At 47.4% G+C, this 112,570-nt stretch carries 105 protein-coding genes (1 of these 105 running past the window's edge); 63 read left to right on the top strand and 42 right to left on the bottom strand.

The window, feature by feature from the left end:
• From BTA31_RS12440 to licTE, 3 genes are all read left to right on the top strand, one after another.
• Nucleotides 1-1,480, top strand: a 1,480-nt coding sequence (locus BTA31_RS12440) for a condensation domain-containing protein (protein ID WP_076791979.1), incomplete at its 5' end; no start/stop codon positions are given.
• A 56-nt stretch (nt 1,481-1,536) separates the two neighbouring features.
• Nucleotides 1,537-5,385, top strand: a complete 3,849-nt coding sequence (gene licC / locus BTA31_RS12435; protein WP_076792011.1) for a lichenysin non-ribosomal peptide synthetase LicC — start codon at nt 1,537-1,539, stop codon at nt 5,383-5,385.
• A gap of 3 nt (nt 5,386-5,388) precedes the next feature.
• Nucleotides 5,389-6,129: a lichenysin biosynthesis thioesterase LicTE gene (gene licTE, locus BTA31_RS12430; RefSeq protein ID WP_076791977.1), complete on the top strand. Its 741-nt coding sequence runs from the start codon at nt 5,389-5,391 to the stop codon at nt 6,127-6,129.
• 46 nt (nt 6,130-6,175) lie between these two features.
• On the opposite strand, the gene BTA31_RS12425 is transcribed toward licTE, so the two are convergent.
• Entirely contained in the window at nt 6,176-7,087 is a 912-nt protein-coding gene (locus tag BTA31_RS12425) for a DMT family transporter (RefSeq protein ID WP_076791974.1), read from the bottom strand.
• 135 nt (nt 7,088-7,222) lie between these two features.
• Here BTA31_RS12425 and BTA31_RS12420 point away from each other — a divergent pair, with 135 nt between their 5' ends.
• A complete protein-coding gene (locus BTA31_RS12420; RefSeq protein WP_076791972.1) occupies nt 7,223-8,572 on the top strand; it encodes an aminotransferase-like domain-containing protein in 1,350 nt (449 codons plus the stop codon).
• An 11-nt stretch (nt 8,573-8,583) separates the two neighbouring features.
• On the opposite strand, the gene BTA31_RS12415 is transcribed toward BTA31_RS12420, so the two are convergent.
• Nucleotides 8,584-9,264 carry a 4'-phosphopantetheinyl transferase family protein gene (locus BTA31_RS12415; protein ID WP_076791969.1) on the bottom strand — a complete coding sequence of 227 codons (681 nt, stop codon included), beginning with the start codon at nt 9,262-9,264 and terminating at the stop codon, nt 8,584-8,586.
• Nucleotides 9,265-9,333: 69 nt separating this feature from the next.
• On the opposite strand from BTA31_RS12415, the gene BTA31_RS12410 reads away from it, so the two are divergent.
• Complete coding sequence (locus BTA31_RS12410; protein ID WP_076791967.1) at nt 9,334-10,149, top strand: alpha/beta hydrolase; 816 nt, start codon at nt 9,334-9,336, stop codon at nt 10,147-10,149.
• Nucleotides 10,150-10,189: 40 nt separating this feature from the next.
• On the top strand, nt 10,190-10,645 hold the full coding sequence (locus BTA31_RS12405) for a GyrI-like domain-containing protein (protein WP_076791964.1): 456 nt from the start codon (nt 10,190-10,192) through the stop codon (nt 10,643-10,645).
• Between the two features lie 22 nt (nt 10,646-10,667).
• On the opposite strand, the gene BTA31_RS12400 is transcribed toward BTA31_RS12405, so the two are convergent.
• Nucleotides 10,668-11,330 (bottom strand): YczE/YyaS/YitT family protein, encoded by a 663-nt coding sequence (locus BTA31_RS12400; protein WP_043926236.1) that lies wholly within the window; start codon nt 11,328-11,330, stop codon nt 10,668-10,670.
• Nucleotides 11,331-11,492: 162 nt separating this feature from the next.
• Here BTA31_RS12400 and BTA31_RS12395 point away from each other — a divergent pair, with 162 nt between their 5' ends.
• Nucleotides 11,493-11,711 carry a hypothetical protein gene (locus BTA31_RS12395; RefSeq protein ID WP_239693186.1) on the top strand — a complete coding sequence of 73 codons (219 nt, stop codon included), beginning with the start codon at nt 11,493-11,495 and terminating at the stop codon, nt 11,709-11,711.
• Nucleotides 11,702-11,890, top strand: coding sequence for a hypothetical protein (locus BTA31_RS12390; RefSeq protein WP_225315912.1), 189 nt, complete (start codon nt 11,702-11,704; stop codon nt 11,888-11,890). The genes BTA31_RS12395 and BTA31_RS12390 overlap by 10 nt, the downstream gene beginning before the upstream one ends.
• 8 nt (nt 11,891-11,898) lie before the next feature.
• On the opposite strand, the gene BTA31_RS12385 is transcribed toward BTA31_RS12390, so the two are convergent.
• Nucleotides 11,899-12,147 (bottom strand): hypothetical protein, encoded by a 249-nt coding sequence (locus BTA31_RS12385; RefSeq protein WP_239693185.1) that lies wholly within the window; start codon nt 12,145-12,147, stop codon nt 11,899-11,901.
• A gap of 236 nt (nt 12,148-12,383) precedes the next feature.
• On the opposite strand from BTA31_RS12385, the gene BTA31_RS12380 reads away from it, so the two are divergent.
• Complete coding sequence (locus tag BTA31_RS12380; RefSeq protein ID WP_076791958.1) at nt 12,384-14,045, top strand: pyridoxal phosphate-dependent decarboxylase family protein; 1,662 nt, start codon at nt 12,384-12,386, stop codon at nt 14,043-14,045.
• 14 nt (nt 14,046-14,059) lie between these two features.
• Nucleotides 14,060-15,784, top strand: a complete 1,725-nt coding sequence (locus BTA31_RS12375) for a methyl-accepting chemotaxis protein (RefSeq protein ID WP_076791955.1) — start codon at nt 14,060-14,062, stop codon at nt 15,782-15,784.
• Between the two features lie 38 nt (nt 15,785-15,822).
• On the opposite strand, the gene BTA31_RS12370 is transcribed toward BTA31_RS12375, so the two are convergent.
• The 4 genes from BTA31_RS12370 to BTA31_RS12355 all read right to left on the bottom strand — a co-directional run bounded on the left by BTA31_RS12370 (nt 15,823) and on the right by BTA31_RS12355 (nt 19,620).
• Nucleotides 15,823-16,566, bottom strand: a complete 744-nt coding sequence (locus tag BTA31_RS12370; protein WP_076791952.1) for an amino acid ABC transporter ATP-binding protein — start codon at nt 16,564-16,566, stop codon at nt 15,823-15,825.
• A gap of 15 nt (nt 16,567-16,581) precedes the next feature.
• On the bottom strand, nt 16,582-17,286 hold the full coding sequence (locus tag BTA31_RS12365) for an amino acid ABC transporter permease (protein WP_043926244.1): 705 nt from the start codon (nt 17,284-17,286) through the stop codon (nt 16,582-16,584).
• The gene (tcyA, locus tag BTA31_RS12360) at nt 17,273-18,079 is read right to left on the bottom strand and encodes a cystine ABC transporter substrate-binding lipoprotein TcyA (protein WP_076791949.1); all 807 of its coding nucleotides are present in this window, start codon (nt 18,077-18,079) and stop codon (nt 17,273-17,275) included. Before tcyA ends, BTA31_RS12365 begins: the two co-directional genes overlap by 14 nt.
• Nucleotides 18,080-18,207: 128 nt before the next feature.
• Nucleotides 18,208-19,620 carry a sigma-54 interaction domain-containing protein gene (locus BTA31_RS12355; RefSeq protein ID WP_076791946.1) on the bottom strand — a complete coding sequence of 471 codons (1,413 nt, stop codon included), beginning with the start codon at nt 19,618-19,620 and terminating at the stop codon, nt 18,208-18,210.
• A 241-nt stretch (nt 19,621-19,861) separates the two neighbouring features.
• On the opposite strand from BTA31_RS12355, the gene BTA31_RS12350 reads away from it, so the two are divergent.
• From BTA31_RS12350 to rocF, 3 genes are all read left to right on the top strand, one after another.
• On the top strand, nt 19,862-21,064 hold the full coding sequence (locus BTA31_RS12350; RefSeq protein ID WP_043925965.1) for an ornithine--oxo-acid transaminase: 1,203 nt from the start codon (nt 19,862-19,864) through the stop codon (nt 21,062-21,064).
• Between the two features lie 213 nt (nt 21,065-21,277).
• Nucleotides 21,278-22,681, top strand: coding sequence for an amino acid permease (locus BTA31_RS12345; protein ID WP_239693192.1), 1,404 nt, complete (start codon nt 21,278-21,280; stop codon nt 22,679-22,681).
• The gene (rocF, locus tag BTA31_RS12340) at nt 22,674-23,567 is read left to right on the top strand and encodes an arginase (RefSeq protein WP_076791940.1); all 894 of its coding nucleotides are present in this window, start codon (nt 22,674-22,676) and stop codon (nt 23,565-23,567) included. Before BTA31_RS12345 ends, rocF begins: the two co-directional genes overlap by 8 nt.
• Nucleotides 23,568-23,634: 67 nt before the next feature.
• Here rocF and BTA31_RS12335 read toward each other — a convergent pair whose 3' ends face one another.
• Entirely contained in the window at nt 23,635-24,507 is an 873-nt protein-coding gene (locus BTA31_RS12335) for a LysR family transcriptional regulator (protein ID WP_076791938.1), read from the bottom strand.
• 121 nt (nt 24,508-24,628) lie between these two features.
• Between BTA31_RS12335 and BTA31_RS12330 the strand changes: the two genes are divergently transcribed.
• Genes BTA31_RS12330 through BTA31_RS12315 form a run of 4 tightly spaced genes read left to right on the top strand, consistent with a single transcriptional unit; the run spans nt 24,629 to nt 27,351 of the window.
• Nucleotides 24,629-25,198, top strand: coding sequence for a non-oxidative hydroxyarylic acid decarboxylases subunit B (locus BTA31_RS12330; RefSeq protein ID WP_043925969.1), 570 nt, complete (start codon nt 24,629-24,631; stop codon nt 25,196-25,198).
• Between the two features lie 13 nt (nt 25,199-25,211).
• Nucleotides 25,212-26,633 carry a non-oxidative hydroxyarylic acid decarboxylases subunit C gene (locus BTA31_RS12325; protein WP_043925970.1) on the top strand — a complete coding sequence of 474 codons (1,422 nt, stop codon included), beginning with the start codon at nt 25,212-25,214 and terminating at the stop codon, nt 26,631-26,633.
• A 19-nt stretch (nt 26,634-26,652) separates the two neighbouring features.
• Entirely contained in the window at nt 26,653-26,880 is a 228-nt protein-coding gene (locus BTA31_RS12320) for a non-oxidative hydroxyarylic acid decarboxylases subunit D (protein WP_076791935.1), read from the top strand.
• Between the two features lie 15 nt (nt 26,881-26,895).
• Nucleotides 26,896-27,351, top strand: coding sequence for a pyridoxamine 5'-phosphate oxidase family protein (locus tag BTA31_RS12315; protein ID WP_076791933.1), 456 nt, complete (start codon nt 26,896-26,898; stop codon nt 27,349-27,351).
• A gap of 99 nt (nt 27,352-27,450) precedes the next feature.
• Here the strand turns inward: BTA31_RS12315 and BTA31_RS12310 are convergent, their stop codons facing one another.
• The 11 genes from BTA31_RS12310 to BTA31_RS12260 form a co-directional block, all read right to left on the bottom strand.
• Entirely contained in the window at nt 27,451-28,191 is a 741-nt protein-coding gene (locus BTA31_RS12310) for a hypothetical protein (RefSeq protein WP_076791931.1), read from the bottom strand.
• 106 nt (nt 28,192-28,297) lie between these two features.
• The gene (locus BTA31_RS12305; RefSeq protein ID WP_076791928.1) at nt 28,298-28,744 is read right to left on the bottom strand and encodes a hypothetical protein; all 447 of its coding nucleotides are present in this window, start codon (nt 28,742-28,744) and stop codon (nt 28,298-28,300) included.
• A 25-nt stretch (nt 28,745-28,769) separates the two neighbouring features.
• A complete protein-coding gene (locus BTA31_RS12300; RefSeq protein ID WP_076791925.1) occupies nt 28,770-29,111 on the bottom strand; it encodes a hypothetical protein in 342 nt (113 codons plus the stop codon).
• Nucleotides 29,112-29,181: 70 nt separating this feature from the next.
• The gene (locus BTA31_RS12295; protein WP_043925974.1) at nt 29,182-29,628 is read right to left on the bottom strand and encodes a hypothetical protein; all 447 of its coding nucleotides are present in this window, start codon (nt 29,626-29,628) and stop codon (nt 29,182-29,184) included.
• The gene (locus BTA31_RS12290) at nt 29,625-30,317 is read right to left on the bottom strand and encodes a hypothetical protein (RefSeq protein ID WP_076791922.1); all 693 of its coding nucleotides are present in this window, start codon (nt 30,315-30,317) and stop codon (nt 29,625-29,627) included. The genes BTA31_RS12295 and BTA31_RS12290 overlap by 4 nt, the downstream gene beginning before the upstream one ends.
• Before the next feature lie 17 nt (nt 30,318-30,334).
• On the bottom strand, nt 30,335-30,592 hold the full coding sequence (locus tag BTA31_RS12285) for a hypothetical protein (protein ID WP_076792009.1): 258 nt from the start codon (nt 30,590-30,592) through the stop codon (nt 30,335-30,337).
• A gap of 144 nt (nt 30,593-30,736) precedes the next feature.
• Nucleotides 30,737-31,009, bottom strand: a complete 273-nt coding sequence (locus BTA31_RS12280; RefSeq protein ID WP_076791919.1) for a DUF4176 domain-containing protein — start codon at nt 31,007-31,009, stop codon at nt 30,737-30,739.
• Nucleotides 31,009-31,698 (bottom strand): hypothetical protein, encoded by a 690-nt coding sequence (locus BTA31_RS12275; protein WP_076791917.1) that lies wholly within the window; start codon nt 31,696-31,698, stop codon nt 31,009-31,011. Before BTA31_RS12275 ends, BTA31_RS12280 begins: the two co-directional genes overlap by 1 nt.
• A gap of 20 nt (nt 31,699-31,718) precedes the next feature.
• Complete coding sequence (locus BTA31_RS23330; protein WP_239693184.1) at nt 31,719-33,146, bottom strand: ribonuclease YeeF family protein; 1,428 nt, start codon at nt 33,144-33,146, stop codon at nt 31,719-31,721.
• A 17-nt stretch (nt 33,147-33,163) separates the two neighbouring features.
• Complete coding sequence (locus BTA31_RS12265; RefSeq protein WP_020450144.1) at nt 33,164-33,442, bottom strand: YwqI/YxiC family protein; 279 nt, start codon at nt 33,440-33,442, stop codon at nt 33,164-33,166.
• A 13-nt stretch (nt 33,443-33,455) separates the two neighbouring features.
• Nucleotides 33,456-33,839 (bottom strand): YwqH-like family protein, encoded by a 384-nt coding sequence (locus BTA31_RS12260; protein WP_076791915.1) that lies wholly within the window; start codon nt 33,837-33,839, stop codon nt 33,456-33,458.
• 510 nt (nt 33,840-34,349) lie between these two features.
• On the opposite strand from BTA31_RS12260, the gene BTA31_RS12255 reads away from it, so the two are divergent.
• From BTA31_RS12255 to mmsB, 6 genes are all read left to right on the top strand, one after another.
• On the top strand, nt 34,350-35,339 hold the full coding sequence (locus BTA31_RS12255) for a substrate-binding domain-containing protein (protein ID WP_076791912.1): 990 nt from the start codon (nt 34,350-34,352) through the stop codon (nt 35,337-35,339).
• The gene (locus tag BTA31_RS12250; RefSeq protein WP_338152959.1) at nt 35,332-37,095 is read left to right on the top strand and encodes a cache domain-containing sensor histidine kinase; all 1,764 of its coding nucleotides are present in this window, start codon (nt 35,332-35,334) and stop codon (nt 37,093-37,095) included. Before BTA31_RS12255 ends, BTA31_RS12250 begins: the two co-directional genes overlap by 8 nt.
• Nucleotides 37,088-38,290 (top strand): response regulator transcription factor, encoded by a 1,203-nt coding sequence (locus tag BTA31_RS12245; RefSeq protein WP_076791908.1) that lies wholly within the window; start codon nt 37,088-37,090, stop codon nt 38,288-38,290. The genes BTA31_RS12250 and BTA31_RS12245 overlap by 8 nt, the downstream gene beginning before the upstream one ends.
• A gap of 126 nt (nt 38,291-38,416) precedes the next feature.
• Nucleotides 38,417-39,496 carry a multiple monosaccharide ABC transporter substrate-binding protein gene (gene chvE / locus BTA31_RS12240; protein WP_076791906.1) on the top strand — a complete coding sequence of 360 codons (1,080 nt, stop codon included), beginning with the start codon at nt 38,417-38,419 and terminating at the stop codon, nt 39,494-39,496.
• Between the two features lie 4 nt (nt 39,497-39,500).
• The gene (gene mmsA, locus BTA31_RS12235; protein ID WP_076791904.1) at nt 39,501-41,069 is read left to right on the top strand and encodes a multiple monosaccharide ABC transporter ATP-binding protein; all 1,569 of its coding nucleotides are present in this window, start codon (nt 39,501-39,503) and stop codon (nt 41,067-41,069) included.
• Complete coding sequence (mmsB, locus tag BTA31_RS12230; RefSeq protein WP_043925985.1) at nt 41,044-42,255, top strand: multiple monosaccharide ABC transporter permease; 1,212 nt, start codon at nt 41,044-41,046, stop codon at nt 42,253-42,255. The genes mmsA and mmsB overlap by 26 nt, the downstream gene beginning before the upstream one ends.
• A gap of 49 nt (nt 42,256-42,304) precedes the next feature.
• Here mmsB and BTA31_RS12225 read toward each other — a convergent pair whose 3' ends face one another.
• Both BTA31_RS12225 and BTA31_RS12220 read right to left on the bottom strand, forming a co-directional pair.
• The gene (locus BTA31_RS12225; RefSeq protein ID WP_076791901.1) at nt 42,305-43,576 is read right to left on the bottom strand and encodes an MFS transporter; all 1,272 of its coding nucleotides are present in this window, start codon (nt 43,574-43,576) and stop codon (nt 42,305-42,307) included.
• Nucleotides 43,577-43,591: 15 nt separating this feature from the next.
• Complete coding sequence (locus BTA31_RS12220; RefSeq protein WP_076791899.1) at nt 43,592-44,509, bottom strand: bifunctional helix-turn-helix transcriptional regulator/GNAT family N-acetyltransferase; 918 nt, start codon at nt 44,507-44,509, stop codon at nt 43,592-43,594.
• A gap of 272 nt (nt 44,510-44,781) precedes the next feature.
• Here BTA31_RS12220 and BTA31_RS12215 point away from each other — a divergent pair, with 272 nt between their 5' ends.
• Nucleotides 44,782-46,854 carry a beta-galactosidase gene (locus BTA31_RS12215; protein ID WP_076791897.1) on the top strand — a complete coding sequence of 691 codons (2,073 nt, stop codon included), beginning with the start codon at nt 44,782-44,784 and terminating at the stop codon, nt 46,852-46,854.
• A gap of 6 nt (nt 46,855-46,860) precedes the next feature.
• On the opposite strand, the gene BTA31_RS23030 is transcribed toward BTA31_RS12215, so the two are convergent.
• The 4 genes from BTA31_RS23030 to BTA31_RS12200 form a co-directional block, all read right to left on the bottom strand.
• A complete protein-coding gene (locus tag BTA31_RS23030) occupies nt 46,861-47,019 on the bottom strand; it encodes a hypothetical protein (RefSeq protein WP_167370609.1) in 159 nt (52 codons plus the stop codon).
• A 76-nt stretch (nt 47,020-47,095) separates the two neighbouring features.
• Nucleotides 47,096-48,241, bottom strand: coding sequence for a phytase (locus BTA31_RS12210; protein ID WP_076791894.1), 1,146 nt, complete (start codon nt 48,239-48,241; stop codon nt 47,096-47,098).
• Between the two features lie 313 nt (nt 48,242-48,554).
• Nucleotides 48,555-48,875 (bottom strand): hypothetical protein, encoded by a 321-nt coding sequence (locus tag BTA31_RS12205; protein WP_076791891.1) that lies wholly within the window; start codon nt 48,873-48,875, stop codon nt 48,555-48,557.
• 103 nt (nt 48,876-48,978) lie between these two features.
• The gene (locus tag BTA31_RS12200) at nt 48,979-50,469 is read right to left on the bottom strand and encodes a peptide MFS transporter (RefSeq protein WP_076791888.1); all 1,491 of its coding nucleotides are present in this window, start codon (nt 50,467-50,469) and stop codon (nt 48,979-48,981) included.
• Nucleotides 50,470-50,760: 291 nt separating this feature from the next.
• Between BTA31_RS12200 and BTA31_RS12195 the strand changes: the two genes are divergently transcribed.
• Nucleotides 50,761-52,497, top strand: a complete 1,737-nt coding sequence (locus BTA31_RS12195) for a right-handed parallel beta-helix repeat-containing protein (protein ID WP_076792006.1) — start codon at nt 50,761-50,763, stop codon at nt 52,495-52,497.
• A 23-nt stretch (nt 52,498-52,520) separates the two neighbouring features.
• On the opposite strand, the gene BTA31_RS23840 is transcribed toward BTA31_RS12195, so the two are convergent.
• A complete protein-coding gene (locus tag BTA31_RS23840) occupies nt 52,521-52,739 on the bottom strand; it encodes a YczF family membrane protein (protein WP_043925991.1) in 219 nt (72 codons plus the stop codon).
• A 124-nt stretch (nt 52,740-52,863) separates the two neighbouring features.
• On the opposite strand from BTA31_RS23840, the gene BTA31_RS12185 reads away from it, so the two are divergent.
• From BTA31_RS12185 to BTA31_RS12170, 4 genes are read left to right on the top strand one after another with little or no spacing between them, the layout of a single operon-like run.
• A complete protein-coding gene (locus BTA31_RS12185) occupies nt 52,864-54,507 on the top strand; it encodes a spore germination protein (RefSeq protein WP_076792004.1) in 1,644 nt (547 codons plus the stop codon).
• A complete protein-coding gene (locus tag BTA31_RS12180) occupies nt 54,491-55,714 on the top strand; it encodes a Ger(x)C family spore germination protein (RefSeq protein WP_076791884.1) in 1,224 nt (407 codons plus the stop codon). Before BTA31_RS12185 ends, BTA31_RS12180 begins: the two co-directional genes overlap by 17 nt.
• Nucleotides 55,715-55,738: 24 nt before the next feature.
• Nucleotides 55,739-56,845: a GerAB/ArcD/ProY family transporter gene (locus BTA31_RS12175; protein WP_043925994.1), complete on the top strand. Its 1,107-nt coding sequence runs from the start codon at nt 55,739-55,741 to the stop codon at nt 56,843-56,845.
• 55 nt (nt 56,846-56,900) lie between these two features.
• Nucleotides 56,901-57,629: a MerR family transcriptional regulator gene (locus tag BTA31_RS12170; RefSeq protein WP_076791881.1), complete on the top strand. Its 729-nt coding sequence runs from the start codon at nt 56,901-56,903 to the stop codon at nt 57,627-57,629.
• Nucleotides 57,630-57,660: 31 nt separating this feature from the next.
• On the opposite strand, the gene BTA31_RS12165 is transcribed toward BTA31_RS12170, so the two are convergent.
• Nucleotides 57,661-58,344 carry an ABC transporter ATP-binding protein gene (locus tag BTA31_RS12165; RefSeq protein ID WP_076791878.1) on the bottom strand — a complete coding sequence of 228 codons (684 nt, stop codon included), beginning with the start codon at nt 58,342-58,344 and terminating at the stop codon, nt 57,661-57,663.
• 15 nt (nt 58,345-58,359) lie between these two features.
• Nucleotides 58,360-59,799 (bottom strand): ABC transporter permease, encoded by a 1,440-nt coding sequence (locus BTA31_RS12160; protein ID WP_076791875.1) that lies wholly within the window; start codon nt 59,797-59,799, stop codon nt 58,360-58,362.
• 217 nt (nt 59,800-60,016) lie between these two features.
• Here BTA31_RS12160 and BTA31_RS12155 point away from each other — a divergent pair, with 217 nt between their 5' ends.
• Nucleotides 60,017-60,703: a response regulator transcription factor gene (locus BTA31_RS12155; protein WP_076791872.1), complete on the top strand. Its 687-nt coding sequence runs from the start codon at nt 60,017-60,019 to the stop codon at nt 60,701-60,703.
• Nucleotides 60,693-62,117 (top strand): sensor histidine kinase, encoded by a 1,425-nt coding sequence (locus BTA31_RS12150; RefSeq protein ID WP_076791870.1) that lies wholly within the window; start codon nt 60,693-60,695, stop codon nt 62,115-62,117. The genes BTA31_RS12155 and BTA31_RS12150 overlap by 11 nt, the downstream gene beginning before the upstream one ends.
• A gap of 36 nt (nt 62,118-62,153) precedes the next feature.
• On the opposite strand, the gene BTA31_RS12145 is transcribed toward BTA31_RS12150, so the two are convergent.
• Together BTA31_RS12145 and BTA31_RS12140 are read right to left on the bottom strand one after the other, a co-directional pair.
• Nucleotides 62,154-63,872 (bottom strand): methyl-accepting chemotaxis protein, encoded by a 1,719-nt coding sequence (locus BTA31_RS12145; protein WP_076791867.1) that lies wholly within the window; start codon nt 63,870-63,872, stop codon nt 62,154-62,156.
• 136 nt (nt 63,873-64,008) lie between these two features.
• Complete coding sequence (locus BTA31_RS12140; protein WP_076791864.1) at nt 64,009-65,370, bottom strand: aspartate kinase; 1,362 nt, start codon at nt 65,368-65,370, stop codon at nt 64,009-64,011.
• A gap of 277 nt (nt 65,371-65,647) precedes the next feature.
• Here BTA31_RS12140 and BTA31_RS12135 point away from each other — a divergent pair, with 277 nt between their 5' ends.
• From BTA31_RS12135 to BTA31_RS12120, 4 genes are read left to right on the top strand one after another with little or no spacing between them, the layout of a single operon-like run.
• Entirely contained in the window at nt 65,648-66,601 is a 954-nt protein-coding gene (locus BTA31_RS12135; RefSeq protein WP_076791861.1) for an ABC transporter permease, read from the top strand.
• Nucleotides 66,591-67,535: an iron chelate uptake ABC transporter family permease subunit gene (locus tag BTA31_RS12130; protein ID WP_076791858.1), complete on the top strand. Its 945-nt coding sequence runs from the start codon at nt 66,591-66,593 to the stop codon at nt 67,533-67,535. The genes BTA31_RS12135 and BTA31_RS12130 overlap by 11 nt, the downstream gene beginning before the upstream one ends.
• Complete coding sequence (locus BTA31_RS12125) at nt 67,535-68,293, top strand: iron ABC transporter ATP-binding protein (RefSeq protein ID WP_043926004.1); 759 nt, start codon at nt 67,535-67,537, stop codon at nt 68,291-68,293. The genes BTA31_RS12130 and BTA31_RS12125 overlap by 1 nt, the downstream gene beginning before the upstream one ends.
• A 14-nt stretch (nt 68,294-68,307) precedes the next feature.
• Nucleotides 68,308-69,255: a siderophore ABC transporter substrate-binding protein gene (locus tag BTA31_RS12120; RefSeq protein ID WP_043926005.1), complete on the top strand. Its 948-nt coding sequence runs from the start codon at nt 68,308-68,310 to the stop codon at nt 69,253-69,255.
• A 164-nt stretch (nt 69,256-69,419) separates the two neighbouring features.
• Here the strand turns inward: BTA31_RS12120 and BTA31_RS12115 are convergent, their stop codons facing one another.
• The 5 genes from BTA31_RS12115 to BTA31_RS12095 all read right to left on the bottom strand — a co-directional run bounded on the left by BTA31_RS12115 (nt 69,420) and on the right by BTA31_RS12095 (nt 74,030).
• A complete protein-coding gene (locus BTA31_RS12115) occupies nt 69,420-70,841 on the bottom strand; it encodes an MDR family MFS transporter (RefSeq protein WP_043926007.1) in 1,422 nt (473 codons plus the stop codon).
• A gap of 11 nt (nt 70,842-70,852) precedes the next feature.
• Nucleotides 70,853-71,740 (bottom strand): TetR/AcrR family transcriptional regulator, encoded by an 888-nt coding sequence (locus BTA31_RS12110; protein ID WP_239693183.1) that lies wholly within the window; start codon nt 71,738-71,740, stop codon nt 70,853-70,855.
• A 94-nt stretch (nt 71,741-71,834) separates the two neighbouring features.
• Entirely contained in the window at nt 71,835-72,677 is an 843-nt protein-coding gene (locus BTA31_RS12105) for an isocitrate lyase/PEP mutase family protein (protein ID WP_076791853.1), read from the bottom strand.
• 309 nt (nt 72,678-72,986) lie between these two features.
• Nucleotides 72,987-73,724 carry an oxygen-insensitive NADPH nitroreductase gene (gene nfsA, locus BTA31_RS12100; protein ID WP_076791850.1) on the bottom strand — a complete coding sequence of 246 codons (738 nt, stop codon included), beginning with the start codon at nt 73,722-73,724 and terminating at the stop codon, nt 72,987-72,989.
• Nucleotides 73,725-74,030 carry a putative quinol monooxygenase gene (locus tag BTA31_RS12095; RefSeq protein WP_076791848.1) on the bottom strand — a complete coding sequence of 102 codons (306 nt, stop codon included), beginning with the start codon at nt 74,028-74,030 and terminating at the stop codon, nt 73,725-73,727.
• A 177-nt stretch (nt 74,031-74,207) separates the two neighbouring features.
• On the opposite strand from BTA31_RS12095, the gene BTA31_RS12085 reads away from it, so the two are divergent.
• Complete coding sequence (locus BTA31_RS12085; RefSeq protein ID WP_076791842.1) at nt 74,208-74,504, top strand: ArsR/SmtB family transcription factor; 297 nt, start codon at nt 74,208-74,210, stop codon at nt 74,502-74,504.
• Nucleotides 74,505-74,568: 64 nt separating this feature from the next.
• Here the strand turns inward: BTA31_RS12085 and gabR are convergent, their stop codons facing one another.
• Entirely contained in the window at nt 74,569-75,987 is a 1,419-nt protein-coding gene (gabR, locus tag BTA31_RS12080; protein ID WP_076791839.1) for a MocR-like transcriptional regulator GabR, read from the bottom strand.
• A 102-nt stretch (nt 75,988-76,089) separates the two neighbouring features.
• Between gabR and gabT the strand changes: the two genes are divergently transcribed.
• Genes gabT through gabD form a run of 3 tightly spaced genes read left to right on the top strand, consistent with a single transcriptional unit; the run spans nt 76,090 to nt 80,200 of the window.
• The gene (gabT, locus tag BTA31_RS12075) at nt 76,090-77,403 is read left to right on the top strand and encodes a 4-aminobutyrate--2-oxoglutarate transaminase (RefSeq protein ID WP_076791836.1); all 1,314 of its coding nucleotides are present in this window, start codon (nt 76,090-76,092) and stop codon (nt 77,401-77,403) included.
• 33 nt (nt 77,404-77,436) lie between these two features.
• Nucleotides 77,437-78,828, top strand: coding sequence for an APC family permease (locus BTA31_RS12070; protein WP_043926015.1), 1,392 nt, complete (start codon nt 77,437-77,439; stop codon nt 78,826-78,828).
• Complete coding sequence (gabD, locus tag BTA31_RS12065; protein ID WP_076791833.1) at nt 78,803-80,200, top strand: succinate-semialdehyde dehydrogenase; 1,398 nt, start codon at nt 78,803-78,805, stop codon at nt 80,198-80,200. Before BTA31_RS12070 ends, gabD begins: the two co-directional genes overlap by 26 nt.
• Nucleotides 80,201-80,242: 42 nt before the next feature.
• Here the strand turns inward: gabD and BTA31_RS12060 are convergent, their stop codons facing one another.
• The gene (locus BTA31_RS12060) at nt 80,243-81,127 is read right to left on the bottom strand and encodes a DMT family transporter (RefSeq protein ID WP_076791830.1); all 885 of its coding nucleotides are present in this window, start codon (nt 81,125-81,127) and stop codon (nt 80,243-80,245) included.
• A gap of 162 nt (nt 81,128-81,289) precedes the next feature.
• Here BTA31_RS12060 and BTA31_RS12055 point away from each other — a divergent pair, with 162 nt between their 5' ends.
• On the top strand, nt 81,290-81,781 hold the full coding sequence (locus BTA31_RS12055) for a putative periplasmic lipoprotein (RefSeq protein ID WP_076791827.1): 492 nt from the start codon (nt 81,290-81,292) through the stop codon (nt 81,779-81,781).
• A 47-nt stretch (nt 81,782-81,828) separates the two neighbouring features.
• On the opposite strand, the gene BTA31_RS12050 is transcribed toward BTA31_RS12055, so the two are convergent.
• Genes BTA31_RS12050 through BTA31_RS12040 form a run of 3 tightly spaced genes read right to left on the bottom strand, consistent with a single transcriptional unit; the run spans nt 81,829 to nt 84,714 of the window.
• Nucleotides 81,829-82,473, bottom strand: coding sequence for a YcnI family copper-binding membrane protein (locus BTA31_RS12050; protein WP_076791824.1), 645 nt, complete (start codon nt 82,471-82,473; stop codon nt 81,829-81,831).
• A gap of 2 nt (nt 82,474-82,475) precedes the next feature.
• Nucleotides 82,476-84,122 carry a copper resistance protein CopC gene (locus BTA31_RS12045; protein ID WP_076792002.1) on the bottom strand — a complete coding sequence of 549 codons (1,647 nt, stop codon included), beginning with the start codon at nt 84,120-84,122 and terminating at the stop codon, nt 82,476-82,478.
• Between the two features lie 19 nt (nt 84,123-84,141).
• Nucleotides 84,142-84,714, bottom strand: a complete 573-nt coding sequence (locus BTA31_RS12040) for a DeoR family transcriptional regulator (RefSeq protein ID WP_076791821.1) — start codon at nt 84,712-84,714, stop codon at nt 84,142-84,144.
• Between the two features lie 260 nt (nt 84,715-84,974).
• Here BTA31_RS12040 and nirB (BTA31_RS12035) point away from each other — a divergent pair, with 260 nt between their 5' ends.
• From nirB (BTA31_RS12035) to cobA, 5 genes are all read left to right on the top strand, one after another.
• Nucleotides 84,975-87,266, top strand: a complete 2,292-nt coding sequence (gene nirB, locus BTA31_RS12035; RefSeq protein ID WP_076791819.1) for a nitrite reductase large subunit NirB — start codon at nt 84,975-84,977, stop codon at nt 87,264-87,266.
• A 1-nt stretch (nt 87,267) separates the two neighbouring features.
• The gene (nasC, locus tag BTA31_RS12030) at nt 87,268-89,427 is read left to right on the top strand and encodes an assimilatory nitrate reductase catalytic subunit NasC (protein ID WP_076791816.1); all 2,160 of its coding nucleotides are present in this window, start codon (nt 87,268-87,270) and stop codon (nt 89,425-89,427) included.
• Nucleotides 89,428-89,540: 113 nt separating this feature from the next.
• Nucleotides 89,541-91,961: a nitrite reductase large subunit NirB gene (nirB, locus tag BTA31_RS12025; RefSeq protein ID WP_076791814.1), complete on the top strand. Its 2,421-nt coding sequence runs from the start codon at nt 89,541-89,543 to the stop codon at nt 91,959-91,961.
• 30 nt (nt 91,962-91,991) lie between these two features.
• The gene (gene nirD / locus BTA31_RS12020; RefSeq protein ID WP_043926029.1) at nt 91,992-92,312 is read left to right on the top strand and encodes a nitrite reductase small subunit NirD; all 321 of its coding nucleotides are present in this window, start codon (nt 91,992-91,994) and stop codon (nt 92,310-92,312) included.
• A 126-nt stretch (nt 92,313-92,438) separates the two neighbouring features.
• Complete coding sequence (gene cobA, locus BTA31_RS12015; protein ID WP_076791812.1) at nt 92,439-93,899, top strand: uroporphyrinogen-III C-methyltransferase; 1,461 nt, start codon at nt 92,439-92,441, stop codon at nt 93,897-93,899.
• 25 nt (nt 93,900-93,924) lie between these two features.
• Here the strand turns inward: cobA and BTA31_RS12010 are convergent, their stop codons facing one another.
• Nucleotides 93,925-94,593, bottom strand: coding sequence for a GntR family transcriptional regulator (locus tag BTA31_RS12010; RefSeq protein ID WP_043926033.1), 669 nt, complete (start codon nt 94,591-94,593; stop codon nt 93,925-93,927).
• A gap of 227 nt (nt 94,594-94,820) precedes the next feature.
• Here BTA31_RS12010 and BTA31_RS12005 point away from each other — a divergent pair, with 227 nt between their 5' ends.
• The 18 genes from BTA31_RS12005 to BTA31_RS11915 form a co-directional block, all read left to right on the top strand.
• Nucleotides 94,821-96,461 carry an SLC13 family permease gene (locus tag BTA31_RS12005; RefSeq protein WP_083698303.1) on the top strand — a complete coding sequence of 547 codons (1,641 nt, stop codon included), beginning with the start codon at nt 94,821-94,823 and terminating at the stop codon, nt 96,459-96,461.
• A 128-nt stretch (nt 96,462-96,589) separates the two neighbouring features.
• Nucleotides 96,590-96,985 carry a 3-hydroxyacyl-ACP dehydratase FabZ family protein gene (locus BTA31_RS12000; protein ID WP_076791809.1) on the top strand — a complete coding sequence of 132 codons (396 nt, stop codon included), beginning with the start codon at nt 96,590-96,592 and terminating at the stop codon, nt 96,983-96,985.
• 15 nt (nt 96,986-97,000) lie between these two features.
• Complete coding sequence (gene tsaA, locus BTA31_RS11995; protein WP_076791806.1) at nt 97,001-97,465, top strand: tRNA (N6-threonylcarbamoyladenosine(37)-N6)-methyltransferase TrmO; 465 nt, start codon at nt 97,001-97,003, stop codon at nt 97,463-97,465.
• Nucleotides 97,466-97,636: 171 nt separating this feature from the next.
• Nucleotides 97,637-99,688 (top strand): BglG family transcription antiterminator, encoded by a 2,052-nt coding sequence (locus BTA31_RS11985; RefSeq protein WP_076791804.1) that lies wholly within the window; start codon nt 97,637-97,639, stop codon nt 99,686-99,688.
• Nucleotides 99,689-99,705: 17 nt separating this feature from the next.
• A complete protein-coding gene (locus BTA31_RS11980) occupies nt 99,706-99,987 on the top strand; it encodes a PTS sugar transporter subunit IIB (protein ID WP_076791801.1) in 282 nt (93 codons plus the stop codon).
• 23 nt (nt 99,988-100,010) lie between these two features.
• Nucleotides 100,011-101,384, top strand: coding sequence for a PTS ascorbate transporter subunit IIC (locus tag BTA31_RS11975; protein WP_076791799.1), 1,374 nt, complete (start codon nt 100,011-100,013; stop codon nt 101,382-101,384).
• A 14-nt stretch (nt 101,385-101,398) separates the two neighbouring features.
• Nucleotides 101,399-102,241, top strand: a complete 843-nt coding sequence (locus BTA31_RS11970) for a transketolase (protein ID WP_076791796.1) — start codon at nt 101,399-101,401, stop codon at nt 102,239-102,241.
• Nucleotides 102,238-103,191, top strand: coding sequence for a transketolase family protein (locus BTA31_RS11965; protein ID WP_076791793.1), 954 nt, complete (start codon nt 102,238-102,240; stop codon nt 103,189-103,191). The genes BTA31_RS11970 and BTA31_RS11965 overlap by 4 nt, the downstream gene beginning before the upstream one ends.
• Nucleotides 103,192-103,265: 74 nt before the next feature.
• On the top strand, nt 103,266-104,021 hold the full coding sequence (locus BTA31_RS11960; protein ID WP_076791790.1) for a Cof-type HAD-IIB family hydrolase: 756 nt from the start codon (nt 103,266-103,268) through the stop codon (nt 104,019-104,021).
• A gap of 278 nt (nt 104,022-104,299) precedes the next feature.
• Nucleotides 104,300-105,061 carry a 5-oxoprolinase subunit PxpA gene (pxpA, locus tag BTA31_RS11955; protein WP_076791787.1) on the top strand — a complete coding sequence of 254 codons (762 nt, stop codon included), beginning with the start codon at nt 104,300-104,302 and terminating at the stop codon, nt 105,059-105,061.
• A 24-nt stretch (nt 105,062-105,085) separates the two neighbouring features.
• The gene (locus BTA31_RS11950; RefSeq protein ID WP_076791784.1) at nt 105,086-106,297 is read left to right on the top strand and encodes an NRAMP family divalent metal transporter; all 1,212 of its coding nucleotides are present in this window, start codon (nt 105,086-105,088) and stop codon (nt 106,295-106,297) included.
• Nucleotides 106,294-107,094 carry a putative hydro-lyase gene (locus BTA31_RS11945; protein WP_268307117.1) on the top strand — a complete coding sequence of 267 codons (801 nt, stop codon included), beginning with the start codon at nt 106,294-106,296 and terminating at the stop codon, nt 107,092-107,094. The genes BTA31_RS11950 and BTA31_RS11945 overlap by 4 nt, the downstream gene beginning before the upstream one ends.
• A gap of 101 nt (nt 107,095-107,195) precedes the next feature.
• Nucleotides 107,196-107,906, top strand: a complete 711-nt coding sequence (gene pxpB / locus BTA31_RS11940) for a 5-oxoprolinase subunit PxpB (protein WP_076791996.1) — start codon at nt 107,196-107,198, stop codon at nt 107,904-107,906.
• Nucleotides 107,903-108,916, top strand: a complete 1,014-nt coding sequence (locus BTA31_RS11935) for a 5-oxoprolinase subunit C family protein (protein WP_076791779.1) — start codon at nt 107,903-107,905, stop codon at nt 108,914-108,916. The genes pxpB and BTA31_RS11935 overlap by 4 nt, the downstream gene beginning before the upstream one ends.
• A gap of 31 nt (nt 108,917-108,947) precedes the next feature.
• Nucleotides 108,948-109,697: an IclR family transcriptional regulator gene (locus BTA31_RS11930; protein WP_076791777.1), complete on the top strand. Its 750-nt coding sequence runs from the start codon at nt 108,948-108,950 to the stop codon at nt 109,695-109,697.
• 88 nt (nt 109,698-109,785) lie between these two features.
• Nucleotides 109,786-110,424, top strand: coding sequence for a GDSL-type esterase/lipase family protein (locus BTA31_RS11925; protein ID WP_076791774.1), 639 nt, complete (start codon nt 109,786-109,788; stop codon nt 110,422-110,424).
• A gap of 476 nt (nt 110,425-110,900) precedes the next feature.
• Nucleotides 110,901-112,325, top strand: a complete 1,425-nt coding sequence (locus BTA31_RS11920; protein WP_043926763.1) for a PTS mannitol transporter subunit IIBC — start codon at nt 110,901-110,903, stop codon at nt 112,323-112,325.
• A gap of 66 nt (nt 112,326-112,391) precedes the next feature.
• Nucleotides 112,392-112,570, top strand: partial view of a PTS mannitol transporter subunit IIA gene (locus BTA31_RS11915; RefSeq protein ID WP_043926761.1) — the beginning only. It continues 262 nt past the right edge of the window; 179 of the gene's 441 nt are visible here — the first part of the coding sequence; it begins with the start codon at nt 112,392-112,394; its stop codon lies off the right edge, out of view.

Below are 112,570 nucleotides of genomic sequence, written 5' to 3'. Positions count from 1 at the left end.
GCATCCGACGATCGGAGAGATCAGTTCGTATATTGAATGGGCAGACGCTAAACCGATCGATCAAGGCCCAGTCGAAGGCGAAGTCACACTGACGCCGATCCAGCGCTGGTTCTTTGAGCGCAAATTTACGAACGAGCATCACTGGAATCAGTCGGTTATGCTTCACGCCCCTTCAAGGTTTGACCCGGAGATCGTCGAACAGACATTGGCGGCATTGACAGAGCATCATGATGCCCTGCGCATGGTGTATCAAAAAAATAACGGCCGCCTCATTCAATATAACCGCGGGCCGGGGGACCGTTCATTCGCCTTTCGAGTGGTTGACCTTCGCTATGTCACAGACATTGAAACGGAAATCGCCGCCCAGGCAAACCGTCTCCAGGCAAGCCTTGATCTCGAAAGCGGGCCGCTTGTAAAGGCTGAACAGTATCAGACTGCGGAAGGCGACCATTTGCTGATCGTCATTCACCATTTGGTGATCGACGGCGTGTCATGGCGGATTCTGCTGGAAGACTTTGCATCAGGCTATTCACTAGCAGCACAGCAGCATGACATTGTCTTCCCTGACAAAACCAATTCGTTTAAAGACTGGGCTGAAGCGCTTGAGGCTTATGCGCAAACCGAACGCTTCCTTAAAACGGCCGATTATTGGCGCAGACTTGAACAAGAGCGCATTTGTGAGCTGCCGAAAGATCGCGCTGCCGCAGAAAGAAAAGCGGAAAACACCTCTGCTGTTAAGGTTGAATTAAACGAAGCGGAGACGCGTCTGCTGCTGACGAAAGTGCATGAGCCGTATGGAACGGATATCAATGACATCCTGCTTTCCGCACTCAGCCTGACGATCAGGGAATGGACGAACGACTCCAATATTTGCATCAATATGGAAGGGCACGGCAGGGAGGAAATCATTCCAGGGATGAATATTTCGAGAACGGCGGGGTGGTTTACCGCACAATATCCGGTTATTTTAAAAAGCGAAGCAGCGGCAGGATTGCCTGAGACCATTAAAAACGTCAAAGAAACCCTTCGGCGCATTCCTGACAAAGGAATCGGCTACGGCATCCTTCGCTACTTGACAGACCGGAAAAAAGCCGGTGCCGATTTCTCGATCAAGCCTGACATCAGCTTTAACTACCTGGGGCAGATCGACAGGGAGGTGCAGACCGACTTCTTCGGGCCTTCTCCTTATGATATGGGAAGACAGGTATCTGAAAGCTCTGAAGCACTCTATGCGCTGAGCTTCAGCGGCATCATCAGCATGGAAAAGTTCATCTTGTCATGTTCATTCAATACAGAGGAATATGACAGGCAGACCATACAGGAGCTTATGGACAGGTTCAAAGCATTCCTAACGGCATTGATCGACCATTGTACAGCTAAAGAAGAGCGCGAATTTACACCGAGTGACTTTTCTGCCGGCGATCTTGAGATGGAAGAAATGGGCGACCTGTTTGATGTTCTTGAAGAAAACTTGAATTAACCACTGAGGACTTGCCCGCTTGCCAAGCGGGTGAGCCTATGAAAGGGGGAACGATCTTGAGCCAGTTTAAAAAAGAACATGTCAAGGACATATACTATTTGTCGCCGATGCAGGAAGGGATGCTGTTTCATACGCTGCTGCATCCGGGGCAAGGCTTTTATATTGAACAAATCAGCATGCAGGTAAAAGGCTCTTTTCAAAAAGATGTATTGGAAAAAAGCATGAATGTCATCATCGGCAGGTATGATATATTCCGAACCGTTTTCGTTCATGAAAAAATGAAACGTCCGCTTCAAGTCGTTTTAAAGGAAAGGTCATTTCAGGCAGAAGAAATTGATCTATCAGGACTTTCAGAAGCTGAACAAAACGAGAGAATCGAAGATTATAAACGAAAAGATAAAGAAAAAGGGTTTAACCTCTCAAAAGACATTCCGATGAGAACCGCGGTTTTTAAGAAGGGACAGGATCGTTACGAATGGGTGTGGAGCTATCATCATATTCTTCTTGACGGATGGTGCTTCGGCATTGTCGTACATGAACTGTTCGAAGTGTACCAAGCGCTCCGCGAAAACAGGCCATACAGCCTCGGGCCCGTCAGACCTTACAAAGAATATATTAAATGGCTCGAAAGTCAGGACAAACAAAAATCGCTGGCCTACTGGGAACAACATATAGCCGGATTCGAAGGGCAGACGACGTTCAGCGAACAGCGGAAAAAACCGGAGCAAGCCGGCAATCAGCCGGAAGAACTGCTGTTTACCCTTCCAAAAGAAGATACAGAAGCGTTCACACAGCTTGCAAAGGCGCATCATACCACGTTGAGCACGGCACTTCAGGCGGTGTGGTCAGTGTTGCTCAGCCGCTATCAGCGATCCCGCGATCTAATCTTTGGTACAGTTGTGTCAGGCCGCCCCGCTGACATTCAAGGTGTCGAGCATATGGTCGGTTTGTTTATCAATGTCGTGCCGAAACGCGTGACCTTTGACGCGGACACGACCTTTACGGAACTTGTCGCTAATTTGCAGAAGCAGGCGCTCGAAGCTGAGCCGCATCAGTATGTGCCGCTCTATGATATTCAAAGTCATATAGCAGCGCCGAACTTAATCGACCACATTATCGTTTTTGAAAACTATCCGCTGCAAGAAGCCAACAAACAGCAGGAAGAAAAAAATCTCGGTTTCACAATGGACGAGATCAGCGTTTTTGAAAAATCGAATTATGATCTGAATTTGCTCGCCTCACCGGGGGAAGAAATGCTGCTGAAACTTGCATACAATCGGAATATCTTTGAGCCATCTTTCATCTTGCAGTTAAAAGAACAGCTTTTGACAGCCATTCGCGAAATCATCAGAAATCCGGAGCAGCCGCTTGCCGAGATTTGTGTCGTGTCCACAAAGGAAAAAGAGCGCCTTCTCCATGAATTTAACGGTCAAGTCCAACAGAAGCAAACCGGACTGACGATCCCGCAATGGTTTGAGCAATATGCTGAAGCCTTCCCGGAACAGCCCGCGGTATCAGCGGCCGGACGGACGCTGACATATCGGGAACTGAACGAAAAGGCGAACAAAGTCGCGCATCTTTTGCGCAAAAAGAATGTCGGCCGCGGCGAACCCGTCGCTCTTTTGTTCCGCCGTTCGCCGGAAATGGTTATCGCACTACTCGCCGTCTTAAAAGCAGGGGGCGCCTATCTGCCGGTTGACCCGGAATATCCTGAAGCGCGGATTCAGTATATGCTGGAAGACAGCGGGGCTGTTTGCATGCTGACACAAGAGGAGCTTGCCGGACGGGCGGCGTCGCTTTCTTTTCATCAGAATACGATCTTGATCGAAGATCCGGCGGTGTCTGCTGAAAGCGGGCGGAACCTTGAAATCACTGCCGAGCCGGACGACCTTGCTTATATCATGTATACGTCAGGCACAACGGGAAAACCGAAAGGCAATCTGACGACACATGCCAATATTACAAGGGTTGTAAAAGAAACAAACTACATCAGCCTTTCCGAGAAAGACACCTTGCTGTCCCTTTCAAACTATGCGTTTGACGGATTCACATTTGATGTGTACGGCGCGCTGTTAAACGGAGCAAAGCTGGTGGTGGCCGATCAGGCGACGATTCTCCATATCGGCAAGCTGACAGAAACGATTCAGAAGGAAAACATCACAGTCATGTTTGTGACAACGGCGCTGTTCAACCTGTTGGTCGATGCGGGAACAGAGTGGATGAAAGGGATTCGCAAAGTCCTGTTCGGCGGAGAGCGCTCATCTGTCAGCCATGTCGAGAAAGCATTTGCTGCCATGGGACCGGACAAAATCATCCATGTATACGGGCCGACGGAAACGACCGTCTTCGCGACGTTCTATCCGGTCAACCGCATGGAGGACAGCGCGGCTTCCATTCCGATCGGCAAGCCGATAAACGAAACGAATGCATACATCCTGACGGAAAATAACCGGCTTCAGCCGATTGGAGCGGTGGGTGAATTGTGTCTGAGCGGTACTGGGGTATCGCGCGGCTATTTGAACAGGCCGGAATTGACTGCGGAAAAATTCGCGCCTCATCCGTTTAACAGCGGTGAAACGATGTACAGGACGGGGGATCTGGCCCGCTGGCTGCCTGACGGCAATATCGACTTCATCGGACGGATCGATGACCAAGTGAAAATCCGCGGACACCGGATTGAGCTCGGTGAAATCGAAGAGGCACTGCTGCGCTGTCAAGGTGTAAAGGAAGCGGTGGTAACCGCCAAGAAAAGCGGGAACGGGGATGCGGCGCTCACTGCTTATGTCGTCCCTGTAAAGGGAGCTGAGGTTGCAAGCGAGGAGGTTCGCCGCCAATTGGCTCGGAAGCTTCCGGCTTACATGGTGCCGGATGCATATATCATGCTTGAAGAGCTGCCGCTCACCGCAAACGGAAAAGTCAACCGCCGCCTTCTTCCCGAAGCCGATGGCCGGCCGAATTCAACAGAGCGCCGTGCACCCCGCAATGTTACAGAAGAAAAGCTTGCGGTGATTTGGTCTGAGGTTCTCGGCAGACAGCAGATCGGAATAGACGAGAACTTTTTTGAAATCGGCGGACATTCATTGACAGCCATGGCCGTCACCTCCCGGATATTGAAAGATCTCGCCATCGATGTTCCGGTGAATGTGTTGTTTGAAATGCCTACAATCGAGGGTCTCGCGGTTTATATCGCCCAAGGCGGACATGCGGATGACGTGAAAAAAACCGTCTTCAATCAGGAAAGCACCCGCCATTTGTTCGCCTTCCCGCCCGTCCTCGGATATGGCATCATGTACGGCAAACTGGCCGAACAAATGCCGGAATACAAGATTCATGCGTTTGACTTTATAGAAAGCGATGACCGCGCCGTGCGCTATGCAGAAGCCATCTCCGGCCTTCAGCCTGAAGGGCCGCTGACATTGATCGGCTATTCAGCCGGCTGCGGACTTGCCTTTGAAGTGGCGCAAGCGCTCGAAAAGAACGGACGGAAAGTCGAAAAGCTGCTGCTGATCGACTCATATATGAAGAACGATGTCAGCGATTTAGAAGGGCGGTCAATTGAAACCGATACGGCTGCCCTGATGGAAGCCAACAAGGACAATGAATATATGAAAATCAAGGCGGTTGCCGATGGTATCGCCAAAAAGATGACAGCCTATTATTCTTACTTTGTCAATCTTGTCCATCACGGAACGGTCAGCTCCGAGATTCACTTGATCAAATCAGAGCAGGCGAAACCGCTCCCGGCATGGCTTTCGTCGTGGAAGGAAGGAACGGAGTCTTCTTATGATGAATATCAAGGTGCTGGAAGACATGATGAAATGCTTGCAGACGGCTTTGTCAAAACCAATGCAGATCTGATCAGACAGATTTTGGGCGAACGTGCCGCTGTAATCGGAGGTGCATGATGAATGAACGAGGTCATTAAGCAGTTTGGAGCGCCGGCAAGCGGCATGCAGTTGATCTGTTTCCCGTTTGCCGGGGGATATTCGGCATCATTCAGAACGCTTTATGAACATTTAAAAGCAGATTTTGATATGCTGGCGATCGAACCGCCTGGACACGGAACAAATCGAATGGCGCTTGTCGATAATTTGGAAAAGCTCGTCGATCTGTATATAGCAGCGCTCAAGCCGAGGCTTTCCTCCCAATTCGTGCTGTTCGGCCACAGCATGGGCGGCATGGTTGTTTACAGGTTGGCGCAAAAGCTTGAACAAGAAGGGATCTTTCCGGCAGCCGCGGTGATTTCAGCCATTCAGCCGCCTCATATTCAGCGGCAAAAGGTGTCTCACAAAAAGGATGACGCATTTCTCGACCATCTCATCCAGCTTGGCGGAATACCTCAAGAACTGGCAGAGCACAGGGAAATCATGAACTTTTTCCTGCCGTCATTCAGAGCGGACTACAGAGCGCTTGAGACGTTCGGCCATACCGATCATACGCCGCTCAGATCGCCTGTTCATATTCTGAACGGAGATCGTGATGAGAAATGCATGAAGGATGCGCTTGGCTGGAAAAAGTGGGCGCGTACGATCGATTTCCACTATTTCAAAGGCGGACATATGTATCTTTTATCAGAAACGGAACAAGTAGCCGCCAAGTTGAAAACGATTGCCGCGGCCAGCCGCAGGGAGGCTAGACCGACAATGTAAAGAAAACGGAAAATCGGTGTGTTGCAGCTGCCGATTTTCCGTTTTTTCAGCTTTTTTTCAGCCGATTTTCCCGCCGAACCATCGTCGCTCCAATCATTCCGGCAATGATCATCCCCGTTCCTGCGATGTGAAACCATTCGAGAGATTCTCCCAGCCATATGATCCCCGCTAAAATCGTCACCAGTGTCGCCAGATGATTAAACATGCTGATTTTCGCAGCTTCTATTTTTGACAGTGCATAATTTGATAAAAATGATGTCGCAAACGATGACAACACACCTAAATACAAAACCGAAAGAACAAACACCGGATCAGTGAAGGGGGCAAAAAATCCGCTCAGCGTGCCGTCTGACATATGGCTGATCCCGGCGATGCCGTTGAAAAAGAGAAATCCCGCACCCGTTGTCACATATGTTAATTCAAGCGAGCTGAAGGTGCGCGTCATCTTTCTGGCGAGCACACTGTAGCCCGCCGATGAAAGCGCCGAAAGCAAAATCAGCGCCGTCCCTCGCAAATCGGAACTTCCGTTGCCTGCACTTTTCATCATAAAGATGCAGGCCACCCCCGCCGCAGACAAGACGGTGAAAAAGAATTGCCGTTTCGTAAACCGCTCATTTAAAAAATAAGCGGCGAAGATCATTGTAAAGATCGGGATCGCCGCTTGAATGATACCGGCTTCAGACGAAGACGTGTAGACGAGCCCGAAAACTTGAAAAGCAAAAAACATGACAGGATAAAATAATGCTAAAGGCAGCACCTTCAGTGCGTCTTTTATGCTGATGGCGATCTTCACCCGTCCGAGCAGAAGGGGAAAGAGCGCGGCCAAAAAAGCGATCGTAAAACGATGGGCCAGAATGTCGACCGGACTCGCTGCAGTGAGAGCCAATTTGACAAAGAAAAAGGAAAACCCAATGATAAAAGCATAGAGCAAAGCTGCCGCATAAGCAGATTTGTTCAAAGTCGATCATCTCCGTTAAAGTATGCATGCAATACAGATATTTTACCGGCTTCTGTCATCTTATACGGAAGCGAAATCTGCTACAATACAAAAAAACGGAATCTGTACCGTTACAGATTGGCGAAGGAGACGAACATGCACAAATATGTCGCATTGATGAACGAATTGGAGGATATGATCGAAGACAAATCCTTTCAGGAAGGGGACAGGCTGCCTTCCATCCGCGCACTGTCCGTACGCTTCAATATAAGCAAAAGCACGGTCATCAGGGCGTTTAACGAGCTGGAAAGACGGCACCTCATCTATTCAGTGCCGAAAAGCGGCTATTACGTCGTGAAAAAAACGAATCAGCGGCCAGACCCCGGAAAGGCCGTGATCGATTTCGCAGCATCCGCTCCTGATCCGGATGTTTTTCCATACATCGATTTTCAGCACTGCATCAATAAAGCCATCGACACATACAAAAACGATCTGTTTATCTATGGGACACCGAAAGGTCTTCCGTCATTAATCGAGGCCGTTCAAAAAGAGCTTGCCAACAGCCAGGTATTTGCAAAAGAGGAACACATTTTTATTACATCAGGCGTCCAGCAGGCTCTCGCTTTGCTCGCTTCAATGCCTTTTCCTAACGGAAAGCGGAAAATTCTGATCGAACAGCCGAGCTATCACTTACTGATTCAATACCTTGATGTTCACGGCATCCCCGCAATCGGCATCGAGAGAACTGCTGAAGGCATCGATATGGACGAGCTGGAGCGCATCTTTCAAACCGAAGACATCAAATTCTTTTATACGATGCCGAGATTCCACAATCCGCTCGGGACCTCCTATACGGAAAAGGAAAAAATGGCCATCGTCAAGCTGGCGGAGAAATATGACGTCTATATCGCCGAGGATGATTTTTTAGGAGATTTGGAGAATCACAAAAAGGCGGATCCGTTACATTATTATGACGTTTCTTCATGCGTGATTTATTTGAAAAGTTTCTCCAAGATTATTTTTCCGGGGTTGCGGGTTGGAGCCGCCGTGCTTCCCGATTCTCTGACAAATGTGTTCAACCGGTACAAACAGCTGCTCGACATTGACAGTTCCATGCTGTCTCAGGCCGCTTTGGAGATCTATTTGAAGAGCGGGATGTTTGAAAAGCATAAGCAAAAGATCCGTTCTTCCTATAAAAAAAGATCATGCCTTCTGCATGATCTGCTAAAAGAATGTGCCGCGTCACTAGGGGATGTGCTTGAATTCCATCCTCCCGCACATCCGGCCATCCACACCCATATCGAATTGGACCGGACGATCCCGGCTTCCCGTCTAATCAAAAGCTTACAAAAACGGGACGTCCTGCTCGAACCGGTCAACGCTCATTATATGTCAACTTTTCCAAAAAGAAATCTATTAAAAATTAATACGTCCAATGTGAAGGAAGTTGACATCCGCCGCGGGATCGAGCGATTGCGGCAAGCGGTGGAAACCGCTTATTTTTAGGCCGGGACTTTTTAAAGCATTGACAGTTCAGCGCAGCTTTTCATCACAATGCGGTCGGGAAATTCAGGCGCGGCGGAACACACCGCCATCTTATAGCCGGGGTCAATTTCATAGGCTTGTATATAGCAAGACGGATAGCCCGGGGGAGTTTTCACCGAAGCGCGCCCCTGCTCGTTCAGCTTGACGGAGAAGGAATCAAGCGGCAGAGACAAGCCTTTTCCCGCCTGTTTGATAAAGCTTTCTTTCATCGTCCACAAATGATAGAAATACGACAGGCGTTCTGATTCGTCCTTTTCCATGAGATCATGGTGCTCGGAAGGTGAAAAAAACCGCTTGGCAATGTCGAAATTGATCGGCTTGATCGTTTCGACATCCACTCCGATCGGATGCGTGCCGGCTCCGCACACGATCCATTTTCCGGAGTGGGAAATGTTGAAATGAAAGTCGTTCAGGCCTTCAGCAGCCGGTTTGCCGTACCTTCCTTCCGTAAAACGGATCTGATCATTCGGCAAATGAAACGTTTCGCTGATGATGTGCCTCGCCAGCACTTCCCCGATCAGCGTCCGGCTGGCATCTTCGGGATATCTGTATCTGCCCACTTTTTTTCGCTTTTCTTCAGACACCATGGCCATCATTCGGTTAAATTGACCGGCTTCCGGCAGCTGATCCATATAAACGGCGTAAATCTTCATCAAACGCAACCTCTTCACATGATATTTTTCTGCTTTCATTTTAGCAAACAGACAGCAGGAAAGATAGGCATGATACTTGTGCAGAATGGAATAATGAACATGATAGACGGAACATTGATAAAAGATACATGCTTCGGGAGGGAGCTTTTGATCTATCTTCCTCCTTCATACGGGAGCGGTGAAAACCGCTATCCCGTTCTATACGTACACGACCTGGGAGATTTATTCGATCCGGCCTTCAGCAACAGTTTGCGCTCAATCGAAAAGCTGTTTTCGAATCAGGAAGTGCCGGAATTGCTGCTGGTCGGAGTGGCTCCACAAGACAGGGAAAGCGAATACACGCCTTTTCCCAAACCGCATTTGCTGCCGAATAAACGGGAGTACGGCGGGAAGGGAAACGAATATGCCGCTTTTTTGGCAAATCGGCTCAAGCCCTATATCGACCGGTACTACCGAACGAATCCAAGCCGTGAACATACAGGAATTATCGGAAAGTCGTTCGGCGGATTGATCTCGGTTTACACGGCTTATTTAGCATCGGAGACCTTTGGGAAAATCGGATCTTTGTCAGGGTCTTTCTGGTTTGAAGGAATGACCGAGTTTATGAAGAATAACCGCTTTGAAAATGAGCATCTGCGCATTTATATGGATGTCGGAAGTACGGAAGGGGCAGACAGGGATAATCTGCAGAAGGAGATGATACCGAGGACGAAGGAAGCCTTCAGCCTGCTAACCGAAAGCGCCGTCTCTGAAAAAGAACTGAAATTTGTCATTGATGAAGGAGGCTCACATCGGCTTGAGAGGTTTGCGAAGCGTTTTCCGGAAGCCGTCAAATGGCTGTTCGGCTCCTGTCACAACAGCGCACGGAATGACAGGAATTTCTGATTGGCATGAAGTATCGTTGTAAACGAGAGGAGTGGAAGCAATGGAAATTCTGAATCGTTTGGCTGAAAGCATCGATTATATTGAAAAGCACTTCGATCAGCCGCTGAAACACGAAGAAATCGCCAAAATCGCATACTGTTCGAAATTTCATTATTATATCGGTCCGCTCGGCTTCCTTGGCGTCTGCATGGATTTTAACGATCAAGCCGATACGTTCAATTATGTCATCGGGGTCGAAAAAACAACCGCCGACACGCCTGCCGGCTGTGTCGAAAAACCGATTCCCGCCGCAACTTGGGCCGTATTTGAGGCCATCGGTCCCGTCAATCCGGCTGTTCAAGCCACATGGGAAAGGATCTTCTCAGAATGGTTTCCGGCGACGGGCTATGAACTGGTGAACGCGCCGCAATATGAAGCCTATCCGAAAGACGGGGATATTATGGCGCAAGACCACATCACCGAGATTTGGATACCGGTAGTCAAGAAGAAAATATAAATAAGAAAAACGGATGAAACGCTCATCCGTTTTTTTTCAGCGACATATGTACAGGCTTGGCAGCTCTGATACGCCTTCCTGTCATTGCTGCTTTTAAAAGCTGTTTGGACTGCGGCAAAGAAAACCGCAAAATCAGGCCTGTTAAAATAGCAGTTAAAACAGTGCCGATGCCGATCGGTCCGCCGAGCAGCCAGCCGATCAATAAAATCGTCAGCTCCATTCCGTTGCGGACCCACTGAACGTTCCAGCCCGTTTTCTCGGAAATCAAAAGCATCAGGGAGTCACGCGGACCCGCACCGAGATCGGCCGACACATAAATGCCGACTCCGTAACCGATAAAAATGACGCCGATCACGAATACGACAGTGCTTGAAATATACGTTTCCGGGTCTGGAAGAATATAAGTAAAGAAATCTATAAAAATACCGATTAACAGCATATTAAGCACGGCGCCGATTTTCGGCCATGCTTTTGTAAATAAGGACGTTAAACCTACGATGACCGCCCCGACAATAATTGCCCATTGGCCGACCGTAAGGCCCAAAAGCATATACAGCGCGTAGTGAAACGCATCCCAAGGACCGATGCCGAGCACTTTCCCTTCAATCGTAAGAGAAACCCCGAAAGACAAAACAATCAATCCGACAAAATAAAAAAGCCAGCGCAAAACAAGTTCCCGCTTCAATGGATTCCCCTCTTTTCAAAAAAACAATCGATTGTCATTGTATCACATTCTTCAGAACGGATAAATGTGGATTTCGGCATGTGCCTCTTCAATTTACATAATTATGATTATATTCCAATTGATGAAAATGATGTATGATAGCTGTGGGATGCATTTTCCATCATGGAGGAGAGTAATTCAGAGCCTTTACAGTCGATAGTGGTCCGGGACATTTTTGTTTCTGTCGACGGAAGTATCATCGGCCAGTCCTATTTGACAGAGCCGATGGGCGAACCGGGAGTTTGGGACGTTCTTGTATGCTGGCTCTTTGTTCATTGCGATTCAGCAGTATGCAGCGGAAAAACAGCAGATTTTATGAAAAAAGGAGGGGAATGGCGTTGATTTTTTTAGTTAGGCTGATCTGTCTTGCTTTTTTAGCCTGTCTGGCGCTGTTGTTTATATTGAACTATGCACCTTTTCTGGCGATGCCCGTTTGGATCGCTTTGATCATTGCCTTAATCGTCTGTCTGTATCTTGCCTTTATAGAGGAAATGAAGGAATGGCGAAGGCGAAAGCACTAATCCTTTCTTCAGCGTTTTTTCTTGTATAAAAGAACGTTTGCCAAAACGAAATAGATGACGGCCGTCCCGGACACAAACAATAAAAATTCTTTCCACTCTAATGCCGTCATGTATGTGAAGCGGCGGAGTTCGAGATGTTCATCCAAGTAATAAGCCTGGGTATATGCGCCGACTGTCATGCTGATAAAGGCGAATAGACCGGCCAGATTGAGCACCATTCTCATACTGAATGTCTTTTTCCCTTTTTCGTGTTTCATTTTAAGAAATCCTTTCCAATATGAATTTATCATTCTATTGTACGGAAATAGCGCTCAAATGATTCAAAAACTTCTTAATCTATTGTTAAGAAGTTTTTTTATTTGAAAGAAAATGTAAAAGATAAAACAATTTCATGAACTTTTTGAGCGAAAGCCTAAAAATATAGGAATATTATACCGATATGGCAAGTGAAATCTTTTTCTGAAATATAAAAGACAAGGCAGGAGAGAAAATCATGCAGCAACGCAATACACCGGATGTACAGAGATGGTTTCCGAGCGAAGACGGAAATGAAGCGAAAAGAAACGAATTCCTATCATTGATCGAGCAGCTGATCGAGGGAGTGGACAAGCTGAAAAATCCGGATCAGGTCAACCTTGACGGCGAGAAGAACCGTGAGGGCTTCTTTTATGAAAAGCTGGTTGCAGAGAGTCGGATTCCACATGAAGGTGCGCCGATGAAAGAGGTTAACGAAGAGCTGTTGAAGCTGTTGCACGGCCATCCGTATCACACCAAATACTTTTTCACGAACATTCTGCCGATGGCCAGCATCCCGGGGATATTAGGCATGCTAACGGCGTTTATGGTCAATGGCAACAACCTGTGGGATGTGTACGGTCCAGCCGGAGCGGAGGCGGAAGTGAAAGTTACGGCGATGATGTCAAAGCTTGCGGGGTATGATGCCGAAACAAGCGGAGGATATACGACGTGGGGAGGACAAGGTGCGGTATACAGCGGCCTCAGAATTGCAATTGCAAAAATGGCGCCGTCATCCCTAAAAGAAGGAGTTCCCGGCAATTTCTATGCGTTTTGTTCTGAAGCGGCTCATTACAGCTTGTATAAGTCGATGGAAGCTGCAGGACTCGGGAGCGATCATTTAATTAAAGTCAAAACAAATCTCGACCATTCCATGGATACCGAAGATTTACGAGCGAAGCTTAGACAAGTCTGCGAAGCCGGGGGCATTCCCGTTTATATCGTGGCTACGACAGGAACAACAGATGCGATCGGCATCGATGATGTGAGCGCTGTCCGCCGTGCGGCTGAAGAAACGGCGAAGAGCTTCGGGCTGCCGGTTCCGCATATCCACGCCGATTCCGCCTTGGGAGGATTTTTTGCCTTTTTTAATGAGTACGATCTGAATGAGAACGCTTTATCCTTCAGTCCCGGCGTCCTCAGCATGATCAAACCGATTCAGGAAAAAATGAGACATCTGCATGCAGCCGATTCGCTTTGCTTTGATTTTCAGAAGCTCGGGCAGACGCCTTATGTGACAAGCCTGTTTCTTGTGAAGGATCGCAATGACTTAAAACGGATCGATCTGGATCCTGATGAGACGCCGTATGTCGGCCACCGCGGCTATGGGGACTACCATACGGGCTACACGCTGGAATGTTCGCGCATGGCCAGTTCGATCAGTATGTACAGCGCGCTGATGGCATTTGGCTATGAAGGCTATCAAAAGCTGCTCGCCCAGTTCCTTGAAGTCAACCTGCATTTTAGGGAACAGCTGTCTCAGCAGATTCCGGAAGCCGATATTGTGAACCCGGACAACTGCGGCATGTCTACGCTGTTTCGCATTTATCCTGAAGGTGCGCCGAGATTTGAAGACGAATTATCGGGAGCATGCACCATTCAAGAGCTGGAAAGAAACAATGCACTCACTGAAAAATTATTTGAGAAGCTCGGAACAAAAAGGGACAAGATGTTTTTTGGCGATACGAAAAAACACTTGCTTGTGAAGTCCTGTGAAGGGACTGAGATACCGCTTTGCGTCAGCAAATTTTTCGTCATTTCTCCGTATACCATGCCTGAACATGTCCCGGGAATTATCGATTATTTAAAAGAAAATATTAAGGAAGTCTGCCGGGAGCATGGATCTCTCATGACAAATTAAAGGGGATATAGACGATGAAAACGTTGAAGAAAAAGCTAACAGAACACATTTCAGTCAAAATTATGATTGGCGTCGCTTTAGTGCTTTTGATCACGATCGCATCATTTTCAGCTGTGTTTACTTTTATCAGTAAAGACTTGTCAGAGCAGCTGAAACAGCAGTTCCAAAACCGCCTTTATACCGATATTCATCTTGCTGAAAACCAAATCAAACGTCTGGACGGGAATCCGCTTGAGATCGATTCCGCAGATAACCCGCTTTACAAGCAGACAAAAATGGCTGTGGACAGCCTGAAAAAGAAAAACAAACTTGAGAATATCTATATCCTTTCCAATGAGGGCGGGAAGGAGCGGATTCTCGTGCTGTCGGATACGTCCGATGATTTCGGCACGGATTACAGCTTTTCTCCCGAAATGAAAGAAGCTTTGTCGACAAACAAAGAGACGGTAAGCGATGTGTATGAGGACGAATACGGCATCCACCAGTCAATTTTTCTGCCGCTTGAGAACGGCTCAGGCGAAAAGGTCGGAATTTTGGGGATCGACCTTGATGCTTCCGTGATTCCGGCGACAGCGGCAAAAGCGAAATGGTATACAATTGCGATCTCAGCATTTGTTTTGCTGCTTGGCATGGTCATGGCCTATTTGCTCGGTTCTTACATCGCGAAGCCGATCAGGCAGCTGATGAAGGCTTCAGAAAAAATTGCCGACGGCGATCTATCGGCTGACATTTCCGTCAAGAGCCGTGATGAAGCGGGAAAACTCGCCGAATCGTTCAAGCGGATGAGCGAAAATTTACACCAATTGATCGGACATATTTCAGCCTCCTCTGAAGAGGTATCCAAGACGAGCCTCCAGCTGAAAAATGTATCGTCTGAATCGAGCGAAAGCGCGGTCCAGGTGGCTGAATCGATGAACAGCATGAGCGAGGGAATCAACGAAGTTGTCTCTTCCGTTTCGGATTGCCATACATCGGCTGCCGAAATCGATCATCAGCTTTCACATGTCACAGAAGAAGTAAACGAGATGAAGAACGTTGCCGAAGGCGTAAGCAAGGATTCCAAGACCGGGCAGGAGCTTGTCGAAGAAACATTGCGGCAGACCCAGACGATTAAAAACGTGATGGAAGAGTCCAAACAAGCGGCAGCAGAGATGCAAAACCATACTGAAGAAATTGAAAAAGTCATCGGTATGATTTCCTCTATTGCCGAACAGACGAATTTGCTGGCGCTCAATGCTTCCATTGAAGCCGCCCGGGTCGGTGAAGAAGGTCAGGGCTTTGCAGTTGTTGCGGGAGAAGTCAGAAAGCTTTCTGAACGCTCGGCAGATGCCGCTTTATCCGTTTCCCAGCTTGTCGCGGGCACGCAGGAGAGCAGCCGGCTTGTCATGGAACGCATTCAGGAAGGAAACGAAGCGGTTGACAAAGGGCAGATTTTAATCAATGGCACATACGAGAATTTTTCAGGGATTTTTAAAGGGATCTCTCAATTTGCCGAACGCACCGATCAATTGCTGCAGTCTTTGTTAAAAGTCGAAAAATCGTATCAAAACATTTCGTCTGCGATGGAGCAGATTTCCTCCGTTACCGAAGAGCAGGCGGCAGGTTCTGAAGAAGTCGCGGCTGCAGCGGAGCAGCAAAGCGCAGGCATGCAGGAAATCGCATCGGCCATTCAGCAGCTCTCCGCTTTGTCTGAAGAATTGAATCAAGCGGCATCCAAGTTTAAACTGGCCGCTGAATAAAAAGAACAGCCTGATCCAGAGAGATCAGGCTGTTTTGTTTATACAGGATTCAAAATCCGGTTTAAAAACTGTTTTGTTCGTTCTTCCTTAGGGGCTGAGAAAATTTGTTCAGGCGGACCCTGTTCGACGATGACGCCGCCGTCGATAAAGACGACTTCGTCTGCGACATCCTGCGCGAATTTGATTTCGTGGGTGACGACAACCATCGTCCAGCCCTCATTCGCAAGGTCTTTCATGACTTTCAGCACTTCACCGACCAGCTCGGGATCAAGCGCCGATGTAGGCTCGTCAAAAAGCATCAGTTCAGGCTTGATGGCCAGGGCGCGGGCGATGCCGACGCGCTGCTGCTGTCCCCCGGAAAGCTGGAATGGATAGAGGTCCATTTTGTCTTCAAGGCCGACCTTTTGCAGCAGCTGAACAGCTTCCTTTTTGACTTCCTGTTTATTGCGCTTTTGCACTTTTACAGGCCCTTCCATCACATTTTCGAGCACGGTTCGGTGCGGGAACAGGTGATAGGCCTGGAATACCATTCCTGACTTTCTCCGCAGGCGGAGGAGGTCAGCCGGTTTATTTTTCTTGGAAAAGTCGATGGTGAAATCGTCAAAAGAAAGAATGCCGCGGTTTGGAGTTTCCAAAGCGTTCAGGCAGCGAAGCAGCGTCGTCTTGCCGGAACCGGACGGCCCTAAAATGGCGATCACTTTTCCTTTTTCGATGTTCAGATCGATTTTTTTTAAGATTTCATTTTCGCCGAAGGATTTATTCAGCCCTTTGATCACAAGCATGGTCTATTTCCCTCCTTACTTGGCCACATACCGGTCCAACCGCCGTTCAATCTGCTGCTGAACAAGCGCGAGAACAAAGCAGATGATCCAATAGATGAATGCGGCTTCCATATAAATGATTAAAATTTGGTCAAGGTTGCTGGCCCCGATTTCCTGGGCTTTCCGGAATAATTCAGCAACAAGAATCTGTGACGCAAGCGATGTGTCTTTAACCAAGCTGATGAATGTATTGGATAATGGCGGGATCGACACGCGTACAGCCTGCGGCAGGATGACCCTGGTAAGCGCCGTTTTTTGAGTCATTCCAATCGAATAAGCCGCTTCCCATTGTCCTTTCGGAACGGAAAGGATGGAAGCCCTGATGATTTCCGACGCATAAGCGCCGACATTTAATGAAAAGGCAATGATTGCGCTCGGAAACGGGTCAATCGTGATTTGAAACGCAGGAAACAAGTAAAAAATGATGAACAGCTGAACGAGCAGCGGCGTTCCGCGGATCGCTGAGACATAAATGCCGAAAACCGCTCTTAAAATGCGGGATTTGGACATTCTCGCCAGCGCCGTGATCAATGCGATGATCATACCGAATATAAAAGAGAGAATGGCAAGGGGAATCGAGTAATAGATTCCCCTCAAAAAGATCGGCCAAAATGACTCACGCACAAGATCCCAGGGGATCGCCGCGCCGATGGCCGCCGCTTGTATATTACTTAGAAACATCTTCGCCAAACCATTTCTTCGCTATTTTCGCGAGTGTGCCATCCTCTTTCATGTCTTTCAGCGCGGAGTTGACCTTGTCAACCAACTCGCCGCTTCCTTTGCGGAAAGCAAAATGGGTAGTTTGCGGCTCGCCTGTTTCAAAAGCGACTTTCAGGTTTTTGTTTCCTGATGTCTTCAAATAGTTCAGCACCGCCAGTTTATCGTTAAAGGTAAGGTCGACACGGCCCTGCTGAATCAGCTGAAACGCCTGAGCCATTCCTTCCACGCCTTCGATTTCACCGCCGGCGTTTTTCGCAAGGTCATTATAGTTGCTTGTCAAAGACTGTGCAGCTTTTTTTCCTTTGACATCCCCTTCAGACTTTACATCGTTGTTGTCCGCTTTTGTGACAACGACGGCTTGGGAAGTTGTATATGAATCAGAAAAATCGTACTGATCTTCACGGTCTTTTTTCCCGACTTGGTTGGCAACGACGTCAAAACGCTTGGAGTTGAGTCCGGCAAACATGCTGTCCCACTGCGTTTCTTTAAATTCAACTTTCAGGTTGAGGCGCTTGGCGACTTCCTGCATCACTTCGACATCATAACCTGTTAATTTATCTGTTTTTTTATCGTGGAATGTAAATGGTTCGTACGTTCCTTCAGTACCGACGGTCAATACGCCTTTATCTTTAATTGAAGACCAGAGGCTGTCGCCGGCTGCGTTTTTATCTTTGGAATTGTCCCCTGACGCGCCGCATGCTGCCATCACGGTGATCAACAGCGTCAATAATACAGCGAATATGGCTTTCTTCATTTTATTCCCCACTTTTCTGATTGGATTTAGTTGATATGATTTTACTTAAGGCTCTTACAAAAGTAAAGCATAAACCTTTTTTAGTATGAGTCAAGAAATACGTTTTTAGTGATGAAAGGGAGAGAAGATCATTCTGGCTCCTGATCAAAGCGGATCTTCCATTTTTTAAGCCTGTATTGCAGGCTCTGCCTGCTGATCCCCAGAACCCGAGCCGCTTGTGACACATTGTAATTGCATTTTTTAACGGTTTTTTGAATATAATACTTTTCGGCATTCTCGATTTGTTCCTTTAAAGAAGCGGCTGAGGCGGAAGGAAGCGGGGCGAACAGATCATATCCCTGCTGCGGCAGCTGCTCCTTTGCCGCTGGTTTCGTCCTGTATTGCAATGGAAGGTGTGTCAGCTCCATTTTGTCTTCGTAGGACATCAAATTCATGGCGCCTTCAATTAAATGTTCAAGCTCCCTGACGTTTCCCGGCCAATCGTAAGAAAGCAGAAACCGCCGCACATCTTCTTCAAAACCCTTGACCTCCATTTGGAACAATGCGTTGTATTTGTCGATAAAATGCTGCGTGAGCGGCATGATATCTTCCTTTCGTTCTTTTAATGGAGGAATGAACAAGGTGACGACGCTCAGCCTGTAATACAAATCTTTTCGCAGCCTCTGGCCGCTGACCGCGTCGACTGGATCTTCGTTCATCGTCGCGATGATCCTGACGTCGATCGGAGTATCCTTCGAAGCGCCGATCCGCCTGATCGTTTTTTCTTGAATCGCGCGCAAAAGCTTTGCCTGCAAACTGAAGTCCAAAGAATTGATTTCGTCAAGGAGCAGTGTGCCGCCGTCTGCTTGTTCGAAAAGACCCGGGCGATCGACGGCTCCCGTGAATGCGCCTTTGACCGTGCCGAATAAAAGGCCTTCGACAAGGCTTCCCGGGAGGGCTGCGCAGTTTTGCGAGATGAATGGGCCCGTCGAGCGCTGGCTTCCGTTATGTATACTTTGGGCGAACAGTTCTTTTCCGGTTCCGGTGTCGCCAACGATCAGAATGGATGAAGAGGTCCGGGTCGCCCGTTTTGCATGTTCAATGACTTCCTTGAACGCCGGACTGACGCCGATCAGACTGTCAAACGTATACTTTGTGTTTTCTGTTTTGTTCATATTTTCTCTGATCAGGCGTTCAAGCTTTGTGACATCTTTGGCAATCTCGACCGCTCCTTTCGTATTCCCGTTTTCCATAATGGGAAACGTATGATTGACGGTCGTAATTTCCTGGCCTTTGTTATTGAAGTAAGTCTGCTTGACGTTTTTGTTCGTTTTCCCGTGATGCAGCGCCTGCAGGAGAGTGCTGTCATGCTGGCTGGCAAACGTAAACACGTCCAGCACGTTTTTGCCGAGCACATCGCCGACATCCATCCCTTCAATCTGGCTCATTTTTTTGTTATAGACAACAGATGTGCCGTTTTCATCGACGACATGCAAGCCGATATCGATTTCATCTATAATTCTTTGAAAAATAAGCTTCAGTAAATCGTAATCCTTCAGCAAGTGACATCCCCCTTTGTTCGTCTCTGTCTCCATTTTAAGTGAAGACTTGATAAAGGTGCAAAAAAATATGCATTTATTTTTGCACCTTTGAATAAAAACCGCAAAAATTTTTGCGAATTATACATGCAATGTTCTGAAAATTTGCGGTTTTAAGGATTGGCACAATACTTGCATATAAGATAGAGTGAAACAAAATACGACATCTGGCATGTATGTCCAAAAATAAGAAGGAGGAATCAGAATGACGGTTCTATCAAAGTCCGAGAAAATTATGAAGCAAACCGCACATTTTGGCGCGAATAACTATCATCCTCTGCCGATCGTGATTTCTGAAGCGGAAGGCGCGTGGGTGAAAGATCCGGAAGGCAATCGCTACATGGATATGCTGAGCGCTTATTCCGCAGTGAATCAAGGGCACAGGCACCCGAAAATCATCCAGGCGTTAAAAGATCAGGCCGACAAAATTACCCTGACTTCGAGAGCTTTTCACAATGACCAGCTTGGTCCTTTCTATGAAAAGGTCGCTTCATTAACAGGGAAAGATATGGTTCTGCCGATGAACACCGGGGCGGAGGCGGTTGAGTCCGCGATTAAAGCAGCCCGGCGCTGGGCTTATGATGTAAAAGGCGTTCCGGACAATCAGGCAGAAATTATCGCATGTGAAGGGAATTTCCACGGCCGGACGATGCTGGCTGTGTCGCTTTCTTCAGAAGAAGAGTATAAACGCGGTTTCGGACCGATGCTTCCCGGCATCAAGCTGATTCCATACGGGGATCTGGAGGCGCTGAAACAGGCGATCACACCGAATACAGCCGCTTTCTTAATTGAGCCGATTCAGGGTGAAGCGGGCATTGTCATTCCGCCGGAAGGCTTTTTGAAACAGGCAGCAGAAGCCTGCAAAGAACGCAATGTCTTGTTTATCGCCGACGAAATACAGTCAGGGCTTGCACGAACAGGCAAAATGTTCGCCTCTGATTGGGAGGATGTCACACCGGACATGTACATTTTAGGAAAAGCGCTCGGAGGCGGCGTGTTCCCGATATCGTGCATTGCTGCAAACCGGGATGTGCTTGGCGTGTTCAATCCGGGCTCGCACGGATCGACCTTCGGAGGGAACCCGCTTGCATGCGCCGTATCGATCGCCGCTCTTGAAGTGCTGGAAGACGAGCGGCTCGCTGAACGGTCGCTGGAGCTTGGGGAATATTTTAAAGAAAAGCTCTCACAAATCGATAATCCTAAAATTAAAGAAGTGCGCGGCAGAGGGCTGTTCATCGGGGTAGAGCTGACCGAGGCGGCGCGTCCGTATTGCGAGCGCCTGAAAGAAGAAGGGCTGCTCTGCAAAGAAACGCATGAGACGGTCATTCGCTTTGCACCTCCTCTTGTCATCTCAAATGAGGATCTGGATTGGGCGATTGAAAAGATTACCCGTGTTTTGTCGAAGTAAAGCGAACGGCTGAACAATGAGGGGATTGTTCAGCCCGTTTTTTCGCCGGCTGTGCGAAGTTTGTCAAAAATTGAAATATCAGGAAAATGTTCAGAAGATTTAAAAAATAGTCTATATGTCATAGGGGGAGCTGACATTAGGGAGAATGGAAACGGAAGGGGTGAAGGCGGTTTGAATCATGAAAACCGTGAACAATATACACTGAAACGAACGATGAAATCCCGCCATTTGTTTATGATCTCGCTTGGCGGCGTCATCGGAACCGGCTTTTTTCTCGGAACAGGATATACGATTAATGAAGCCGGACCGATCGGCGCGATTCTTTCCTATTTAGCGGGCGGAATGATCATGTATTTTACGATGCTTTGCCTCGGGGAGCTCGCAGTGGCAATGCCGGTTTCAGGCTCTTTTCAGACGTACGCGACAAAATTTATCGGGCCTGCTACAGGGTTTGCCGTCGGCTGGATCTATTGGCTCGGCTGGTCGGTTACGGTCGCTTTGGAATTTCTGTCAGCGGGGCAGCTGATGAAAAGATGGTTTCCCGATGTCGGCGTCTGGATATGGTGCTTGATTTTCGGACTGCTGCTTTTTTCACTCAATGCGCTATCGGCAAAGGCCTTCGGGGAATCGGAATTTTGGCTGTCCGGCATCAAAATTATCGTCATTCTTCTGTTTATTATTCTCGGCGGAGGCGCGATGTTCGGACTCATTGATATGAAAGACGGACAGGCTGCACCGTTCTTTTCCAATCTGATTGGAGACGGAATTTTTCCAAACGGATTCGGCGCGATCTTTATCACGATGATCACCGTCAACTTTGCCTTTCAGGGGACAGAGCTGATCGGGATCGCGGCGGGGGAAAGCGAAAATCCGGAAAAAACGGTGCCCCGCTCCATCAAACAGACGGTCTGGCGGACACTCGTGTTTTTCGGCCTGTCCGTATTTGTGCTGGCGGGGTTGATTCCATGGGAAAAAGCGGGGGTTGTTGAAAGCCCGTTCGTTGTCGTATTTGAACAAATTGGCATTCCGTATGCCGCTGATCTGATGAACTTTGTCATTTTAATTGCTTTGTTATCGGTGGCGAATTCTGGCTTGTACGCATCGACGAGGATGCTTTACTCCCTGGCGAAAGAAGGAATGGCTGCTCAGGCTTTAAGCCGTGTCAATAAAAGAGGAATTCCGATGAATGCGCTGTGGATCACGCTCGGTTTTGCGGGTTTGTCCCTCGTTTCAAGCGTAGTCGCCGCAGAAACGCTCTACATCTGGCTTTTGTCTCTTGCCGGTTTAAGCGCGCAAGTCGGCTGGATCACGATTACGGTATCACAGCTGCTATTTCGCAGACGATATGTCAAAGAAGGCGGAAAGGTTGAAGACTTGAAATTTAAAACGCCTCTTTATCCTTATTTGCCGCTGGCGGGCTTTATTTTAAACAGTGCGGTCCTTGTGAGCCTTGCCTTTGATTCAGAGCAGAGGATGGCATTGTACTGCGGGATTTTGTTCATGTCGGCCTGCTACTTTGTTTATCACGTGTTTGTGAAAAAACGCCAGGCTCTAGAGCGACAAGAAGCAATGATCTATCAAAACAAAACGAACGATGAGGTGGTTATTGATGAATAAACAAATTTCTTTGATTGGAATGCCGATGGACTTGGGACAGGCGCGGCGCGGTGTGGATATGGGACCGAGCGCGATTCGCTACGCTCATATCGTGGAGCGCTTAAACGAGTTGGGCTATGATATCGATGATCTGGGCGATGTGCCGATCAACCGCGATCAGCCAAAAGGAGACGAAGGGCTGAAAAATTTAGTTTCCGTACTCGAAGGAAACCGCAAGCTGGCTGACATCGTTGACAATGTCGTCGAGCAGCGCCGCTTCCCGCTCGTGCTGGGCGGAGACCACAGCATTGCCATCGGGACATTGGCGGGGGTTGCCAAGCATTATCAACAGCTCGGCGTGATTTGGTATGACGCACACGGCGACTTAAATACGCTGGAGACATCGCCGTCAGGCAACATCCACGGTATGCCGCTGGCGGTAAGTCTCGGTGTCGGCCACGAAAAGCTGGTCAACCTTCACGGCTATGCGCCGAAAATCAAGCCGGAGCATGTCGTCATCATCGGTGCGCGCTCGCTTGATGAAGGAGAGCGCAAATATATCCGTGAAACCGGCATGAAAGTCTACACCATGCATGAAATCGACAGACTCGGCATGACAAAGGTGATAGAGGAAACGATCGAGTATCTCTCAGCAAATTGCGACGGCATCCATCTGAGCCTTGATCTGGACGGTCTTGATCCGAGCGACGCTCCGGGAGTCGGCACCCCTGTCGTCGGAGGCATCAGCTACAGGGAAAGCCATTTGGCGATGGAAATGCTTTATGATGCAGATATCATTACATCTGCCGAGTTTGTTGAAGTCAACCCGATACTGGATCACAAAAATAAAACCGGTGAGGCGGCCGTCGAACTGATCGAATCGTTGTTAGGGAAGAAGCTGCTGTAACTAACGCAAAGGAGAAGGCATCGGCATGATGCCTTCTCTTTTTTATTGACGGGTTCCCGGCCGCTTATCAAAATAAAGCCAAAAATTCTCTCACGGGCTTCGGCAAAAAACTGCCGGCCCGCCAAACGACAGACGGCTGCAGAATGAATGGATTGTCTTGAATCTCCAACGTCTGAACATGCCGTGCGAAATGCGCCGGCAGCATGGACAGCGGCAAAATCGTCGCTCCGAATCCCGAAGTGACGAGGCTGAGCAGTGTTGTAGAATCATGGCACTCACAGACGACCCTCGGTTCAAGGTCTGATGATTGAAAGTGATGGACGACCTCGTCGTAAATCCCTTTTCCGTGCGACGGCCTGAGGAGAATCAGCGGCAGGCCGGCAATTTCTTTCATTCCGGCTTCCCCTTTTAAGCCATACGACTGATTCCCCGGAAGAACGAGCTTGCATGGAACCTCCGGCAGGCTTTTTGATTTGATATTTTTGCTGTGAAAAGGCGTTGTCGTGACCGCCGCATCGATCTGCCGGCTTTCCAGGAGCTCGCTCAGCCGTGAAGGCTCACCTTCCCAAATGTTAAACATTAAATTCGGATACATGTCTCTGATCTTCGAGACTTTTGCGAGCAGCAGGGCCGCGCAGTAAATCGTTGAGCCGACGGCGAGGGTTCCGTTGACTTCTTCACGCAGCTCCCGAACCTCCAAGATGGAATCCTCAAGCTTGTGCAGGATTTCTTTTGCTCTTTTCAAAAACACTTCTCCTTCATAGGTCAGCGTCAGGTTTTTCTTTTTGTTCCGGTCAAATAAAACGACCCCGAGCTCCTCTTCCATCTGCTTCAACTGTCTGGAGAGCGGCGGCTGTGCGATATGGAGCCGCTTCGCCGCCGTTGTAATCTTTCCTTCCTGTGCGATCGTAACGAAGTACTTTAACTGGCGAATATCCATTTTCTCGGCACTCCTTTTTATACCTTTAAAGTATTATATATAGATTTAACAGATATTTTCAATATGGTAAATAGAGGCGTATCATTTTAACTGAAGCACCAAGAGGGAAAGGGGGGCGCATATGAACATCATCGTCGGAATCACGGGCGCGACCGGCGCGATATTTGGCGTGCGGATGCTGGAGTGGCTGAAGAAAACCGACGCAGAGACACACCTTGTCATCTCTCCGTGGGCAGCGGCAACCATCCTGCACGAAACGGGATATACGATGAAAGACGTGGAAAAGCTCGCATCTTTTACATATTCCCACAAAGACCAGGCAGCCCGCATATCAAGCGGTTCCTTTCAAACGGACGGAATGATTGTCGCACCGTGCAGCATGAAGACGTTGGCGGGCATCCGCACCGGTATGGCGGATAACTTGTTGACCCGTTCGGCGGACGTCATGCTGAAGGAACGAAAAAAGCTTGTTCTGTTAACAAGGGAGACGCCGCTGAACCAGATTCATCTTGAAAACATGCTTGAGCTGACAAAAATGGGCGCGGTAATCCTTCCGCCGATGCCGGCTTTTTATAATCATCCCCAAAATCTGAACGAAATGGTCGACCATATCGTATTCCGGACGCTGGACCAATTTGGAATCCATCTGTCTGAAGCGAAGCGCTGGGAAGGAATGAAACAGGAGAAATAAGGAGGATAACAGAATGGCTTATCAAGATTTTAGAGACTTTTTAAATACGCTGAAAAAAGAAGGACAGCTTCTTGAAGTTCAGGAAGAGGTGAAGCCGGAACCCGATCTGGGAGCCGCTGCACGCGCCGCCAACAACCTCGGAGACAAATCACCCGCTCTTTTATTCAACAACATTTACGGCTATAACAATGCCCAAATCGCGCTGAATGTCATCGGCTCCTGGCCGAATCATGCGTTAATGCTCGGCCTTCCGAAAGACACGCCTGTCAAAGAACAATTCTTTGAGTTCGCGCGCCGTTATGATCAGTTTCCTGTAAAAGTGCAAAGAGAGGAGACAGCGCCGTTTCACGAAAACGACATCACAGAAGACATCAACCTGTTTGACATTCTGCCGCTCTTCCGCATCAATCAGGGCGACGGCGGCTTTTATTTAGACAAGGCATGCGTCATTTCCAGAGATGTCGAGGATCCGGAACACTTCGGCAAACAAAATGTCGGCATGTACAGACTGCAGGTAAAAGGAAAAGACCGCCTCGGCATTCAGCCCGTCCCGCAGCATGACATTGCGATCCACCTGCGCCAGGCTGAAGAGCGCGGCGAAAACCTGCCTGTCACGATTGCGCTCGGCTGTGAACCGGTCATTGCAACGGCGGCATCCACACCGCTTTTATACGATCAGTCAGAATACGAGATGGCAGGGGCCTTGCAAGGCGAACCTTATAAAATCGTCAAATCAAAACTGTCTAACTTAGATATCCCATGGGGCGCGGAAGTGGTTCTCGAAGGTGAAATTCTGGCGGGCGAACGCGAGTATGAAGGTCCGTTCGGCGAGTTTACCGGCCACTATTCAGGCGGACGAAGCATGCCGATCATCAAAATCAAGCGCGTCTGCCACCGCAACAACCCGATTTTTGAACACCTCTATTTAGGCATGCCTTGGACTGAGGTTGACTACATGGTCGGCATTAATACATGTGTGCCGCTTTACCAGCAGCTAAAAGAGGCATATCCGAATGAAATTGTCGCAGTAAACGCGATGTATACGCACGGCTTGATCGCCATTGTATCAACGAAAAGCCGCTACGGCGGATTCGCCAAAGCCGTCGGCATGCGCGCGCTGACCACTCCGCACGGCCTCGGCTACTGCAAAATGGTGATCCTCGTTGACGAAGACGTCGATCCGTTTAACCTCCCGCAAGTGATGTGGGCAATTTCAACGAAAATGCATCCAAAACACGATGCAGTCATCATCCCGGATTTATCCGTTCTGGCGCTAGATCCAGGTTCTGAACCGGCGGGAATCACCCACAAAATGATCTTGGACGCGACAACGCCCGTTGCTCCGGAAACAAGAGGACACTATTCACAGCCGCTCGATTCCCCTATAGGAACGGAAGAGTGGGAAGCGAAATTAATGAATCTGCTAAATCAATAAAAGAGGAGAGTGTTTCATCATGCATACATGTCCGCGCTGCGAATTAAAAAAAGCGGAAACCGTCAGCCAGTCACCCGTTGAAGGAGCCTGGGAAGTTTATCAATGCCAGCACTGCTTTTTCACTTGGAGGTCATCAGAGCCGGAGACGATCACAAATCCCGAAAAATACAATCCGGCCTTTAAAATCGACCCTTCGGAAGTTGAAACAGCCGTACAAGTGCCGGCGATTCCAGACCGGAAAATCTAAAGGGAGGCATCCGGCATGGCTCAGCTATCAAACGAATTATTTCAGCTTTTAAACGGAGAGAAACTCGCCGGAAAGCGGCATGAAGCGATGATGCTCCAGACCGTCACAGAAGACGGCTGGCCGCACACGGCGATGATCAGCGCCGGCGAAATCCTCGCCCGGAACAAAACCGACATCCGCCTGGCTCTCTGGCAAGGCACAACGACAACCGCAAATATCGCGAGAACAGGCCGGGCGCTCTTCGTCGCATGCTGGAAAGGCAAAGCACATTATGTGCGGCTGTCTTTAAAGAAACTGCCCGAATTAAAAGACGCCAAACACCCGAGAGCGCGCTTCGCCGGTACGGTCGAAGCGGCCCGGGAAGATATCGCAAAATACGCCGATATCATCTCCGGCGTTCAGATTGAGCTGAAGGATGAAGCGGCGGTTTTGCGGCGGTGGGAAGAGACGCTGGGGGAGCTGAGGAAATAGTAGAGAAAGACAAGTCATGCTTTGGCTTGTCTTTTTGGATTTTATACTGCTGTTTCTTGAGGAATAGGCTTCAAATATAACTAGTTTACGTCTCGACATTTATCGTTCATTTTGCTGCTGCATACGAGCGGCTCTTTTTCTTGCTTTTTTTCCGGGGTATTGTTTCAATCTTTGATTAATAATATCTTGATTGGCTTTTATAAAAAAGAACTGGTGAAAAAATTTGACAGCCATATAAGAAAAAGTGCAAGCAGTCAGTAATGAAATGACACTCATTGCAGTATTAATGACAGCTTCGGAGGAGCGAAACAGAAAATGACCTGTTATAAATCCTACGGCAGGAGCCGCTGTAAATACTTGTCCTATCCAGGTAGGAGATGATTTTTTCTTTCTTTTGAAAACGGGGAATTCAATTAAGAAATAACGAATCATTTTAATGGTAAACAGTAAGTAGGTCAGCCCCGCAGTCCCGGCAATGAGCCAATTAAAACCGAACACATAATAGGTCCGTTTCAAAGTCACGATAAAAGCGCAATATGAAACTACCGCGAATGAACAGCCAGTATAGATTAAAAAAGCGAGTTTCTTTTTATACCGATCCAGTTTTATGAATAACGTAATGAACGACCATATATGGATGACAATGATAAAGGGCATCGCGAAAAATGTGAAAATCCTGACTTCGTTAGCCAACAATGGCACTAAGCAAGTAACATCGAGAAAGAAAAGAATGAAAATAACAATGGTGAATTTTTCGCGATTATTAAAAGGAGTTGATAAATGTGTTTTAATCTCAGAAGGTAGATTTCTATATTTCACGTTTTGATTCAATTTCAACATCTGGAACTTTTACCCCCATTGATTACCCGAATCATCGCATTCTGGCTTGTTGATTATGTCATGATGATTCTTCAATAAATTGCAGCAATTATCTCAAATCCAAGTTTTATTTCGATAGCATCTTATTCGTCACTTTATAAGCCAAGATACAGCCAATTGTAATAAAAATAATGGCGATCGAAAGGATCACGAGCTTTTCAGCAACGGTATATATCGGCATGGGAATAATAACAGCGCAGACGGAAAACACGCCGCCAAAATAAACAAACAGGATCAGCGGCTTTTTGTATTTTTTCCAAATTACTTGATTAATCCCGTTTTTTTCGGGGGCTGCCGGGTGTTTGTGGTCTTCATCTTTCATCAGTTTATTTAGCAGCACATAAATGAGAAATGCGAATAAAGTTGCCGAGAAAATATTAAAACAGAGGATAAACAGCTTTTCGCCCAGGCTCATCACCGGATTCAGAACAGAGCTGAGAACGGAGCCGCAAACGAAAAACAGGTAGACGGATAAGATGGCTTTGTTTCTTGGTTTTTGTAGAAAATTAGACATTCGGATCTCTCCAATCGTAAATGATTTAAACGCTGAAAAAGAGATGGAGCAGAAAGGAAAAAATATAAAAGATGATGATGCTTAAAATGCCTCTGCCCGCAAGATAAAAGGCGAAATACGGTTTTCTCAGGAACCAGTTGTATTTTAATAGCCGTTTGTAAATAAAGTAACCGGTGCCGACAAGAAGAAAAACGAATGTATTCGTAATTTTATGGGACCATTTCTCAGGTTTTAAAAAGACCATTTTTTCATATTCAATGATCATGTGGCCCGCTATGATTAAAAAACCCAAACTGTAAGCGAAATGGGCGGCCAACATACCGGCGATTAAGTATTCGGTATATACAACAAAAGTTTCTGGTGACATCATAACTCCTTTATGAATGGCGGACTCCAGCGTTTTTTAACAAAACTTTTTTTCTGCTAAAAAAAGCTTCTCATTCTTCGTCAGGCATTCTTTCCAAACAAGACCGGTTCAGCATTTGATTCGCCGTTTGATAAACAGCAAAAAAGCCGCCAGATATCACGGCAAACAAAATCGCAAACACGCCGGATTTCCAAGCGAGTGAGAGTTCGGGCATGAAAAACACGGATATCCCCACAATCAGGATGCCGATGAAGTAGAAAGAGAGCGTGAACGGCTTTCTGTATTTCTTCCAAAAGATTTTCGCGACGATGTTGCATCGGGGCGCGCTTTGATCTTTCTTCGGCTTATTTATGAACACATAAATAATGAGTGCGAATAAAGAAATTGAAACGAACATAAAGCCGATGACGGAAATTTTTTCCCTCCAGTTGATCGCAGGTCTTACAAGAGCTTCCAAAATGATGGTTATTGCATATAGGGAATAAACTAAGAGAATGATTTTATTTCTGCCTTTCAAACATGACCTCTCCTTGTGCCTTCAATCCTATGCTGTCTGATGATATCTTGATTCGCTTTGATGAAGAAGTATTTGTAGACCCCCATCATAGAAAATAAACAAGCCATAAGCAGATAGACGGTACTCATCAAAAAATAGACGGCAGACTCGGAAACTCGCAAAACGGCATGACTTATCATAAAACCGGCTGCCGGAACAGTCGCGAGGAGCACCCATGTCGGAGCTGCTGTCTCCCTTTTGCCTTTAGAATCAGGGAATACAACCAAGTAATATCGAATAACGAGGAAGATAGAGGCGGCATATATGAATAGTGACAGACTGATCAACGTTAAATGGAAACCGATAGCAGTAAACATCATTTTTTGCGCCGTGATCAGCTGGCAATATGACATACCGCTGAATGATACGCCCATAAACCGAACATATTGAAGGTGATGAAGATATTCGGTCATATTTCTGCTATTCATGATGATCATCCATATATTGATCAGAATAGCGACAGGGACGGCGGCAAAAGTGAAAAATTCGACTTTGCTCGCCAGCACAGGTAGTATGCAGAGAATATCCAGCATCAACACGATAAAACACGCCATTCCCCATTTCGTTTCCCGGCTGACGGAAGCTGTCAAATGAGATTGAATATTGTAAGGTGAATCTTTGTATGTAACCGTTTCTTTTAGTCTCAGCAAAGCTTGTATTCCTCCGCTTATCCCTCTGAATTTTTATAATTCTCCATGTGTTTTTTTAGCCAGACTTTTTTTCTGTAGATATGCAATAGGAGCGGAGGAACGAAAAAAAATAAGCTGATAACCGAAACAAATAAGGGAATTTCTGAAGGGGCTTGTTCCAATAAACCCAATATCGTCATGATGACAAAAAAGATACCAACCACAGGGAATAAAATCGTGAAGATGATCATTGCTTCGTTTATTTTTTTATATAGAAAAATTTTTTCGTTTTTCATATTGAGCCCCTTTTTCTTGATGAGTGTTTTCTGCATCGGCAACGTTTGGCTCTGTGTTTTTTTCATATCTCGTCTATCTTTTTGAAACAATAATTCAGGAAACTGGAATAAGAGAAAGCATCCCGTTGTGAGATGCTTAGAGGTTTAATCGATCGCGGCTTCAGCCAAAACTTGCTGAAACTCAATTTCTTCTTCGTCTTGATAGCCTTCGAAAATCACTTTCTCAATATCTGAATGGTTAAAAGCAAAAGTGTATTCTTGATTAATGTAGCCCTCGGGGTAAAAAACGCCGATATAGTCAAACATCTGTGGATCTTCGCTCACGACGATCTGTTTTCTTCCGTAAATCATTAATTTTTTTGTTCCGCCTTCGAGGAGGACGATGGAGCCGGAAGGCAGTAGGTTATTTTCACCCATTACTTTCTCCCCTTCCCTATATTTTTAATGATGTTTTGATTTGTTTTAACAAAAAGAAATTGGTGTATAAATTTAGCACCTATAAAAGAAAATAGGCAGGCTGCAAGTAGAGAAACAATGCTCATAAATATATTTATTACAGATTCTGAAAAATGAAGTGTAATTTGAGAAATCATATAGCCAGCGGCTGGCCCAGCCGCTAATAAGTAGACTGCCCAAGTAGGGACTGCTCTTTTTTTTTGTTTGTGAATAGAAAACTTTATCAAGTAGTAGCGAAATGAACCTAGAGCCACAATAACAAGAAATAGGACAGAAAAAATTATAAACAACCAATTAAGTCCTAGGATGGAATAATACATTTTCTGGGATAGAATAAACCAGCAATAGGACATAGTACTGAATGAAAAACCTTTATAAAGTACAAATTCAAGATTGTTTCTATGTAATTCCATGTCTTTGAAGAATAAAATAAACATCCATAAATTAACGAGTATAAGAGGTGGTAAAGCTACTATAGTAAACGGTTTTATTCCGTTTGCAAGCAGCAGAAATAAAAGTAATGCATCTAACATAATTATATTTAATATGCACATACTCACTTTTTCGTCTCGGTCAACTAAAATGATTAAATGATGCCTAGTTTCTTCAGGTAATCTTCTGAATATAACTTTTTCATTTAATTTCAGCAATTATGCTCGTCTCCTTTAGGTTATTTAAACCAGCCTGCGACTGTCTTTAACCCAGACTCCACTGTATCTTTTGCTATATCAGTTACGCTTTTTTTATCTTTACCTAATTTTATCCCACCTAACGCCATAGAAACCCCTACTGATGCAACAAAACCTACAGCAGCAGCTGCGATAATTGGAGCACCAGCTCCAATAACTGCCGCACCAACAACAGCACTGACTCCTAAGGTAGCAGCACCAACTCCTACATCTACTGCAACATCACCAACAGTTTTTTCTGTTGAGACATTAGGGTCATTTATATTTTTCACTAAATCTTCTCCAGTTGTGATGGCAACACCTGCCCAACCCAATTTGCTTTTCATTGCCCCTTTTACTGCAGACGAAGCTTTTGTATATTCAGCAATTTTAGGAGTGTTTCCGGCTTTTAACTGTGATTTAGTCCATGTTTCTGGATAATTTTTGCCTTTGATTCCTATTGCTTGGCCGTTTTGTACCTTGTATCCGCTTATCTTCCTTCCGCTATTGGTTTCTATGCCTTTTTCAATTTTAACCCCATCTTTAACAACATACTTCACACTCTTCCCAAAATCCGTCGCAGCAGTAGTCGTCCCATACAAACTTCCCGCACTCGATACAGGATACATCCAATCGATCTCAAATGGAAGTTCTTCTTTTGTTGTGTCATCGATTTTGCCTTTTTCGTCTTTTTCGCTAAACCGCCCTAGCATCTTCTCCATCGGCGTTTCGCCGGGGTTTTGCAGGTCGCTTTGCAGGCTGCCGGGAGCTTGGCTGATTGTTGAGTCATTTTGCGGTTTTAAAATTGAACCGCTTTTATACTCCGATATTTCAATCTTCGGACCCGTATACATTTTCTCCAGCTGCTGGATGTACTGCTTCATCGTGTCAAGGTCTTCCTTCGCCGCTTTCAGTGCATTTGTCTGTTCGCGGTCAAAGGTGTGAAGCTTTTCGAGCGTCTCGCTGATTTGTCTTTGCGCTTTTTTGGCGTTCTCGTTGACGGCTGAATCGTCAAGGTCGGGCAGGTCGACGATGTGGCTGACAGTGGCCATCGTCTGATTGGCTTTTGACGTCAATCTGCCAGTCAGCGATTCAGCTTGGCTGACGCCGTCATGGAGTTCGTTCTCAAGAAAACTTTGCGAGATAAAGCCGTTTTGGTTCGGTTCAAGGGAATGAAGCGCGCTTTTCGTCTTTTCTAAAAGTCCTTTATAGTCGGAAATAAAAGATTCATAAAAAAGAAGAAAAGTGGTGTGGCATTCTTCGTAGAACGAGCGGATCGCTTCACCGCCCGCGCCTTTTAAGGCGTCGTCAAGGGAGGTGAGGCCTTTGACGCTTTGTTTGACTTTTGAAATCTCGTCAGTCTGGTTTTTTAATTCGGTCAGCGTTTTGTCTAGGCCGGTTTGAAAAGCCTGAACATCTAGAGTTTTCAATGCGTAGTCCCTTCCTTCTACTTGGCTTTGATCGATGACGACAGCTTTTTGTCGGCGTCTTTTATGGCGTTGACAGCCTGCTCGGTTTGCGCAATTTGTTTAGCGAGAGCCGATGCATATGCTTTTGTCAGGCTTTTCAAATCTTTGTTCATGCTTTCGATTTTTTTGACGACGTCAAGGTTGTTTTTGCCGCTGATATCTGTCGGCACGTTCGGCTTCACAGCTTGGGCTGAATGCTTCAGTTTTGAGAGCGCCTGTTTGACTTCGCCCGTTTTGACTTTGATTTCTTGACCCATCGTAATCACTCCTTTAGCGGCGGGCTTCTCTTTCTTCTTTTTCCAGCTTTTCGATTTTCGTTTTTAATGAGCTGATATCCTTACCTAGTGAATCAATGTCATCATTTAAGGAAGAGATTTTCTCTTTTAATTGTTTAAACACTTCATTTAATTGTTTTCCGCAAATATCATTGTAGGCCGTTTTCATATCGCTTCTGACGTTTTTAAAAGAATCAGCAAGGCTGCCCTTCCATGTTGTCGGCGACAGTTCGGGCTTTTTGATGCTGTCTTTTGAATCGTCAAATTCCTTTTTATCTGCTTCTAATTCAGTTTGGCAATTTTTCAGTTGTTCGAGCTGTTGTTTTTTGATGAGAAGTGTACCTTGCAGCCCGTATAAAACTGTTTTTTCCCAGATCATGTTACTGCCACCTCCCGGAAATTTGATTCAAATGACCTGTTGGGATTCGTTCATTAAAGGACCTTATTAATGTTACAACATGGTATAAATGAGTTGAATAGGAAAAATGTACCGTGAATAAAGAATTGAATCGAGCGGTTATGCAGGGAATTCCTTAATATGACTGCGATTTTGCACTTTTCTCCATTTCCCTGCAAGGTCTAAAGACATGGTTCTTAAGGCTTGGATTTTTGTTGTATTTATTTTTTGTTTCACAAACTTTAAGGTAATTTTAAGAAAGAGGCGATCTTGTCGAACACTAAACAGGGTTTTTCGAACAGAATGTCAAATAGATTAGATATTTCGTATGAACAAGGGGGGAGAAATTGTCTGTTTGTGATGAATAAAGGGGACGGACGGGATTTCTGTCAGGATGCCTCAGCTGGATTCTTAGAAAAATATGCGGTCAAATATATCCTTCATGATAGATTGTAAACGCTGTCTTGTCCTCTGACCAACAGGGGGATAAAGATGAAAAAGCTGTTAGTTGTTTATGCCGTGATGCTCTGTTTATTTTTTCTGTATGTCTACGACTACTCCCGGGGCGATAAAACCGGTTCTACAGAAGCAAGCAGAAGGCCAGCGGCCGGAAGTCTGTCAGAAAAATACGTGATGGTCACGTTTCAATCGGGAATCGAATATTGGAAGAGCGGCCTGAAAGGTTTTGAGGATGCCGCGCAGCTTTTCAACGTCTCTGTCGAGTATCGGGGGGCGGCCCATTATGATGTCCATGAGCAAACGACCGTCCTCGAGCAGGTGATTGCAAAAAAGCCGGCGGGAATCGCTCTTTCGGCAATAGATCGCAAAGCTTTAAACCCTGTCATCGACAAAGCGCACGAGCAGGGCATTCCGATCGTTTTATTCGATTCAGACGCCCCGCTCAGCAAAGCCTCTACATATATCGGCACAAATAATATGGAAGCGGGTGCCGAGGCCGCAAGGCGAATGGCCGAGTTTTTAAATGGAAAGGGAGAAACCGCAGTCATTACCCAGCCGCGGCAGTACAATCATCAGGAAAGGACGAAGGGCTTTGAACAAACGATCAAGCAAAAATACCCAAACATGAAGGTCACCGCGGTTTTGGACGGAAAAGGCGATGAACTGACGTCGAAAAAAGAAGCGGCGAAGATTCTGGAAAAGAATCCGTCCATCAAAGGAATTTTCACCACCGAAGCCAATGGAGCGAGCGGCGTAGCCCGTGCTGTGAAGGCGGCGGGACTTGAAGGGGAAGTATGTATCATCGGCTTTGATAAAGACAAGAAAACGCTGGACGGCATCAAAAACGGATCGATTTCCGCGACAATGGGTCAGGACACATGGCAAATGGGCTATTGGTCGCTGCACATGCTGTTTTTCTCAAATCGCCATCTGAATCATGAACGTCCGCTTCCGGCAGCGATCGATACAGGCATTACCATCATTACGAAAGAAAATGTGGAAGCTTATTATGCGAATGATTAAACGTTTGATCAACAATGCGCCGATCCGTCATAAGCTGATCAGCCTTCTCTTGTTAATCAGCATGCTGCCGACGATCGGCCTGGGCATTTTATCGGGATGGGCCGTTGAAAATATTATTGAAAAACAGGTGATCGACCAAACACTGCAGCTGATCGGCGAAGTGAACAAGACGGCTGAAGTGTATGTCAGCCACATGCAGAACCTGACATATTTGATATCAATGAATGAAGAAATGGAAGCATTTTTTAATCACGAAAAAGAGGACGGAGAGGCGGATTATAAGCGAAGGACGTTTTTGCAGGGCCTGACTTCTTTATATTCTGAAGCTGCGGGCATTCTCGTCGTCAATGATAAGGGTGAGATGATCAGCAATGAGATGTATGAACGCACGCCGACAGATTTGACAAAAGAACCGTGGTATCAGGCGGCTGTCGATAATGAAGGGATTTTCAAAATGATCGGGAAGCCTGTCAACCGGAATATCAGAAGCCATGTGCACTACAAGGAAGACGAGGTCGTTTCTGCCGTCAGAGCTGTTATCGATCCTGAGACACAGCATGTGAAAGGCGTTGTACTCATCGATTTGAAGTTGCGCGTCCTCGCAGAAGCGACCAAAAATATCCGCTTGGGGAAAACGGGTTATTTGATGATCATGGATGAGAATGGCGGCAATATTTATTCGCCGGAGACCTCAAATTTGTTTCTGCCGAAAAAGTGGTTCCATCAAGACCGGTCCGGTTATTTTTCGGAGCGGATCAAAGGCGAGGAATATCAGTTCATTTATGAGACATCCTCCTTTACGAACTGGACAACAGTCGGCGTTTTTAAAGCGGGTGAACCGGTATTCGAAGTGAAGGAAATCCACTTGTATGTGCTTTTGTTTTTATTGACGGCGGCGTTTCTCGGAATGTCTGCTTCCTATTATTTGTCCCATTCCATGTCACGGCCGATTTTGAAGCTGAATGCAGTCATGAAAACGGCGGAGAGCGGGAATTTTTCAACTTTTTATCAGGAGGATAGGGAAGATGAAATCGGGCTTTTGGGAAAAAGCTTTAATCGCCTGATGTTCAGAATCCGCGAGTTGATGGCCGTTACAGAAAGACAAGAACGCCAAAAAAGAGAAGCCGAATTAAGAGCGCTGCAGGCGCAGATCAACCCTCACTTTCTCTACAACACGCTGGATACAATCAATTGGATGGCGAGGAAAAAAGGAGCTGAAGAGGTCAGCGGTCTCGTGCAGGCTTTATCCAAGCTGTTCCGCATCTCCTTGAGCAAAGGGAAAGATATCATCCCGCTGTCTGATGAATTTGAACATGTAGAAAACTATTTGAAAATCCAAAAAGCGAGATACCGCGATAAATTAAACTACTCCATCGAAATCACCGGGCTTTGTGACGATCGCCTAATTTTAAAGCTCGTGCTTCAGCCGATTGTCGAAAATGCGATTTATCACGGAATTAAAGAAAAAAAAGGGCCGGGGCATATTGCGATCAAAGGCATGGAGGAGGATGGCTCGCTGATCATCAAAATCGAGGATGACGGAGCCGGAATGGATGAACAGACGCTAAAACAAATAACCGATCAATTCAAACACAGGGACGATACAGCGGGCTACGGCATGATCAACGTCCATGAACGGATTACTCTTACATTTGGCGAGCCGTATGGTTTAACGATTGAAAGTCGAAAAGGAGCCGGAACCGCTGTCACGATACGGCTTCCAATCTTAGCAAAAGGGGGAACAAGCCTTGAGTGAATGTTGGCGCGTACTGATTGCCGATGATGAACCATGGATTCGGGAAGGAATACGGGATGCCGTCTCTTGGGAGCGCTATCAAATGTCGGTGTCAGCTGAAGCGGAGAATGGCGAAGAGGCATTTGAGCTCGCTCTCAAACACGGCATCGACTTATTGATTGTCGACTTGAATATGCCGATTGTAAACGGAATCACGCTGATGAAAAAGCTCCGCGGCGCACTGCCGCAGTGCCGCTTTGTCATCGTGACGGGCTACGACCAGTTTGCATACGCACAAGAAGCGATCCGGCTCAATGTCGATGATTATTTGTTAAAGCCGGTCGATCCCGCTCATCTGGAACAAGTGCTCGAAAAGATCAGCGTATCTCTGGCAGCTGAAAAAAAGAAGCTGAGCGAGCAAAAGCTTGCTGAGCAGCATATTCAACAAAACCTCAGCCTTCTGAAAGAGCATGTTTTCAGAAGCTGGATCGAAGGCCGGGCAGAGGAAGAAGATGTTTACCGGCAGCTCGAATGCCTTCGTCTTCCGGCCCGCTATCCTGAGACGCTCGGCGTTATCGCGGCCGGGCATGTATGGAACAAGCCGTCTGAAGCCAACAGTCTGAAAGAAAAAGTAGAACGTTTTTTTATCGATGAGCGTGATAAAGCCGTTTTTTTCGACGGAGACCGCCTGATCGCCGCCTGCCTGTGGCGTTCTGTTACAGAAGCTGAACAGCGGGCGCTTGCAGAGATGATCGAAGCCGAAATGCAGGCAAGCGCCGCCGTCTGCTTCGCGAAGCTTGCTGAAAACGGCCGCTCGGCCGCACAATGCTATCAGCACTGCAGACAGCAAGTCTCGAAAACATTCAATATCTCGCCGGTTGTCACAAGGGCCAAAGAGTATATGCAAAAGCATTTCACTGAAAGGGAGTTTTCTTTAAAACAGACGGCGGATGCGCTTCAAGTCTCGTCCGTCTATTTAAGCAGAATGATGAAGAAAGAGCTCGGCATGACATTTGTTCAGCTCTTGACGGAGATGCGCATAGACCAAGCGGTTCACCTGTTAGAGACAACTCCTCTTTCGATTCACGATATAGCCGAACAAACGGGGTATGATACACAGCACTATTTCAGCACTGTATTTAAAAAGACAATGGGTGTATCCCCCAATCAGTACCGGCGCATGTCGGGAATTGAACAAACAGGAGGAAAATTGTAATGTAAGCGCTTTAAAAAAGTCTGATTTTTATAAAAATAGTTAATTAATTCAAAAGACGGACATTCGAAAGACATGGTACAGTTGGCATGATTCATGATGGGAGAAATCAAAAGGGGGATACCAAGCATGAAAAAAAGCTGGCTGTTGATCACTGCAATGCTTTTCTGTCTCATCGTTTCCGCCTGTTCGGGGAATCAGGCAAGCGGAGGGGGAGACAAAGGCTACGTCGGAATCTCAATGCCGACAAAGTCATCGGAACGCTGGGTGTATGACGGGAAATACATGGTGAAAGAGTTTGAAAAGCTCGGTTATAAAACGGATCTGCAGTATGCGGAAGATGTCGTTGAAAACCAAGTCTCACAAATCGAAAACATGATTACAAAAGGCGTCAATGTCCTCGTTATTGCTTCGATTGACGGAGAAGCGCTGACCGACGTCCTTGAAAAAGCAAACAAGCAGGATATTAAAGTCATTTCCTATGACCGGCTGCTCATGAACAGCAAACATGTCGACTATTATGCGACATTTGACAATCATAAAGTCGGAGAACTTCAAGGGAAATATATTGAAGAAAAGCTTGGCTTAAAAGACAAAAAAGGGCCGTTCAACATCGAATTGTTCGCGGGATCGCCTGACGACAACAACGCGCATTTCTTTTTTGACGGCGCCATGTCTGTTTTGAAGCCTTATATCGATTCGGGCAAATTAAAGGTATTGAGCGGCCAGACTTCATTTGAGCAAGGTGCGACGCTCAGGTGGGACGGCGCAACCGCACAATCCCGGATGGACAATCTGCTGAGCGCACATTATACAAAGGCGAAGCTTGATGCGGTGCTTTCACCGTATGACGGGATCAGCATCGGAATCATTTCATCCTTAAAAGGTGCGGGCTACGGATCGGACAAGAAGCCGCTGCCGGTTATAACGGGACAGGATGCAGAGCTTGCTTCCGTGAATTCGATCATTAAAGGGGAGCAGACATCAACCATTTTCAAAGATACGAGAGAGCTGGCGAAAAAAGCCGTTGATATGGCGACATCCGTCTTAAAAGGCGAAAAAGCGGAAGTCAATGACACAAAGACGTATGACAACGGAGAGAAGGTCGTTCCGTCATACCTGCTTGAGCCGGTCGTCGTCGATAAAGAGAACTATAAAAAATTGCTCGTTGACGGCGGTTACTATAAAGAATCGGAATTAGGGAAGTGATCCGATGTCCGATTGCATTTTGGAGATGAGAGGCATCGCGAAGGAGTTTCCCGGCGTCAAAGCGCTTGACAATGTCCACCTCCGCGTTAAAGCGGGCGAAATCCATGCCCTCTGCGGGGAAAACGGGGCGGGCAAGTCGACCTTGATGAAGGTGCTGAGCGGTGTATATCCGTACGGTACGTATACGGGCGACATATTGTATAAAGGGGAAGTATGCCAATTCAAAAATATTAAGCAAAGCGAGGGAGCGGGGATCGTCATCATTCACCAGGAGCTGGCGCTCGTCCCCCAGCTTTCCATTGCGGAAAATCTTTTTTTGGGCAATGAACAGGCCAGCCGCGGCGTCATCAATTGGCGTAAAACAAAGCTGGAAACACTCGAATTAATGAAAAAAGTCGGGCTTCATGACTCTCCGGATACGCTCGTTTCCCAAATCGGCGTCGGAAAGCAGCAGCTTGTTGAAATCGCCAAAGCTTTGGCAAAAAAGGTGCAGCTCTTGATTTTGGATGAACCGACGGCGGCTTTAAATGAAGCTGACAGCGAGAATCTGCTGCAGCTCTTACTCGAACTGAAAAAACAGGGGATCTCTTCAATTATGATTTCCCATAAATTAAATGAGGTCACGAAAGTCGCAGATTCGATTACCGTGCTCCGGGACGGACAAACGATCGAAACGCTTGATGTTCAAAGCGGGCAATTGACCGAAAACCGGATTATCAGAGGCATGGTCGGTAGGGAGCTGCAAAACCGATATCCTGACAGAAGCGCCAAGATCGGAGACGTCATCTTTAAAGTGAAGGATTGGACAGTTCACCATCCGCTTCAACAGGATCGCAAAGTGGTTAACATGGCGGCCCTTTCCGTCAAAAGAGGAGAGATCGCAGGAATTGCCGGACTAATGGGCTCCGGAAGGACGGAGCTGGCGATGAGCATTTTTGGAAGGTCATACGGAAAAAACATCTCCGGCACAATCGAAAAAGACGGGCGGGAGCTTTGCATCCGCCACCCTGAAGAAGCCATTAAAAACGGCATCGTCTATGTGACGGAGGACAGGAAAGGAAACGGTCTGATTCTGGAGGACAGCATTAAAGAAAACATTACGCTGTCCAAATTGGATAAGGTGTCGAGCCGATTGGTGATGGACGAACGGCGCGAAAAACATGAAGCGGAGGATTTTCGCCGGAAATTAAACATCAAGACGCCCGATATCAGCCAGCGGACCGGAAATTTAAGCGGAGGCAATCAGCAGAAGGTCATGCTGAGCAAGTGGATTTTTGCGGAGCCTGACGTTTTAATTCTGGATGAACCGACGCGCGGCATCGATGTCGGCGCCAAATACGAAATCTACGGCGTCATCAATCAGCTTGCCGAAGCAGGTAAAGCGGTTATCATGATCTCTTCGGAGCTTCCCGAGCTGCTGGGGATGTGCGACAGAGTCTATACGATGTGTGAAGGGGAAATCACCGCCGAATTTTCCAAAGAAGAAGCTGATCAGGAGAAGCTGATGAAATATATGACCATCCGCATGAAGAGAGGGGGAGAGGCGTATGCAGACACCGGTGCAAACGGATAAAGACCGCGCTCAGCCCGGTTACTTTCAGCTGTTTCGCGACATGTATAAACAGAACATCCGGAAATACAGCATGGTCATTGCGCTCGTGTTTATTATGCTGCTGTTTCAAATACTGACAGACGGAATTTTGCTGAGACCGCTGAACATTACGAACCTGATTTTGCAAAACAGCTACATTCTCATTTTAGCCATCGGGATGATGCTCGTCATCATCACGGGACACATTGATCTGTCAGTCGGTTCAGTCGCCGCTTTTGTCGGCGCCGTCTCCGCAATGATGATCATCGAAAACGATATGCCGCTGTTCGCGGCGGTCGTCCTGTCGTTGCTTCTGGGAGCGGCAATCGGCGCATGGCAGGGGTTTTGGATCGCCTATGTCAAGATTCCGGCTTTCATCGTGACGCTGGCGGGAATGCTTTTGTTCAGAGGACTCACGATGATCGTGCTTGAGGGGAAATCGATCGCGCCATTTCCTGTGTCCTTTCAAAAAATGGCGTCCGGCTTTATTCCGGACTGGCTGAACGGAGGCACGCTCCATATGACGACAATTGTCGCCGGAGCGGGTGTGTCGATTCTTTATCTCGTGTATCAGCTTCAGCAGAGAAACATGCAGAAGAAATTCCAATTTGACTTGCAGGGAAAAGGTCTGTTTGCAGTTAAGGTGTTTTTTATCATCGCCATTATCAACCTTTTTACCTACATTCTCGCGACGTACGAAGGCATACCTCTCATTTTGATCACATTGTTCGTCTTAATCGCCGGGTACACATTCGTTATGAAAAAAACCGTCATCGGGCGGAGAATCTACGCGATCGGCGGCAATGAAAAAGCGGCCGAGCTTTCAGGAATCAAAACAAAACGGCTCACCTTTATGGTCTTCGTCAATATGGGCGTCTTAGCCGCCCTTTCCGGCTTGATTTTTGCCGCCCGTTTAAATGCGGCCACTCCGAAAGCAGGAAACCTGTTTGAACTTGACGCTATTGCGGCCTGCTTCATCGGCGGTGCTTCGGCTTACGGCGGTATCGGCACGATCGGCGGGGCCATCATCGGCGGTCTTGTTATGGGGGTTATGAACAACGGCATGTCGCTGCTCGGTCTGGGCATCGACTGGCAGCAAGCGATTAAAGGCCTTGTCCTTCTGATTGCCGTTGCATTTGATATTTACAATAAGAATAAAACTTCTTAATTCATAAAGAAAAACCTGTTTTTGATGTTCAAAAACAGGTTTTTCTTCATTAGCTTTGCTGGACGGAACGGCCTTCCTGATTCAGTGTTGGATTTATTTTTTTAGGTTCCGGCAGCAGGATGTTCAAAATGCTTGCTACCGCTAAAATAACGATTGAAAGGTAGAAAGACAGGTTATAGTTGCCTGTTTGGCTGTACCAGACGCCCGGCAAATAAGCGCCGAGCGCCGAACCGAGCTGGTGGCTGAGGAACAGCCAGCCGAGAATGAACCCGACGGAGTACTGCCTGAAATACTGGGTTGCGAGCATTTGCGTCGGGGCGACGGTCGCAAAGTCGACCAAACCGAACAAAACCGCGAAGCAAAGCAGGAGCATCGAGTTGTGGCTCGACAACAGAATGACAAGCGACAGCGCCCTTACGGCATATAAAAAGCACAAAATTTTTCGGCTGCTCCAGCGGTCAGCGACGACGCCGGAAATCAAAATGCCGATGATGTTAAACCCGGCCAGCAGGCTGACAGCGGCGCTTGTTACTTCGGTCGAAAACCCGTGGTCATGCGAAAAAGGGATAAGATGGGTATCCATTAACCCCGTCGTTGTAAATCCGCAAATGAAAAACGGCAAGACGAGGAACCAAAACGTCCTTTTGAGAAAAACAGCTTTGTATGGAATCTTTTTAGGCTGGGCGTCCGGCTCTTCTTTGATCTCGCTGCCCTGAGAGCCGCCGATCGGCTGTGCATTCTTTTCCGAAGGATGATTCCGCAATAACAGGATGACGATCGGAAATACGATAACAGCTAAAAACAATCCGAGAACGATGACAGTCACTTTCCAGTTAAACCAGTGGATCATCATGAGCGATCCAGGGACAAGCAGCATCTGTCCCGCACCGAATCCCGCTTCCATAATGCCGAATGCAAGCCCTCGCTTCTCATTGAACCAGTTGGTCACGATCACGGTCGATGCGACATTCGACGCACCGCCGACGCCGAGAGAAACGATGATGCCGTACAAAATAAACAGCTGCCATGGAGAAGTCACGAGATATGTAAAAAAGATGCTCAAGCCGACCAGAAGCGTGCTGAGGGATAAAATGATCCGCGGTCCGAATCGGTCGACAAGCCTGCCGATCACAGGCTGGGATACGCCGTAGACAATAAAGCTCAGCATGGATATAAGCGAAATCGTGCCTCTGTCCATTGAAAATTCCTCTTCCCAAGGCTGAATAAAGGCCCCGAAAGAAAGGCGCACTCCTTGAACGGCCAAAAGCGTCAAAAACGTCACAAAAACGATAATCCAGGCGTAGTGTATTTTCCGTTTCATAGATCCTCCATTTCGTCAGCCTAACTCGGCATCCCAGCGTTCTTCCCGGAGCCGCTGCCCCCATAATAAAGTCTCGTCTTTCACTTCCGTCAGTCTGAATCCGAATTTTTCATACAAGGGCCGCGCTTCAGCCATCGTACTTACCGTCCATAGAAAAATCCGCTCAAACTGATTTTCTCTGCAATAATCGATGAGATGCTTCAAAAGGCGCGTGCCGACTCCCTGATGCCGAAAAGCGGCGTCGACCAGATACCATCTGAGCTGCACGGTTTTGCCGGGGTGTTTAACGAGCCCGACGCATCCCGCAAACCTTCCGGCGCTCTCCGCGATCCAGATTTTTTCGATATCGGCATCAAATGTTTCGTGAAGGTAATCCAAAAATGAATCGTCCCAGCCGTGTGTCTTCCCGTAAAAGGCTCGCTGTTTTTCGATCATCAGTTTGATATCGTCCGATATATAGTAATCTCTTATGGAAACGGTCGACTTTTCGGGAGGCAGGTGTTCCGACAATATGCATTGAATTGTATTCATCGCCTCTGTCAGCTTTTCCTGATGGCGGCCGTCGATATGCTTCAGCATGTATTCGATTTGCTGATTGGCTTTTGCCTCCAGCTTTTTATAAATGGATTCACCGAAGCTGGTTAAATAGATATAGTGGTTGCGGCTGTCCTCCTCGCTTCTCTTTTTATAGACCATATTTTCCTTTTCAAACCGCTTCAGGATCCGGCTGACATAGCCCCTGTCCAAGCCGAGCGTATCTTGAAGCAGTTTGGCTGTACAATCGGCCGTATTGTGAATTTCGAATAATATCCGGGTTTCCGTCAATGAAAAGGGGCTGTCATAAATATGTTCATTCAGAAAACCGAGCACATTTGTGTAGAATCGATTGAACTTTCTGAATTTTAATGTGATAGAATGATTGATTTCCGTCATCTCAGAACCTCTCTTCCTGTAAATCGTTGCTTTAATCAATTATAATAAAATAGTTGATTTAGTCAAGTGTATGGAAATAAAGTTAAAAATGTTAATGATAGAATATATTTTACAAATAAAGAAAGAGAAATTCAATCATACAGGAAAATTCATCCACCAGGCAGGAAAGAGGGAAGAAAACAGAGTATATAATCTAACAACCTGTTTTTGAAAGCGTTTAATGTCCGTCTCCGCGTCATATGAAAACGAGGAAGAAAGGATGAAACTTTAAGATGGTCAAACCGTATCCCCCGGTCAGCCGGAAAGTTCCCCGACTGTTGCATGGAGCCGATTACAATCCGGATCAATGGCTTAAATATCCAGACGTTTTAAAAGAAGATATCCGCCTGATGAAGCTGTCACGCTGCAATGTGATGTCTGTCGGCATTTTCTCCTGGGTTTCGCTCGAGCCTGAAGAAGGAAGGTTTACATTTGATTGGCTCGATCAGGTTCTTGATACTTTCAAGGAAAACGGAATTTATGCGTTCTTGGCTACACCGAGCGGTGCCAGACCGGCCTGGATGTCCAAAAAGTATCCGGAGGTGCTGAGAACGGAGCGCAACAGGGTCAGAAACCTTCATGGAAAGCGGCACAATCATTGCTATACGTCGCCTGTTTACCGAAGGAAAACGGCGATTATAAACGGAAAGCTTGCGGAGCGCTATGCGTATCACCCTGCTGTCATCGGCTGGCATATCTCCAATGAATACGGCGGAGAATGCCATTGTGAACTTTGCCAAAACAAGTTCAGAGAGTGGCTGCTCGCGAAATACAAAACGCTGGACCGCCTTAATCATGCATGGTGGACATCGTTTTGGAGCCATACCTATACAGGTTGGGACGAGATCGAGTCGCCCGCTCCGCACGGCGAGGATGCCGTTCACGGTCTGAATTTGGACTGGAAACGTTTTGTCACGGATCAGACGGTTGATTTTTGCCGGCATGAAATCGCCCATGTCCGTTCTTTTAACCCTGATCTGCCCGTGACGACGAATTTTATGGGGACGTACGCCGGATTGAATTATTGGAAGTTTGCCGACTTGCTTGATGTCATCTCATGGGATTCTTATCCGTCATGGCACAACAGCCGGCAGGAAGACAGTCGGCTTGGAGCCGATATTGCTTTTGTTCATGATATCAATCGTTCTCTTAAAGGCGGCCGGCCGTTCATGCTGATGGAAAGCACGCCGAGCATGACGAACTGGCAGGATGTCAGCAAGCTGAAACGCCCCGGTATGCATGAATTGTCATCATTACAGGCAGTCGCTCACGGTTCGGACACTGTTCAGTATTTTCAATGGCGGAAAAGTCGCGGCTCAAGCGAAAAATTTCACGGGGCAGTTGTTGATCATGAGGGATCAGAGCATACGCGCGTTTTTCAGGAAGTGAAAACGCTCGGGGAAAAGCTCGAAAAACTGGAGGATGTCGCAGGAACGACAGTCGAACCCGAGGCCGCGATTATATTTGACTGGGAGAATCGCTGGGCTTTGGAAGATGCCCAAGGTCCGCGCAATATCGGGATGCATTATGAACGGACCGCCAAATCGTTTTATGAACCGTTTTGGCGGGAGGGCGTACCGGTTGATGTGATTCACATGGAGGCCGATTTCTCCCGCTATAAGCTTTTGGTCGCCCCGATGCTCTACATGCTGAAGGAAGGCATCGCTGAAAGGATTGAACAGTTTGTTCAAAACGGAGGTACATTTGTCGCCACTTATTGGTCGGGCATTGTTAATGAGAATGATCTTGTGTTCCAGGGAGGGTTTCCTGGCGGCTTAAGAAAAACGCTCGGCATTTGGTCTGAGGAGATCGATGCCCTTCATGACGGACAAAAAAACACGATTGTGATGGACGCAGATAACCGGCTCGGGTTATGCGGAAGCTATGAAGCAAGCGAGCTTTGCGATCTGATTCATTTAGAAGGGGCCGAAGCGCTCGCTGTGTACGGGGAAGATTTTTACGCAGGCCGGCCGGCGCTGACGGTCAATTTGTTCGGAGACGGGAAGGCCTACTATATCGCTTCAAGGAATGAGGCGGCGTTCCAAGAGACGTTTATATCCAGGCTTATTGAAGAGTGCGGGATTGTCAAAGTGCTCGATACAGAGCTCCCGAAAGGCGTCACCGCCCAGCTCCGCACAGACGGCCGCCACGATTATATTTTCGTGATGAATTTTACAGCGGAAAACAGAAGTGTCACGCTTCCGGAAGAAGCCTTTACGGACGTCTTAAAAGGAACCCGGAAAAAAGGCGCGCTCAAACTGCCTCCTTACGGAACGAGCATTTTACGGAGAAGCCGTAAGGCCTAGGAATCCTCAATTTTCAGGCTGACGCTTCGTGCAACATGCAGCAGCGAGCAGGAAGATAACAGCTGAAATGTACGCCAATACACCTTGATTAAAAACGCTGAGAAACACCACATTTGATAAAACAGCCAACATGATAAACACTACAGCATAAAGATTTAGACGCAATACCATCCCTCCATTAATCGTTATCTTAACATAAAGGGATGTGAAAAATCCGCGGGAAATACCCGCGGATCCGTCGTTATTTGGCTCGGTTTTTCAGTTTTCGGGGATTGACCTGATCATCGATATCAGGCTTGTCGTCCAGCGCGTCGGCAATTTTTTCCCAGGAGACAATTTTGAAGTTTTGATTGAGCTGTTGTCCATTTTCCGTATTTTCGCCGTCTTGAGCGACAAAGATTCCGTATGGATATTTTTTGCCGAGGCCGAAGCCGATGACGTCGATTCCATCGGTATCGCTTGTCCCGTCGATTTCTTTACCGTCCTCAATTGAAAAAGCGGTGACATAGTCGTTTTTCCCGCGCCGGTCATAGATGGCATAACGGTTATCGCCCTGACTGGACGCGATTAAATACCCTTCTCCGTCCTCCCCGTAGTAAATCGTCAGCCCTTCAATATCAGCGGTTAAATGCGGTCCGCCAGCGCGATCGACGATTTTTCCTTTATCTCCGCCGTTTGGCTCGGCGCTGAAAGACCAAATCGCAACGTCTTCTTCGGCGATGTACATTTTGCCGTATTCATCATCTGCTGCAAGCCCTTCTGTTTGAGAGCTCATTTTGAATGAGCGGACCTTTTTGCCTTCGACTTGTCCTTTTCCGTTGTCAAACAGTTCATATTGCTCGAATTCTCCGTCCTTTCCGGTCACCATGGCGTAGAACTTGCCGGTTTTCTGGCTGTGATACAGGCTGAAACCATAGACCTCCTGGATATCGGTTTGAATAGGTTTTTGAGGATTGCCGATGTTCTTCAGCTTGTTTTTTTCGCCGTCAAAGGCGTAAATTTCAACCGTGTTTTTGCCGTCTGACCGGTTTGAGGCCCCGGCAATATCAATTTTTTTGCCATCGAGCGGAAAATTGTAGCGCAGATCGACATTGTTTAATTTGCCAAACGGATAGGCCGCAAGCTGTTTTCCGTTCAAATCATAGACGATTAAGCCCGATTTTTTATTTGTTGTGATCAGCCGGCTTTTTTCTGGATGCTTCGGGTGAACCCAAATCGCCGGGTCATCTGCCGCGTCGTCAGGGGTATCCACCGGCGCTGTTTCTGCATCTGCAGTCACTGTGAAGTCTTTATGAGCTGCAGCTTCGTTATGGGGGAGACTGCTCCATGAGGGAGACAATAATGATGCTGCAAGTGTTGAAAAAGCGAGCGTTTTGTAAAAGATCATATCTTAACCTCCTTTTGATAACACTTATACTAGCAAATCAATGAAAATTATCATTTGAGAAAATGTAAAATTTTGTTAAAAGGGAGGTTGCCGATATTTAGAATACGAATCCGCAAAGAAAACCCCCGGAATTCTTTCCGGGGGTTGCCTTTAACAGCGCGAGTATTCTCTGTTTTTCATTGAATCGGAATGTATATATCAAACGCAAGCTCGTTTAAATCCTGATCCATCGGGTAAAATTCCAGTTGTGTAAAAGCGTCACAGTTTAAACGAAGACCTTGATTTTTGATCCATTGATATATTTTTTGATAAGTCACTTCAGGCCGCTCATGCTGCGGATGCCTGGTATGAGCATAGTCAGAGCGGGCACATGATAGCTGATCATTCCTTCCGGAAGGGATTCAGGAAGGTTCTCCGTCTCCATTAATATATAAAAAGTGAATTCCTCTTCGCCGTGATGATCTGATATGGCCCACATGCCGCTGTCTTCTTGAATATCGACTATTTCTCCGCGCCGGTCTTTCAGCTGCTGAATGACGCCGTGGAGCTTTTTTGCCTGGGCTTCTTCGAATGAAACGGTTTGTGAAAAGCCAACACCAACAAATTCGGACTTTGCCGTCTTTTTGATCTCCAAATTTTATCCTCCCATACCGCGCTGATTGATTCATCAGTTATTCGCTGGACAAGAAGCAAATCCTGCAAAAAACAGGAGAAAAGGAGTATCAGCCTGTTGCTTTTTAATTGACACCCTTCATAAATTTCTGAATTTTCGGTGACAGCAACATCAGAATGATTCCGAGCAGGATGGATACACCGCCGATGATGCCGAAGTAGGCGATCTCGGTATCAACGCTGTAAAATCTGACGATCTGTGCATTGATGGCCTGTGCAGAAGCGTTTGACAGGAACCATAGACTCATCGTCTGCGCTGAGAAAGCCGCAGGAGCTAGCTTTGACGTTGCGGATAATCCGACTGGAGACAAGCACAATTCCCCGAGAACGACGATCAGGAAGCTCAGCACAAGCCACATTGGATTGGCAAGCGATTCAGTGCCGTTGATGTAAGCAGGGAAAATCATGACGACAAATGATAGTCCGGCTAAAATCAACCCGAGTGAAAACTTCGTCGGCGTTGACGGCTGGCGGTTTCCGAGCCTCATCCAAATCCATGCGAAAACCGGTGCAAGCATAACGATGAACAACGGATTCAGCGACTGGAACCAAGATGAGTGCAATTGGACACCTAAAAATTCTAAATGAGTGCGTTTATCTGCATAAGTGGCTAAAATATTGGCCCCTTGTTCCTGAATCGCCCAAAACATCATCGATGCGACAAACAGCGGAATGTAAGCTGTGAGACGTGAACGTTCATCACTCGTCGTTTTGGAGCTTTTAAACATGACGATGAAATAAATCAGCGGGATCAAAATGCCGAGACAGCTGACGATCATCGTAAACAGCTCGATTGTCATCCAACCCATAAAGGTGGAATAGCCAAAGATGGCAGCGATCACCAAAACACCGATTCCAATCCGTCCAAACACCATTTTTCTTTCAGCGGGTGTCAGTGGATTCGGTACCGTTCTTCCGGCAGATCCGAGGTTTTTCTTCCGTGTTGCTAAATAGGTCAGCAGCCCGAACAACATGCCGATGGCAGCAAGGCTGAAGCCGAGATGGTAGTTGTATGTCTGACCGACTGTGCCGACGATAATCGGCGCAAGAAATCCGCCAAGGTTGATCCCCATATAGAAGATGCTGAAACCTGAATCGCGGCGAGTGTCTTCAGGGCTGTATAAATCGCCGACAACGCTTGATACGTTTGGTTTTAAAAGGCCTGTCCCAATGATGATCAGGAACATGCTGATGAAGAACGCGGGAACGCTTCCCGGGAAAGACAACAGAATGTGTCCGAACATAATGAGCACACCGCCGTAAAACACGGTGTTTGCAGTTCCGAGGAGCCTGTCCGCTATCCAGCCTCCGATAATGCCGGACATATAGACGAGGGAACCGTATACGGCCATAATCGAGTTCGCTGTGGTTTGATCAAACCCGAGGCCGCCTTTTGTCACCTCTGTATACAAATAATAGATAAGGATGGCTCTCATGCCGTAGTATGAAAAGCGCTCCCAAAATTCAGTGAAGAATAAAGTGAAGAGTCCGCGGGGATGTCCAAAAAACCCCTTTTTCGGAATGTTTTGAAAAGTTTCTTTTTGATGGTTTGACATTCGCAATACTCCTTCTCTTTCTATGTCTATTATAAAAATCATATTCTTATATAATGTTCGTGTCAATACACCTTCAATCGATTTGAATTTTTGATCGATGATGCCACAAGTTGTGAAGCGCTTTACAAGCGGATAGAAAAAAATTTTGGAAGAAAATTTGGATTGAAAGATTTTTTAATAAAATTTTATCTATTCATGTACAAGCGGAGTTTACTAGATTGGCATATATATATAACGCGAACCGTTTTACAAAAGGAGGCTGAAAACAGCGTGCAGCAGCAACCTGATGAAATGAGAATGATAGTGGTTGACGTGACAAAGTTCGGTGCTGTCGGCGACGGCAAAACAGACTCCACAAATGCGATCAACGAATGTTTGGCGTGGACAAAGTCGATGGGATACAACACGGTATGGATACCGAACGGCACGTACCTGATTGACGGGACGAAAAACGGCGACCCGCAGGTTCCGTTTCGCGGCGCTGGCATCAATGTTCCGGGGAATATTGAAATTTTGATGGACGCGGAGGCCGTCATTAAGGTAAAGCCGAACAGCTCATGGGGATACGCTGCTTTTTATATAGGCGGAACATCCAATGTGAAAATATCCGGAGGCAGCATCATTGGGGAAAGAGATGAACACACATATACACCGGCCCCGAGGCCGACTCATGAATGGGGATTCGGAATTTGTATCGAAGGGGCGTCAAATGTCGTCATTGAACACGTGAGAATAGCCGATTTTACAGGAGACGGAATCATTATCAGCAACGGAGGAGAAGGCTATAAGCCGTCAGAGCGTATTAAGGTAACCAACTGTGAAATTAGGCGCTCCAGAAGAAATAACTTGTCAATCACAGGGTGTGACAATGTTCTTGTTGAAGGATGCGAAATTACAGATGCAGGGACAGGCAACGGGACCGCTCCTCGCTTTGGCATTGATATAGAAGGCTATAGTGAAGGCAGCATCGTCTATGAAGAACCCGTCAATGTCATCATCCGAAACAACGTCTTAAAAGGCAATATCAACAATGCCATTTCCAATTTCAACGGCACTTCTGTCATCATCGAAGGCAATGTCGCAGACGGCACCATTTCATACGGCTATGGAACGGGAACGACGATTGTAAATAATATCATCAAGAAAAACCCCGAATTCACCGGACAGAGCACCGGAATTAACGGCCTCGGTGTAGGGGCTTTGGAAAAAAGAAGCGATGCCCTCATAAAGGGAAATTTGATTTCCGGTTTTACGACAGGCATCGATATCCGCGGAAAAAGCGTTTTTGCTACGGGGAATCAAATCCGTGATTTTGTAAATGCCGGAATTCTTGCTTATCAAGCGTCGCAAATCTTTATTGAAGGAAATCATATTGAAAACGACGTCCCTGAACAAAGGTCCGGCACCGCTCTCAGCATTACGCAATCGGACAATGTAACGTTTTCCGGCAACCATATCGCAAATGTCGTTCTTGCGGTCAGGAGCACAGGGGCCGACGTCGTAATGAAGCATAACGTCATTAAGCAATTCTCCAGGGGCATATGGATATCGCAAGGAAATGCTGTGATAGAAGGAAACTTTATTTCGCCTTCCGGCTTTCAAACGGTGCCGGAGTCATATGCTGTATCCGTCACAAATACGGCTTCCGCAGTCATTCAGCAAAACACCATCACCGACTTCAGAAACTTTCCAATATACTGCTCGACAAATCAGCATACAAAAATAATCGGAAACTACATTGAAGATTCACCGCTGGTCGTCACGATGTATCTCACTCGCGGAACACACGAAGTTATCGGTAATACGATAACGGTCAGCAGGCCGTCCTTGCCGGCCATCCTCATTTATCTTGACCAATCGTCGGACTCAGCGATCCTCAACAACACACTCCGCAGCAATACGGCTGCAAGAGTGACAGCAATTCAAACCAACACGTCAAGGCAAACGCTGATCATCGGCAATACGATTGTAAAAGGAATCATCCATTCCCACCAGACAGATACGGTCAATGGCAATATCGAAGTTTAAGCTCCCTTTTGATAGGGAGCCTTTTATGTCCTTTTTTTCTTCTTGCGAAAGTTTGCCGAGGCTTCGAGAAAAATGATAAACAAAAATAAAAGGATTATGATCCACTCGCCCACTTCTAAGATGGCAAACGTCAGTGAGTTTATCATGGCTCTTTGCAAAGTCATGCCTTGAAATACATCGAGGATGACGGCAAAAGCCTCTAAGGAAGCAAATAATAAAAGCCCGATTCCGATTAATTTCAACTTTGCACCACTCTCCGTTCCCCGTTATTTTTTCTCCTTTCATAAAGCACTATTCGCCCGGGAATAGTATAAATGTGCTTTTGCAAGGAAAAATATGAAAAACGAAAAGGGGATTCTGACAGCCATGCCATTCTTTTTTAAAGGTCGTCATCAAAAAGATAACAAACAAGAATCTCTTATGAGCGGAGATAAGAACCCGGAAACCGTAAAGGTGTCTGGGTTTGTGCGTCCCTTGCTTGCCGAAAACCTGAGCATGATTAAAGAATTGACCGGAAACAGCGCGGATATCGTCATCCGTAAATTAAAAACGGGCGCTGACGAAAAAATCGAAATAGCCGTCATTTATGTCGGCGGCATTACAGATGAGAAAGCGATCCATGACTTTTTGCTGGAATCGATCATGAACTCCAAAGAATTGGCGAAAAAGGAGTACAGCAGAGAGGTTCTTGAGACGATTGCAAGTGATGCCGTTGCACTGGGCGGTGTCGAAAAAGAAAAGCGATTGGACAAACTGCTTGAATCTTTGATGGCAGGGGATACGATCATTTTGGCCGAGGGGACGGAAACAGCGGTTATTACGACCACGAAAGGCGGGGAAAAGCGCTCGATTAAGGAGCCTGAAAATCAGCAGGCATTCCGCGGTTCACGTGAAGGATTTATCGAAGCTCTCGACACGAATATTTCTTTGGTGCGCAGAATCATTAAAAACCCGAATCTTTGGGTTGAAAAAACGACGATGGGAAGCGTCACAAAAACCGATGTGGCAATCATGTATGTCAACGGGGTGTGCGATCCGAAAACGGTGAAAGAAGTCAAAAAAAGGATGGAAAGCATTGAGATCGACAGCATCCTTGAATCGGGTTATATTGAACAGTTTATCGAAGACGCCGTATTTACGACCTTTCCGACGGTATATCATACTGAAAGGCCGGATATGGTCGCAGGGAATCTGCTTGAAGGAAGAATCGCCATTTTTGTTGACGGTACACCGTTTGTCCTGCTTGTCCCTGCCGTTTTTATTCAATTTTTTCAATCTGTTGAGGATTACTATTCACGCTTTGACATTGCGACGTTCATCCGCTTTTTACGCGTGTTGATCTTTTTTATTTCGCTTATTGCGCCTGCCGTCTACGTTGGTGCGACGACGTTTCATCAGGAAATGATCCCGACGGAGCTTTTGATCGTAATTGCCGCGCAGCGTGAAATCGTTCCGTTCCCGGCTGTGGTGGAAGCTCTGATTATGGAAGTTTCGTTTGAAATTTTGCGGGAGGCGGGCATCCGGCTTCCGAAAGCGATAGGTTCAGCCGTTTCGATTGTGGGAGCCATCGTCATTGGGCAGGCGGCCGTTCAGGCGGGGATTGTGTCGCCGGCGATGGTCATCGTCGTAGCGATCACAGCGATTTCAAGTTTTGCTACACCTTCTTTCGCCATGGCGATATCCGCCCGGCTCGTTCGGTTTTTCTTCATATTAGCCGCGGCGACGACTGGTTTTTACGGCATTATTCTTGGACTGATCATCATGTTTGTCCATTTATGCGGCCTGCGTTCGTTCGGTGTTCCATATATGACTCCTTTTGCGCCGTTTATTTTAAAAAACTGGGGCGACTCCATCGTTCGTTTGCCCTGGTGGACACATGAGAAGCGGCCTGAACTGATCGGTAATGACAATAAGGTGCGCCAAGGAGAATACCAGAAACCCGAGCCGCCGGAGTCAGGCGATATGAAGACAAAACAAGAAGATGGTGATCAAAATGAAACGAAGCCTTAAAATTGTGCTCCTATTGGCCGCCATTGTTCTTCTTCAAGGATGCTGGGATAAAAGAGAGCTGACAGATTTGCTGCTGATCACTGCTATCGGTATTGATAAAGGTAAAGATACAGATTACGAATTGAGCTATCAGATCGTCAATCCGATCAATGTGACAGGAGGCCTTCAAGGCGGACAGGGAGGAGACAGGCCGCCGGTTTCAAGTTATTCTGTGACGGGAAACAATCTGACGGAAATGAGCAGGCATGCGTCAGCGAAAATGTCGCGGGAGATTTATTACTCTCACACCAACTTGTTGGTTGTTGATGAAAAACTCGCTAAGGAAGAAGGCTTGATTAAAATTCTTGATGTTCTTGACCGGGACACCGATTTTCGTTCAACGGCGACGATTATTATTTCCCGCGGCCAAAAAGCGAAAACATTCATCCGGACGCTGACGCCGATCGATAAGATCCCGTCAAATAAAGTAAACAAAACGCTGCAATTTACTGAAAAGCATTTGGGAGAACAAATGAAAACGAGCGTCCAGGATGTCATCAAGTGCTTAACATCGAAGGCAAAGCACCCGATTATTTCTTCCTTTAAAGTAACCGGAAATAAGGAAAAGGGTGAAAAAATGGAAAACGTGCAGTCTACATCTCCTGAGGCAATAGTCGAAGCGGACGGCTTGGCAGTCATTAAAGAGGGCAAACTCGTCAATTGGCTTGAAGGCAAAACCGCGAGAGGCGTTTTATGGCTGCGCAATAAAATCAGCAGGACGTATTTGACAATTCCAGTGAATCACGAGAAAGATGCCGTCACATTTGACGTCATCCGCCAAAAAACAAAAGTCAGCTCTCACCTGAAAAACGGCAAGCCGGCGATTTCGGTTGACGTCGACATGGAAGGGGACATCGGCGAAACAACTGTGCCGATTCACCTGGATGATCCAAAAGTGCTGAGCGACATCGAAAGAAAGGTGGCAAAGGAACTGAAAAATGAATTGCAGAATACGATTGACGTTGTTAAGCGAAACAAGACGGATGTTCTGCAATTCGGTGATGTTGTCTATCGCACCCACCCGGAAGTGTGGAAAAAGATGGAGGGCGAGTGGAGCAACCGGTACTTTCCTGACACAGATGTCGACATTACGGTTAACGCATATGTAAGGAGAACAGGTTTAAGGAACAACCCGAACATTTTGAATCATCATGAAGGGCGTTCTTGAATGAAAGAGAGAGGAGGGCTTTAAATGGAAAAAGCAAAAATCAGTGCTGCACAGCTGTTCGTGCTGATTGTTCTGTTTGAACTCAGCAGCTCTCTGCTGATTTTTCCTGGACAATCTGCCGAACAGGACGCCTGGATCGCGATCTTGTTCGGAACAGTCGGAGGGCTGGCTTTGTTTATGATGCACCACTTTTTCTACCAGGTGAATCCTGATGCCTCTCCCTATGAAACGCTGATGAATATTTTTGGAAAACCGGTTGGCTGGGGCCTCTCTTTTATCTACATTGTTTATTATTGTTATATTGCGGCAAGGGTTTTACGCGATTTTGGCGAAATGCTGCTGACATCGGCTTATCCGAACACACCGATTATCTTCGCGAATGGATTGTTGATTGCAGTTTGTATTTTTACCGTGAGGAAAGGAATCGAGGTCCTGGCCCGTTCAGGCGAGCTGCTGTTTGGCATCATGTTTTGGCTTGCTGTCACGGGCCTCATCCTGATTGTTTCGTCAGGCTTGGTTAAACCGAAAGAGCTTTTGCCTATTCTCGGAAACGGCCCCGGTCCGATGCTCCATGCCGTGTTCACGCAAACACTTTATTTTCCGTTTGGAGAAATTATCGTCTTTACATTGATCCTGCCGTATTTAAAGGAAAAGAAACAAGCGAAAAAAGCCGGGTTGTTGGGAATCGCCATCAGCGGCATCATCCTGGCTTTTAATGTCGCATTGAACATCAGCGTGCTCGGCGTCGACCTCAATATGCGGTCGCGCTTTCCATTGCTGAGTACGATCCAGACGATTCAAGTAGCCGAATTCTTGGACAGGCTTGATGTATTTTTCATGCTCGTGTTGGTGATTGGCGGTTTTTTTAAGATGAGCATTTTCATGTATGCCGTAACCGAAGGTGTGACCGTTTTATTCAAGCTTAAAAATCCCTCCAAAATTGTTCATGTCATCGGCATTATCATTTTGATTTTGTCCGTCTCTATTGCCAGTAACATTTCAGAGCATGTTAAAGAAGGAATCGAGTTTGTTCCATTATATGTCCATTTGCCGATGCAGGTGATCCTTCCCGCTTTTATTTGCATAGTCGCTTATGTGAAAATGAAAAAAAATAAAAAAAAGGCCATGTAATGGATTGACTCCGCCCTTAGGGCACCCTTTAACATGACAGACGAGGTGAGGTTTGATGCTCTATACGGTAAAAGAAGTGGCTCGCTTGGCGAATATCACGATCAAAACGCTGTACCACTACCATAAAATCGGCCTTCTATGCCCCGCAGAGGTGACGGATGCCGGCTATCGTCTTTACGGGGTAAAAGAGCTGGAACGGCTGCAGCACATCTTGTTTTATCGGGAGCTCGAATTTCCGCTCAAGGCAATTAAGCAAATACTGGACGGTGAAGCTGATCGACTGACGATTTTGTCTGAGCAAAAACGTCTTTTTACTGCCCGTTTGGACAGGGTAAAACAGCTTATTTCTACGATCGATCTCTCGATTCAGCAGGCCGGGAAAGGAGAAGCAATGGATCAATCGAGCATGTTTAAAGGGTTTTCAAGCAGCGGGGAATGGGAGGATGCACTCGCTGAACAGAACCGCTATTTGAAGGAGACGTATGATGTCGATTTGCTGAAAGGGGAACCGATCATAGCGGAAGAAATGAATGAAAAAGCTGAAGAGGCGGCCCGTTTTATGAATGGAATGGCCGAAGCGCTCAGAGACGGAGTCAAACACGACCATGAACAAGTGAAGACCGCAATTAAACGGCACCTCAAGTTTTTGGGGATCACGCCCGAAGATTTTCAGACGCAGACACGCTTCTTTATCGAAGATGATTTTCATCGCGGAATGCTTGAAAATCAGCAAACAGGCCTCTCGTATTATTTGGCGGCGGCTGCAGAAGCTTTTGCTTCATAAAAAGAAGGGGGAACGGCTCATGCCGTTCCTCTTATCCTGCTGATCTGCGGTTTTTGACGGTAAAGCCGCCCCTTGAAAGCCGGATGTTGACATCGGATACTTTCGCGATCTGTTCATCATGGGTGACCATGATGACGCATTTGTTTTCTTGGTGGGCAAGGTTTTGGAAGAGCCGGACGATGTCCTTTGATGTATCTTCATCCAAGTTGCCTGTCGGTTCATCGGCGACGATTAAGTCCGTGTCGCAGCAGAACGCTCTGATGATGGAGACACGCTGCTGCTGGCCGCCGCTTAATGTCAATACTTTCTGTCTGGCCTGTTTTTCACGGATGCCGACTTTTTCGAGCATCTTCAAAGCGTATTGTTCTTTGTTTTGGACCTGAGAACCGGTAATTTCCATAGCCGACGTGATATTTTGGAGAGCTGTCATATACGGCAGCAGGTTATAGGACTGAAAGACGATCGATACATATTGATTGCGGAAGCTGGTCAGCCCGATTTTTGAAATATTTTCTCCTTTATACAGGATGTCCCCCTCTTTTGGCACGTCAAGTCCGCCTGCCAACGATAAAAAAGTGGTTTTGCCTGAACCGGAAGTCCCGACAATCGTATATAAGAGTCCTTGGCTGAATTGAATGCTGATATCTTCGAAAAGAGGCTGTTCCTGATTTTTATACCAATAGCCGACATTCTGAAATTCTAAAATACTGCCCATGATCTTCACTTCTTTCTATTCTTGTTTTGTTAAAATCGTTTTCGGATGGAGCCTTAAAACAGATATTGACGGAAGGAGTGTCGCGAACATCGCGATTAATAGGCCGGTGCCGCCGAGTGCCATTAAGTCCCCGAAGGATACTTGAATGTCGAGCTGATCAATGGCTGAGACTTGAGCGGTACTTTGTCCGAAGAAGCCTCCTCCGCCTGGACCCACCATTCCGCCTGCAGACTGGCTAGCTGACGTTTGTTCGATTTGCTGGCTCAAGAGCTGATTCCCGATTTGCCCCGCAATCAGGCTGCCGGTTAATGCTGAGATGCCGATGGCAAGCACTGCGATCATTAAGATTTCGGCCAAAAACTGTCCGACCAGTTTCCAGCGTTTTTCACCGATCGCCATCAGAACGCCCATTTCGTATTTTCTTTCCCTGATTGACATCATGACGATCAGTCCGAGGATCACCGCTCCCGCGATCGTGACAAGATAGACGACATTTTTCGAGAAGGACGCGACATTTTCAATCGGGCCGACCATCTGCTGGTACAATTGATCATTGGCATCCAATGTGAGTGTATCCAAATCAATGCCTGTTTTCTTGGCAGCCGCAATGAAAGCGTCGATGTTGGAGGCGTCGTCCATATTGTAGACCGCTTCATCAATCGCGTTTTTATAATCGTCGCCTTTTAAAACCGATGCCGCCGTATATGGTGTGTAGATTTTGTTATAAGGGTTTAAAAAGGCGAAGTTTTGCGCTTGATTGTCTCCGGATGAAGTCGTTTGATAGATTCCGACGATTTTTAAATTGATCGTTGTATCTTCATCGCTGCTCGCTTTGACTTTGATCGTATCACCGACCTTCAGATCGTTTTCTTCGGCAAGCGTTTCTTCAATCACGGCAACTTTTTTATTCACATCATCCTTTGTTAAAGCACGGCCTTCGGTGATCTTTGATGTTCCGTCGGAAAATTCGCTGACAAGGGCTGTGCTTGTCACACCTTCGATTGATACGTCAGCCTGCATCATTTGCCGGCCGCCCTGTTCATTGCCGCCCGGCCCGGCCTGCTGATCGCTGTTTGAGTTCGTTGAATCCTCGTCACCGCTTTCGATCGGAGCGAAATTGTCCGCTAAAGCAGATGTTGAGGAGATGAAGTTATAGCTTTTGACATGGTCAAGGCTCGCAAGTTTCTCGGCTGATTTGACAGAAACGGGAGTCGATTCAAACCTTTTCCGGTCTCCTGATTCCTGCTGTTTTTTCATCATTTTTTCCCTGTCAACTTTGAGCGTGACGCTGCCTCCAAGCTGTTCCCTTGCCAGTTCGCTCGATTTCACGGCTGCCGACTGGATCGTAATTCCTGTCAGCACGAGCACGCAAATCATCGTGAAAACAAACAATTGTAAAAGTGTTTTTCCTTTTTTCGCTTTCATGCTCCAAAAGGCTCGTTTGAAAAAATTCATAACGCGTGATTCCTCCGTATCTATTTCATTTATTATGGCTGCGAAGTCAAACGGCAGTAGGGCTTTTGCCTTATGCTTGATTACATCTTAGCCGCTACTTATGAACAAATTATGACCAAACTGTTGCCAGTCCTTTAAATGTTCAGAATGGAATTGAGAAATGGCTGAGCCATGTGTAAAATGAATCTAACTTTTGTCTGGCGGAGGCACATTTACGATGAAAATATTAATGATCGAAGATAATTTAAGTGTATGTACAATGACAGAAATGTTTTTTGCAAAAGAAGGATTTGAAACAGAGTTCGTCCATGACGGACTTGAGGGATATAACCGTTTTAAATCGGGTGATTGGGATTTGCTGATCATCGATATCATGCTGCCGTCCATGGGCGGGGTCACGATCTGCAAAAAGGTCAGGGAAGAGAGCACGGTTCCGATTATTATGCTGACGGCAAAAGATACGGAATCAGACCAGGTGCTCGGTTTTGAGCTCGGAGCTGATGATTATGTGACAAAGCCGTTCAGCCCTTTGGCGCTTGTGGCGAGAATCAAAGCGGTGAGCCGGAGATATCAAAGTGCCGGCCTGGAGGATTCCACTGACAGAGACACGCTTGAAACGGGACATTTTAAAATCAATAAAAAAACGAGAGAAGTATTTTTGGACGGCGTTCAAATTCAAAATTTGACGCCTAAAGAGTTCGATTTGTTGTATTACCTGGTGCAAAGCCCGAAACAGGTTTTTTCAAGGGAACAGCTGCTTGAGCAGGTCTGGGGATACCAATTCTACGGAGACGAGCGGACCGTTGACGTTCATATTAAACGGTTGAGAAAAAAGCTTGGCAGCGACTCGCGGCCGTTTCTTTATACCGTATGGGGAGTAGGGTATAAGTTCGATGAAGATTAAGTATCTCTATCAGCTGCTGGCCAGTCACATCAGTATATTAATCCTGGCTTTTCTCATCACGGGGGCGCTGTTTTCCCATTTTGTCAAAGACTTTGCGTACGAGAGCAAAGTCGATGAGCTGTCTTCCTACGGCTACCGCATCATGGGCGAAATGGAGATGCGGCCAAAAGGCGCGCCGGCCATTATGAAGCCGTTTGAGGAAATTTTGCGAAGCAGGAAGATCAGCTTCTTTCTATTTAATGAAAAGAAAGAGGTCTTGATGACGCCGGCCGATTTGCGGCCGCGAAAACTGCTGCTCAGTGATGAAGAATGGAAAGAGCTTAAAGATGGAAAGGCCGTTGTCGTCAAAACCGACTTTAATCGTTTTAATGAGGAAGTATCGGTCGTCGCGCTGCCCAACATCGTCAACAATGAATTTCAGGGAGGCATTCTGCTGACCGCTCCGATCAGCGGGACCGAGGAAATGATCAGCGACATGAACCGCTTTATGCTCTTTACAGCGGCGGGTGTCATCTTAATCGCTATTCTCTTAAGCTGGCTGACGTCCAAATTCCATGTCACCCGCATTCAGAAGCTCCGCGACGCAACGAAAAAAGTCGCGGCCGGGGATTATAACATCCATATTGAAAACCGCAATAAGGATGAAATCGGTGATTTGGGGGACGACTTTAACATTATGGCCCGCAAGTTAAAAAGCTCAAGCGAAGAAATCGACCGGCTCGAAAAGCGGAGAAGGCAGTTTATCACTGACGTCTCACATGAGCTGAAGACGCCGCTGACGACGATCAGCGGATTAGTGGAAGGGATGAACAGCCAGACGATACCTGAAGATCAGCAGGATAAATGTATGAAACTGATTACGGAGGAGACAAAAAGGCTGATTCGTCTCGTCAACGAAAACCTTGATTATGAAAAAATCCGCTCCAACCAGATTACACTGCAAAAGCTGCATTATCCGCTGATCGAAGTGTTTGAAATCATTAAAGAGCAGCTGGCGCTTCAGGCGGAGGAGAAACAGAATCAGCTGATCCTCGATGTGGAGGATCATGTGATGGTCAATGCCGATTATGACCGGCTCATCCAGATTCTCGTCAATATCACGAAGAACAGCATTCAATTCACAACGAACGGAACCGTTTGGCTGAGAGGCCGGGAAGACTACAAGGAGACGGTGATCGAAGTAGAGGATACTGGAATCGGCATTGATGAAAAGGATATCGAAAACATTTGGGATCGTTTTTATAAAGCAGATTTATCACGGACAAACACCCCTTACGGAGAATACGGGCTGGGGCTGTCGATCGTCAGACAGCTCGTCTCCCTTCACAACGGCACGGTTGAGATTGAAAGCGAGAAAAACAAAGGAACAAAATTTATCATCCGTCTGCCGCTGACGGCGAGAGATGATGAATGAATAGAACCCCGCCAGACAGCGTCTGGCGGGGTTTTGTTAATCTTTAATTTTGAATTTCTGGATCAGATGCTGCAGCTCTTCGGCGTTTTGCGCGAGGATCTGTGATGCGGCGGCGATTTCCTCCATTGAAGCAAGCTGCTCCTGGGTTGCCGCACTGACCGTTTGCGTGCTTCCCGCTGCAGTCTCCGCTACTTCTTTGACGCCGGAAATGGCGGTTTCGATTTCGCTTGTGCCGGCTGTCAGGTTTTTCACCAAGTTTGTCACGTCATTGATCTGTGTGACGACCTCCGTTATCGAATTTTCGATTTTTTGGAAAGCGCCTCCGGCTTCATGAACGACGACAAGTCCTTCTTTGACTTCTCCGGTTGCTGAAATGACCGAGTTCATCGTCTGCTTTGTATCGTTTTGAATGATCGTAATCAATCTTGTAATCTGTTCTGCTGACTGGGCCGATTGCTCGGCTAATTTTCTGACTTCATCCGCGACGACGGCAAAGCCTTTTCCTTGTTCTCCCGCCCGGGCCGCTTCAATGGCTGCGTTTAAAGCAAGCAGGTTCGTTTGTTCAGCGATGCTCGTAATCACTTCGGTAATATTCCCGATCTCATTGGAACGCTCTGTTAAATGTTTAAATGCTTCTGAGAGAGAGACGACCGTTTCATTAATAGACTTCATTTGAGCGCTCACTTTATCAATGGCTTTCGTGCCTTCAAGCGACATCAGCGCCGTTTGGTCAGCGGTGGCGGCAGCTTTTTCGGCATTGGAAGAAATTCTTCCGGCAAACTCGGTCATTCCCTTAATAACGGTTCTGCTGTTTTCAACGCTTTCCACCTGCTGATCAGAGCCTACTGCAAGCTCCTGGATCGTCGTTGAGATGTACTCGCTCGCCTTTGTGCTTTCATCAGCGCTGGCGCTCAATTCTTGTGATGATGAAGCAACTTGGTGCGACGTTTCGCCGACCGTTTCAATGATCGAACGGACGCCTGCTACCATTTTGTTAAACGATGCTGTCAGCAATCCCAATTCATCTTTCGATTGATATGTTCCTTTGACAGTAAAATCGCCTTGCTCTGTTTCTGTGAACAGCGCTTGAATGTCTTTGATCGGTTTTGTGATCAGCCTTGTCATTAAGAGGCCGATCGAGATGGATAAAACAAGCGATGCTGCGATGACAATGATGAGAAGCGTGATGATAGAACCAGCTTCTTTAGAATCCCGCTGATAGATTGTTTTGGCGTTATCAGCATTTAATGTTTGAATGTCTTCAATCAGCTGGTTGACCGTTTTCCTTTGAGGATCCATCTCTTTTAGATAGACATCATATGCTTTGTCATTTTCGTTCATCACCGCCAAGCTGAGCATGTCGCTGCTGATATCTTGCAATTTCTTGTATTCGCTTTTGAAGCTCTCGTATTTTTCAGAGACGTTGTCCATTAATTTCAGCTGATCGATCTTTTCCATTAAGGTGCTGTTTTCTTTGTTTTTTTCCTGAATGTTTTTTTGCAAAGTTTCATTTCGATCGTTGTCTTTCGTCACCATTAACTCGAATTTGTACGTATCAATATCAAGGTTGTTCGCTTTTAATCTTGCAAACAACTGGTTGGGAATCAATTGATCTTGATAGATCATCTCGGAACCTTTGGAAAGCTTGCTCAGCCCGCCTACCCCTTGGATGCCGACAATCGACAAAGCCAGTGCCGAAATGATAATGATGACAAACAGTTTGCTTCTGATTTTTATATTTCTCAACAGATTCATATGGTGTTCTCCCATCAATTTATTTACTTTACATATCGGCTTTCAAAACGGTTTTGTGAATCAATTTAAGGCAGGCAATTTAAGGGAAGGGGATATTTTCTGACAACAAAAAAACCCCATAAAAAAAGGGGTTTTTTTAAACGAGAACTTTTGCGAAAAATTCCTGGTATAATGCGCGGACCGCTTGTTTTTCTTGAGCTTCTTTAACGCCGAACATCATGCTGACTTCCGAGGAGCCCTGGTTGATCATTTCGATATTGACGCCGGCTTCAGACAATGCTTTTGACGCTCTTGCCGTCGTTCCGACGTTATGGCGCATGGCTTCGCCGACGACCATGATCAGGGCAATATTGTGTTCGATCGTCACTTCATCGGCATCCAGTTCTTGCTTGATCCGTTTGATCATCCGCTTTTCTGCTGCTTGATCCATTTGATCCTGTCTTAAAATGATCGTAATATCGTCAATGCCGGACGGAATGTGTTCATATGTCAGCCCGTCATCTTCAAGGATTTGCAGGACGCGGCGGCCGAAGCCGATTTCGCGGTTCATCAAATATTTGCTGATGTAAATGCTGCAAAATCCGCTGTCGCTGGCGATCCCGACGACAGGTCCGTTCGTGTTGTCGCGTGTGGCGACAACCCTTGTCCCCTCCGCGTCCGGGTTGTTTGTATTTTTGATCTGAACCGGTATGCGGGCCCGGAAAGCGGGGATCAATGCTTCATCATGAAAGACGGAAAAGCCGGCATACGACAGCTCCCTCATTTCCCGGTATGTCAGCTCGCGGATTTCTTTCGGGTTGGAAACGATCGCCGGATTGACAGAATAAACGGCGTCAACGTCAGTGAAGTTTTCATACAACTCGGCTTTCAATCCATTCGCTAAAATGGAGCCCGTAATGTCAGAGCCGCTTCGCGAAAACGTCATCACTTCGCCTTCCTGGCTGAATCCGAAGAAGCCGGGAAAGATGATGATGCCCTTTTGCTGTCTCAGCTGAAACAGATTGTCATAGGACTCGGGCAGCACTTGTGCGTTGCCGGGTTCGCTCGTCACGAACAGCCCGGCGTCTTTTGGACTGACATAATGTGCTTCAACTCCCCGGTGCCTGAAGTATGCCGCTACCAATTTGGCATTGTTATCTTCACCGCTTGCTTTGATCGCATCGATAAACCGTTCCGGATTTGTTTTATCACCTTCGAGCAGCTGAAGCAGGTCTGCCCGGATCCGGTTGATCACGCCATCGGCAAGCCCGAGCTCAAGCGCGATATCGGCATACCGTCCGACAATCGCCTCAACCAGGCCGGGCGCTTTTTTCGATAATAAGTACTGTTCGGCGCATTCGATTAACAGGTCGGTTACTTTCGTATCCTCGGGATGCCGTTTTCCGGGTGCTGATACGACGACGGCCTTCCTTTCCGGATCGGAAGTGACGATTTGAAATACTTTCTCTAGCTGAGCTCCTGAAGCGAGCGAGCTGCCCCCAAATTTAACGACTTTCATTTGTTACATCTCCTAAAGTTTAAATTTTCGAAATAAATTTAATTTTAATTATTGCGCTTTTTACAAGAAGAATCAAGGTTTTTCTTTCAGGAATGAACAAATGTGTTTTTGAGGAGGACTGAGGATAGGGAAATCGCACGGCTTAAACCTTTGTATCTATTAATCTTATTGACTATGTCAGAAAAAATGGTAAGATATATAAAGGCCCTTATTGATAATGATAATCATTAACGTCGGCGGAGGGGTTTGCTTTGTTGTGCAAGGAGGCTACTGCAGCATGAAACTACGATACTTATTGCTAATGCTCATCATTCTTTCATTCAGCTCGATATTCATCGGCGTTAAGGAGCTTTCGCCTCTTGATCTTTTCCGCTTGAATGAGGACGAAATTCAAACGCTTTACATAAGCAGAATCCCGCGCTTGCTCAGCATCGTGCTGGCGGGAATGAGCTTGAGCATCTGCGGGCTGATCATGCAGCAGCTGACGCGCAATAAATTTGTTTCACCGACCACTGCTGGAACAATGGATTGGGCGAGGCTCGGCGTGATCATTGCGATCGTGCTTTTTTCGTCTGCAGGAATTGTGGTCAAAATACTGTTTGCCTTTGTTTTTGCACTGTTTGGCAGCTTTCTGTTCGTCAAAATTTTGGACAGAATCAAGTTCAAAGATGCAATTTTTATCCCTCTCGTCGGTATGATGCTCGGAAGTGTTGTCAGCGCCATTTCTACTTTCATGGCTTATCAGTACAATATCATTCAAAACGTCAATGCATGGTTTGAAGGAAACTTTTCGCTTGTCATGAAGGGGAGATATGAGCTCTTATTTCTGAGTATACCGCTCGTTATCATTGCCTATCTGTTCGCCAATAAGTTCACGTTGGCCGGGATGGGGGAGTCTTTTTCCATCAATCTTGGATTGAATTATAAGCGGGTGGTCAATATCGGGCTGATCATCGTATCTATTATTTCGTCCGTCGTCATCCTGACGATTGGCACGCTTCCCTTTTTGGGATTGATCATCCCGAACATCGTGTCCATCTACAGGGGAGATCATTTGAAAAACAGCCTGCCTCACACGGCGATTCTCGGAGCCGTTTTCGTCTTGTTTTGCGATATAGCGGGACGTCTCGTCATTTACCCGTACGAAATTTCGGTTGGTTTGATGGTCGGCATTATCGGGAGCGGCGTTTTTCTTTACTTACTTTTAAGGAGAAAAGCCTATGCGTCATAAACAGAAAATGCTTGTACTCATCGTGATAGCAGCAGCCTGCATCGGTTTGTTTCTGTTCTACGGGTTGCCGTCTGTATGGGAATATGCGCTTCCGCGGAGGTTTGCCAAAGTTTTTGCGATCATCGTTGTCGGTACAGCGATTGCGTATTCGTCGATGATTTTCCAAACGATCACAAACAACAGAATTTTGACGCCGAGCATCCTCGGACTCGATTCTCTCTATGTTCTGCTGCAAACCGGAATTATTTACTTTTTCGGTGCAGCCAAACTCGCTGACCTCGGCAAAAACGGCAATTTTCTATTGTCAACCGGTTTGATGGTCTGCTTTTCATTTGTGCTGTTTTTCCTGATGTTCCGCCGCGGGGGAAGGCACATCTTCCTGCTATTGCTAGTTGGAATCGTGTTCGGCACACTGTTCAGAAGCCTGTCATCCTTTATGCAGATGCTGATCGATCCGAACGAGTTCCAAGTCGTTCAAAACAAGATGTTTGCCAGCTTCAACAATTTGAATACGGACATTTTAGTGCTTGCTTCGCTCATCATTTTGGCGATACTCGTTTACGCTTGGCGGTATAATTCGTACTTTGACGTCATTTCGCTCGGCAGGGATCAAGCCGTCAACCTCGGAATCGATTACGACCGGACGGTAAAGAAAATGCTGATCGTTGTCGCCGTTCTCGTTTCCGTGTCTACTGCCCTTGTGGGGCCGATCACATTTTTAGGGCTGCTCGTCGTCAATGTGGCGCGGGAAGTATTTAAAACGTATAAGCACAGCGTCCTGATTCCCGGAGCGGTTTTGTTCAGCATCATTGCGCTTGTCGGGGGCCAGTTCATTGTTGAAAAGCTGTTTGGTTTAACGGTGACGCTTGTTGTGATCATTGATTTTATCGGCGGGATTTATTTTATTTACCTGTTGCTGAAGGAGCGTAAATGATGATAGAAGTACGAGATATCATGAAACAATTCGGAGAGCAGACCGTTGTTCATCCCACGACTTTAACGATACAAAAAGGAATGATCACGTCCTTCATCGGACCGAACGGAGCGGGGAAAAGTACGCTTTTGTCCATCATCAGCAGGCTGATCGGCATGGACGCCGGAAATGTGCTGATTGACGGGAAGGAAATCAGCGCTTATAAAAGCAATGATTTAGCCAAAAAAATCAGCATTTTAAAGCAGTCCAATCAGATCAACATCAGGCTGACTGTCAGGGAGCTCGTCAGCTTCGGCAGGTTTCCTTATTCACAGGGAAGGCTTTCGAAAGAGGACTGGGCATATGTCGACGAAGCGATTGATTATATGAAGCTGAGAGACATTGAGCATAAACACCTCGATCAGTTGAGCGGCGGCCAGTGCCAGCGCGCTTTTATCGCGATGGTCATCGCTCAGGATACCGACTATATATTGCTTGATGAACCATTGAATAACCTCGATATGAAACACTCAGTAGAGATTATGAAGCTCTTGAAAGACCTTGTCGAAAATCGCGGAAAAACGATCGTCATTGTCATTCATGACATTAATTTTGCCTCGGTTTATTCCGACAGAATCGCAGCCCTGAAAAACGGGCGGATTGTAAAAGAGGGGCCGGCGGAAGACATTATCCAAACGCCGGTGCTGAAAGACATCTATGAGATGGACATTCCGATCCAACAAATCGGAGACCAAAAAATCTGTGTATATTTTAAATGATGAGGTGACTTGAAATGAAAAAACTATCTTTATTGATCATGGCATTGATAACCGTTCTTGTCGTAGCCGCCTGCGGAAACAAAGCTGCTGATACAGATGCAAAATCTTCCTCTAAAAAAGAAACCGTCACAATTAAACATAATAGCGATACAACAGAAGTACCGAAAGACCCGAAAAAAGTCGTTGTCTTCAACTTTGGAATGCTTGACACGCTTGATGAGCTTGGTTTAAGCGACCGCGTTGTCGGCCTTCCGAAACAAACCCTTCCGTCTTACTTGAAAAAATATAAAGATAGTAAATATGAAAGCGTCGGCGGACTAAAAGAGCCTGATTTTGAAAAAATTGCAGAGCTTGAGCCTGATTTGATCATCATCGAAGGCAGACAGTCTGAACAGTATGACGAGTTTAAAAAGATCGCTCCGACGATCGATATTGAGCTTGACCAGAAGAACTACATGAACAGTTTTAAAGAAAATACCGAAAACATTGGAAAAATCTTTGGTAAAGAAGATGCTGTCAAAGAAGCCCTTGCGAAAATTGATGACAAAGTAGAGAAAGTCAACAAGCTGGCGAAAGAAAAAGGCGGCAAAGGACTGGTCGTCTTAACGAGCGATAAACAAATCAGCGCGTATGGAAGCGGCTCAAGATTCGGCTTGATCCACGATGTGCTAGGCGTTGAACCTGTCGATAAAAACATCGAGGTTTCCCTTCACGGTCAAAGCGTCTCTTCCGAATATATTTCTGAAAAGAATCCTGATTACCTGTTTGTCATCGACCGAAGCGCTGCCATCGGTGAAAAAGGAACAGCAAAAGAAGTCATCGAAAATGAAATTGTAAAATCAACAAAAGCCTATAAAAACGGCCATATCACATACCTTGATCCAGGCTACTGGTACCTGTCAGGCGGAGGCCTTGAGTCCGTATCTGAAATGGTGAAAGAAGTCGAAAATGGATTGAAATAAAAGAGCGAGGCTGCCGGTTATATCCGGCAGCCTTTTTTTGTCTGTTCAAGGAGAGGGCAGAGAGATGCAAAGCGGGATTTCATGGTCATAACGCCGCAAGGGACCCAGACTCAGTTAAGCGAATATAAAAAACACGCCAGTTCGATTGAACTGGCGTGACATGATCAGCGCGCCGGCTGGCCTTGTTTGTCGGCCTGCGGCTTCTTTTTCAATGTAAACGAAAGGATAAATCCGATCAGCGCCAAGACAGCGGCCACGATAAAGGCGGAATTCATGCCGTGAATGAGCGCATTTAACGGATGAGATGTCGCAGCGTTTTTGGCTGAATTACTCATGACGGAAATCAGAACAGCCGTGCCGATCGAACCGCCGATCTGGCGCATCGTATTGTTCATTGCTGTGCCGTGCGGAATGAGGTGCGCCGGGAGTGCATTGATACCAGCCGTTGTGAGAGGCATCATAATCATGGAAGTTCCCATCATCCGCAGCGTATAAATCACGATAATAAATGTCAGCGAAGTATCCATTTGCAGGTCCGCAAACGGGATCGACGTCAGCAGCAAGACGGCAAACCCGATAATCGCAAGTCCTTTTCCGCCGATCTTGTCAAAAATGCGGCCGATGATCGGTGACATGATGCCCATCGCTATCGCGCCCGGCAGCAGCATCAAACCGGAATCGAAAGCTGTCACGTCTCTGACGTTTTGCGTATACAGAGGCAAAATGGTTTCGGTACCGATCATTAATGCAAAAACGATCATACCGAGGAGCGTTGTTATCGTAAAAGTCCACGATTGGAAAACGCGAAACTCGAGTATCGGCCTTTTGATTCTTAATTGTCTAGAGATAAAGAAGAACAGGGCGACAGCACCGACTGCAAAGGAAATCAAAACAGTATTGCTTCCCCAGCCTTCTGAACCGGCGTTGCTGAAGCCGTACAATAAACCGCCGAAACCCAGGCTGGACAAGATAATAGATATGATGTCCACTGATGTTTCTCTCAATTTTGTGACGTTTTTCATCAGCAAGATGACAAGCACAAGATCGATCAGTGCAATTGGTAGAATAATATAAAATAAGTATCTCCATGTAAAGCTGTCGACGATCCAGCCTGACAATGTCGGTCCGATGGCCGGTGCAAAGGCGATCACCAAACCGACCATACCCATTGCAGCCCCGCGTTTTTCAACCGGGAAAATCGTTAAAAAGATCGTCTGCATGAGCGGCATCATAATTCCGGCGCCTGCAGCCTGGATGATCCGCGCCGCCAGGAGAACTGGGAAGTTAGGCGCAACCGCACCGACGACCGTTCCCGCCGCAAAGATGCTCATCGCGGCGATGACGAGCGCGCGGCTCGAAAACTTTTCGATCAAAAAGGCGGTAATCGGAATGAGAATCCCGTTTGTCAGCATGAACGCCGTTGTCAGCCATTGAGCTTTTGTCGCGTCTATGTTCAAGTCTGCCATAATATGCGGCAGTGCGGTAACCAGAAGCGTTTGGTTCAAGATCGCGATAAACGCCCCGGCAATGAGCAAACCTACGATGATATTTCTGTTGTATGTCTGTTGTTCTGTTTCTGTATTCATATCAATCCCTCTTATTCTTTTATACTAATCGTTTGTATTTGTGAAACATCGTATTGGAGAACCTCGATTTTTCCAAGGTAATCAAGGAGAGCCGTGATTAAATACGTGCGCGGCTCTTTGCTGAAAAGCTCCTCGCTCAGCAAATCTGCTGCAGACAGCAGTTCTGTCACGGAAAAGTCGTCTTGTGACAGGGAGGAAATCTTGGTTTTCAGTTTTTGCAAAAGGTCTTCAAGCAATTCCTCTTTTTGGGGCGGTGCCCAGCATCTTGAGAAATTCATATAGGAGGCAATAATGTCTTCATTTAATGAACTATTCTGATCTTCGTTCAGCTTTTTCTCTATAAAGAGATCCAGAACTGACATAATGAATGGCGGAATCGTTTTAACGTCAGGTTGCGCTTTTCCAGTGCCGACTAAAAACAGGAATTCCCTCATCAGCCCGTGGAAAATGATGACGATATCCCATATAAACGGCTCCACCTCTTCGCCGTACGCTTGAATGATAGAGTCTTTATGCCAGCTGATGATCATCGCTTTTGTTTCTTTCAGATGCTTTCTAAATACCGCGGTATCCGGAGATGATCCCTCATTGGAGATGAAATTGATAAATTGGCGGTTTTCCCTGAATTCCGTAATCTCCAAAGCGATTTTTTTAGCGAATCTTTCTTTTGGCGTCAGCGAGGTTTCCATATTGATGATGGCGCTTTTGTTCAACATTTCATGCTTTCTGAACTTGATCAATGCCAGCAGAAGATCTTCTTTAGATTGAAACAGTTTATAAATAGATGCTTTTGACATTTTGCATTCTTCAGCGATCGCTTGCATTGCAACGTTATGATAGCCTTTTTGGGCAAACAGCTTTTTGGCGGCCCTTAAGACTGCTGCTCTTTTTTCGTTCATTCCGGCTCCTTCTTTCGCAATGATAAAACTCATGGGTCACTAAAAAACCCATGAGTTTTCATAAATGAAATATTAACAGACCGAACTGTTTCGGTCAACGATTTTGTTTTGGGTCACGATGAAGGCTGATCCAATCAGCAGCTTCGCTGTATGAAAGCACGCCGTCCGTCATATGATTGAAGGTGCCGCGGTGGATGATGTCTTCACCGATCTTTTTCACCAGTGACAGTGCAGCTCTGAAAGGGGCGGATCCGCAGCTGATCCTTTCGATCCCCAGTTCGGACAGAATCTGTAAAGAGGGGGTGTTTGAGCCGGCCAGCACATTGAGCGGCCCGGATATACCTTTTCTCAGCCCGGCAATAGTGCCTGTATCATCGGCTCCGGGGATAAAAATGCAGTCCGCGCCGGCTTGTCTGTACCGATTTGCCCGCCGGACGGCTGTTTGAAGACGGGAGCCGGGGTCGTCAGCATTGAGCCAGTACACATCCGTACGGGCATTGATCAAAACAGGAAGGTTCAGTTTTTTAACAGCCGTTATTTTTTCTTCCATTAATGTTGCATCACACAGCGGCCGACAGGGGTCTTTCGTTCCGTCTTCAATATTAATACCGACAACGCCGGCCGCTGCGGCCTTTTTCACGTTTTCGGCGACTGTTTCCGGTGATTGGCCGTAACCCGCTTCAAGATCTGCACTGACGGGAATATCGACGGCATCCGTAATGGTTTTCAGTACGGAAAGCAATGTTTCAAAAGGGAGATGTTCGCCGTCGGGGTAGCCGAGGGACATGGCAATTCCGGCGCTGGTTGTGCCGACTGCTTTAAAACCGCAGTTTTGAAACGCTTTGGCGCTGGACGCATCCCAGGCATTCGGCAGAACGAATGGGCCTGACTGATGATGGAGATCCAGAAATGCTTTATACTTTGCAAATGGCTTCATGTATTCCACTCCTTTTTTTACATAGTGTATATGTAAAGAACTTCGATGCTCATCGAAATGTGGAATGGTACGCATGAAAAAGGCTATCGATCACCGATAGCCTCAGCGTGTTGACAAACCCTCGCATTCGTTGTCAGGCCTGCGCGTCGGTGCTCACGAATTCCAACATTCGCTGCGCTCCGATGCTCAGCCTTCCTAGACTGCAAGGGTTTTAATCACGCTGAAAGGATGACAAAATCCCAAAACTAAGAGCCGTTTTGGGATTTTATCAACAATCTAAGGCTATTGATCACCGATAGCCTAAAGTATCTATTCGAGTTTAAATCCTTGTTTCTCAAGCATTTCACGGATGTGAGGATAGTACACTTTATTGTAATAAGCGGATATGCCCTGCGACCAGTTTCTTGTTTCCTGTCCGTTTGTCCGTTTTGTCATGTATTCGGATATTTCTTCATCGTACGCGTCGATCAGCGGTTTTAAATCTGGTTGATACGTTTCGCTGTGCCTTACGGCTTGTTCCGGAAGGCGCGGTTTTTTCGCGGAGCGGTCCGCCGGATGGCCGACGACAAGTCCTGCGACAGGGAAGACGTATTCAGGAATATTGAGCAGTTCGATCAGCTCTTCTGCACGGCCGCGGACCGCGCCGATCGGCACAGTGCCAAGTCCCATCGATTCAGCGGCTGCTGTGGCCGTACCGAGGGCGATGCCTGCGTCGACAGCTCCGACAAGCACGGATTCCATTCCGTCTGTGATCGCAAGCGTTTCGCCGCTTTTCTCAAGGGCGATTTTCGCACGGTTGAAGTCCGCGCAGAACAAAAGGAAAACGGGGGCCTGCTCGATCCAGACCTGTCCGCCGGCCAGTTCGGCAATTTTCTTTTTCCGTTCCTTATCCTGAACCGTAATCACGGTGACCTGCTGGCCGTTAATTGAATTCGGCGCGGCTTGAACGGCTTGAATGATCTTGTCCAGCTGTTCAGGGCTCACGGGCTCATCTGTATAGCTGCGAATCGATCTATGGTCTGTCAATGTTTTCAATACTTCATTCATTCAAACGTCATCCTTTCTTTCATCCGTTGTGTGCGTTTTAACCACATTCAGAGGTTCTGATAAAAGGTCGCCCGCGGCTTGAACGAAAGCTTGAAAATGGTCTGTCTGATTATGGGTGTCAAGCGCGTTTTGATCTTTCCATTGCTCAAGCATGACAAATGTATTGGCATGTTCGGTATCTTCAAACAGCTGGTACTGGGCATTTCCGGCTTCAGCTCTTGAATGTTTAAGCAGCGGTTGTACGCTTTCGAGAAAGGCGTCGCGTTTTTCTGGTTTTACTTTCATATAGGCTTGCAATACGATCATTGGATCAAACCTCCGTCATGTCATTTAGAATTCCTTTTCTTGTACGTTGTATACACAGTGAATCAATTGTTCGAAAATCATCGAACAATTGCATCGTAACATGTCCTTGCCTTGCCGGCAACTCATTTGCCTGCTTAACGAATTGTCTTGAAGCTAGGATTATGATACATTTAACCCATGAAAACAAATGAAATGAAGTTAATAGCCGTTCTCCAGGCCTTGAGTGATCCTTACAGGCTTGAGATTGTCAAAGCATTGGCTGACACAGCCGAGAAAACGTGCGGTACGTGCACAAATCTCAATATCGCAAAGTCTACGCTGTCCCACCATTTCAAGGTGCTGAGGGAAGCGGGACTGCTCAAAGTCCGCATCGAAGGGAAGCATCATTATTACTCCCTCTGCAAACGGGAATTGGAGGAGCAGTTTCCGGGACTGATCGAGGCGGTTCTCCAGGTAGAAAAGGAACGGTGGTAAACGGGCAGACGTCGGCTTTCTAAAGCCAAGCTGATACCGGCAGGAGCGAACCTGCCGGTATTTTTTAACCGCATACCGCTTCATAAAGCTTGGCAGTCCCTTCGTCGATCTGATCGGCAGCGATTTTGGCAAATCCAAGCACGAGCGATACCGTTCCTTCATGTTTTAACTGCTCATTCTTTAACGTAAACCGGTTCATACCGTAAACCTCGATCCGTCTTTCCTTTGCTCTTGATAAAACCTCTTCTTCACTTCTATCCGTTTCAAAATCGGCCACAAAGTGAAGGCCTGCGCTCTCGCCTTTAATTTTGACCCGGCCGTTAAAGGTTTTGACAAGGCTTCCGATCAGCCTTGTCCGCTTTTCTTCGTAAATCTGGTTCATTTTCTTGATGTGCTTTTGGTACTCCCCCGATTCGATCAATTCCTGCAGGGCGAGCTGCGTTAAAACGCTGCTCGATTGAATCGAGAAATGGTGCCTTTTTCTGTATCGCTTCAGCAGCTTTTGCGGCAGTACCATATAGCTGATTCTCAGGCCCGGAAGAAGCGATTTTGAAAAAGTGCCGATGTAGATGACTTTTTCAGAGCGGTCAAGGCTTTGCAGGGCGGGAATTGTATCGCTTCCATATTTAAATTCGCTGTCATAATCGTCTTCCACAATATAGCGGTTTTCCCCGTCGGAAACCCAGTTTAAAAGCTGAATCCTCCTCGATACCGGCATAATGATTCCTGTTGGAAACTGGTGTGAAGGCGTGACAAATAAAACGTCCGGGTTCAGACGGTGAATCTCGCTGATCCGTATTCCTTTATGGTCGAGTTGAATCGTGGCGACCTCTTTCCCTTCATTTTTCAGCAGTCGGTAAATGCGGCTGTATCCCGGCTCCTCCATCGCATAGACGGCTGAGGCGGGGAGAAGATCCTGGAGCGTGTGAATTAAGGACTGTGTGCCTGCGCTGATCACGATTTGTTCGGGGTGACACTTGACGCCTCTCGTTAAAGCGATAAAGCGTGCGATCGTCTGGCGCACTTCGTAGACACCTTGCGGATGCGTCATTTCTCCAAGTTCGTTTACATGGGAAGAAACCGCTTTCTGTTCGCAGCGAAGCCATGTTTTAAACGGAAAATGCGCCGTATCGACGCTCATATGGGAAAACGATATCCAGCCGTCTTTGCTTTCGGGCTCTTCAACCAGTTCTTTTTCCAATTGAAGGGGCCCTGGATGGCGGCTGGCGTGGAACGTTTCGATCTGCTCTACAAAAAAGCCTTTTCTTTCACGCGAATAAAGATAACCTTCTGCCAGAAGTTGCTGGTAGGCGGCGTTGACCGAATTGATGCTGACGTTCAATGCTTCGGCGAGCTCGCGCTTGGATGGGAGCTTTTTCCCCGGCAAAAGGTTGCGGCTGAAAATTTCTTCTTTAATCCGTTGATAGATTTGGTGATAAATATAATCCGCATCCTTGGAGCGATCAATCGGTATCGTAATCATAGCGCCTCCTTCTGGTACCATCAAAAATTAATGATTGGTACTTTTCATCATACCAAAAAATATTCAGAATTATAAGAAATAAGAGTGAGGGAGAGATTTTTTATGAGTCTGAATACAAAAGCATTCACAACGGAAGATTGGCAGGCCAAACGGGATCAATTCGTGGCAAGGGGTGTCTCCAACGGAAACCGTCATCTGGCCGCTAAAGGGGAAGGTGCCGTTTTATATGATATTGACGGACGCCGTTTTATCGATTTTGCCGGGGCGATCGGCACATTAAATGTCGGGCATTCACACCCGAAAGTTGTGGAAGCTGTCAAGCAGCAGGCCGAACAGCTCATCCATCCGGGTTTTAACGTCATGATGTATCCGGCCTATGTCGAATTGGCGGAAAAGCTTTGCCGGCTTGCGCCGGGCGCCCACGAGAAAAAAGCGATTTTCCTGAACTCGGGTGCGGAAGCCGTAGAAAACGCCGTGAAAATCGCCAGAAAATATACGAAGCGTCAAGCCGTCGTTTCTTTTACCCGCGGATTCCACGGGCGCACAAACATGACGATGAGCATGACGAGCAAGGTGAAACCGTACAAATTCGGATTCGGTCCTTTTGCACCTGAAGTATATCAGGCACCGTTTCCTTACTACTATAGAAAGCCTGAAGGGATGACTGATGAAAGTTACGATGACATGGTTATTCAGGCGTTTGACGATTTCTTCGTCTCGTCTGTTGCTCCGGAGACGGTCGCGTGCGTTGTTATGGAGCCGGTACAAGGAGAAGGAGGATTCATTATTCCTTCAAAACGGTTTGTGCAGCATGTCGCGGCTTTCTGTCAAAAACACGGCATCGTTTTTGTCGCTGATGAGATCCAAGCAGGATTTGCCAGAACAGGAAAATATTTTGCGATTGAGCATTTTGATGTCGTTCCTGACCTTGTGACGGTGTCAAAATCGCTGGCTGCCGGCGTTCCGCTCAGCGGTGTCATCGGCCGGGCGGAAATGCTTGATGCGGCAGACCCCGGGGAACTCGGGGGCACATACGCCGGAAGTCCGCTTGGATGCGTAGCTGCTTTGGCAGTGCTCGATATCATTGAATCGGAACAGCTCAACACGCGCTCTGAAGAAATCGGCAAAGCCATCGAAGAGCGGGCGCTTGAATGGAAGATGAAATATCCGCAGATTGGGGAAGTCCGCAGACTTGGCGCGATGCTGGCGATTGAAATTGTCCGGGACGAGAAGACGCGGGAGCCGGACAAAGCAGCTGCGGCCAAGATTGCCAAGTACGCCAATGAACACGGCCTGCTCTTGTTGACGGCAGGGATCAACGGCAACATTATCCGTTTTCTGTCCCCGCTCGTCATTACTGATCAATTGCTTGAGGAAGGACTCGGCATTATCGAAGAAGCGCTGGAACAGCTCTAGTTTGACATCTTCTAAAAGAAGGGGCGGATTTTGATGGGTAAACAGCAAATGAAAAAAACGATGTCGCAGACGGATGTGCTATTTTTAGCGATCGGGGCTATGCTCGGCTGGGGCTGGGTCGTCCTTTCCGGCGACTGGATTTCGACAGCCGGCTTTTTGGGCAGCACCATCGCGTTTATCATCGGCGGCATACTGGTCATCTTAATCGGGTTAACGTATGCGGAGCTGTCTTCTGCCATCCCTGAAACGGGAGGCGGCTTGATTTTCGTCTACAGGGCGTTTGGCCGAAAAACGGCTTTTGTCGCCGCTTGGGGTGTGCTTTTCGGCTATGTTTCGGTGATTACATTTGAGGCGGTCGCATTGCCGACCGTCATTGATTACGTCCTGCCTGTCGAACATCAGGGGTTTCTCTGGTCGCTAAGCGGCTGGGACGTGTATGCCACTTGGGTGTTGATCGGTTCAGGAGGTGCGGTCGTCCTGACCGCGCTCAATTACTTCGGCGTCAAGCCGGCCGCGATATTTCAGTCGGTTTTTACGATCGCGATTATCGCCACTGGCTTTCTCCTATTGGGCGGAGCCTTGGTAAACGGTGATGTCGAACATGTACAGCCCCTTTTTAAAGACGGGTTCTCCGGTATGATGTCCGTCCTCGTCATGATTCCGTTTCTGTTTGTCGGATTTGACGTCATCCCACAGGTCGCGGCTGAAATTAATGCCCCGAAAAAAATCATCGGCAAAATTTTGATTATTTCGATTGTCAGTGCGGTCGTGTTTTATTTGCTGATTGTTTTCGGCGTGACGATGGGTCTGTCAGAAAGCGAGCTTGCAACGACTTCTTTGGCGACCGCGGATGCAATGGTCAATCTGCTCGGGAACCAGCTGTTCGGCACGGTGCTTGTCCTCGGCGGAGTCGCCGGCATCATTACGAGCTGGAACGCATTTATCATCGGCGCGAGCCGCATTCTGTTTGCGATGTCGGAAAAAGGCATGGTGCCGAAATGGTTCGGCTTCATCCATCCGAAGTATAAAACGCCGACTAACGCGATTTTGTTTCTGGGGGCACTGGCGTTTTTTGCGCCGCTGCTCGGGCGCCCGGCCCTTGTTTGGATCGTTAATGCAGGGGGAACAGGTATTATAGTCGGATATTTGATCGTCTCGATTGCATTCATGAAGCTGAGAAAAACGGAGCCGGATTTACACAGACCGTATAAAATCAATAAGTGGAAAACGACGGGTATATCTGCTATCCTCTTAAGTGTTATCTTTCTTGCCTTTTATTTGCCAGGCATGCCGGCCGCGCTTACATGGCCGTATGAGTGGCTGATCTTGGCGGGATGGACATTGATCGGTTTTCTTTTATACAACAGCAGTTCAAAACGTAAGGGGGAGGAGATTCAACATGACCAGCATGCTAGAAGTATATAATCCTGCGACTGGAGAAAAAATCAAATCGGTTCCCCAGCAATCCGCAAAGGAAGTCGAAGAGGCTGTCGTACGCTCGCATGAAGCATTTCAAAAATGGTCGAAAACATCGGCTTCAGAACGAGCGGGCTTGCTGAAAAAATGGTTTGATTTGATTGTGGAGCAGAAGGACGAGCTGGCAAAATTGATTACGCTTGAAAACGGCAAGCCGTACGCCGAAGCACAGGGTGAAGTCATATATAGCGCCGGTTATATCGAATGGTATGCGGAGGAAGCGAAACGCATCTACGGAAGAACAGTTCCCGCATCTGTGACGAACAAGCGCATTATCGTCACGCGCCAGGGAGTCGGTCCTGTTGCGGCGATAACCCCGTGGAACTTTCCGGCAGCGATGATCACGCGAAAAGCGGCGCCGGCTTTGGCGGCGGGCTGTACCTTTATCATCAAGCCTGCGCCCGACACGCCTTTAACGGCGCTTGAGCTCGTCCGCCTCGGACACGAAGCGGGCATTCCGAAAGACGTCCTTCAGTGTGTGATCGGCGACGGGCAAGAGATCGGCTCTATCTTTACAAGCCATCCGCTGATCCGCAAGATTACGTTCACCGGGTCAACGCCTGTCGGCAAACATTTAATGAAAAACAGCGCCGAGACGGTGAAGCATGTGTCAATGGAGCTCGGCGGCCATGCCCCGCTGATCGTTGATGAAGATGCCAACATCGACCTCGCCGTTAAACAGACGATGCTGTCGAAATACAGGAATGCCGGACAAACGTGTGTCTGTGCAAACCGTCTGATCGTTCATGAATCGGTTAAGGATGAATTCGCAGAAAAACTCCGTGCGGAAGTCGCCAAGCTGAAAGTCGGGAACGGACTTGAAGAAGGTGTATCAATCGGTCCGATCATTAATAAAAACGGCTTCCGAAAAATCGTCGACCAAATCAATGACGCGGTGAATAAAGGGGCAAACGTTCTCATCGGCGCCGAATACGAAAGCGATGATGAGAAATCATGCTACTTTGTCCACCCGACAGTGCTGACGGATGTTGATCCTTCAATGACGATCATGCATGAGGAAACATTCGGTCCCGTTGCGCCGATTACGACTTTTAAAACGCTGGACGAAGCGGTCAAGCTCGCCAATGATACGCCTTACGGTTTAGCGGCATACTTCTTTACGGAAAACTACCGCCGCGGCATCTATTTATCCGAACACCTTGATTACGGCATTCTCGGCTGGAATGACGGCGGACCGTCAACCGTTCAGGCGCCTTTCGGCGGCATGAAGGAAAGCGGAATCGGACGCGAAGGCGGACAGGAAGGCATCGAGCCGTATTTGGAAACAAAATATTTGTCCATCGGTTTGGATGAATCATAAGACAACATGAAAACCCGCCCGCATATCCCCGGGCGGGTTTTTTTACGCTTTCACCTGTTCAGCGTTCATTTTATCCTTTTTAGGCTGATAGGAAATATAAAAAATGCCTAAAAGAAGCAGTGCGATCCCGGCCCAGGAAACAAGAGGCAGCGATTCTCTGACAAGCACGGTTCCCAAAAGCGACGCTGTGAGCGGTTCAGCCAGCGACAGCGTCACCGCCGTTGAGGCTGGCACTTTTGCCAATCCTGTCGTAAATAACAGGTACGCGGCCCCGGTTGCAATGACGCCGATATAGAGGCTGACAGCCATTCCCTGAGCCGATAAGATCCAGCTCATATCGTACAGAAACAACAACGGGGCAAGCAATACAGCGCTTAAAAAGAACACGGTGCCTGTGACAGCCTCCGGCTTTTGCTTTTGCAGGAGCTTTTTGCTTGTCAGCGTGTAGACGGCAAAGGAAAGACCGGCGCCGAGTGCGAGCAGTATGCCGAGAAAGCTCCCGCCCGATGAGGCGGAGGGGATGAATAATAAGGATACGCCTGCTATCGCTGCAGCCGTTGCGATCCACCATTTCGTCTGCGGAACTTTTTTGAACACGAGCCATTCAAGGCAGCCGGCGATAATCGGAGCGCTGCCGATGGCGACGACCGTTCCGACAGCGATCCCTGACAGGCTGACGGCTGAAAAAAAGAAAGGTTGGTAAAATGCCATGCTCAATGCTGCGATGATCAGCGTTTTAACGGGCCAGCCGCTGCGTTTCAATTGACCGCGCAAAGCCGCAAACAAGAGCAGGGTGATGCCGCCGACCGCCATTCTGACAGCGCCGAACACAAGAGGCGCCGCCTCTTTCGGCGCGAATGCCTGGGTTGTTCCCGTCGTTCCCCATAAAATTGCCGCAAGCAAGACAAACAGAATCGATATTTTCATACTCCGATCTCTCCCCACTCGATCATTCAGAACTTTTTCTATTGTAAGATAAGTTGGCTGATTTTTGAATCGCTGCTTCGGAAATTTCCCTGCAAAGAGGAAATGTTCAACGCTGGCCGAATTCATATAATGGCCTAAAACAATTAAAGTTGGAGGAAGCGGATGAAAAAACGAACAGTTTTATTCTTCTTGGCGATCTTGCTTGCGGGTTGTGCGAGCGCCCAAGAAAATGATGAACAAACCAAATGGGTGAACAGCGAACAGGAAGCAATGGAGGACGGTATTCGTTACGAAAACATCACAAAAGACGACATTTTAGACAAAATCGATTTAAACGGTGAAAAAGTCGTCATTTTTCGATTCGGCGATTCGGAGGGGGAGGGAATTTGCCTCGCTCACATCAAACGGGAAAACGGCAAATATCAATGGTATCGCGACTTAAGTTATGTAATTGTAAAATCGGATCACCCGGAAACGGAGAGTGCGGAAGCTTCTTCACCGTTTACAACGCCTAAGGGAAGCAAGTACACGTTATATACAGGGGCTGCCGCTCGCCTGAATGGAACATTTGAGACTGATGACGGGCTTTATTTGGAGCCGGTGGTCGATCAAAAAACGGGCATGTATTATCAAATCGTGCAGGATTCGGACTGAAATAAAACAAAAATGCTGTCGGGATGTTCCCGACAGCATTTCATTTTTTATGATTTCTTTTTCCGCACTGTCAAGAGCAGCGCAGCACCCCCAAGAAGCACGGCGAGGATCGACAGGATCAGGGAAGCGGTTTGAATCCCTTGTCCTCCTTGACCGTCCTCATTTTCTGCGGCTGTGTTTTGTTTCGTTGAAGCGCCGTGTGCATCAACCGTTTCGTGTCCGAGCTTTGCAGCGTCGACAATGCTTGTGATCGCATGCGGGGTATCGGCGTTCTCATCACCGGTCCACTCGACAATCGAGCCGTCTTTATAATATTGGTAAGCGTTCCAGGCGGCCTTTTGTTCTTTGTCAGGGTTTTTAGCGGTGAAGGTAAACTGCTGGAATTCACCGGGCTGAATGCCGCCGTTTTCGGCTTCCCACGTCACCCTTGTCACTTTTTCGTTTTTGCCGGTTTCAGTGCTCGTTTTCCAGCCCGGCACCGGTTCATACTGCTGAAATTCAACACCGTCCGGCATGCTGAGAACGACCTTGGTTGTAGCGTTGTCTTTTTCAACCGGTACTTTAACGGTGTATGTTTCCCATGAGCCTGCTGCTGATTCGGTCGGTTTTACTGTGACATGTGCGCTGACCGGCACGGAGAAAAGCAAAAATGATGCTAGGATTGCACCCAGCCATAATGTTTTTTTAAACATAATCAAAACTCCTTTTTATTAATTTTTGCATTGAAGACCGTTCTGATTTCCTCAAATGACGCAGTTAATCCGTGAACGCGGATCTTCCAGATGCCGTCTTCGTTTAAATTTAAATTTTTCGTTTGGAAAACACCGTCTTTATTTTTGCTGAGGCTGAACGTGCTTTCCTTGTCATCCCCGAAAAGCCCGGTTTTCTCAACGGTTAATTCGATTTTTTGAATGTCTTTGACGACGTCTCCTTTTCTGTTTCTGACTGTGACTTCAAACGTATTTGAGCCCGGCATGTTCGGGCTGATTCGGAGCGACAGCGTATTTCCTTCCGTCAGCTCCTTCGTCTCACTGAAAGGTTGCGGCAGCGGCGCGGGCGGACTTGGAATATTGGTGAAAACCGCCGTGGTCAGCAGAATGAGAAGCCCGACCGCCCATTCCGCTTTCATCGAACGGCCGCCCTGCTGTTTCGGCGCTTTTCTAAAACGGAAATAGTGAAATGCTCCGAGTCCGATCATGAGAAGAACGAGCGCCGATTTCACAAGGAGCGCTTTCCCGTAAGCCGTCCCGAACAGGTTATCCAGTGTATGAACGATGAAAAAGCTGTTGAAAAGGCCCGAGAATATGAGAAGCCCTGCTGAAACGAGCGCCCATGGCGAGAAGCGCCGAATGGTTTCCCATATCAAACTTTTGTCAGACTTCAGCCAGTCTTTTCCGAAAAACAGCACAAACATCGCGAGTCCGCCAGTCCAAATGGAAGCGGCATTCAGATGGATGAAGTTCATCGCGGTCGTCATATAGCCGGCGCTCGTCGAAGCGGCATGACCGTCGAGCGATTTGACGAACAAAAGTCCGGCAAAAAGGAACAGGCTCAAGATCGCGCTCTTCAGGCCTTTTCTATTCGAAGAGAAAACAAGCAAGGCGATGATGGCGATGTTGATCAGCCACAGCGTTCCTCCAGTCGTATTCAGAAGCGTTTCTTGTAAAAGTGAAGGCTGAAAAGCCCCGCTCCAGGAAACGCCTGCGTTTGCTTTTGTTTGCAGTGGCAGCTGAATGATGATGGCGGCCCCTGTCAATAAGAGCGCCGCATTCTTGATCCTCTTCAGACGGCGCCGTTTGTCACCCGGCCAGCCGTTTTCAGGTCGGTGCCATACGAGCTGAAAAAGAGCAGCTCCTATGAACAGGGAAAAACCGGTATACAAAAGGACGCGTTCAATGACGGTATCGGCTGCCGGCAGGCCTGACGCTTGATTTTGCTGATCTTTCGGCAGCCCGCCTTGAATGTTTCCGATACTGAAAGGGATCGTACCTGATACGGGATGTCCGTCTGCGGATACGGCTCTCCATTCGGCTGAGTAGATATCATCCTTTATCTTCGATTTCAGCTTGACGGTCATGATCTTTGCGTTTTGCGGGTCGATTTCCGTTTTGCCGGAATCGACGCGCTCACCTGACGAATTTCTGACCGTTATCGAATGAAACCCTTTCTGAATTGCTTCATTGAATTCAATCTTAATTTCTGCAGGCGCTTTTTTCAGCTCCTGATTTTCAGCGGGAGTTGAATTTACGATATAAGCGTGAGCAAAAGCGGCTTTTGGCAGCAGAATCGTACAAAGAACAGCCAGAACTGCCCAGAGTGTTGCTCTTTTCATCACATTCATCCAATCTTTTAACAAAATTTCACGTCTTCAGGCTGCAGCAGCTGTTCTTCATCGTTTTCTGGACCAGAAGCGCGGCATCGTCAAACGATAACAGCTGTCCGCCAAAGCCTTTTTTGAATTTTCGCGCATCCGCTTCAGAAGCGAAAGGGATCGCCTGCGGCTCGCAGCAGTTCAAATGAAGATCTGTATCCAGCAAAAAGACGGCAGCTTTGGCACTGATCGTCGTATCCAGCAAAAAATCCCTGCAAATCATCTGTGATACATCATCTTTCACTTTCTCATAGCGGAGCATTGCGCAATGGGCGCAGCAAAATTGTTCAATTTGGCTGTCGTTTTTGACAATTTGCACGGAAAGCCTCGAACCTGCCCCTTTTCCGCAAACGACGCAAAGCTGCCCAAGCTGCTGCTTCGGCTTGTTTAGCGTAATTCCGCCTGCCGTCTTGATGACCTGTCCGTTTTCAACGAGCGGTTTAATGTCGCGGTAAACGGTCATTTCAGAGACGTTCAGCCTTTTCGAAATTTCCGAAATGCGCAGAGATTCTTCTTCTTTGATCCACGCCAAAATCTGCTGTCTTCTTTTAATCGGTAGCATTCTCCTCCTCCATTCCTTATGTTCTTTACTTATAAGCCTAGTAGATTGCAGGAAAAGAAACAAGCGGAACGTGATAAAAAATGTGATGAAATGTTGAACTTTAACATCGCGGCCAAAGCTGTTGAATCGTCATTAATGGGTACTGGTCAAACCGTCCTGTTTCTAAAATTTTTTGTCAGGAAATGTAACAGGTTTGAACGCTTTAGCGAAGCAATGTGAAATAATAATCCAGAGCAAAGCTGCAGAGGGGAGGGGAGAAAATGGGGAAACAAAGGCTGGTTTTAATAGGAAACGGCATGGCCGGAGTTCGCACGGCCGAAGAAATTTTACAACACGGCGGGGACCGGTTCGAGATCGTCATCATCGGCAGCGAACTACACCTTAGTTATAATCGGATTCTGCTGTCTTCTGTCCTTCAGGGGGAAACGGATTGGAATGATGTGATGACAAAAAGCCGGAGCTGGTATGAAGAAAACGGGATTACCCTTTATATAGGGGAAACGGCTGTCGCAATCGATACGGTTAAACAGACGGTGTCGACAGATCAAAACCGCGAAATCGCTTATGACAAACTGATCATAGCGACGGGCTCTTCCCCGTTTATCCTCCCGGTTCATGGTGCAGACAAAGAAGGGGTATATGGTTTTAGAACAATAGACGATTGCCGGGCATTCATAAAGGCATCAAAGCGGTTTGAAAAAGCGGCCGTCATCGGCGGGGGAATTTTGGGCCTTGAGGCGGCGCGAGGATTGGCAAACCTCGGGATGAAGGTTGATGTGATTCACCACTCTTCCTGGATCATGCAGAATCAGCTCGATCCGCCGGCATCTGCCATGCTCCAGAAAGAGCTGGAGCGCCAAGGGATCGATTTTCATTTGGATAAAGATACAGAGGCGATTTCAGGAAGATCCCGCGCCGAGGGTGTGCGGTTTAAAGACGGGACGAAGATCAGCGCCGATCTCATCGTCATGGCTGCCGGTGTCAGACCGAATATCGAACTGGCCAAGGCGAGCGGTATTGCAACAAACCGGGCGATCATCGTCAGCGACTATATGGAGACGAATGTTCCAAATGTCTACGCCGTCGGTGAATGCGCGGAGCATAACGGGACGGTCTATGGCTTAGTCAAGCCATTGTATGAACAGGGGAAAGTGCTGGCCAAACATATTTGCGGTCTCGAATGTGCCGGTTATCAGGGCTCCGTCCAGTCCGCAGCTTTAAAAATGTCCGGCATCGACGTCTTTTCGGCAGGGAAAATCACAGAGGACGACTCGACGACGGCTATTAAACTTTTAGACGAAGCGGCAGGAGTCTATAAAAAAGCGGTCTTTCAAGGGGATAAAATGGCCGGCGTCATTTTATACGGAGACACCAGCGGCAGCCAAAGGCTGTTGGAAAGCATGATCAAACAAAGGGATATTACCGTTGTCAAAAAAGAGCTGTTTCAATCGGAAGAAGACAGTTCAGTCGCTTCTATGGCGCTTGGTGAAACGATCTGCCAATGCAATGCAGTTTCAAAAGGCGTGATCATGGAAGCCATACAGATGCACGGTTTAAAGACGGCCGAGGAGGTCAAACACTGTACAAATGCTTCCGGGTCATGCGGCGGCTGCAGGCCTATGGTCGAGGAACTGCTGCGCCATACCGCCGAACAGGTTGATCATGTATCTGCGGCGAAACAACCGATGTGCGCCTGCACTTCATTCACGGAAGATGAAGTCGTGAACGAAATACAGATAAGAAATCTTTCTTCCGTTCACGACATCATCTCGGCGCTCGGCTGGAAAAATAACAGCGGATGCCAGATTTGCGTGCCCGCGATTCACTACTATTTAAAAATGATCCGTCCGGACATCACCTACGAGGAGCACGAAGAGGAAACGGATGTCATCATTCCGCAAATGTACGGAGGCCGGACGAATGCCAAAGAGCTGAAGCGCATTGCCGGAGTGATTGAAAAATATCAAATTCAAGAAGTGTACATGACACACCATCAGAGATTAAAGCTTGCTGGTATTAAGCCGGATCTTATAGGGCGCGTGAAAGAAGAACTCGGCATGCCGTATTGCCCGCAGCAGCAGCGGATCGCCGCGATTAAAACGTGCCCGTGCGGATCACCGCATATTCAATCATTGGCAGCAGACTTGGAAAAAGCAGCAGAATCCCTCCTCATTCCGGCCAAGGTCTCAATCGGGGTGTCGGGCTGTTTGGACGATTGCGTGTACGCTTCAGTTCATGACATCGGACTTCTCAAAGTAAACGGAGGATGGGAGATTTATGCGGGCGGCCAGGGAGGACAGCATGCTTCCCCGGGAGAGCTGCTTTCAGTAGCCGACTCGGCGGAGGAAGCGGGGGAATTCATGAAAGGCCTGCTTCAATATTACCGCGAAACAGCAAATTATCTCGAGAAGGTCGGGCATTGGATTGAACGCGCCGGCATTATTCATATCCGGGAAGTTTTATTTGACAACGGACTTCGCGGCCAGCTGATCGAACGGCTTGAAAAAGAGAAGCGGCTGGCTCAGCAAGAAACGATAAAAGGGCTGATGTGAATTGACAGAACGATTGTTAAAGTACTTTCGCACAAAGCAAAAAGAAGTGCAATCCGAAAAAACGTATGACACCCAATGTCCATTTTGCAGCATGCAGTGTAAAATGCAGCTCATTGAACAGACGATTGTAACAAGAAAAAAATACGCGGCAGTCGGAAAAGACAATCCGACGACAAAAGGGCGGCTGTGCATGAAAGGGATGAACGCTCATCAGCACGCGTTTCATTCAGAGAGGATCACCCATCCGCTGATCAAAATAAACGGCGAATTCGTCCGTGTGTCATGGGAAGAAGCGCTTCAGTACATCAAAGAACAAGTAACAGCGATCCAGCATGAAGATGGATGCGATGCTTTGAGTGTATACGGCAGCGCGTCCATTACAAATGAAGAAGCGTATTTGCTCGGGAAGTTCGCCCGCGTCGCCTTGAAGACGAGGCATATTGACTACAATGGCAGGCTTTGCATGTCGGCGGCTGCCACAGCTGCAAATCAAACCTTCGGAATGGACCGGGGGCTGACAAATGCCCTTTCCGAGATCCCCCATGCAAGGGTCATCATCCTCGCAGGTACCAATATTGCAGAGTGCCAGCCGACGATCATGCCGTATTTTGAAGAAGCGAAGCAAAACGGGGCTTACATCATTGTCATCGATCCCCGCGAAACGGCAACGGCCAAGATCGCCGACCTGCATTTGAAAATCAGGCCTGGGACAGACGCCGCACTCGCAAACGGAATGTTGAAAATCATCATTGAAGAACAGCTGACAGACGGAGCTTTTCTCAGAGATAGAGCTGATGGTTTTGAAGAGGTCAAGCGCCATGTGGCGTCTTTATCACTTGAAGACATATCGGCCAAAACCGGGATACAAATCGAGCAGATCAAAAAAGCTGCGGTAAAATTCGCCCGCGAGGAGACGGGAATGCTGTTCACGGCAAGAGGGGTTGAGCAGCAGACGGACGGAACAGCTGCTGTCAGGAATTTACTGAATATTCTAATATCAACGGGGAAAATCGGCAAATTTGCCTGCGGCTACGGTGCCGTCACCGGTCAAGGCAACGGGCAGGGGGCGCGGGAGCACGGGCAGAAAGCGGATCAGCTGCCCGGGTACCGTTCGATTGAAAACGAAGCTGACCGCGCCTATATTGCGGATGTTTGGGGCATAAAAGCTGAAGACCTTCCGGGAAAAGGTGTATCCGCTTATGAACTGATGGAGAAAGTTCATGATGGCGAGATCACCGGGATGTTTTTAATGTGCTCAAACCCTGTTGTATCCAGCCCGAACGCCGGTTTTGTCAAATCTGCTTTGAAAAAATTAAAGTTTTTTGCCGCCGTTGATTTGTTTCTTTCTGAAACGGCAAGACTCGCAGACGTCATTCTCCCCGCATCATCTTATCTCGAGGACGAAGGAACGATGACCAATCTGGAAGGCAGAGTGACATTAAGGGAAGGCTCAAAGCCGTGCCCCGGTGAAGCGAGGCATGACTGGCAAATAATTTGCGATATCGCTGCAGCGCTTGGAAAAGGCCGTTATTTCTCATATCGGTCGGCAGAGGATGTTTTTAATGAATTGAGAAAAGCGAGCCGCGGCGGAATTGCCGATTATTCGGGCATCACTTATGAACGCCTGAGAAAGGAAGGCGGCATTTTATGGCCTTGTCCTGAACAGGGGCACCCCGGGACACAGCGCCTGTTTGAATCATCCTTTGCCCACCCGGACAAAAAAGCGAAAATGTGCGTCGTCCCGAACGAACCAAACATCAAAAAAGATGAACCGACTGAGGAGTACCCCCTTTTTCTGACGACCGGAAGGGTGATGTCCCACTATTTAACCGGCGTACAGACGAGAAGGAGCGCTGCACTCAAGGCCAGGCACTTTGAATCATTTATGGAAATCCATCCGAAAACGGCGGAAAAGTACAACATTGGCGACCGGGTGCTGGTCAGGGTGGAATCAAAAAGAGGCAGCATCATTGTCAGGAGCAAATGGTCGGAAGCCATCAGGCCGGATACCGTATTTGTACCGATGCATTGGGGGGATTCGCAAAATGTGAACGATTTGATAGCAGAAACGCTAGATCCGTCTTGCAGAATGCCGGGATTTAAGGTTTGCTCCGTAAAAATTCGTCCGTCAGTTGACAATTATGTGAATAAATTGTCATAAAAAGTCATAAAAAGTTTACAAAATTAACTATAATTTGTGATAGTTTTAAAGATGTAAATAAAATACTTGTTTAGGGCGTATAGTGAATTGTTTTGAAAAAGGGGAGGATCATAGTGAAAAAAAAGCAGCTTGTCCTTGTAGGGAACGGTATGGCCGGGGTCAGGGCCATTGAAGAAATTCTTAAAATTTCAAGCGAAGAGTTTCAGATCACGATTTTCGGAAACGAACCGCACCCAAACTATAACCGGATTCTTCTTTCCAAAGTGCTTCAAGGAGATACGGATGTTAAGGACATTACACTGAATGATTGGGATTGGTATGAAGAAAACGGGATTCAGCTGTATACAGGTGAAGAAGTCGTTACAGTTGATCCGGAGTCCAAAACTGTCATCACGGATGCGGGAAGAGTCCAGCCGTATGATGAACTGATTTTGGCGACAGGTTCTCTCCCTTTTATTCTGCCATTGCCCGGAGCGGATAAAGAAGGTGTAACAGCTTTCCGTGATATCAAGGATACGGATATCATGCTCGAAGCTTCCAAAACGTACAAAAAAGCAGCCGTTATCGGCGGCGGGTTGCTGGGACTGGAAGCAGCGCGCGGACTTCTCAACCTTGGCATGGACGTTACCGTTATCCACCTCGCGCCATATTTGATGGAGCGTCAGCTTGATGCAACCGCAGGACGGCTTTTGCAAAAAGAGCTGGAAAAGCAGGGCATGAAATTTTTACTTGAAAAGCAGACAGAAGAAATTTACGGAGAAACGCGTGTCGAAGGCTTAACATTCAAAGACGGCTCAACGCTTGAGGCCGATTTGGTCGTCATGGCGGTCGGAATCAAGCCTAACGTTCAGCTCGGCAAAGACTGCGGCCTTCCGGTAAACAGAGGAATCGTCGTCAATGATTACATGGAAACCGAAGTTCCCAACATTTACGCTGTCGGAGAATGTGCTGAACATAGAGGCATTGCCTACGGACTTGTCGCGCCTCTTTATGAACAGGCAAAAGTGCTTGCCAAAAAAATCTGCGGCGTTGAAACGGCTCCGTATGAAGGATCTGTTTTGTCAACCCAGCTGAAGGTTTCCGGTGTTGAGGTCTTTTCCGCCGGTGACTTTAATGAGGATGACGGAGAAGACAAAAAAGCGCTCAAAGTGTTTGACGAACAGGACGGAATCTACAAAAAAATCGTTCTGCGCGGCAATCAGGTGATCGGCGCTGTACTGTTTGGAGACAGCAGCGAAGGCAACAGGCTGTTTTCCATGATTCAAAAAGGAGCGGATATTTCTGATACTTCTAAAGTTTCAATCTTGCAGCCTTTGAATCAGGAAGAAGGCATGAGCTTGACCGCTGCCATGAGCGACGATGAGATCGTGTGCGGCTGCAACGGCGTTTCGAAAGGAATGATCATTCAGGCGATTAAAGAGCAGGGATGCACGTCGACGGATGAAATTAAAGCCTGCACAGGCGCATCACGCTCTTGCGGAGGATGTAAGCCGCTTGTCGCAGAGATTCTCCAGCATACGCTCGGCTCAGAATTTGATGCTTCAGCACAAAAAGAAGCGATTTGCGGATGTACGGACCTTTCAAGAGACGAACTCGTGGCTGAAATCAGAGAAAAAGGGCTGACCCATACGAAAGAAGTCATGAACGTGCTCGGCTGGAAAACGGCGGAAGGCTGTTCCAAATGCCGCCCAGCGCTTAACTACTACCTCGGCATGATCAATCCGAAGGAATACGAAGATGAAAGGGAATCCCGCTTCGTCAATGAACGGATGCACGCCAACATTCAAAAAGACGGCACATATTCAGTCGTACCGCGGATGTACGGCGGGGTCACCAATTCGACTGATTTGCGGCGCATCGCTGATGTCGTCGACAAATATGAAATTCCTCTAGTGAAAATGACCGGCGGCCAGCGGATCGATCTGATCGGTGTCAAAAAAGAAGATCTTCCGAAAGTATGGGCTGATCTTGACATGCCTTCAGGATTTGCTTACGGAAAAACGCTCAGAACCGTAAAAACGTGTGTAGGCGAACAGTTCTGCCGCTTCGGCACGCAAGACTCAATGGCCCTCGGAATTGACCTTGAGAAAAAATTTGAAGGGCTCTACACGCCTCACAAAATTAAAATGGCGGTTTCCGCTTGTCCGAGAAACTGTGCTGAGTCCGGCATTAAAGATATCGGCGTCGTCGGCATCGACGGTGGCTGGGAAATTTACGTCGGCGGAAACGGAGGCACGCATTTGCGCGCAGGCGATCTGTTAATGAAAGTCAAAACGGCCGAAGAAGTTATCGAAATCACAGGTGCGTATCTCCAATACTATCGTGAAACAGCCAACTATTTAGAGCGGACATCTGCATGGGTCGAACGTGTCGGCTTATCCCACGTCCAATCCGTATTAAATGATAAAGAAAAACGCAAAGAGCTGAATGACCGCATCAATCAAGCGCTGTCTGTCCATAAAGACCCGTGGAAAGACTTTTTGGAAGATGAAAAGACAACAAAACAGCTATTCGAAAATGTTGTCACTTCTTAAAATGAGAAACCAACTTGAGGAGGAATTCACATGGTGAACAAGAACTTAGCAAAGGTGTTTGTTTCGAAGGTCGGGGATTTGCCGAATCAGCTTGGAAAGACAGTGCTTATCGAGGACAAGGAAATTGCGGTATTCAAGCTTTCAAACGGCAGCGTCCGCGCGATTGAAAACCGCTGCCCCCACAAAGGGGGCGTGCTTGCCGAAGGAATGGTAAGCGGCGAATTCGTCTTCTGTCCGATGCACGACTGGAAGATCAGCCTTGAAGACGGCAAAGTTCAAGAGCCTGATACAGGGTGTATTCAGACATACGAAACGGTCGTTGAAGGCGAAGATTTGTATATCGTTTATTAAACGGCACAACAAGCGAAATAATGCGTACCCGCAATATTTCAAAGCCTTAAGGGTCGCTGAACGTGACCCCTCTTTATTAAAAAAACAAACGCGTTCAAAGATCGGCAGATGGAAGGATGACAGTTGATGGGGAATGGGAAAGTATATTTTGTCGGGGCCGGACCGGGCGATTCAGGATTGATCACATTAAAAGGAAGAACGCTGATCGAGGCGGCGGATGTCATATTGTATGACAGGCTCGTCAATTCCCGGCTGCTTGAGCATGCAAAAGCAGCATGCGAATTTGTCTACTGCGGCAAGCTCCCGGACCGCCATTATATGAAACAAAGTGAAATCAATGCACTGCTCATTGAAAAGGGCCTGAAAGGCCTCAAAGTGGTCCGGCTGAAAGGAGGAGACCCGAGCGTGTTCGGCAGAGTCGGGGAAGAAGCGGCCGCCGTCAGCGAACACGGCATCCCGTACGAAATGGTGCCCGGCATTACATCGGGAATCGCCGCGCCTCTTTATGCCGGACTGCCTGTGACTCACCGCGATTTCGCTTCATCCTTTGCCGTTGTCACCGCACATGATAAATCGGGCAAGCCGGAGATGAATTGGGAAGGGCTGGCCAAGGGCGTCCAAACCCTCGTCTTTTACATGGGGATCAAAAACCTTGGTTATATATGCGAGCAGCTGATGAAAAACGGCAAGTCCCCCCTTGTTCCCGCGATGGTCATCCAATGGGGCACATGGGGCCGGCAGCGGAGCGTTAAAGGGACATTGCAGAATATCAGGGAAAAAATAACCGAGCATCAGATCAAAAATCCCGCGATCATCGTCATCGGCGACATCGTATCATTCAGGCAGAACAGCTGGTTTGAAGAAAAGCCTTTGATCGGGCTAAACATCATGGCAGTCAAAAGCTGTGAAGAAGAACGAATTCCAGTGGAGGAGCTTCGTGAACAAGGCGCTGAAGTTGTTGAATGGCCGAAATGGAAATTAGCCGAAACGGTGCCTGATGATGCAGTTTTAGATCGAATTGCTTCTTTTGACAGCCTGCTGTTCACCTCAAGTGCGTCACTGCGCAGATTTTTCAGCCGGCTTGCCGCTTTGAAGATCGATGTCAGGGAAATGCGCGGACGGCTCTACGCTTCAGATCAGCATGTAAAAGCAGCTCTTGAAGAACGGGGATTTGCCGCTTTTCTACAAACGGAAATGCCGATCTCGGGCAGCTGTTTGCTGATCGGCAGCCGGGAAGCCGTGCAACATCAACCGCACTCCGGGTGTGAGGTATTGATTACACATGACAGGATGATCGACAGCCGCTTTACTTCGATCATTAAACGGGAAATCGATGAATTTCCTGTTGATGTAGTGTTGTTTTCGAATCGAACATGCGTCGAGCTGTTCGTAAACGAGGCGGAGACAATCGGCCTCAATCCGGAAAAAGCGGCTGCCCGTCTTCAGGCGATCTGCCTCACCGAAGAAGCGGGGAAAAGGGCTGAAGCCGTCGGGTTTGAGCGCGTTCATGTCGTGAATGAATGCGATCGTCTTCCGGATGTCATCAAAGGGATCAACCGAACAGCCGAATTTGTCTGTCAGATCTGAAAAAAGCAGGGGAAACCCTGCTTTTTTAGCGTGCGAACAACACCTCTTTTAAGTAGCAAAGGTCTGCCTCTATATGCTTTCTCATTGAATCGGCAGCTTTTGCATCATCTCTGTTCTGCATGTGATGCAGAATCTCCTCGTGCTGATTGATGATGTCAAGGGTGCGCTCCGGTCTTTCAAGGTTTTTGCTCCGGTAGAAAAAGGTCAGCGACCGCAAATCAAGCAGCTGTTTTTGCAGGCGTTCGTTTTCGCTCGCTTCGATGATGACATCATGAAATCGCGTATTTAGACGAAGCAGAGCATTGGCCGACTCCGGACCTTGGCTTTCTTGGTGCTTATGCGCTTCAGAGAGCGTTTCGGAAATGAGTTCCAGTGTTTCATTTGAAGCAAGGCGGGTCGCTAATGAAACGGCTAAGGATTCGAGCGCCTGGCGGCATTGGTATATTTCTTCAAGGTCTTTGATTGTCGGTTCATAAACTGTAATTTTTGATTTATCATCTATCAATAACAGGCCTTCCTGTTCAAGTGTCCGAACTGCCTCCCTAACGGGGCTGCGGCTCACTTGCAGCTCCTTGGCGATTTTGGATTCGTAGATCCGTTCGCCTGGCTGATATCCTCCTTTAATAATCATATCTTTTAAATAGTGATGGACTTGATCATGATAAGAGACTGCACGTTGGATCGAAAACTTCACGCTGTTCACCTCGTTTATTTTTCACTGCGGAAATCACTAATAGTCTAGCAAAAAGAGAGAAATACCATCAACCTAAAATTACCATAATATTGAGTATTTTGTGACAAAAAAGTGTTGACTGCCATTAGCTGTCCGTTATAATTAAGTTATAACTGTCGACAGTCGGCAGCTTACTTTTTGATTACTATTGTAAGCGCTTTATCGATAGAGGGGAAGGGGGATTTTTTATGAAATCAAGCGTTGTGTCAGCATGGGATATGCTTTGGAGATCACACCGGGAAGCAAAGAGGCTGCTTTTGTTCGCCATGCCTGTCAGAGCGGGAAAAGATGCCGGTTTAAAGATAAAGTCGGAGCAAACCATGAAGGAAGAGAAGCCGCCGAGCTATAAAACGCCTCAAAAAATCGGACTGCTGCTTGGTCCTGCATTGTTTTTTGCCGTCCTTTTGTTCTTTTTTCCCGAAGGTCTGAGCTATGAAGGAAGAATGGTATTGGCGACCACTTTGTGGGTTGCGGTTTGGTGGATTACGGAGGCTGTTCCGATTCCGGCTGCATCATTGCTGCCGATCGTGCTGCTTCCGCTGACCGGGGCGCTGGAAGGGGCAGCTGTCACGTCAAGCTACGGCGATCCGATCGTCTTTTTATTCTTAGGAGGCTTCTTGATTGCACTTGCGATGGAGCGTTGGAATCTTCATAAACGGATCGCGCTCAATATCATTTCTGTAGTGGGTACGAGCACTTCAAGGATCGTCCTCGGTTTTATGGCGGCCACAGGGTTTTTGTCCATGTGGGTCTCAAATACGGCCGCGGTCATGATGATGCTTCCGATTGGAACCGCTATCATTCACCAGGTATCAGCCGTCATGAAATCTGAAAGAAAAGATTTAGCCGGAGAAGAAGCGAAATTTTCAAAAGCGCTGATCTTCAGCATCGGGTATGCGGGGACAATCGGCGGACTTGGTACACTGATCGGCACGCCGCCGAACATTATTTTGGCGGCCAATATTAAAAAGTTGTACGGTGTTGAAGTGTCTTTCGGTGGATGGATGGCTTTTGCCGTTCCGGTCGTCGTCATTTTGCTTGTAGCGGTATGGTTGTACTTGACGAAAGTGGCCCATCCGATCAAGATGAAGGAGCTTCCGGGCGGAAAAGAATTGATTCTCGAAGAAAAAAGAAAGCTCGGAAAGATGAGCTTTGAAGAAACAATGGTTCTGCTTGTCTTTGGGTTTGCCGCGTTTATGTGGGTGACGAGGACGTTTTTATGGGATGACAAAATACCGGGTATTGACGATACAATGATTGCGATATTCGCAGCTTCATTGCTCTTCTTGATCCCTTCGCTCAATAAAGGGGGCAGGGTATTGGACTGGTCGGTATCGAAGGACTTGCCGTGGGGGATTCTCCTTTTATTCGGAGGAGGCTTGGCGCTCGCGACCGGCTTTAAAGAAACCGGTCTGGCGGAATGGATCGGCGGAAGGCTTACGGTATTGGATGGATTTAACTTTGTGGTTATTGTCGTTATCTCAGCGGCATTGGTGCTGTTTTTGACGGAGATTACGTCGAATACGGCTACGGCGACTATGATCCTGCCTGTACTGGCCTCGCTCGCTTTAGCGCTGAATGTTCACCCGTATGCATTAATGGTGCCTGCTGCAATGGCGGCAAACTGCGCCTTTATGCTGCCGGTCGGCACGCCGCCGAATGCGATTATTTTCGCATCGGGCAAATTGAAGATCAGCGAGATGGTTCGAACCGGCTTTATGATTAATATATTCACACTGATTTTAATCGTCGGAGCTGTGTTCTACATTCTTCCGCATTTATGGGGAGTGGATCTGACCGTCTTCCCGGACAATCTGAAATCGAATTGATGAAGCAAAGCCGGAGCTTAGGCCCCGGCTTTTTGTCATGGTGAAGCTTGCAACTGATCGTTCAGCAGCCATTTAAAAAGAGAAAAAAATGAAACTGCGGTATAATTATGTAAAAAAGGATGATCAGCGTGAACAACACTGTACTGCCGCATCGATATCCGTTTCTATTCATTGACCGTGTTGTAGAAAGCGAGCCGGGAAAATGGGTGAAAGGATATAAATTTATAACGGAAAACGACTGGTTTATTACGGAAAACCAAAAGGAAATGCCATTTTCCATTATCATTGAAGCGCTGGCTCAGACCGCTGCATTTACTGCGCTCAAAGACCCGGCTGAGATCGGCTTTCTGTCTTCGGTGAAAAAAGCTGAATATACCGGCAAGGTCTTTGTGGGAGACAAACTTGATCTTTATTTTGAAGTTTCCCGCTTTAAAAGGGGGTTTTTATTCGGCAACGGAACCGCCTCAGTCAACGGAAAACCGGCAGCGAAAGCGGAGATCGGGATTTTTATGGAAGCGAAGTGAAAGCGGGGGATAAAATTGATAGAAATAAAGCCTGTCGCGTTTGTGAAAAATTTGCGGACTATGCCGAAGGATGATCATTGGGGTGATGTGATTTCTGAAGTTAAATTGGCTGAAGGCATCCATCCGGACGCTTTAAAAGGGATCGAAGCATTTTCCCATTTGGACATTATCTTTTACTTTCATCAAGTAAAAGAGGATCAAATACAATATCAGGCTCGGCGCCCGAGAAACAATCAAAACTATCCGGAGACAGGCATTTTCGCCCAAAGGGGAAAAAACAGGCCGAACAGGCTCGGCGCGACCGTTGTCACTCTCCTTGAAAAATCGGGGAGCAAGCTTGTAGTGAAAGGGTTGGATGCGATTGACGGGACACCTGTAATCGATATCAAACCGGTGATGAAAGAGTTTCTTCCGAAAGGGCAAATCATACAGCCGAAGTGGTCGGAAGATTTGATGAAAATATATTGGCATGAAAGCTGATGGATAGAAAAAAACCTCTCAACCACCTTCTGAGAGGTTTTTTCATGCTTATACGATAAAAAAGAAGGATATCAGACCAATCTTGAAGATCGGAAGTCCCATGAATTGTGCCCAATCGGCAGACAAAATGAAAGCGCTTTATTATATGATGACAATAAGGGGGGCGCAAAAATGATCAACGAGAAACGTCCGGCTCAATTGCTCCAATATTTGCTGCGTGTCAGAGAAGCGACAATGCATCAGCTGCTTGATCATTTTCAATTATCGAAACGGCAAATCTGCTATGACCTGGATAAAATCAATCATTGGCTGACCGGCAAGCAGCTGCCTGAAATCGAATATAAAAGAAAGAATAGGCTGTCCGTTCCGGAAAAATTGCTTGAATTGCGGTTCTCCGAAGCCTGTTCAGACATCGGCCGCTCGTTTATTTTCACGCAGGAAGAGCGGATCAAAGCCTTGTACATGTTTCTGTTTGTCCGCAGAGAGCCGATTTCATCCGCTCATCTGACACAGTTATTGCAGGTCAGCAAAAATACGGTCATGAATGATGTGAAAAAAGCGAATGAGGCGCTGACTCCGTTTTTAGTGGCAATCAGATATACAAGACAGCGCGGCTATCATTTAATAGGAAGCGAGTTTGATAAAAGAGTTCCGGTCATGCACCACCTTTCTTCTTTCCTGCAGAAGCCTTACGGCAAAGAAATCCTTCATTATATTTTAAAAATTTCCGGCTCGCACGATGACACACAACAAGAAATCAAAAGAGCGGTTGAACTTGTCTCAAAAGAATACAGGCTTCAACTCGTTGAAGAAAGGCTTAATGAATTTATCTACTTTCTGATGATGTATTCGATCAGAGTAGCCGAAGGAAAAATTGTCCGTTTTCACCAGGAGGAGGGGGAGCTTTTAAAGCAAAGTCCGCTGAAAAACGCAGCCGCAACGCTTGTGAATGAACTTCGGATTCCCGTCCATGAAACCGAACTTTGCTACATTTTGATCCAGCTGCTCGGGCTTTCATTCGGACAACAGCAGGCACATGATCCGCTTTATCAGCTGTGTGAAAAACTTGTGTTTGAATTTGAATCAAGGGCATGCATCACATTTCCAAGGAGGCGTGATGTGGCGGAATCTCTTTACCGGCACTTGAAGCCGGCATATTTCAGAATGAAATACCGCATTCCGATTCACAATCCCCTGCTCAGCAAAATTAAGAAAGAGCATAAAGAACTGTTTACCATCGTTCAAAAGCTGATGCGGCACCTTGAAGCGCTGCTGAACAAACCGGTTCCAGAGGAAGAAATCGGCTTTATCACGATTCATTTTGGTGCATTGCTTGAGCAGCCGATGCAGTCCGGATCATCCAAAAAGACGGCTGTCGTCGTCTGCCCGAGCGGTGTCAGCTCATCCTTGATGGTCAGGCACCAGCTTGAATCGTTATTTTCAGAGATTGTCGTTGAGAAGGCGATGCCTTTGCAGGAATTCACACCTGACGTCTTTGATCATTATGATGCCGTGTTTTCCACTGTTGAGCTTAAAACCAAAAAGCGATACTACATGGTCAGGCCGCTGATGACGCCCGCTGAAAAAAGCAGGCTTGTCAATGAAGTGTATCAGGAAATGTTCGGTGTGAAGCAAAGGGAGCTTTTGACAGACGAATTTCTTCACATTCTCGAGAAGCACGCCAGTATCATCGACGAAAAAGGACTAAGAGAATCATTAGAAAATATTGTGTTTGTTCAAAAAGTGACGGAAACAAGGGGGAAACGACCAGTGCTGAAAGATCTGCTGACAGACGAAACCATTCAAATGGCTGACCAAATTAAAAGCTGGGAAGAAGCGATTCAAACAGCGGCAAAGCCTTTGCTTGATAAGGAGGTGATCTTGAAGGAATACACAGATGCCATGATCGACAATGTCAAAACGATGGGACCTTATATGATCATCGGCCCCGAGATTGCCGTCCCTCACGCAAGACCTGAAAAGGGCGTCCGAAAAGTGGGAATGAGTCTCCTGAAACTGAAGGAGCCGGTCTATTTTTTGGATGATGAACAGTATCCGGTAAGGCTTTTGTTTTGCATTGCGGCGGTTGACCATACGACACATCTGAAAGCACTTTCCCAACTGACCCGGCTTCTCAGCAATAAAGAAAATCAGGATTCCTTAAAGGAAACCGAGTCGTTGGAGCATATCAAACGTTTAATCGAAGCCTATTCATCCAATTAAAAACAGGAGGGGATAACATGAGAATATTGGCAGTTTGTGGATCAGGACTCGGAAGCAGTTTTATGCTTGAAATGAATATTAAGGATATTTTGCAGGAAATGGGATTGGTGGAGATCGAGGTGGATCATTCGGATTTGAGCTCAGCGTCTCCTGACCAAGCGGATTTGTTTGTCGTTGCCAAAGATATCGCTGAAGGAGCAGCCCACCTGCAGGATATCGTCGTGCTTGAAAGCATTATAGACATGGATGAACTGAAAACAAAACTGGTTAAAACATTGCAGGAAAAAGGAGTGCTTTAATCACAGAATAGGAGGAACTGCAAATGGGTGAAAGAGCACTAAAGCTGATGATGGATGTGTTAAGCCAGCCGGCTGTATTAATTGCAGCCATTTCTCTTATCGGTCTTCTGCTTCAAAAAAAGCCGGCCAATGAAATTGTGAAAGGGACGACGAAATCGTTTTTAGGTTTTATCGTGATTTCAGCCGGGGCGGGTATTCTTGTTGGTTCGCTTGAGCCGTTCGGAAAGATGTTTCAGGCGGCCTTTCATGTGAACGGCGTTGTTCCGAACAATGAAGCGATTGTCGCGATGGCGCTCAATGAATACGGGACGGCAACAGCGCTGATTATGTTTTTCGGGATGCTGTCCAACATCTTAATTGCCCGTTTTACCAGATTAAAATACATTTTTCTGACGGGGCATCACACATTGTATATGGCTTGTTTAATCGCCGTCATACTGGCGGTGGCAGGTTTGAAGGGCCCGTTTCTGATCGGCGTCGGAGCGGTTTCACTCGGCTTGACAATGAGTTTGTTTCCGGCGATGGTTCAGCCTTTTATGAAAAAGATCACCGGCAATGATAAGGTCGCGTTCGGCCATTTTTCTTCAATCGGTTACGCTGTGTCCGGGTTAATCGGCAAAGCAGCAGGCAAGGGCTCGCGCTCAACTGAAAAAATACGGTTTCCAAAGGGCCTCGGATTTTTAAGGGACAGTTCTGTCAGCATTGCGCTCACCATGACCATCTTGTACGTTTTGATTGCCTTATTTGCAGGGGCGGGTTATGTGGAGCGCGAGTTGAGCGGCGGTAAGCATTACCTTGTCTTCTCCGTTATTCAAGCAGTCACATTTGCGGCAGGGGTATTTATTATTCTTTCAGGAGTCAGACTTGTGCTCGCAGAGATCGTTCCGGCTTTTAAAGGCATATCTGACAAACTTGTGCCGGATTCCAAGCCGGCACTGGATTGTCCGATCATTTTTCCATACGCGCCAAACGCCGTATTAATCGGCTTTTTTTGCAGCTTCATTGGCGGCATCACCGGCATGTTGATTCTCGGAGCAGCCGGAGCTGTCATCGTTCTTCCCGGAGTGGTTCCGCACTTTTTCACAGGAGCCTCGGCCGGCGTCTTCGGAAACGCTGCAGGGGGGATACGGGGAGCGGTCTTGGGGTCTTTTGTCAACGGTCTGGTTATCACGTTTTTCCCTGTGTTCCTGCTGCCGGTCATGGGTGATTTAGGCTTTGCCAATACGACATTTTCCGATACAGACTTTGCTGCGACAGGAATCGTGCTTGGGCATGCGTTGAAACTGCTGGGCTCTGGAGGAGTTGTAATTGGAATCGCAGCGGTCTTGGCTGGTGCGGTCTTGCTGGGTTTTAAACGCGGAAAGGCGGAGAAGTCCGATCATAAAGCTGAAGCATAAAGGAGTGGGCAATGATGGCAGTAAGGGACATCGATATGGAACGTTTTCGTAATCAAATCAGGCTGCTGACACTGAAACAGCTTCATCATCTCGGTTTTGGACATTATGGTGGCAGCTTGTCAATCGCTGATGTGTTGGCCGTTTTGTATGGAAAGGTGATGAAAATAGATCCTGCCAATCCGTCGTGGGAAGATCGGGACTTCTTTATCCTTTCAAAAGGGCACGGCGGCCCCGCCTTATATGCAGCGCTTCATCTTTCCGGCTATTTTGAAGAAGATGTGCTCTATACGCTAAACCAAAACGGCACGGCTCTTCCGTCGCATCCTGACCGGAATTTAACCCCGGGAGTCGATATGACGACCGGGTCGCTGGGCCAGGGGATCTCGGCTGCGGCAGGAGTCGCGCTGTCGCACAAGCTTTCAGGACGCACTAACCGAACCTTTGTCATTGTCGGCGACGGGGAGCTGAATGAAGGTCAATGCTGGGAAGCGATCCAATTTGCGGGACACCATAAGCTCCACAATCTTTATGTGTTTGTGGATGATAATAAACAACAGCTGGACGGCCCGACGAAAGATATTATCGATCCGCTGGATTTTGTCAGCAAATTTAGAGCCTTCGGGTTTTATTCCGAACGGGTAAACGGACACGAACCGGAAGCGATTTATCGTGCGGTCAAAAGAGGAGAAGCTCAGCGGGAAAGGCCGGTTGCCGTCATCCTTGATACGGTGAAGGGAAAGGGCATCCCTTATTTTGAAAATATGGAGAACAGCCACCACATTAGAGCAAATGAAGAGCAAAACCGCATGATCGAAAAGATCATTTTGACGCTTGAAGAAAAGGAAGTGAGGGCATGAATAAGGCAGCAGCAAATGTAAAGCAGGATGCTGTTGAAATGAGGCAGGCATACAGCTCAGCCGTTTATGAACTGGCTCAAGAAAACGCGGACATCGTGGCTTTGGAAGCGGATTTGATGAGCTCGATCTCCATGGACAAAGTCAAACGGCGCATTCCCGAGCAAGTGATCAATTGCGGTGTCATGGAAGCCAATATGATAGGGATTGCGGCCGGGCTTTCGTTAACCGGAAGAATCCCGTTTGTTCACACGTTCGCTCAGTTTGCGACAAGACGCTGTTTTGATCAGCTGTTTGTTTCAGGTGCATATGCCAAAACAAACATTAAGATTCTCGGTTCAGATTCGGGAATTACGGCTGAACATAACGGCGGAACCCATATGGCCTTTGAAGATTTAGGACTCGCCCGGCTAATCCCAAATGCCTTTGTTTATGAAGCGAGCGATACGGCAATGCTCAAATTTTTGATTAAGAAGGCTGCGGCAGAGTACGGCATTCACTATATCAGGACGATCAGAAAAAAGGCTGTCAGACTTTATGATGAACATGAAACATTTGCAGATGGAAAAGCAAAAGTTCTCAAAGATGGCAGCGATGCGGCGCTGTTTGCCAGCGGCATCATGGTCGCCGAAGCATTGCAGGCGGCTGAACTGCTAAAAGAAAAAGGAATCGATGCAGCGGTGATCGATATGTATTGCATCAAGCCGATCGATCAAGAAACCGTGGTTCGGTACGCACAAAAAACGAATGCGATTGTCACGGCTGAAAACCATAATGTCATAGGCGGATTGGGAAGCGCAGTTGCGGAAGTGCTGAGTGAACATTATCCCGCGCCGCTTAGAAGAATCGGGGTTCATGAAGGCTTCGGCCAGGTCGGGACGATCGATTATTTGAAAAAATCTTACCGTTTGACCGCAGAACACATCGCACGGGCGGCTGAACAGCTCGTTTAAGTTTTCTTTGTCCTGGCCGATTTTTATATTAGAATAGATAAAAGCCTAAAAAAAGTGGAGGTATCTTAAATATCGTGACAGTCAGTCAAAGAGATCGAATCGATGTGAAGCTAGTAGCTCTGGATATGGATGGAACACTTTTAAATGACGAACAGACCATTTCTGATGAAAACAGAAAAGCGATTAAAGAAGCCGAAGAAAAAGGGGTTTATGTCGTGCTTAGCACCGGGCGGACGCTGATGACGTGCCGGGAGTTGGCGGAGTCGCTCGAGCTGTCTTCTTTTTTGATCACGGCAAACGGCAGTGAAATCTGGGATTCGTCTTTCAACCTGGTCGAGCGCCAGCTGCTTCATCCCGATCATGTCCAAATGATGTGGGATTTGCGCAATCTGCACAACACCGACTTCTGGGCCGCCAGCGTCGATAAAGTGTGGAGAGGCGAGTTTCCCGAGGATATTCAGGCGTATGAATGGTTGAAATTCGGCTTTGACATTCCGGATGACGACGTCAGAAGCCGGGTCCTGGAAGAGCTGAAAAAGAACAAAGAATTGGAAGTCACCAATTCAAGCCCGACCAATATTGAAGTCAACGCCATCGGGATCAATAAAGCGGCCGCTTTGGCAAAAGTATGCGAGCGCCTCGGCTTTACGATGGAACATGTGATGGCGGTCGGAGACAGTTTAAATGATATCGCCATGATCAAAGAAGCGGGTTTAGGCGTTGCCATGGGGAACGCCCAGGAAATCGTCAAAGAAACCGCGGACTGGGTTACGGATTCCAATATCGAACACGGAGTCGCAAAAGCGATCAGGCATTGGGTATTGTCCTAGCCGAAAAAAGAGCCGATTTGCGGCTCTTTTTTTTGTGCAAAATAAAAAATATTCATGAGCTGAAAAACCCTTATGAAATCAGGTATTTCAGCTAAAAGTTTTTAGGTAAAACGATTTATTTTATGTGAGGTTTTCTAACAATATGATGCCAAGCGGGCAAATCCTTGATATAATCAATTCAAGTTTGATTATTCGGAATTAAGGTTCCGAAAATCGGAACAAAACGAGGCGTATACTAAAATTCGACCGAATGTGCATCAATATATAGGGGGGATTTGATGAATCAAGTTGATTTAAACTGCGATCTTGGAGAAAGCTTCGGCGCTTATAAAATCGGGCTGGATGAGGAGATTCTCGAATTTGTTACATCAGCCAACATCGCTTGCGGATTTCACGCCGGAGACCCTGGCGTCATGCGCAAAACCGTCAAAATGGCAGCGGAAAAAGGCGTGAAAATCGGCGCGCATCCGGGACTTCCCGATTTAGCGGGATTCGGGCGCCGCAATATGGCGATTACACCTGAAGAAGCATACGATCTTGTCGTGTATCAAATTGGTGCACTTTCAGGGTTTCTAAAGGCCGAAGGCGTGACCATGCAGCATGTGAAACCCCATGGCGCACTTTATAATATGGCGGCGCAAAGCCGGGAACTGGCGGATGCGATCGCGCGTGCAGTTTCTCAAACAGACCCGGAACTGATTTTATTCGGTTTGGCGGGAAGCGAACTTGTGCTTGCCGGTGAAAGAGCCGGTTTGAAAACGGCTCACGAAGTGTTCGCCGACCGTACATATCAGGAAGACGGAACGCTGACTTCCCGCCGGCAGAATGATGCGCTGATTCATGATGATGATGAAGCCGTCGGTCAGGTGATCCGCATGGTGAAAGAAGGTAAAGTCCGCAGCCTGCAAGGAACGGATGTCAGCCTTAAAGCAGATACGGTGTGCATTCATGGAGATGGTGCACACGCGCTTCAGTTTGCGAAAAAAATCCGCCGTGAACTCAGAGCAGCAGATATTAAAATACAAGCTTTTTCTACATGATGTTGACAAAAGGAGGAATACCATTTGAAACAAAATAAAAAAACAAAAGCGTCATCAAGCAACTGGACGTTGCTTTTGGGCGCCGCTTTTTTAATGGCCACATCCTCAATCGGGCCGGGATTTTTAACGCAAACCACAGTATTTACACAGAGCTTGGCTGCAAGCTTCGGCTTTGTCATCCTCGTTTCCATCATTTTAGATATTTTCGTCCAAACCAATGTGTGGAGAATCATTGCGGTTTCTGAAAAAAGAGGGCAGGAAATCGCCAACCTCGTCTTTCCGGGACTGGGCTATGTCATCGCCTTTCTCGTCGTTCTGGGCGGGCTTGCTTTCAACATCGGCAATATCGGAGGTGCCGGTCTCGGCCTGCAGGTTTTATTCGGTATTACACCGCAGACGGGAGCCATCATCAGCGCCGTCATCGCGGTCTTGATCTTCGTCATTAAAGAAGCGGGAAAAGCGATGGACCGGTTTACGCTGATCGCGGGCTTTGTCATGATTTTGCTGGTGGTGTACGTCGCGGTTACAACCGGACCTCCGGTTGGAGAAGCGGTAACGAAGACGATCATGCCTGATAATATCGACATTCTTGCAATTGTGACGCTTGTCGGCGGTACAGTCGGCGGATACATTACATTTGCCGGCGGACACCGTTTGCTTGATGCGGGTGTTAAAGGGAAGGATGCGATTCCTGAAGTAACGAAAAGCTCTGTTTCCGGCATTTTGATTACATCTGTCATGAGGATTGCGCTTTTCCTCGCCGTACTTGGAGTCGTCTCAAAAGGCCTGCAGATTAATCCGGATAACCCGCCGGCATCTGTCTTCCAGCTTGCTGCGGGAAATATCGGCTACAAAATCTTCGGCCTCGTCATGTGGGGCGCTGCCGTTACATCTGTAATCGGCGCTGCTTATACGTCCGTATCATTCTTTAAAACGTTTTCTCCGAAAATCGAAAAGAATTCGCGCGGCATTATTATTGTCTTTATTATTGTATCAACGCTTTGTTTTGTAACAATTGGAAAGCCGGTCAACCTTCTCGTTCTTGCCGGCGCATTAAACGGTTTAATCTTGCCGATCGCACTCGGCTCTCTTTTGATCGGTGCGCATAAGAAGAATGTCATCGGCGACTACAGGCATCCGATTTGGCTTACAATTCCGGGTATTCTGGTCGTTATTGTCATGGCTATCATGGGAGGCTATACGTTAATCAATGAAATTCCTAAGTTATGGGGATGATCTCGTTGCGTCATGTAAATGAAATGCGTCCTGACGAAGTCAGGGCCCTGATTCGAAAAGGGGAAATAACGGGTCCGACAGCCGGCATGGCCGGGGGTTTTACCCAGGCAAACCTGGTGATTTTGAAAAAAGAGCTCGCTTTTGAGTTTTTGCTGTTTTGCCAGCGCAATCAAAAGCCGTGTCCGATTCTCGATGTCACAGATCCCGGATCTCCGGTTCCGTCCATCACAGCGCCGGACGCCGATATCCGCACCGATTTTCCAAAATACCGCGTATACAAGCGTGGCGAATTGGCGGATGAAGTGACAGACATCTCTTCTTTATGGGAAGACGACATGGTCGGGTTTTTAATCGGCTGCAGCTTTACGTTTGAACAAGCGTTAATCAATAACGGAATCCCTGTCAGACACATTGAAGAAAAGCGAAATGTTCCGATGTATCAAACGAATATTCCTTGTGTCCCGGCAGGCCGTTTTCAAGGGCCGATGGTCGTCAGCATGAGGCCGGTTCCGGAAGAGCAGGCGGTGCGTGCCGTTCAGGTTACATCAAGGTTTCCCGCCGTTCACGGAGGGCCTGTCCATATCGGCAGTCCTGAAACCATCGGTATAACAGACATCACATCACCCGATTTCGGCGATGCGGTCACGATAAAAAAAGGGGAAGTTCCGGTATTCTGGGCTTGCGGCGTCACCCCTCAGGCTGTCGCAATGCACGTAAAGCCGGAGCTGATGATTACGCATTCGCCCGGCCATATGCTGGTTACCGACGTTCGGGATGAACAATTTGGTGTGTTATAGGATTTCAAAATCAATACAGAGCGGTTTATCTGTATTGATTTTTGATTTAAGGGGATGAAAGGCAAGGTGAAACAGAATTGAAAAATCTATCGAATGTGACAATGTCTCCGCTCGGCGACTCCGCGGTTATCATTCAGCTCGGAGAGGGAATAAGCGAACAGACGCACCGTGTTGTCAGCGCGCTGACAAAGCGGATTGAAAACGATCCGTTTCCCGGTTTTATTGAGTGTGTGCCGGCTTTCACGAGTGTGACCGTTTTCTATCAGCCATTTGAAGTATACCGCAAGATGGAGAGCGGCAAGGCTGTTGATTCTCCGTATGAAAAGGTAAAAGCCCTCATCGAACATCATCTCCAAGAGCTCACAATGGAAGAAGAAACAAATCGGCGTACGGTGGAAATTCCGGTATGTTACGGCGGCCGTTTCGGCCCTGATTTGGAGGAAGTGGCCGACATCAACGGACTGACTGCAGAGGAAGTCATCGATATTCACACCTCGGGTGAGTACCTCGTTTATATGATCGGCTTTGCGCCGGGCTTCCCTTACCTGGGCGGAATGTCTGAAAAGATAGCCGCGCCGCGGCGGTCATCTCCGCGGACTTCGATTCCCGCCGGTTCTGTGGGAATCGCCGGTATGCAAACAGGCGTCTATCCCCTTTCAACGCCGGGCGGCTGGCAGCTGATCGGCAATACACCGCTTGAATTATTCAAGCCTTATGAACAGCCTCCGAGCCTTCTGAGAGCAGGGGATATCGTGAAATTTGTCAGCGTGACAGAAGAGGAGTATCACGCGCTGAAGGAGGGAAAATCTTGAGCATAGAAGTGTTAAAGCCGGGTCTGATGACGACGGTTCAAGACTTGGGCCGCGCAGGTTTTCAAAAATACGGCGTGCTTGTCAGCGGTGCCATGGATGCCGATTCTTTACGGATTGCCAATTTGCTTGCGGGGAACAGCCAGAACGAAGCTGCGCTTGAAGTGACGCTGATGGGACCGGGGCCGTCTCTCCGCTTTCAAAAACCGGCTCTTATAGCGGTGACGGGCGCTGACTTTTCACTGATGGTAAATGACGAAGAAGTCCCGCTTTGGCGTCCGGTTTTCATCAAAGAAGGCAGCGTGTTGACATTCGGCATGTGCAAGCGTGGAAGCCGTGCATACATGGCGGTGGCCGGGGGGATTGATGTGCCGCCTGTTATGGAAAGCAAAAGCACATATGTCAGAGCAGGGCTCGGCGGGTTTCAAGGAAGAGCGCTTCAAAAGGGAGACGTGTTATCGCTAGGCTGCCCGACGCCGTTGTCGGAAGCGATGCACAGGAAGCTCGAAGACCATGGCAAGGGCCGGGGCTTTGCGGCTCCGAAGTGGGCTGTCGACCGCAAATATTTTCTCCCGTTAAAAAAGAATCCGGTCATTCGTGTCATCAAAGGCGATCAGTTCGCTTGCTTCACCTCATCATCGCAAGAGCGCTTTTTCGCGGATACATTCCGGGTGACGGCCAAATCCGACCGGATGGGGTACCGTCTTCAAGGAGAAGCGCTCGAACTCACTCAGCCTCTGGAAATGATCTCTGAAGCGGTATCGTTCGGAACGATTCAGGTGCCGCCAGACGGCAATCCGATCGTTCTTCTCGCAGACAGGCAGACAGCGGGCGGATATCCGAGAATCGCCCATATCGCATCCGCCGATTTTTCGCAGGTCACGCAGATGATGCCGGGCGAGCAGGTGCAGTTTCAGCTTGTCAGCCTTCGGGAAGCAGAGCGCATTTACATCGAACGGGAGACAAAAATCAGCGAACTTTCTGCCCGATTGAAGCTTGAATACATGTTATGATAGGTGTGATGTGTATCAGGAGGGGGAAGGCATGGAACATAAAAACAAAACAGTTGTCAAAGCCATGACCCTGCTCAATCTGTTCCTGGTGAGAGAAAGGCTCTCACTGGGCGACATGATTGAGCTGACAGGCATGCCGAAAACATCTGTCTACCGCATGGTTTGTTCTCTCGAAGAAATGGGGTTTCTCGACCGTGATGAGAACGGGATGTATGCTTTAGGACTGCTGTTTTTGCAATACGGCCACCTTGTTTCAGAAAGGCTTGATATTCGAAAAATCGCTCTGCCTATCATGGAAGAACTCCGCGATGACGTGGATGAAGCCGTCCATTTAATCGTAAGGCAGGGGAATGAAGCGATGTATATAGAAAAAATTGAGGGCACGCAGACCGTTCGTCTCTATACAGCGATCGGGAGGCGGTCCCCTTTATATGCCGGAGCCTGTGCGAGAAGCATTCTGACGTTTTTGCCTGAAGAGGAGCGGGATGCCTATATCAAAAAAACAGAGCTCGTGCCGATCGCTTCCGGCACGATCCGGGATAAGACCGAGCTGATCCGCATTTTGGACGAATCGTACCGGAGCGGCTGCACGGTCAGTCATTCGGAGCTCGAAGACTACACCTCCGCGATTGCCGCGCCGATTTTTAATCATAAGCGCGAAGTCGTGGCCGGGATCAGCATCGCCGGGTTTGAAGCCCGCTTTCAGAAAGACCGTCTTCCTTACTTGACCGAAAGAGTGAAAAAGGCGGCGCTTGACATCTCGAGAAAATTAGGTTTTTAGGAAAAAAGAAAAGTATCCTTTCGAGCCTCTGCCGAGTACATATATGGTAGCTGCCGCGAAAAAACGGCATATCGGAGGGGGAAAGGATATGACGCTTCAATATACGGCTCTCGGCGATTCTCTAACCGTCGGGGTCGGTGCAGGTTTGTTTGAGCCGGGATTTGTCCAGCGCTATAAAAGGAAAATCGAAGAGGATTTGAACGAAGAAGTTTCTTTGCTTGTATTTGCGAAATCGGGTCTTGAGACGTCGGACATTTTAGCAATGCTGAACGAGCCGTTCATCATGGAACAGGTCAAAAAAGCGGACGTCATCACGATAACGGGCTGCGGCAATGACCTTCTGCAATCGCTGGAGATCTATGAAAAAGAAAAGGATGAACACGTCTTTTTGGAAGCTTCTTCCCACTGTCAGAAAAACTACTCAGGCATGCTTGAGAAAATCAAAGACATAAAGGGAGACAAAGATACGCGTTACCTCGTCCGTCTTCTCAATTTATACAACCCTTTTCCATCAATTGAATTAGCGGACAAATGGATTTCCGGCTTTAACAGGCACTTAAAGCAGCTCGAGTCTGCTCCGCAAATCAAGGTGATCGATACTTATGCTGTCGTTAAAGGACGCGAAAAAGAATATTTGTCAATTGACCGTGTGCATCCAAACAGCAGAGGGTATGAAGCGATGGCGGAAAAGCTGAGAGCGGCAGGCTACGGACCGATGAAAAGCTGAATATGATGAAGAAAGACCATTCCAATCAGGAATGGTCTTTTCAGCGTGTCGAGAAACCCTCGCATTCGTTGTCAGGCCTGCGCGTCGGTGCTCACGAATTCCAACATTCGCTGCGCTCCGATGCTCGGCCTTCCTAGACTGCAAGGGTTTTCAATCACGCTGAAAGGGTGACAAAATCCTAAAACTGAAAACCGTTTTAGGATTTTGTCAACAATCTGGAAAGACCATTCCAATCAGGAATGGTCTTTTTTATGCGCATCGTCAGCGAGCCTTTATTTTCCTCAAGTCGGCCGCAGCAGCGAAAGCAGACTAAAAAATGAAACTATTAAATTTTGTCACACGGCTCCTGCCAAAGTGCCGTTTTCTTTCAATTGAGCAGTCATCTGTAAGCGTTTTAATATAGAGACAAGGAGCCGACATTATTCGACATCATTTTTTATCACAGGCTTGAAAGGACAACAAAGGAGGGTTATGAAATGGAAGAAAGACAAAATCCAGATTTCAAAGTAAAGATTCAACGTTTCGGAAGCTATTTGAGCGGAATGATCATGCCGAATATCGGTGCATTTATCGCATGGGGGATCATTACCGCCCTGTTTATTCCGACGGGATGGATGCCGAATGAAGCGCTTGCTTCATTGGTTGATCCGATGATCAAATTTTTGCTGCCGCTCTTGATCGGATACACGGGCGGTAAGATGGTGTACGACCACCGCGGAGGCGTCGTCGGTGCGACTGCAGCGATCGGCGTTATCGTCGGCGCGGACATTCCGATGTTCCTCGGCGCGATGATCATGGGGCCGCTGGGCGGCTACCTGATGAAACTGACGGACAGGCTTTTCAAAGATAAGGTCCGATCCGGATTTGAAATGCTGATCAACAACTTTACAGCCGGAATTCTCGGCTTCATTCTGGCAGTGCTTGGCTTTCTTGCAATCGGTCCGGTGGTGCTCGGCTTGAACAAAACATTGGCGGCCGGCGTGGAAGTGATCGTCAATGCGAATCTGCTTCCACTCGCAAGTATTTTTGTAGAGCCTGCGAAAGTTCTTTTCCTTAACAATGCGATTAACCACGGTATTTTGAGCCCGATCGGTATTGAGCAGGCCGCCCAGGCAGGAAAATCGATTTTATTCCTTTTAGAGGCGAACCCAGGACCGGGTCTCGGGATTCTTTTAGCTTACATGATTTTCGGAAAAGGTACATCAAAGCAGACCGCTCCGGGCGCTGCAGTGATTCATTTCCTTGGCGGGATTCACGAAATTTACTTCCCTTACATTCTGATGAAACCGCTGTTAATCTTGGCTGCAATAGCGGGCGGAGCGAGCGGTGTGCTGACGTTCTCCATCTTTAATGCGGGGCTGGCTGCTGTTCCTTCACCGGGAAGCATTATTGCTGTGCTGGCGATGACGCCGAAAGGTAACCATATCGGCGTGATCCTTGGTGTTCTCGTCGCAACAGCCGTTTCATTCATTGTAGCTTCTTTGATTTTGAAAACGTCTAAAGCCGGCGATGAAGATTTAACGGCTGCAGCGGAAAAAATGCAGCAAATGAAAGGGAAGAAGAGCCAGGCCGTTTCTGAATTGACTTCGGCTGATCAAGCGGAAGAAACAGCGGCTCCGTATGAAAATGTCGGCAAGATCATTTTCGCGTGCGATGCCGGAATGGGCTCCAGTGCGATGGGGGCATCCATTTTGAAAAACAAAGTCAAAAAAGCGGAACTCGATATCGACGTATCCAATACATCGATCAATAATCTGCCGGAAGATGCCGACATCGTCATCACGCATAAAGACTTAACGGAACGCGCAAAAGTGAAGCTTCCTAATGCCAGACACATATCGGTGGAAAATTTCCTTAACAGTCCAAAATACGACGAACTGATCAATCAGCTTAAAAAATAAAGTTTGAGAACCCGTGAGCCTGTCAAGCAGGCTCACCCAACATGTATGAAAGAGAGTGATTTCCCAATGAAACCAGTACTTGCAAAAGAAAACATTCATCTCAATCAATCTGCCGCAACGCAGGAAGAAGCGATCAGGCTGGCTGGAAAGGCGCTGGTTGACGCCGGCTATGTGACCGCGGATTATATCGAGAAAATGTTGGAGAGGGAAGGCCTCACTTCCACTTACATGGGGAACGCAATCGC

Source organism: Bacillus haynesii (assembly GCF_001969855.1).
In the GTDB taxonomy this organism is placed as follows: Bacteria; Bacillota; Bacilli; order Bacillales; family Bacillaceae; genus Bacillus; species Bacillus haynesii.
The sequence above is the reverse complement of the archived record's forward strand: the minus strand, read 5'-3'. Positions and strand labels throughout refer to the sequence as shown.

What these genes read in the sequence shown, in the direction of transcription:
- BTA31_RS12280 (WP_076791919.1), bottom strand. Translation starts at nt 31,009, where the DNA reads ATGGGTGAAAATAACCTACTGCCTTCCGGCTCCATCGTCCTCCTCGAA.
- BTA31_RS12215 (WP_076791897.1), top strand. Translation starts at nt 44,782, where the DNA reads ATGGTCAAACCGTATCCCCCGGTCAGCCGGAAAGTTCCCCGACTGTTG.
- BTA31_RS12155 (WP_076791872.1), top strand. Translation starts at nt 60,017, where the DNA reads ATGAAAATATTAATGATCGAAGATAATTTAAGTGTATGTACAATGACA.
- pxpA (WP_076791787.1), top strand. Translation starts at nt 104,300, where the DNA reads ATGAATCAAGTTGATTTAAACTGCGATCTTGGAGAAAGCTTCGGCGCT.
- cobA (WP_076791812.1), top strand. Translation starts at nt 92,439, where the DNA reads ATGGGGAATGGGAAAGTATATTTTGTCGGGGCCGGACCGGGCGATTCA.
- mmsB (WP_043925985.1), top strand. Translation starts at nt 41,044, where the DNA reads ATGCAGACACCGGTGCAAACGGATAAAGACCGCGCTCAGCCCGGTTAC.
- BTA31_RS12390 (WP_225315912.1), top strand. Translation starts at nt 11,702, where the DNA reads ATGGCGTTGATTTTTTTAGTTAGGCTGATCTGTCTTGCTTTTTTAGCC.
- BTA31_RS12220 (WP_076791899.1), bottom strand. Translation starts at nt 44,509, where the DNA reads ATGACGGAAATCAATCATTCTATCACATTAAAATTCAGAAAGTTCAAT.
- BTA31_RS12285 (WP_076792009.1), bottom strand. Translation starts at nt 30,592, where the DNA reads ATGAAAAACGAAAAAATTTTTCTATATAAAAAAATAAACGAAGCAATG.
- BTA31_RS11920 (WP_043926763.1), top strand. Translation starts at nt 110,901, where the DNA reads ATGGAAGAAAGACAAAATCCAGATTTCAAAGTAAAGATTCAACGTTTC.
- gabR (WP_076791839.1), bottom strand. Translation starts at nt 75,987, where the DNA reads ATGATTACGATACCGATTGATCGCTCCAAGGATGCGGATTATATTTAT.
- BTA31_RS12385 (WP_239693185.1), bottom strand. Translation starts at nt 12,147, where the DNA reads ATGAAACACGAAAAAGGGAAAAAGACATTCAGTATGAGAATGGTGCTC.
- nirB (WP_076791819.1), top strand. Translation starts at nt 84,975, where the DNA reads ATGGGGAAACAAAGGCTGGTTTTAATAGGAAACGGCATGGCCGGAGTT.
- BTA31_RS12300 (WP_076791925.1), bottom strand. Translation starts at nt 29,111, where the DNA reads ATGTCACCAGAAACTTTTGTTGTATATACCGAATACTTAATCGCCGGT.
- BTA31_RS12140 (WP_076791864.1), bottom strand. Translation starts at nt 65,370, where the DNA reads ATGAAAGTCGTTAAATTTGGGGGCAGCTCGCTCGCTTCAGGAGCTCAG.
- BTA31_RS12405 (WP_076791964.1), top strand. Translation starts at nt 10,190, where the DNA reads ATGGAAATTCTGAATCGTTTGGCTGAAAGCATCGATTATATTGAAAAG.
- BTA31_RS12410 (WP_076791967.1), top strand. Translation starts at nt 9,334, where the DNA reads ATGATACTTGTGCAGAATGGAATAATGAACATGATAGACGGAACATTG.
- BTA31_RS12145 (WP_076791867.1), bottom strand. Translation starts at nt 63,872, where the DNA reads ATGAATCTGTTGAGAAATATAAAAATCAGAAGCAAACTGTTTGTCATC.
- BTA31_RS11980 (WP_076791801.1), top strand. Translation starts at nt 99,706, where the DNA reads ATGAGAATATTGGCAGTTTGTGGATCAGGACTCGGAAGCAGTTTTATG.
- BTA31_RS12180 (WP_076791884.1), top strand. Translation starts at nt 54,491, where the DNA reads ATGAAACGAAGCCTTAAAATTGTGCTCCTATTGGCCGCCATTGTTCTT.
- BTA31_RS12160 (WP_076791875.1), bottom strand. Translation starts at nt 59,799, where the DNA reads ATGAATTTTTTCAAACGAGCCTTTTGGAGCATGAAAGCGAAAAAAGGA.
- BTA31_RS12330 (WP_043925969.1), top strand. Translation starts at nt 24,629, where the DNA reads ATGAACATCATCGTCGGAATCACGGGCGCGACCGGCGCGATATTTGGC.
- BTA31_RS12380 (WP_076791958.1), top strand. Translation starts at nt 12,384, where the DNA reads ATGCAGCAACGCAATACACCGGATGTACAGAGATGGTTTCCGAGCGAA.
- BTA31_RS12115 (WP_043926007.1), bottom strand. Translation starts at nt 70,841, where the DNA reads ATGAATACAGAAACAGAACAACAGACATACAACAGAAATATCATCGTA.
- BTA31_RS12150 (WP_076791870.1), top strand. Translation starts at nt 60,693, where the DNA reads ATGAAGATTAAGTATCTCTATCAGCTGCTGGCCAGTCACATCAGTATA.
- BTA31_RS12320 (WP_076791935.1), top strand. Translation starts at nt 26,653, where the DNA reads ATGCATACATGTCCGCGCTGCGAATTAAAAAAAGCGGAAACCGTCAGC.
- BTA31_RS12050 (WP_076791824.1), bottom strand. Translation starts at nt 82,473, where the DNA reads ATGTTTAAAAAAACATTATGGCTGGGTGCAATCCTAGCATCATTTTTG.
- BTA31_RS12325 (WP_043925970.1), top strand. Translation starts at nt 25,212, where the DNA reads ATGGCTTATCAAGATTTTAGAGACTTTTTAAATACGCTGAAAAAAGAA.
- rocF (WP_076791940.1), top strand. Translation starts at nt 22,674, where the DNA reads ATGAATAAACAAATTTCTTTGATTGGAATGCCGATGGACTTGGGACAG.
- BTA31_RS12110 (WP_239693183.1), bottom strand. Translation starts at nt 71,740, where the DNA reads ATGAACGAAAAAAGAGCAGCAGTCTTAAGGGCCGCCAAAAAGCTGTTT.
- BTA31_RS12175 (WP_043925994.1), top strand. Translation starts at nt 55,739, where the DNA reads ATGGAAAAAGCAAAAATCAGTGCTGCACAGCTGTTCGTGCTGATTGTT.
- BTA31_RS12305 (WP_076791928.1), bottom strand. Translation starts at nt 28,744, where the DNA reads ATGTCTAATTTTCTACAAAAACCAAGAAACAAAGCCATCTTATCCGTC.
- BTA31_RS12060 (WP_076791830.1), bottom strand. Translation starts at nt 81,127, where the DNA reads ATGAAAATATCGATTCTGTTTGTCTTGCTTGCGGCAATTTTATGGGGA.
- BTA31_RS12170 (WP_076791881.1), top strand. Translation starts at nt 56,901, where the DNA reads ATGCTCTATACGGTAAAAGAAGTGGCTCGCTTGGCGAATATCACGATC.
- nfsA (WP_076791850.1), bottom strand. Translation starts at nt 73,724, where the DNA reads ATGAATGAAGTATTGAAAACATTGACAGACCATAGATCGATTCGCAGC.
- gabT (WP_076791836.1), top strand. Translation starts at nt 76,090, where the DNA reads ATGAGTCTGAATACAAAAGCATTCACAACGGAAGATTGGCAGGCCAAA.
- BTA31_RS12070 (WP_043926015.1), top strand. Translation starts at nt 77,437, where the DNA reads ATGGGTAAACAGCAAATGAAAAAAACGATGTCGCAGACGGATGTGCTA.
- BTA31_RS12255 (WP_076791912.1), top strand. Translation starts at nt 34,350, where the DNA reads ATGAAAAAGCTGTTAGTTGTTTATGCCGTGATGCTCTGTTTATTTTTT.
- BTA31_RS12125 (WP_043926004.1), top strand. Translation starts at nt 67,535, where the DNA reads ATGATAGAAGTACGAGATATCATGAAACAATTCGGAGAGCAGACCGTT.
- BTA31_RS12395 (WP_239693186.1), top strand. Translation starts at nt 11,493, where the DNA reads ATGGAGGAGAGTAATTCAGAGCCTTTACAGTCGATAGTGGTCCGGGAC.
- BTA31_RS12040 (WP_076791821.1), bottom strand. Translation starts at nt 84,714, where the DNA reads ATGCTACCGATTAAAAGAAGACAGCAGATTTTGGCGTGGATCAAAGAA.
- BTA31_RS12315 (WP_076791933.1), top strand. Translation starts at nt 26,896, where the DNA reads ATGGCTCAGCTATCAAACGAATTATTTCAGCTTTTAAACGGAGAGAAA.
- mmsA (WP_076791904.1), top strand. Translation starts at nt 39,501, where the DNA reads ATGTCCGATTGCATTTTGGAGATGAGAGGCATCGCGAAGGAGTTTCCC.
- BTA31_RS12335 (WP_076791938.1), bottom strand. Translation starts at nt 24,507, where the DNA reads ATGGATATTCGCCAGTTAAAGTACTTCGTTACGATCGCACAGGAAGGA.
- nirD (WP_043926029.1), top strand. Translation starts at nt 91,992, where the DNA reads ATGGTGAACAAGAACTTAGCAAAGGTGTTTGTTTCGAAGGTCGGGGAT.
- BTA31_RS12250 (WP_338152959.1), top strand. Translation starts at nt 35,332, where the DNA reads ATGATTAAACGTTTGATCAACAATGCGCCGATCCGTCATAAGCTGATC.
- BTA31_RS12120 (WP_043926005.1), top strand. Translation starts at nt 68,308, where the DNA reads ATGAAAAAACTATCTTTATTGATCATGGCATTGATAACCGTTCTTGTC.
- BTA31_RS12415 (WP_076791969.1), bottom strand. Translation starts at nt 9,264, where the DNA reads ATGAAGATTTACGCCGTTTATATGGATCAGCTGCCGGAAGCCGGTCAA.
- BTA31_RS12045 (WP_076792002.1), bottom strand. Translation starts at nt 84,122, where the DNA reads ATGAATGTGATGAAAAGAGCAACACTCTGGGCAGTTCTGGCTGTTCTT.
- BTA31_RS12195 (WP_076792006.1), top strand. Translation starts at nt 50,761, where the DNA reads ATGAGAATGATAGTGGTTGACGTGACAAAGTTCGGTGCTGTCGGCGAC.
- chvE (WP_076791906.1), top strand. Translation starts at nt 38,417, where the DNA reads ATGAAAAAAAGCTGGCTGTTGATCACTGCAATGCTTTTCTGTCTCATC.
- gabD (WP_076791833.1), top strand. Translation starts at nt 78,803, where the DNA reads ATGACCAGCATGCTAGAAGTATATAATCCTGCGACTGGAGAAAAAATC.
- BTA31_RS12200 (WP_076791888.1), bottom strand. Translation starts at nt 50,469, where the DNA reads ATGTCAAACCATCAAAAAGAAACTTTTCAAAACATTCCGAAAAAGGGG.
- BTA31_RS12420 (WP_076791972.1), top strand. Translation starts at nt 7,223, where the DNA reads ATGCACAAATATGTCGCATTGATGAACGAATTGGAGGATATGATCGAA.
- pxpB (WP_076791996.1), top strand. Translation starts at nt 107,196, where the DNA reads ATGTCTCCGCTCGGCGACTCCGCGGTTATCATTCAGCTCGGAGAGGGA.
- BTA31_RS11965 (WP_076791793.1), top strand. Translation starts at nt 102,238, where the DNA reads ATGAATAAGGCAGCAGCAAATGTAAAGCAGGATGCTGTTGAAATGAGG.
- BTA31_RS12130 (WP_076791858.1), top strand. Translation starts at nt 66,591, where the DNA reads ATGCGTCATAAACAGAAAATGCTTGTACTCATCGTGATAGCAGCAGCC.
- BTA31_RS12260 (WP_076791915.1), bottom strand. Translation starts at nt 33,839, where the DNA reads ATGATCTGGGAAAAAACAGTTTTATACGGGCTGCAAGGTACACTTCTC.
- BTA31_RS12350 (WP_043925965.1), top strand. Translation starts at nt 19,862, where the DNA reads ATGACGGTTCTATCAAAGTCCGAGAAAATTATGAAGCAAACCGCACAT.
- BTA31_RS12265 (WP_020450144.1), bottom strand. Translation starts at nt 33,442, where the DNA reads ATGGGTCAAGAAATCAAAGTCAAAACGGGCGAAGTCAAACAGGCGCTC.
- BTA31_RS12370 (WP_076791952.1), bottom strand. Translation starts at nt 16,566, where the DNA reads ATGCTTGTGATCAAAGGGCTGAATAAATCCTTCGGCGAAAATGAAATC.
- BTA31_RS12375 (WP_076791955.1), top strand. Translation starts at nt 14,060, where the DNA reads ATGAAAACGTTGAAGAAAAAGCTAACAGAACACATTTCAGTCAAAATT.
- BTA31_RS11970 (WP_076791796.1), top strand. Translation starts at nt 101,399, where the DNA reads ATGGCAGTAAGGGACATCGATATGGAACGTTTTCGTAATCAAATCAGG.
- BTA31_RS12085 (WP_076791842.1), top strand. Translation starts at nt 74,208, where the DNA reads ATGAAAACAAATGAAATGAAGTTAATAGCCGTTCTCCAGGCCTTGAGT.
- BTA31_RS11975 (WP_076791799.1), top strand. Translation starts at nt 100,011, where the DNA reads ATGGGTGAAAGAGCACTAAAGCTGATGATGGATGTGTTAAGCCAGCCG.
- BTA31_RS12165 (WP_076791878.1), bottom strand. Translation starts at nt 58,344, where the DNA reads ATGGGCAGTATTTTAGAATTTCAGAATGTCGGCTATTGGTATAAAAAT.
- BTA31_RS12105 (WP_076791853.1), bottom strand. Translation starts at nt 72,677, where the DNA reads ATGAAGCCATTTGCAAAGTATAAAGCATTTCTGGATCTCCATCATCAG.
- BTA31_RS12345 (WP_239693192.1), top strand. Translation starts at nt 21,278, where the DNA reads ATGAAATCCCGCCATTTGTTTATGATCTCGCTTGGCGGCGTCATCGGA.
- BTA31_RS12135 (WP_076791861.1), top strand. Translation starts at nt 65,648, where the DNA reads ATGAAACTACGATACTTATTGCTAATGCTCATCATTCTTTCATTCAGC.
- BTA31_RS12095 (WP_076791848.1), bottom strand. Translation starts at nt 74,030, where the DNA reads ATGATCGTATTGCAAGCCTATATGAAAGTAAAACCAGAAAAACGCGAC.
- BTA31_RS12005 (WP_083698303.1), top strand. Translation starts at nt 94,821, where the DNA reads ATGAAATCAAGCGTTGTGTCAGCATGGGATATGCTTTGGAGATCACAC.
- BTA31_RS12210 (WP_076791894.1), bottom strand. Translation starts at nt 48,241, where the DNA reads ATGATCTTTTACAAAACGCTCGCTTTTTCAACACTTGCAGCATCATTA.
- BTA31_RS12185 (WP_076792004.1), top strand. Translation starts at nt 52,864, where the DNA reads ATGCCATTCTTTTTTAAAGGTCGTCATCAAAAAGATAACAAACAAGAA.
- BTA31_RS11925 (WP_076791774.1), top strand. Translation starts at nt 109,786, where the DNA reads ATGACGCTTCAATATACGGCTCTCGGCGATTCTCTAACCGTCGGGGTC.
- BTA31_RS11945 (WP_268307117.1), top strand. Translation starts at nt 106,294, where the DNA reads ATGATCTCGTTGCGTCATGTAAATGAAATGCGTCCTGACGAAGTCAGG.
- BTA31_RS12365 (WP_043926244.1), bottom strand. Translation starts at nt 17,286, where the DNA reads ATGTTTCTAAGTAATATACAAGCGGCGGCCATCGGCGCGGCGATCCCC.
- tcyA (WP_076791949.1), bottom strand. Translation starts at nt 18,079, where the DNA reads ATGAAGAAAGCCATATTCGCTGTATTATTGACGCTGTTGATCACCGTG.
- BTA31_RS11930 (WP_076791777.1), top strand. Translation starts at nt 108,948, where the DNA reads ATGGAACATAAAAACAAAACAGTTGTCAAAGCCATGACCCTGCTCAAT.
- BTA31_RS12225 (WP_076791901.1), bottom strand. Translation starts at nt 43,576, where the DNA reads ATGAAACGGAAAATACACTACGCCTGGATTATCGTTTTTGTGACGTTT.
- BTA31_RS11985 (WP_076791804.1), top strand. Translation starts at nt 97,637, where the DNA reads ATGATCAACGAGAAACGTCCGGCTCAATTGCTCCAATATTTGCTGCGT.
- BTA31_RS12055 (WP_076791827.1), top strand. Translation starts at nt 81,290, where the DNA reads ATGAAAAAACGAACAGTTTTATTCTTCTTGGCGATCTTGCTTGCGGGT.
- BTA31_RS12310 (WP_076791931.1), bottom strand. Translation starts at nt 28,191, where the DNA reads ATGTTGAAATTGAATCAAAACGTGAAATATAGAAATCTACCTTCTGAG.
- licTE (WP_076791977.1), top strand. Translation starts at nt 5,389, where the DNA reads ATGAACGAGGTCATTAAGCAGTTTGGAGCGCCGGCAAGCGGCATGCAG.